Annotated in this window: 115 protein-coding genes and 2 pseudogenes (2 of these 117 only partly in view); 52 read left to right on the forward strand and 65 right to left on the reverse strand. The window is 62.5% G+C overall.

Annotated elements, in window-relative coordinates:
• A protein-coding gene (locus tag HAP41_RS02935) for a LysM peptidoglycan-binding domain-containing protein (RefSeq protein ID WP_166059101.1) crosses the window boundary here: on the reverse strand, positions 1 to 926 show its 5' portion. It extends 88 nt beyond the left edge of the window; only the first 926 of its 1,014 coding nucleotides appear in the window; the start codon lies at positions 924 to 926; the stop codon falls past the left edge of the window.
• A gap of 187 nt (positions 927 to 1,113) precedes the next feature.
• Between HAP41_RS02935 and HAP41_RS02940 the strand changes: the two genes are divergently transcribed.
• Positions 1,114 to 1,809: a hypothetical protein gene (locus HAP41_RS02940; RefSeq protein WP_166059052.1), complete on the forward strand. Its 696-nt coding sequence runs from the start codon at positions 1,114 to 1,116 to the stop codon at positions 1,807 to 1,809.
• A 158-nt stretch (positions 1,810 to 1,967) separates the two neighbouring features.
• A complete protein-coding gene (locus tag HAP41_RS02945) occupies positions 1,968 to 4,631 on the forward strand; it encodes a bifunctional diguanylate cyclase/phosphodiesterase (RefSeq protein ID WP_166059034.1) in 2,664 nt (887 codons plus the stop codon).
• A 35-nt stretch (positions 4,632 to 4,666) separates the two neighbouring features.
• On the opposite strand, the gene HAP41_RS49940 is transcribed toward HAP41_RS02945, so the two are convergent.
• Positions 4,667 to 4,801: a hypothetical protein gene (locus HAP41_RS49940; RefSeq protein ID WP_256478570.1), complete on the reverse strand. Its 135-nt coding sequence runs from the start codon at positions 4,799 to 4,801 to the stop codon at positions 4,667 to 4,669.
• A gap of 558 nt (positions 4,802 to 5,359) precedes the next feature.
• On the opposite strand from HAP41_RS49940, the gene HAP41_RS02950 reads away from it, so the two are divergent.
• The 3 genes from HAP41_RS02950 (at position 5,360) to HAP41_RS02960 (ending at position 6,311) form a co-directional block, all read left to right on the forward strand.
• Entirely contained in the window at positions 5,360 to 5,626 is a 267-nt protein-coding gene (locus tag HAP41_RS02950; RefSeq protein ID WP_085403708.1) for a hypothetical protein, read from the forward strand.
• Positions 5,619 to 5,915 carry a hypothetical protein gene (locus HAP41_RS02955; protein ID WP_166058980.1) on the forward strand — a complete coding sequence of 99 codons (297 nt, stop codon included), beginning with the start codon at positions 5,619 to 5,621 and terminating at the stop codon, positions 5,913 to 5,915. Before HAP41_RS02950 ends, HAP41_RS02955 begins: the two co-directional genes overlap by 8 nt.
• 117 nt (positions 5,916 to 6,032) lie before the next feature.
• Entirely contained in the window at positions 6,033 to 6,311 is a 279-nt protein-coding gene (locus HAP41_RS02960) for a DUF1488 family protein (RefSeq protein ID WP_028149308.1), read from the forward strand.
• On the opposite strand, the gene rpsU is transcribed toward HAP41_RS02960, so the two are convergent.
• A complete protein-coding gene (rpsU, locus tag HAP41_RS02965; RefSeq protein ID WP_063980487.1) occupies positions 6,301 to 6,582 on the reverse strand; it encodes a 30S ribosomal protein S21 in 282 nt (93 codons plus the stop codon). The two genes, HAP41_RS02960 and rpsU, sit on opposite strands and share 11 nt — an antisense overlap.
• A 486-nt stretch (positions 6,583 to 7,068) precedes the next feature.
• On the opposite strand from rpsU, the gene HAP41_RS02970 reads away from it, so the two are divergent.
• Positions 7,069 to 7,365: a transcriptional regulator gene (locus HAP41_RS02970; RefSeq protein ID WP_166058952.1), complete on the forward strand. Its 297-nt coding sequence runs from the start codon at positions 7,069 to 7,071 to the stop codon at positions 7,363 to 7,365.
• A gap of 30 nt (positions 7,366 to 7,395) precedes the next feature.
• Here HAP41_RS02970 and HAP41_RS49945 read toward each other — a convergent pair whose 3' ends face one another.
• Complete coding sequence (locus HAP41_RS49945; RefSeq protein ID WP_256376446.1) at positions 7,396 to 7,518, reverse strand: hypothetical protein; 123 nt, start codon at positions 7,516 to 7,518, stop codon at positions 7,396 to 7,398.
• Positions 7,519 to 7,604: 86 nt separating this feature from the next.
• Entirely contained in the window at positions 7,605 to 7,781 is a 177-nt protein-coding gene (locus tag HAP41_RS02975) for a hypothetical protein (protein WP_155794778.1), read from the reverse strand.
• Between the two features lie 143 nt (positions 7,782 to 7,924).
• Here HAP41_RS02975 and HAP41_RS02980 point away from each other — a divergent pair, with 143 nt between their 5' ends.
• From HAP41_RS02980 to HAP41_RS02990, 3 genes are all read left to right on the forward strand, one after another.
• A complete protein-coding gene (locus tag HAP41_RS02980) occupies positions 7,925 to 8,062 on the forward strand; it encodes a hypothetical protein (RefSeq protein ID WP_175617947.1) in 138 nt (45 codons plus the stop codon).
• Positions 8,063 to 8,185: 123 nt separating this feature from the next.
• Positions 8,186 to 9,301, forward strand: a complete 1,116-nt coding sequence (locus HAP41_RS02985; RefSeq protein WP_166058916.1) for a lactonase family protein — start codon at positions 8,186 to 8,188, stop codon at positions 9,299 to 9,301.
• Between the two features lie 275 nt (positions 9,302 to 9,576).
• A complete protein-coding gene (locus HAP41_RS02990; RefSeq protein WP_166058899.1) occupies positions 9,577 to 10,464 on the forward strand; it encodes an efflux RND transporter periplasmic adaptor subunit in 888 nt (295 codons plus the stop codon).
• Positions 10,465 to 10,724: 260 nt separating this feature from the next.
• On the opposite strand, the gene HAP41_RS02995 is transcribed toward HAP41_RS02990, so the two are convergent.
• Positions 10,725 to 11,576, reverse strand: a complete 852-nt coding sequence (locus tag HAP41_RS02995; protein ID WP_166058879.1) for a caspase family protein — start codon at positions 11,574 to 11,576, stop codon at positions 10,725 to 10,727.
• A gap of 421 nt (positions 11,577 to 11,997) precedes the next feature.
• Between HAP41_RS02995 and HAP41_RS03000 the strand changes: the two genes are divergently transcribed.
• From HAP41_RS03000 to HAP41_RS03010, 3 genes are all read left to right on the forward strand, one after another.
• Positions 11,998 to 13,725, forward strand: a complete 1,728-nt coding sequence (locus HAP41_RS03000; RefSeq protein ID WP_166058811.1) for a hypothetical protein — start codon at positions 11,998 to 12,000, stop codon at positions 13,723 to 13,725.
• Positions 13,726 to 14,022: 297 nt separating this feature from the next.
• Positions 14,023 to 14,748, forward strand: a complete 726-nt coding sequence (locus tag HAP41_RS03005) for a thermonuclease family protein (RefSeq protein ID WP_063980481.1) — start codon at positions 14,023 to 14,025, stop codon at positions 14,746 to 14,748.
• A gap of 164 nt (positions 14,749 to 14,912) precedes the next feature.
• On the forward strand, positions 14,913 to 16,100 hold the full coding sequence (locus HAP41_RS03010; protein WP_063980480.1) for a pyridoxal-phosphate-dependent aminotransferase family protein: 1,188 nt from the start codon (positions 14,913 to 14,915) through the stop codon (positions 16,098 to 16,100).
• A 214-nt stretch (positions 16,101 to 16,314) separates the two neighbouring features.
• Here the strand turns inward: HAP41_RS03010 and HAP41_RS03015 are convergent, their stop codons facing one another.
• A complete protein-coding gene (locus tag HAP41_RS03015; protein WP_166058763.1) occupies positions 16,315 to 17,418 on the reverse strand; it encodes a hypothetical protein in 1,104 nt (367 codons plus the stop codon).
• A complete protein-coding gene (locus tag HAP41_RS03020; protein WP_166058721.1) occupies positions 17,418 to 18,854 on the reverse strand; it encodes an MBOAT family O-acyltransferase in 1,437 nt (478 codons plus the stop codon). The genes HAP41_RS03015 and HAP41_RS03020 overlap by 1 nt, the downstream gene beginning before the upstream one ends.
• A 336-nt stretch (positions 18,855 to 19,190) precedes the next feature.
• On the opposite strand from HAP41_RS03020, the gene HAP41_RS03025 reads away from it, so the two are divergent.
• Positions 19,191 to 21,296 (forward strand): S9 family peptidase, encoded by a 2,106-nt coding sequence (locus tag HAP41_RS03025; protein ID WP_176400446.1) that lies wholly within the window; start codon positions 19,191 to 19,193, stop codon positions 21,294 to 21,296.
• Between the two features lie 197 nt (positions 21,297 to 21,493).
• Here HAP41_RS03025 and HAP41_RS03030 read toward each other — a convergent pair whose 3' ends face one another.
• The 6 genes from HAP41_RS03030 to HAP41_RS03055 form a co-directional block, all read right to left on the reverse strand.
• Entirely contained in the window at positions 21,494 to 22,585 is a 1,092-nt protein-coding gene (locus HAP41_RS03030) for an SMP-30/gluconolactonase/LRE family protein (RefSeq protein WP_166058698.1), read from the reverse strand.
• Positions 22,586 to 22,659: 74 nt separating this feature from the next.
• Positions 22,660 to 23,379, reverse strand: coding sequence for a ribonuclease activity regulator RraA (locus tag HAP41_RS03035; RefSeq protein ID WP_166058648.1), 720 nt, complete (start codon positions 23,377 to 23,379; stop codon positions 22,660 to 22,662).
• A gap of 90 nt (positions 23,380 to 23,469) precedes the next feature.
• Positions 23,470 to 25,209, reverse strand: coding sequence for an L-arabinonate dehydratase (gene araD, locus HAP41_RS03040; RefSeq protein WP_166058624.1), 1,740 nt, complete (start codon positions 25,207 to 25,209; stop codon positions 23,470 to 23,472).
• A complete protein-coding gene (locus tag HAP41_RS03045) occupies positions 25,206 to 26,069 on the reverse strand; it encodes an ABC transporter permease (RefSeq protein ID WP_166058591.1) in 864 nt (287 codons plus the stop codon). The genes araD and HAP41_RS03045 overlap by 4 nt, the downstream gene beginning before the upstream one ends.
• 11 nt (positions 26,070 to 26,080) lie before the next feature.
• Positions 26,081 to 26,842, reverse strand: coding sequence for an ABC transporter ATP-binding protein (locus HAP41_RS03050; protein ID WP_166058554.1), 762 nt, complete (start codon positions 26,840 to 26,842; stop codon positions 26,081 to 26,083).
• Positions 26,842 to 27,861 (reverse strand): ABC transporter substrate-binding protein, encoded by a 1,020-nt coding sequence (locus tag HAP41_RS03055; protein ID WP_166058480.1) that lies wholly within the window; start codon positions 27,859 to 27,861, stop codon positions 26,842 to 26,844. Before HAP41_RS03055 ends, HAP41_RS03050 begins: the two co-directional genes overlap by 1 nt.
• A 94-nt stretch (positions 27,862 to 27,955) precedes the next feature.
• Here HAP41_RS03055 and HAP41_RS03060 point away from each other — a divergent pair, with 94 nt between their 5' ends.
• From HAP41_RS03060 to HAP41_RS03070, 3 genes are all read left to right on the forward strand, one after another.
• On the forward strand, positions 27,956 to 28,678 hold the full coding sequence (locus HAP41_RS03060; protein ID WP_166058426.1) for a GntR family transcriptional regulator: 723 nt from the start codon (positions 27,956 to 27,958) through the stop codon (positions 28,676 to 28,678).
• 205 nt (positions 28,679 to 28,883) lie between these two features.
• A complete protein-coding gene (locus HAP41_RS03065; protein ID WP_166058400.1) occupies positions 28,884 to 29,297 on the forward strand; it encodes a response regulator in 414 nt (137 codons plus the stop codon).
• Positions 29,298 to 29,364: 67 nt separating this feature from the next.
• Positions 29,365 to 32,865, forward strand: coding sequence for a PAS domain S-box protein (locus HAP41_RS03070; RefSeq protein WP_166058381.1), 3,501 nt, complete (start codon positions 29,365 to 29,367; stop codon positions 32,863 to 32,865).
• Between the two features lie 158 nt (positions 32,866 to 33,023).
• On the opposite strand, the gene HAP41_RS03075 is transcribed toward HAP41_RS03070, so the two are convergent.
• Positions 33,024 to 33,659, reverse strand: a complete 636-nt coding sequence (locus HAP41_RS03075) for a response regulator transcription factor (protein WP_071916993.1) — start codon at positions 33,657 to 33,659, stop codon at positions 33,024 to 33,026.
• 149 nt (positions 33,660 to 33,808) lie between these two features.
• Here HAP41_RS03075 and HAP41_RS03080 point away from each other — a divergent pair, with 149 nt between their 5' ends.
• Positions 33,809 to 34,099: a hypothetical protein gene (locus HAP41_RS03080; protein WP_085398200.1), complete on the forward strand. Its 291-nt coding sequence runs from the start codon at positions 33,809 to 33,811 to the stop codon at positions 34,097 to 34,099.
• A 54-nt stretch (positions 34,100 to 34,153) separates the two neighbouring features.
• On the opposite strand, the gene HAP41_RS03085 is transcribed toward HAP41_RS03080, so the two are convergent.
• The 7 genes from HAP41_RS03085 to HAP41_RS03115 all read right to left on the reverse strand — a co-directional run bounded on the left by HAP41_RS03085 (position 34,154) and on the right by HAP41_RS03115 (position 40,602).
• Positions 34,154 to 34,657, reverse strand: a complete 504-nt coding sequence (locus HAP41_RS03085; protein ID WP_071908597.1) for a response regulator — start codon at positions 34,655 to 34,657, stop codon at positions 34,154 to 34,156.
• A 155-nt stretch (positions 34,658 to 34,812) separates the two neighbouring features.
• Positions 34,813 to 35,130 (reverse strand): hypothetical protein, encoded by a 318-nt coding sequence (locus HAP41_RS03090; RefSeq protein WP_014490546.1) that lies wholly within the window; start codon positions 35,128 to 35,130, stop codon positions 34,813 to 34,815.
• A 2-nt stretch (positions 35,131 to 35,132) separates the two neighbouring features.
• Complete coding sequence (locus HAP41_RS03095; protein ID WP_166058355.1) at positions 35,133 to 36,014, reverse strand: CheR family methyltransferase; 882 nt, start codon at positions 36,012 to 36,014, stop codon at positions 35,133 to 35,135.
• Positions 36,015 to 36,073: 59 nt separating this feature from the next.
• Positions 36,074 to 36,460: a response regulator gene (locus HAP41_RS03100; RefSeq protein WP_018321619.1), complete on the reverse strand. Its 387-nt coding sequence runs from the start codon at positions 36,458 to 36,460 to the stop codon at positions 36,074 to 36,076.
• A 32-nt stretch (positions 36,461 to 36,492) separates the two neighbouring features.
• On the reverse strand, positions 36,493 to 36,969 hold the full coding sequence (locus HAP41_RS03105; protein ID WP_166058339.1) for a chemotaxis protein CheW: 477 nt from the start codon (positions 36,967 to 36,969) through the stop codon (positions 36,493 to 36,495).
• 27 nt (positions 36,970 to 36,996) lie between these two features.
• On the reverse strand, positions 36,997 to 39,780 hold the full coding sequence (locus HAP41_RS03110; RefSeq protein ID WP_166058313.1) for a hybrid sensor histidine kinase/response regulator: 2,784 nt from the start codon (positions 39,778 to 39,780) through the stop codon (positions 36,997 to 36,999).
• 408 nt (positions 39,781 to 40,188) lie between these two features.
• Positions 40,189 to 40,602: a response regulator gene (locus tag HAP41_RS03115; protein ID WP_166105247.1), complete on the reverse strand. Its 414-nt coding sequence runs from the start codon at positions 40,600 to 40,602 to the stop codon at positions 40,189 to 40,191.
• 499 nt (positions 40,603 to 41,101) lie between these two features.
• Between HAP41_RS03115 and HAP41_RS03120 the strand changes: the two are divergent.
• From HAP41_RS03120 to HAP41_RS03135, 4 genes and pseudogenes are all read left to right on the forward strand, one after another.
• Positions 41,102 to 41,813: pseudogene (locus HAP41_RS03120) on the forward strand (Crp/Fnr family transcriptional regulator).
• A 190-nt stretch (positions 41,814 to 42,003) separates the two neighbouring features.
• Positions 42,004 to 42,702, forward strand: a complete 699-nt coding sequence (locus HAP41_RS03125; protein ID WP_175618179.1) for a Crp/Fnr family transcriptional regulator — start codon at positions 42,004 to 42,006, stop codon at positions 42,700 to 42,702.
• Positions 42,703 to 42,854: 152 nt separating this feature from the next.
• Positions 42,855 to 43,232 carry an Hpt domain-containing protein gene (locus tag HAP41_RS03130; protein ID WP_166058247.1) on the forward strand — a complete coding sequence of 126 codons (378 nt, stop codon included), beginning with the start codon at positions 42,855 to 42,857 and terminating at the stop codon, positions 43,230 to 43,232.
• 171 nt (positions 43,233 to 43,403) lie between these two features.
• Positions 43,404 to 43,652, forward strand: a complete 249-nt coding sequence (locus HAP41_RS03135; protein WP_085399682.1) for a hypothetical protein — start codon at positions 43,404 to 43,406, stop codon at positions 43,650 to 43,652.
• Between the two features lie 63 nt (positions 43,653 to 43,715).
• Here the strand turns inward: HAP41_RS03135 and HAP41_RS03140 are convergent, their stop codons facing one another.
• A complete protein-coding gene (locus HAP41_RS03140) occupies positions 43,716 to 44,339 on the reverse strand; it encodes a helix-turn-helix domain-containing protein (RefSeq protein ID WP_166058165.1) in 624 nt (207 codons plus the stop codon).
• 340 nt (positions 44,340 to 44,679) lie between these two features.
• Here HAP41_RS03140 and HAP41_RS03145 point away from each other — a divergent pair, with 340 nt between their 5' ends.
• Positions 44,680 to 45,843 carry a hypothetical protein gene (locus HAP41_RS03145; protein ID WP_166058152.1) on the forward strand — a complete coding sequence of 388 codons (1,164 nt, stop codon included), beginning with the start codon at positions 44,680 to 44,682 and terminating at the stop codon, positions 45,841 to 45,843.
• Positions 45,844 to 46,664: 821 nt separating this feature from the next.
• Positions 46,665 to 47,879, forward strand: coding sequence for an EAL domain-containing response regulator (locus HAP41_RS03150; protein ID WP_014490558.1), 1,215 nt, complete (start codon positions 46,665 to 46,667; stop codon positions 47,877 to 47,879).
• Between the two features lie 675 nt (positions 47,880 to 48,554).
• On the opposite strand, the gene HAP41_RS03160 is transcribed toward HAP41_RS03150, so the two are convergent.
• Entirely contained in the window at positions 48,555 to 49,415 is an 861-nt protein-coding gene (locus tag HAP41_RS03160) for a DMT family transporter (protein ID WP_166058025.1), read from the reverse strand.
• A 161-nt stretch (positions 49,416 to 49,576) separates the two neighbouring features.
• Between HAP41_RS03160 and HAP41_RS03165 the strand changes: the two genes are divergently transcribed.
• Positions 49,577 to 50,935, forward strand: coding sequence for an aminotransferase-like domain-containing protein (locus HAP41_RS03165; protein ID WP_166105244.1), 1,359 nt, complete (start codon positions 49,577 to 49,579; stop codon positions 50,933 to 50,935).
• A 7-nt stretch (positions 50,936 to 50,942) separates the two neighbouring features.
• Here HAP41_RS03165 and HAP41_RS03170 read toward each other — a convergent pair whose 3' ends face one another.
• Both HAP41_RS03170 and HAP41_RS03175 read right to left on the reverse strand, forming a co-directional pair.
• Entirely contained in the window at positions 50,943 to 51,557 is a 615-nt protein-coding gene (locus tag HAP41_RS03170) for a GDYXXLXY domain-containing protein (protein WP_166058015.1), read from the reverse strand.
• Complete coding sequence (locus tag HAP41_RS03175; protein WP_166057975.1) at positions 51,554 to 52,711, reverse strand: DUF2157 domain-containing protein; 1,158 nt, start codon at positions 52,709 to 52,711, stop codon at positions 51,554 to 51,556. Before HAP41_RS03175 ends, HAP41_RS03170 begins: the two co-directional genes overlap by 4 nt.
• 182 nt (positions 52,712 to 52,893) lie before the next feature.
• Here HAP41_RS03175 and HAP41_RS03180 point away from each other — a divergent pair, with 182 nt between their 5' ends.
• Complete coding sequence (locus HAP41_RS03180; protein WP_166057974.1) at positions 52,894 to 53,091, forward strand: hypothetical protein; 198 nt, start codon at positions 52,894 to 52,896, stop codon at positions 53,089 to 53,091.
• Between the two features lie 412 nt (positions 53,092 to 53,503).
• Positions 53,504 to 53,899 (forward strand): VOC family protein, encoded by a 396-nt coding sequence (locus HAP41_RS03185; RefSeq protein ID WP_166057973.1) that lies wholly within the window; start codon positions 53,504 to 53,506, stop codon positions 53,897 to 53,899.
• Between the two features lie 17 nt (positions 53,900 to 53,916).
• On the opposite strand, the pseudogene HAP41_RS03190 reads toward HAP41_RS03185, so the two are convergent.
• From HAP41_RS03190 to HAP41_RS03205, 4 genes and pseudogenes are all read right to left on the reverse strand, one after another.
• Positions 53,917 to 54,051, reverse strand: a pseudogene (locus HAP41_RS03190) (IS5/IS1182 family transposase); the annotation flags it as partial.
• 163 nt (positions 54,052 to 54,214) lie between these two features.
• Complete coding sequence (pip, locus tag HAP41_RS03195; RefSeq protein WP_166057972.1) at positions 54,215 to 55,171, reverse strand: prolyl aminopeptidase; 957 nt, start codon at positions 55,169 to 55,171, stop codon at positions 54,215 to 54,217.
• A gap of 122 nt (positions 55,172 to 55,293) precedes the next feature.
• The gene (locus HAP41_RS03200) at positions 55,294 to 56,274 is read right to left on the reverse strand and encodes a Bug family tripartite tricarboxylate transporter substrate binding protein (RefSeq protein WP_166057971.1); all 981 of its coding nucleotides are present in this window, start codon (positions 56,272 to 56,274) and stop codon (positions 55,294 to 55,296) included.
• A 79-nt stretch (positions 56,275 to 56,353) separates the two neighbouring features.
• Complete coding sequence (locus HAP41_RS03205) at positions 56,354 to 57,994, reverse strand: FAD-dependent oxidoreductase (RefSeq protein WP_166057970.1); 1,641 nt, start codon at positions 57,992 to 57,994, stop codon at positions 56,354 to 56,356.
• A gap of 116 nt (positions 57,995 to 58,110) precedes the next feature.
• Here HAP41_RS03205 and HAP41_RS03210 point away from each other — a divergent pair, with 116 nt between their 5' ends.
• A complete protein-coding gene (locus tag HAP41_RS03210) occupies positions 58,111 to 59,004 on the forward strand; it encodes a LysR family transcriptional regulator (protein ID WP_166057969.1) in 894 nt (297 codons plus the stop codon).
• Between the two features lie 25 nt (positions 59,005 to 59,029).
• On the opposite strand, the gene HAP41_RS03215 is transcribed toward HAP41_RS03210, so the two are convergent.
• From HAP41_RS03215 to HAP41_RS03250, 8 genes are all read right to left on the reverse strand, one after another.
• Positions 59,030 to 59,905, reverse strand: coding sequence for an ABC transporter permease (locus HAP41_RS03215; RefSeq protein WP_028158517.1), 876 nt, complete (start codon positions 59,903 to 59,905; stop codon positions 59,030 to 59,032).
• Positions 59,902 to 60,210 carry a hypothetical protein gene (locus HAP41_RS03220; RefSeq protein ID WP_224580530.1) on the reverse strand — a complete coding sequence of 103 codons (309 nt, stop codon included), beginning with the start codon at positions 60,208 to 60,210 and terminating at the stop codon, positions 59,902 to 59,904. The genes HAP41_RS03215 and HAP41_RS03220 overlap by 4 nt, the downstream gene beginning before the upstream one ends.
• Positions 60,210 to 60,728, reverse strand: a complete 519-nt coding sequence (locus HAP41_RS03225) for an ATP-binding cassette domain-containing protein (protein ID WP_224580529.1) — start codon at positions 60,726 to 60,728, stop codon at positions 60,210 to 60,212. Before HAP41_RS03225 ends, HAP41_RS03220 begins: the two co-directional genes overlap by 1 nt.
• Positions 60,725 to 61,774, reverse strand: coding sequence for an ABC transporter substrate-binding protein (locus HAP41_RS03230; protein ID WP_166057968.1), 1,050 nt, complete (start codon positions 61,772 to 61,774; stop codon positions 60,725 to 60,727). Before HAP41_RS03230 ends, HAP41_RS03225 begins: the two co-directional genes overlap by 4 nt.
• On the reverse strand, positions 61,774 to 62,913 hold the full coding sequence (leuB, locus tag HAP41_RS03235) for a 3-isopropylmalate dehydrogenase (RefSeq protein ID WP_166057967.1): 1,140 nt from the start codon (positions 62,911 to 62,913) through the stop codon (positions 61,774 to 61,776). Before leuB ends, HAP41_RS03230 begins: the two co-directional genes overlap by 1 nt.
• Positions 62,910 to 63,557 (reverse strand): 3-isopropylmalate dehydratase small subunit, encoded by a 648-nt coding sequence (leuD, locus tag HAP41_RS03240; protein ID WP_166057966.1) that lies wholly within the window; start codon positions 63,555 to 63,557, stop codon positions 62,910 to 62,912. Before leuD ends, leuB begins: the two co-directional genes overlap by 4 nt.
• Complete coding sequence (gene leuC / locus HAP41_RS03245) at positions 63,558 to 64,991, reverse strand: 3-isopropylmalate dehydratase large subunit (RefSeq protein ID WP_175618178.1); 1,434 nt, start codon at positions 64,989 to 64,991, stop codon at positions 63,558 to 63,560.
• A gap of 142 nt (positions 64,992 to 65,133) precedes the next feature.
• Positions 65,134 to 66,087: a LysR family transcriptional regulator gene (locus tag HAP41_RS03250; RefSeq protein WP_166057964.1), complete on the reverse strand. Its 954-nt coding sequence runs from the start codon at positions 66,085 to 66,087 to the stop codon at positions 65,134 to 65,136.
• Positions 66,088 to 66,661: 574 nt separating this feature from the next.
• Here HAP41_RS03250 and HAP41_RS50245 point away from each other — a divergent pair.
• The 8 genes from HAP41_RS50245 (at position 66,662) to HAP41_RS03290 (ending at position 70,171) form a co-directional block, all read left to right on the forward strand.
• Positions 66,662 to 66,793, forward strand: coding sequence for a hypothetical protein (locus tag HAP41_RS50245; protein ID WP_321576669.1), 132 nt, complete (start codon positions 66,662 to 66,664; stop codon positions 66,791 to 66,793).
• Positions 66,786 to 67,034, forward strand: a complete 249-nt coding sequence (locus HAP41_RS03260; RefSeq protein WP_166057963.1) for a hypothetical protein — start codon at positions 66,786 to 66,788, stop codon at positions 67,032 to 67,034. Before HAP41_RS50245 ends, HAP41_RS03260 begins: the two co-directional genes overlap by 8 nt.
• 108 nt (positions 67,035 to 67,142) lie before the next feature.
• Positions 67,143 to 67,748: a PAS domain-containing protein gene (locus HAP41_RS03265; RefSeq protein WP_166057919.1), complete on the forward strand. Its 606-nt coding sequence runs from the start codon at positions 67,143 to 67,145 to the stop codon at positions 67,746 to 67,748.
• Between the two features lie 599 nt (positions 67,749 to 68,347).
• Complete coding sequence (locus HAP41_RS03270) at positions 68,348 to 68,629, forward strand: hypothetical protein (RefSeq protein ID WP_166057851.1); 282 nt, start codon at positions 68,348 to 68,350, stop codon at positions 68,627 to 68,629.
• 75 nt (positions 68,630 to 68,704) lie between these two features.
• Positions 68,705 to 68,944, forward strand: a complete 240-nt coding sequence (locus HAP41_RS03275; protein WP_166057824.1) for a hypothetical protein — start codon at positions 68,705 to 68,707, stop codon at positions 68,942 to 68,944.
• Positions 68,945 to 69,050: 106 nt separating this feature from the next.
• The gene (locus HAP41_RS03280) at positions 69,051 to 69,263 is read left to right on the forward strand and encodes a hypothetical protein (RefSeq protein ID WP_166057758.1); all 213 of its coding nucleotides are present in this window, start codon (positions 69,051 to 69,053) and stop codon (positions 69,261 to 69,263) included.
• A 94-nt stretch (positions 69,264 to 69,357) separates the two neighbouring features.
• Positions 69,358 to 69,630, forward strand: coding sequence for a c-type cytochrome (locus tag HAP41_RS03285; protein ID WP_224580528.1), 273 nt, complete (start codon positions 69,358 to 69,360; stop codon positions 69,628 to 69,630).
• 331 nt (positions 69,631 to 69,961) lie between these two features.
• Positions 69,962 to 70,171: a hypothetical protein gene (locus HAP41_RS03290; RefSeq protein WP_166057724.1), complete on the forward strand. Its 210-nt coding sequence runs from the start codon at positions 69,962 to 69,964 to the stop codon at positions 70,169 to 70,171.
• 165 nt (positions 70,172 to 70,336) lie between these two features.
• Here the strand turns inward: HAP41_RS03290 and HAP41_RS03295 are convergent, their stop codons facing one another.
• From HAP41_RS03295 to HAP41_RS03325, 7 genes are all read right to left on the reverse strand, one after another.
• On the reverse strand, positions 70,337 to 70,534 hold the full coding sequence (locus tag HAP41_RS03295; RefSeq protein ID WP_166057702.1) for a response regulator: 198 nt from the start codon (positions 70,532 to 70,534) through the stop codon (positions 70,337 to 70,339).
• A gap of 229 nt (positions 70,535 to 70,763) precedes the next feature.
• Positions 70,764 to 72,866, reverse strand: a complete 2,103-nt coding sequence (locus HAP41_RS03300) for an ABC transporter permease (RefSeq protein ID WP_166057640.1) — start codon at positions 72,864 to 72,866, stop codon at positions 70,764 to 70,766.
• A gap of 26 nt (positions 72,867 to 72,892) precedes the next feature.
• Complete coding sequence (locus tag HAP41_RS03305) at positions 72,893 to 74,164, reverse strand: efflux RND transporter periplasmic adaptor subunit (RefSeq protein ID WP_166057592.1); 1,272 nt, start codon at positions 74,162 to 74,164, stop codon at positions 72,893 to 72,895.
• A 267-nt stretch (positions 74,165 to 74,431) separates the two neighbouring features.
• The gene (locus HAP41_RS03310) at positions 74,432 to 74,596 is read right to left on the reverse strand and encodes a DUF3309 family protein (RefSeq protein ID WP_166057554.1); all 165 of its coding nucleotides are present in this window, start codon (positions 74,594 to 74,596) and stop codon (positions 74,432 to 74,434) included.
• Positions 74,597 to 74,638: 42 nt separating this feature from the next.
• Entirely contained in the window at positions 74,639 to 75,451 is an 813-nt protein-coding gene (locus HAP41_RS03315; RefSeq protein ID WP_166057542.1) for a sensor histidine kinase, read from the reverse strand.
• Positions 75,452 to 75,682: 231 nt separating this feature from the next.
• Positions 75,683 to 76,039, reverse strand: a complete 357-nt coding sequence (locus HAP41_RS03320; protein ID WP_175617945.1) for a hypothetical protein — start codon at positions 76,037 to 76,039, stop codon at positions 75,683 to 75,685.
• Positions 76,040 to 76,673: 634 nt separating this feature from the next.
• Positions 76,674 to 77,537, reverse strand: a complete 864-nt coding sequence (locus HAP41_RS03325) for a transglutaminase family protein (protein WP_166057497.1) — start codon at positions 77,535 to 77,537, stop codon at positions 76,674 to 76,676.
• Positions 77,538 to 77,863: 326 nt separating this feature from the next.
• Here HAP41_RS03325 and ppk2 point away from each other — a divergent pair, with 326 nt between their 5' ends.
• Positions 77,864 to 78,652, forward strand: coding sequence for a polyphosphate kinase 2 (gene ppk2, locus HAP41_RS03330; protein WP_166057463.1), 789 nt, complete (start codon positions 77,864 to 77,866; stop codon positions 78,650 to 78,652).
• Positions 78,653 to 79,042: 390 nt separating this feature from the next.
• On the opposite strand, the gene HAP41_RS03335 is transcribed toward ppk2, so the two are convergent.
• The 4 genes from HAP41_RS03335 to HAP41_RS03350 form a co-directional block, all read right to left on the reverse strand.
• On the reverse strand, positions 79,043 to 79,318 hold the full coding sequence (locus tag HAP41_RS03335; RefSeq protein WP_166105241.1) for a chaperone modulator CbpM: 276 nt from the start codon (positions 79,316 to 79,318) through the stop codon (positions 79,043 to 79,045).
• Between the two features lie 2 nt (positions 79,319 to 79,320).
• On the reverse strand, positions 79,321 to 80,226 hold the full coding sequence (locus tag HAP41_RS03340; RefSeq protein WP_166105238.1) for a DnaJ C-terminal domain-containing protein: 906 nt from the start codon (positions 80,224 to 80,226) through the stop codon (positions 79,321 to 79,323).
• A gap of 32 nt (positions 80,227 to 80,258) precedes the next feature.
• Positions 80,259 to 81,647 carry an MBL fold metallo-hydrolase RNA specificity domain-containing protein gene (locus HAP41_RS03345; RefSeq protein WP_166057405.1) on the reverse strand — a complete coding sequence of 463 codons (1,389 nt, stop codon included), beginning with the start codon at positions 81,645 to 81,647 and terminating at the stop codon, positions 80,259 to 80,261.
• A gap of 72 nt (positions 81,648 to 81,719) precedes the next feature.
• Entirely contained in the window at positions 81,720 to 82,670 is a 951-nt protein-coding gene (locus HAP41_RS03350) for an LOG family protein (protein WP_166057375.1), read from the reverse strand.
• Positions 82,671 to 83,023: 353 nt separating this feature from the next.
• Here HAP41_RS03350 and HAP41_RS03355 point away from each other — a divergent pair, with 353 nt between their 5' ends.
• Positions 83,024 to 83,170 carry a hypothetical protein gene (locus HAP41_RS03355; RefSeq protein ID WP_166057290.1) on the forward strand — a complete coding sequence of 49 codons (147 nt, stop codon included), beginning with the start codon at positions 83,024 to 83,026 and terminating at the stop codon, positions 83,168 to 83,170.
• A gap of 77 nt (positions 83,171 to 83,247) precedes the next feature.
• On the forward strand, positions 83,248 to 83,637 hold the full coding sequence (locus tag HAP41_RS03360) for a hypothetical protein (RefSeq protein WP_206706206.1): 390 nt from the start codon (positions 83,248 to 83,250) through the stop codon (positions 83,635 to 83,637).
• Between the two features lie 140 nt (positions 83,638 to 83,777).
• Here the strand turns inward: HAP41_RS03360 and HAP41_RS03365 are convergent, their stop codons facing one another.
• Positions 83,778 to 84,467, reverse strand: coding sequence for a Crp/Fnr family transcriptional regulator (locus tag HAP41_RS03365; RefSeq protein ID WP_166057278.1), 690 nt, complete (start codon positions 84,465 to 84,467; stop codon positions 83,778 to 83,780).
• Positions 84,468 to 85,023: 556 nt separating this feature from the next.
• Here HAP41_RS03365 and HAP41_RS03370 point away from each other — a divergent pair.
• The 4 genes from HAP41_RS03370 to HAP41_RS03385 all read left to right on the forward strand — a co-directional run bounded on the left by HAP41_RS03370 (position 85,024) and on the right by HAP41_RS03385 (position 87,396).
• Positions 85,024 to 85,434 carry a BA14K family protein gene (locus tag HAP41_RS03370; protein WP_166057238.1) on the forward strand — a complete coding sequence of 137 codons (411 nt, stop codon included), beginning with the start codon at positions 85,024 to 85,026 and terminating at the stop codon, positions 85,432 to 85,434.
• Positions 85,435 to 85,837: 403 nt separating this feature from the next.
• Positions 85,838 to 86,344, forward strand: a complete 507-nt coding sequence (locus HAP41_RS03375) for an Hsp20/alpha crystallin family protein (RefSeq protein ID WP_166057214.1) — start codon at positions 85,838 to 85,840, stop codon at positions 86,342 to 86,344.
• A gap of 163 nt (positions 86,345 to 86,507) precedes the next feature.
• Positions 86,508 to 86,732: a hypothetical protein gene (locus tag HAP41_RS03380; protein ID WP_166057198.1), complete on the forward strand. Its 225-nt coding sequence runs from the start codon at positions 86,508 to 86,510 to the stop codon at positions 86,730 to 86,732.
• Positions 86,733 to 86,865: 133 nt separating this feature from the next.
• Positions 86,866 to 87,396 (forward strand): Spy/CpxP family protein refolding chaperone, encoded by a 531-nt coding sequence (locus HAP41_RS03385; RefSeq protein WP_166057186.1) that lies wholly within the window; start codon positions 86,866 to 86,868, stop codon positions 87,394 to 87,396.
• 599 nt (positions 87,397 to 87,995) lie between these two features.
• Here HAP41_RS03385 and HAP41_RS03390 read toward each other — a convergent pair.
• From HAP41_RS03390 to HAP41_RS03415, 6 genes are all read right to left on the reverse strand, one after another.
• Positions 87,996 to 88,388 carry a PRC-barrel domain-containing protein gene (locus HAP41_RS03390; protein WP_166057145.1) on the reverse strand — a complete coding sequence of 131 codons (393 nt, stop codon included), beginning with the start codon at positions 88,386 to 88,388 and terminating at the stop codon, positions 87,996 to 87,998.
• Positions 88,389 to 88,495: 107 nt separating this feature from the next.
• Positions 88,496 to 88,696, reverse strand: a complete 201-nt coding sequence (locus HAP41_RS03395) for a CsbD family protein (protein WP_038959623.1) — start codon at positions 88,694 to 88,696, stop codon at positions 88,496 to 88,498.
• A gap of 672 nt (positions 88,697 to 89,368) precedes the next feature.
• A complete protein-coding gene (locus HAP41_RS03400) occupies positions 89,369 to 90,583 on the reverse strand; it encodes an HAD-IC family P-type ATPase (protein WP_206706207.1) in 1,215 nt (404 codons plus the stop codon).
• Between the two features lie 23 nt (positions 90,584 to 90,606).
• Entirely contained in the window at positions 90,607 to 91,359 is a 753-nt protein-coding gene (gene istB, locus HAP41_RS03405) for an IS21-like element helper ATPase IstB (protein WP_166057122.1), read from the reverse strand.
• A gap of 14 nt (positions 91,360 to 91,373) precedes the next feature.
• Positions 91,374 to 92,885 (reverse strand): IS21 family transposase, encoded by a 1,512-nt coding sequence (istA, locus tag HAP41_RS03410; protein WP_166105230.1) that lies wholly within the window; start codon positions 92,883 to 92,885, stop codon positions 91,374 to 91,376.
• Between the two features lie 179 nt (positions 92,886 to 93,064).
• On the reverse strand, positions 93,065 to 94,648 hold the full coding sequence (locus HAP41_RS03415; protein WP_224580527.1) for an HAD-IC family P-type ATPase: 1,584 nt from the start codon (positions 94,646 to 94,648) through the stop codon (positions 93,065 to 93,067).
• A 465-nt stretch (positions 94,649 to 95,113) separates the two neighbouring features.
• On the opposite strand from HAP41_RS03415, the gene HAP41_RS03420 reads away from it, so the two are divergent.
• The 3 genes from HAP41_RS03420 to HAP41_RS03430 all read left to right on the forward strand — a co-directional run bounded on the left by HAP41_RS03420 (position 95,114) and on the right by HAP41_RS03430 (position 96,648).
• On the forward strand, positions 95,114 to 95,365 hold the full coding sequence (locus HAP41_RS03420) for a hypothetical protein (RefSeq protein ID WP_166057102.1): 252 nt from the start codon (positions 95,114 to 95,116) through the stop codon (positions 95,363 to 95,365).
• A gap of 195 nt (positions 95,366 to 95,560) precedes the next feature.
• Positions 95,561 to 96,031 (forward strand): hypothetical protein, encoded by a 471-nt coding sequence (locus HAP41_RS03425; RefSeq protein ID WP_166057056.1) that lies wholly within the window; start codon positions 95,561 to 95,563, stop codon positions 96,029 to 96,031.
• A 155-nt stretch (positions 96,032 to 96,186) separates the two neighbouring features.
• Entirely contained in the window at positions 96,187 to 96,648 is a 462-nt protein-coding gene (locus HAP41_RS03430; protein WP_166056988.1) for a hypothetical protein, read from the forward strand.
• Between the two features lie 387 nt (positions 96,649 to 97,035).
• Here HAP41_RS03430 and HAP41_RS03435 read toward each other — a convergent pair whose 3' ends face one another.
• The 5 genes from HAP41_RS03435 to HAP41_RS03455 form a co-directional block, all read right to left on the reverse strand.
• Positions 97,036 to 97,188, reverse strand: coding sequence for a hypothetical protein (locus HAP41_RS03435; RefSeq protein WP_166056978.1), 153 nt, complete (start codon positions 97,186 to 97,188; stop codon positions 97,036 to 97,038).
• Between the two features lie 418 nt (positions 97,189 to 97,606).
• Positions 97,607 to 98,284 (reverse strand): Crp/Fnr family transcriptional regulator, encoded by a 678-nt coding sequence (locus HAP41_RS03440; RefSeq protein ID WP_166056925.1) that lies wholly within the window; start codon positions 98,282 to 98,284, stop codon positions 97,607 to 97,609.
• Positions 98,285 to 99,326: 1,042 nt separating this feature from the next.
• Complete coding sequence (locus tag HAP41_RS03445; RefSeq protein ID WP_166056888.1) at positions 99,327 to 99,701, reverse strand: hypothetical protein; 375 nt, start codon at positions 99,699 to 99,701, stop codon at positions 99,327 to 99,329.
• Between the two features lie 46 nt (positions 99,702 to 99,747).
• Positions 99,748 to 101,481 carry a molybdopterin-dependent oxidoreductase gene (locus HAP41_RS03450; protein WP_166056873.1) on the reverse strand — a complete coding sequence of 578 codons (1,734 nt, stop codon included), beginning with the start codon at positions 101,479 to 101,481 and terminating at the stop codon, positions 99,748 to 99,750.
• Positions 101,482 to 101,525: 44 nt separating this feature from the next.
• Complete coding sequence (locus tag HAP41_RS03455; RefSeq protein ID WP_166056817.1) at positions 101,526 to 101,741, reverse strand: hypervirulence associated TUDOR domain-containing protein; 216 nt, start codon at positions 101,739 to 101,741, stop codon at positions 101,526 to 101,528.
• Positions 101,742 to 101,904: 163 nt separating this feature from the next.
• Here HAP41_RS03455 and HAP41_RS03460 point away from each other — a divergent pair, with 163 nt between their 5' ends.
• A complete protein-coding gene (locus HAP41_RS03460; RefSeq protein ID WP_166056780.1) occupies positions 101,905 to 102,480 on the forward strand; it encodes a DUF488 domain-containing protein in 576 nt (191 codons plus the stop codon).
• 19 nt (positions 102,481 to 102,499) lie between these two features.
• On the opposite strand, the gene HAP41_RS03465 is transcribed toward HAP41_RS03460, so the two are convergent.
• A complete protein-coding gene (locus HAP41_RS03465; RefSeq protein WP_166056717.1) occupies positions 102,500 to 102,676 on the reverse strand; it encodes a succinate dehydrogenase/fumarate reductase transmembrane subunit in 177 nt (58 codons plus the stop codon).
• 242 nt (positions 102,677 to 102,918) lie between these two features.
• Here HAP41_RS03465 and HAP41_RS03470 point away from each other — a divergent pair, with 242 nt between their 5' ends.
• Together HAP41_RS03470 and HAP41_RS03475 are read left to right on the forward strand one after the other, a co-directional pair.
• Positions 102,919 to 103,092 carry a CsbD family protein gene (locus HAP41_RS03470; protein WP_166056662.1) on the forward strand — a complete coding sequence of 58 codons (174 nt, stop codon included), beginning with the start codon at positions 102,919 to 102,921 and terminating at the stop codon, positions 103,090 to 103,092.
• A gap of 121 nt (positions 103,093 to 103,213) precedes the next feature.
• Positions 103,214 to 103,486, forward strand: coding sequence for a septal ring lytic transglycosylase RlpA family protein (locus HAP41_RS03475; protein ID WP_248577175.1), 273 nt, complete (start codon positions 103,214 to 103,216; stop codon positions 103,484 to 103,486).
• Positions 103,487 to 103,495: 9 nt separating this feature from the next.
• Here HAP41_RS03475 and HAP41_RS03480 read toward each other — a convergent pair whose 3' ends face one another.
• Both HAP41_RS03480 and HAP41_RS03485 read right to left on the reverse strand, forming a co-directional pair.
• Positions 103,496 to 103,822, reverse strand: a complete 327-nt coding sequence (locus tag HAP41_RS03480; protein ID WP_175617944.1) for a response regulator — start codon at positions 103,820 to 103,822, stop codon at positions 103,496 to 103,498.
• A 40-nt stretch (positions 103,823 to 103,862) separates the two neighbouring features.
• A complete protein-coding gene (locus HAP41_RS03485) occupies positions 103,863 to 104,918 on the reverse strand; it encodes an HWE histidine kinase domain-containing protein (protein WP_166056483.1) in 1,056 nt (351 codons plus the stop codon).
• A gap of 382 nt (positions 104,919 to 105,300) precedes the next feature.
• Here HAP41_RS03485 and HAP41_RS03490 point away from each other — a divergent pair, with 382 nt between their 5' ends.
• The 4 genes from HAP41_RS03490 (at position 105,301) to HAP41_RS03505 (ending at position 109,210) form a co-directional block, all read left to right on the forward strand.
• On the forward strand, positions 105,301 to 107,061 hold the full coding sequence (locus HAP41_RS03490) for an ABC transporter ATP-binding protein/permease (protein WP_166056439.1): 1,761 nt from the start codon (positions 105,301 to 105,303) through the stop codon (positions 107,059 to 107,061).
• A 166-nt stretch (positions 107,062 to 107,227) separates the two neighbouring features.
• The gene (locus HAP41_RS03495; RefSeq protein WP_166056303.1) at positions 107,228 to 107,392 is read left to right on the forward strand and encodes a DUF3309 family protein; all 165 of its coding nucleotides are present in this window, start codon (positions 107,228 to 107,230) and stop codon (positions 107,390 to 107,392) included.
• Positions 107,393 to 107,602: 210 nt separating this feature from the next.
• Positions 107,603 to 108,172 (forward strand): exopolysaccharide biosynthesis protein, encoded by a 570-nt coding sequence (locus HAP41_RS03500; protein WP_206706208.1) that lies wholly within the window; start codon positions 107,603 to 107,605, stop codon positions 108,170 to 108,172.
• 246 nt (positions 108,173 to 108,418) lie between these two features.
• On the forward strand, positions 108,419 to 109,210 hold the full coding sequence (locus tag HAP41_RS03505; RefSeq protein ID WP_166056220.1) for a sensor histidine kinase: 792 nt from the start codon (positions 108,419 to 108,421) through the stop codon (positions 109,208 to 109,210).
• Between the two features lie 990 nt (positions 109,211 to 110,200).
• Here HAP41_RS03505 and mobF read toward each other — a convergent pair.
• Positions 110,201 to 111,960 carry the 3' portion of a MobF family relaxase gene (gene mobF / locus HAP41_RS03515; protein ID WP_166056130.1) on the reverse strand. Its footprint extends 1,084 nt past the window's final position, so 1,760 of the gene's 2,844 nt are visible here — the last part of the coding sequence; the start codon falls outside the window, past its right edge; the stop codon is at positions 110,201 to 110,203.

Below are 111,960 nucleotides of genomic sequence, written 5' to 3' on the forward strand. Positions count from 1 at the left end.
ACCGCGTAGTGGGCGCCGTCACCGTAAGCGAGCTTGCTGAGAGCCCACAGGCTGTCACCGCGGGAGATCACCCGGTTGCCGCCTGCTTCGGCCGGTGCGCCGCTGATGGCGTCCGCCGGCGACGCCGATGCAACGGTCGTGGCCGCGGGCGCTCGCGCCATGACCCTGGGTTTCGGTGCACCGATAAATCTCGGCTGAACCGTGGGCCTGTCATGCGCCGATGCCTGGCGCGACGATGCCGACGGCAGGGATGCCACGACATCAGACTTGTCGTCGGACTTCTCGGCCTGCTTCAGCTCCTGCTTCGCGGCCGGTGCCGGGCGCGCGGGCGGCGGCGCGGCTTCGGCGATGGTCACCGGCATGCTGCGGCCCGACTGCGTCACGGTACCGTCAGGCGCTTTCGCCCGCAGGGTCAGCTCATAGGAGCCGGCGGGAAGCTGCGGCGGGGTCATCACGAACTGGCCCGAGGCATCGGCGACAACCGTATCGAGCGGCTTGCCGTCGCGCAGCAGCTCGACCTGTGCACCCGGCGCGGCCCGACCCGCGATCACCGCCGCCTCGCCGTGATCGTCGACGCGCGCGACGTCGAACCGCGGGCCGGCATCGGTCGTGGCCGCCGGCGGCTTGGCCGGCACGAGATCGGCCAGCGCCGTGGCCTGCTTCTGCGTCTCGGCCAGCGCATCGACCTTCGGCGCGGAGGCCGGGGGCGCCGATGGCGCGGCGGCGAGCTTTGGCTCGTCCAGCTTCGGCTCTGGCTTGGTCTCCGCTTTGGCTTCGGGCTTTGCCTCCGGCTTAGCGGCGACGGCGATCTCGGTCTGCGCGCCGCCCGGCAGCAGGCGGCGCAGCTCGGTGGGACCGATCACCAGCAGGGTGCCGCCCACCGCGAGCAGGCAGAATGCAATGAAGGCCTTGGAAGCGGTGATCATCAGACAATGAACCCTTGGGTCGCAAATCAACCGAGGCCGGCAAATTGCGCCGATTTGGCTGCGTCAGCAAGTCGATCATTGGGATGATGCACCTTTCGTTCCGACACGCCCGGCATGAACCGGCGGGGCACCGACGGCGTCAAATCACCGAGGCCGCATCGCGGTCATTTCTTGAGGATTTTTTTCCGTGACCGCATTTTGCCGTCCCGCACCATGGCTGGCGCTTGTCCTGACACTGGCCGCCTCTCCGGCGCTCGCCGCATCCGGACCGCCGCCGGACTACATCCTCACCGCCAATGCCCGCCTCGCCTTCACCTCGCCCGATGGCGCCACCAGGATCGAGCAGTACATGAAGGACGGCGGGGATTGGGACGTCAAATGGCAGGCCTGGGCTCGCCGCGGCGAGCAGATGACGGAGCTGAAGCCCGAGCAGGGCTACGGGGCCGGCTTCCGCTTCACCAGCGACTCGCAATGGCTGGTGCGGATGCAGAAGACCGGCTCGGGCGAGCAGGACCTCTATCTCTACCATGTCGAGAAGGGCGCCTTCGCGAGCGCGACGAAGAAGCCGCTCAGCGATCTCGCCTGGGCCTATTTCTACGGCCGGCCGGAGACGAAGAGGTTCGCCAAGCTCGACTTCCACATCTCGGCCAATCTCATGGAGGGTACGGAAGAGGCCTATCGCTCGCTCGGCATGGACTGGCCCAACAACCGCTACCTCGTGATCTCGCTGTCGGGCGAATATGACAATCATCCCAAGAACGTCGCCATGAAGGGACTGGGCGGCTGGCATTGCCGCTATGATCTCGAGACCGGAAAGTTCGACGTGCCCGAGACGTTCGCCAAGAAGAATGCGGAAGCCTTGAGGTGGGAAATCCGCCGGTGATCCCCCGGAATCGCGTCACCGTAAATCCAGCCTACGGAGCTCCCGCCGATCGAGGGAAACCAACCCTCTGATTCCGTTCCGATTCATGTTTTCCTAACCCTTACTGGTAACGGGCTCTTGTCGGTTTTGCTGCATCTTGCATCCCACGGGAGGGCTGGATGGGCACATCAATCCGATGGACCACGCGCATGCGCGCGTTGCTCCGCCGTTGGCAGGGCGCGCCGCTGACGTGGCTGATCGCCGGCGGCTTCGTGCTGATGGTCGCGATGGCCATCGGCACCGCGCTCACCGTCGATCGTTTCCGGCAAAATGCAATCGAGAGCGGCCGCGACAGCCTGGAAAACTCCGTGCGCATGCTCGCCCGGCATTTCGACCGCGAATTCGCCGACTTTGCGGTGCTCCAGAAGAGCGTCATCGCCGAGCTTGAAAGTCACGGCATCGCATCCGCCGATGTCTTCCGCAGCGAGATGGCCACGCTGGCCATGCACGAGGTGCTGCGCGCCAAAGCCAGCGGCTGGTCCGACGTCGCCGGCGCCAACGTGTTCGATTCCAACGGTGTGCTGATCAACTCGTCGCGGCGCTGGCCGGTCGCCGAAATTTCGGTCGCCGACCGCGGCTACTTCAATCGCCTCAGGAACGATCCGGCCTCGCAGGAAGAGATCGAAGTCGTGCCCGGCCGGCTCGGCAACGGACCTGCGATCGTGTTCGCGCGACGTGTCTCCGGTCCCCACGGCGAATTCCTCGGCATGGTGTCGCGGGCCATTTCGCCGGAGCAGCTCGAATCCTTCTTCGCATCGGCCGGGCTCGGTGAGGAATCCTCGATCGCGATGCACCACCAGAATGGCCAGCTGCTCGCGCGCGTTCCGCATGTCGACGCGATGATCGGACAGAATTTTCGCAACGGCACGCGCGAGCAAATGGCGGTGTTCGAGCGCACCTTCGTCACGACGCAGCTCGCCAGCCCGATCGACGGCAAGGACCGCATCGTCGCCGCGCGCCTCCTGACCGGCGAGCCGCTGGTCGTGGTCGCGACCAAATCGCTGGACGCGACGCTGGCGACCTGGCGGACGCAGACAAAATTCTTCGTCGCCGTCGCCGTGCTGTCGATCGGCCTGCTCGTGCTCACGCTGTTCCTGATCTTCCGCCAGATGACGCGCAGGCTCGCCGCGGAGAAGCAGCAGCTCGACACCGCGATGAACACCATGACGCAAGGCCTGTTGATGTTCGACCAGGACGAGCGGCTGATCGTCTGCAACCGGCGCTACATCGAGATGTACGGACTGTCGGCCGACGTGGTGAAGCCCGGCGCCTATTTCCGCGACGTGATCCAGCATCGCCATGACACCGGCTCGTTCCACGGTGACGTCGCGTCCTATTGCGACGACATTCTGAGCAATACCGGGCGAACCCAGAGCACCGTCGTCGAGACCGCGGACGGCCGCCTGATCGAGATCAAGAACCAGCCCGGCGCCGCCGGCGGCTGGCTCGCGACCCACGACGACGTCACCGAGCGCATCCGCGCCGACGAGCGCATCGCGCATATGGCGCATTACGACGCGCTGACCGACCTGCCCAACCGCGTGCTGATGCGCGGCCATCTGGAGCGCCGCATCGCGGAGCTTGCCCAGGGCCAGCCGTTCGCGATCCTCTACATCGACGTCGACGAGTTCAAGGGCGTCAACGATTCGCTCGGCCACGAGGTCGGCGACGAACTGCTCCGCCAGGTCGCCAACCGCCTGCGCGCCTGCGTCAGCGGCAACGATCTCGTTGCGCGCCTGGGCGGTGACGAATTCGCCATCGTCAAGGCCGGCACCAGCGACCGGGCCGAGCTGACGGCGCTGGCGGAAAATATCCTGAAAGCGCTGCGTACGCCCGTGGACTGCAAGGGCCAGGAGATCCCGACCGATGCCAGCATCGGCATCGCGATCGCGCCCGATCACGGCGACAATCTCGACGATCTGCTCAAGCGCGCCGATCTCGCGATGTATGCCGCGAAGTCCGAGGGCCGCCGCACCTTCCGCCTCTTCGTGCCCGAATACGACGCCAAGGCGCGGCTGCGCCGCCAGCTCGAGCTCGACCTGCGCCAGGCCCTCGCCCGCGGCGAGTTCGAGGTGCACTACCAGCCGCTGGTCGATCTCGCGGCCAATGTGGTCAACGGCTGCGAAGCGCTGCTGCGCTGGCGCCATCCCGAGCGCGGCATGATCTCGCCCGCCGACTTCATTCCGGTCGCGGAAGAGACCGGACTGATCGGCGAGATCGGCGAATGGGTGCTGAAGCAGGCCTGCACCGAGGCCGCGAGCTGGCCCGGCGATATCCACGTCGCGGTCAACGTCTCGCCGGTGCAGTTCCGCGCCAGGACGCTGGCGCTCAAGGTTGCAGCCGCGCTCGCGGAGTCAGGACTTGCGCCCGGACGGCTCGAGCTCGAGGTCACCGAGACCGTGCTCATTCGCGACGACGAGGAGGCGCTGACGATTCTCCAGCAGCTGCGCGAGCTCGGCGTGCGCATCGCGCTCGACGATTTCGGCACCGGCTATTCGTCGCTGAGCTATCTGCACCGCTTCCCGTTCGACAAGATCAAGATCGACCGCAGCTTCATCAGCGACATCGGCCAGTCCGAGGATTCCTCTCCGATCGTGCAGGCGGTGGTGCACATGGCGGCCGCCCGCCACATGGCGACGACGGCCGAAGGCGTCGAGACCGAAGCCCAGCGCGAGGTGCTACGGCAGCTCGGATGCAGCCAGATGCAGGGCTGGCTGTTCAGTCCCGCCGTGCCGGCGGCGAAGCTGAGGCAGCTGTTGTCGGCGCAGGCGGTGGCGGCTTAGCGCGGCCAGTCACCCCATCCCTCGCCGACGCCTCGCTACTTCTTCTTCGCCGGTCCGAAATCCGGTTGCCAGGCGGCTTCCTTGCGGCTCGGCGCCGCCGCGATCACCTTGGATTTTTCCTTCTTCGGCTTCTTGGTTTCGCGATTACCGCGTTGCTGGCCCTTTGCCATGTCGCTCTCCTTGGTTCGAGCTCGTCGAGCTCATCCGATTGCAGCAGCCATCCACGAGGGGGGCAGACCCTGACGTCCATGTAGCCTTCGCGCAGCAGTTTTCGAGCGAGGCGCAGCGCGAACGTCGCCTTACCGCGACCGAGATTGGAGCTGCCGTATTCGTTGGTCCCGCTGACCAGATACGGCACAATTGTTGCCCTAGCCATTGAAGATGCCGGCCGCGCCGACGAGAAGCAGAAGAAACTGCGGAACCATCACCGGCGGCACGATCCGATCCGCGATGCGAACGCACGCCATCGAACGCTCCTGCGAAGCCTTCGGCGGGAGCACACGTGCCCCTCAGTCACCGGTCGAAGCCGTTGAAACGTGCGGTGATGGCAGCGACCCTACGCCCGCACCGAGCCAATAGCGAGGGTTAAAATGCTGCGGAAACAATGGCTGCTGTGACATCGTCGCTTGCCGGCCCGGCGACGATAGTGCTGGCTATTGCCGCGGCAAGCGCGCATGGTCGTGACGGCCGGCGCCGGTTGGGGCTTCACTTGCGAAAGGCAGGCGTGCATGACCATCCGCTCGCGGCGTGAAACCGTCACCTTCAGGCATCCATTCCGCATCCGCGGCGTCGAGCGCATGTTGCCGGCCGGCGCCTATGAGGTCGTCACCGACGAGGAGGCGATCGAGGGCCTGACCTTCGCGGCCTATCGCCGCGTTGCCACGATGATCACTGTGCCCGCCGAAGGCCCCCGCGGAACCATGGAGATGCTGTCGATCGGCTCGGTTGATCTTGCGAACGCGCAGGCCGCAGACGCAAGCGTGGCGAATGACTGACCGCACCGTCGATCTCGACAAGCACCGCGGCATGGCTGCGCAGAAGGCGACCGACCTGCGCCGCGCGCTGGCGGAGGTCGAGGCCAATGTCAGGGAGCTGCGCGAGCGCGAGGCCGATCTCGAGAACCGCATGATGACAGTGCCCGCCACATCCTGGCCGGAGGCGGCGGTGAAAGCGCGCCATCTGCTCAACCTCTATGCTGCGAGCCTGCCCACCGAGGACACACGCCACCGCGCGCTGGTGGCTGCGCTGTTGGACGATTTCGTCCGGCTGTCGGGGGATGACTGAGGCAAACGACGACCGCCTGCAGTCTCGACGCGCGCCATGCTCCGGCCAACCGGGAATCGGGCGGCGATGATTTGAGGGACAATCATGCCAAGAAGCAATCAGGTGACGGAGTAAGCCATGACGTTGACCAGCGGCCGCTTTATCGGCCACGAATACGATCGGATGATCGTCCGGTTCTCGATGCATGACGGTGCCAGGGAGATTCCTTGCGCAATCTCGACCTCGGCGATGGACTACCTCGAGCCTAGCCCGCAGGTCAGGCCCGAGCAACGTGAAGCCCAGTTCACTCGCCTGCGGGATCGCATCGAAGCACGCGCGGCAAGCAAATATCGCGCGACGGAGTTCGAAGGTACGCCGCCCGGCATCGTGCTGCGAGGCATCGACTTCAGGCTATAGGGACCCGGGCCTTGACATCCGGCAGGGGCGGCTTGCGCTCAAAAGGCTTCTTCTTCGGCGGCGCGGGCAGCAATCCTTCGCGGATTGCCTGCTTTCGCGCGAGCTTGCGGGCGCGTCGAACGGCCTCGGATTTCTCGCGAGTCTTTCTCTCCGAGGGCTTTTCGTAGGAACGCCGCTGTTTCATTTCGCGGAAGACGCCCTCGCGTTGCATCTTCTTCTTGAGAACACGGAGTGCCTGCTCGATATTGTTGTCTCTGACGAGTACCTGCAATCGATCCTCCTCCTCGCTTGGGGCTGCAAATGCGACACGCCCTGCATGGCAGCCAATTGCGCAGGAGCTTCATTGCGAATTTTGAGGATAGCACTGCGACATTCGTCGCCAGCTTCGGACAAGTCGATGCGCTTGTCACAGCGATGCAACTTCGCGCTGGCACGTGACCACTCTCGTGCAGCCCTGTCAATCGATAAAGCCTTGGCTGCAAAGTCTTGGCTGCACGTCGACCGGATCGTGTGAAGCCTCTCGATCGAGGCGCCGGAGCTGCCTGGCTGAGCCAAATCGGCCTTGCCGTCCTTGCAGAAAATTGAACGGAACATATATCGAGGGCGTTCGATCAGCCGCTGTGCCTTGTTGAATGCGCCTGCGGGCACCTTTTCCAAAGACATCGACGGAGTTCAAAGTGCTCGCGCGATTGTCGCGCGCCAGCCCGTTCGATCCCCGGATTGAGCGGGTTTTGCCGGTTGCACAACGGAGTGAAGCATGAGCGCCAGGAAATCCGCCGAGCTGTCACCCGAAAGCATCGCGCGCTCCAATCGCAGGCGCCTCGCCGCCGAAGAAGGGGCGCTTGCACTGGCAGACGTCGAAAGGCAGTCTATCGAAATTCGCAAGAACATGGCGCGGCTTCGAGAGGCGCGCGAAGCCAAGCAAGCGGCTGACGCAGCCCTTCAGGCGACCTTGCCGGCGCCCACGGTCAGGAAGCGCGCGAGCAGAGCGGCGCGAAAGCCGTCTTCGACGCCGCCGGCGGAGCAGCCGTCGCTACCCGCGAACGGTTCATAGCCCCGGAGATCGGGCCTCAGGCGCGCGGGCTCACTTCGCCTGCTTTGCCGCCCGGATCTCGGCGAACTCGGCGTCGGGATGGGTGACGATGGTGGTGAACATGATGCCGCTGATGATGAGCGACCAAGCGGTGTTCCAATAGATCCAAAACACGTGCCAGCCTCCGGTTCGACCTCGTCCGCTTGCGGGATCAGCATAACGGCAAGGCGAGGCTGATGTTCCCGGCGCGAAATACAGCGCTATTTTTGTTTGGTCGGCGGCGGCGTGCGATCGGTTTGGCCGGTGTGGCGCTTTGCCACGACGTCCTCATCGCGCGGACCCTCGCGCGGGCGCGGCGGCGGCTTGGGCTGGCCTTTCTGGCCGCCATGCTTGCCGCCCATGTCGGGCTTGCCTTCGAGGTCGTTTTCACGCGGCATATGGGTCAATGCACTTCCGCGGCATTGGTTCGCAATGCCGATGCCATGTTGTGCCTGTGAACGAGTTCATAGGATCGTCGCCGTTTGCAGTGCACGATCATGTGCGGGCCCCGGGGTTTCAAACAACGGATGGACTTGGCTTGATGCGGAAACGATTGGTCGCCTGGACCATTTTGACCTGCGCGCTGCTGGCGGTGGCCGTGTGGGGCCTGCTCGGGGCACCCAAGACTGCGTCCGGCCCGCATCTGCCCTCCCGCAGCCAGACGGCCGCAGTGCGGTAGCCACCGCGCGACCGATACAATTTCGGCATCGATCGATCTTCAACCGGAACTTGGTACGGCGGCACGGCTCCCGCTATCCTCCGGACAAAACGACAAGGCCGTAACGCTGTAAGGAGGAGCCCCATGCCGAGACCGATACGCCGCATCGCGCCACGCGCTGCGATCGCCACCACCCTCGCCTTCCTCACCCTCGTTTCTGGAGTTCGCCCCGGCATGGCCGAGACCTTCGCCTATGTCGGCAACGCCGACAGCAACGACATCAGCGTGTTCAAGCTGGCCGAGAGCGGCGAGATGACACCGGTGCAGACCGCCGCCTTCACCGGCGTCGACAAGCCCGGCTCGTCGACACCGCTCGCGATCACACCCGACCACCGCGTGCTGATTGCCGGCGTGCGCTCGCAACCATTCCTCGCGGTGAGCTTTGCGATCGATCCCAAGACGGGCCAGCTCAGCCCTCTCGGCAATGGTCCGCTTGCCGACAGCATGGCGAACATCGCCGTCGACAGCACTGGCAAATTCCTGTTCAGCGCCTCCTATGGCGGCAACAAGGTCGCGCTCAATCCGCTGCTCGCCAATGGCGTCGCCGGCGAGCCGAAACAGGTGATTCCGACCGGGCTGAACGCACACGCCTTCCTGCCCTCGCCCGACAACCGCTTCGTGTTCGCGACCAATCTCGGTTCGGATCAGGTGCTGACCTTCGCGTTCGATGCAGTGGCGGGCACGCTGACGCCGAGCGATCCGCCGGTGACCAAGGTGCCGGAGAAATCGGGACCGCGGCATTTCGTGTTTCATCCCAACGGCAAGTTCGTCTATCTCATCCATGAACTGAACGGCGACGTCGCGGCGTTCAGCTATGAGGCCAAGAGCGGCGCATGGGACGAGATCCAGCGCACCACCGCGCTGCCGGAAGGATTTTCAGGCAAACCCTGGGCCGCCGACATTCACATCACGCCGGACGGCCGCTTCCTCTACGCCTCCGAGCGCACCACCAACACGCTCGCCGGCTACAAGGTCGACGCAACAAGCGGCAAGCTGACCACGATCGGCAGCGTGCCGACGGAGAAGCAGCCGCGCGGCTTCCACATTGATCCGTCGGGGCGTTACCTCGCCGCGGTCGGCGAGCTCTCCGACAGCATGACGGTCTATGCGATCGACCAGAGCAGCGGCGCGCTCGCCAAGCTGAAATCCTATCCCACCGGCAAGAAGCCGAACTGGGTGGAGTTCTTGACGCTGCCGTGAGGGATCCAGTGCCTCCACAGCGTCATGGCCGGGCTTGACCCGGCCATCCACGCCTTGCCCGCGGCGCGAAGAACGTGGATGCCCGGGACAAGCCCGGGCATGACGAGTTTGTCGGGCGGCAACCACCGGCGAACCTCTTCGCTTATGCAGCGACTAAATCAACGGGCGGCATCGCGCCGCCTGCGCTGCGGCATTTCTCATCCGGTCAGCCCATGGCCCGCTGCTGCCGCTTCTGCTATCGATTGAAGCCTTCTTGCGGCCAACCGGAATGACCGATGCGTCCATTGCCTGCGCGTTCCTTTCCCAAAAAACTCGTTGCTCTCGCCGGACTGGTTCTGCTGTCCGCCCAGCCCGCGCGCGCCGCCGATGACGACGCGCCCAAGGGGCCCGCGGTCACGGTGCTGAAGGTCGCAAAATCCTGCTTCTCCGACATCGTCGAGGCCACCGGCACGATCATCGCGCGCGAGGAGACCTCCGTGCGGCCGGAACGTCCCGGCCTGAAGGTCACGGACGTGCTGGCGGAGGCCGGCGACACCACCACGGCCGGCCAGGTGCTGGCGCGGCTGGCGCTGCCCGAGGGCGGCACGCTTCAGGTCACCGCCCCTGTGGCGAGCGTGATCGCGACCTCGACCGCGCAGATCGGCAACCTCGCCTCGGCCAAGGGCGAGGCGCTGTTCACGATCGTGGCGCGCAGCGAATATGATCTGGTCGGCCTGGTCGCGACCACCGATATTCGGAAGCTCGCGGTCGGCCAGCAGGCGACGGTGCGCATTGCCGGCGCGGGCGATCTCGACGGCAAGGTGCGCCGCATCGGACCGACCGTCGAGCCGAACATCCAGCAGGGAATGGTCTATATCGGCATCTCCTCGCAGAAGCGGCTGCTGCTGAACGCGAGCGGGCGCGCGCTGATCAAGACCGGGCAGAGCTGCAACGTCGCGGTGCCGCTGACCTCGGTGCAGTACTCCACCGCCGGCACCGTGGTGCAGGTGATCCGCCGCAACCGCGTCGAAACCAAGCGGGTCGAGCTCGGGCTGATGTCGGGCGGCAATATCGAGGTTCGCGACGGCCTCAACGAGGGCGATATCGTCGTCGCCCGCGCCGGCGCGATCCTGCGCGAAGGCGATCCGGTGCGTCCGGTGATGGCCACGGAAGCCGCGAAGTAAGCCTCGCCTCAACCGTCATTGCGAGCGCAGCGAAGCAATCCAGAATCTTTCCGCGGAGAGACCCTGGATTGCTTCGCTGCGCTCGCAATGACGATGTGGGGGCAGAGGTGCGTTACACACGCATACCGTAGGGTGGGCAAAGCGACTTGTCCGCCGTAGCTCGGCGAGCGAAGGCGGAAGCGTGCCCACGTCTTCTGTCGAAATCTCGGAGAGATGGTGGGCACGGCGCTTTGCGCCTTTGCCCACCCTACAATTTGCGGCTAGCCGCCGGCTGCTTCGCCGAAATGGACGTCCTCGAGCAGCGAGGAGGAGATGGTCGGGACCTGGTCGCCTTCGGAGGCGCGGGAGATGGCGACGCGGGTCTTGTTGAAGACGCTTTCGGCGCTGCCCTGCGCAGTGAGGTTGGTGAGGAACTCGCCGACCAGCACGCTGTGCTCGCCCTTGCCGTCGTCGACGACCTTGCCGGGCGAAGCCGAGGAAAGGATCAACGCGTTGTCCGTCGCGCTGATCGGTGCAAGACCGTGGCTGTAGGAGCGGAAGCGGCGCTCGTAGGGGTTACGGCGGGAAGCGTCGACGACGACGAGCTTGGCCTTGGCGCCCTGCTCCTTCATCATGTCGAGCACGCCGTCGATGGAGACGCCCTGGCGGCGGACGTCGCTTTCCTTCCAGATCACGGCATCGACCGGCAGCATGTAGCTCTCGCGGCCGGCCTGCACGCCGTAGCCGCCGAAGAACAGCATGACGACGGTGTCGCGCTTGATCCGGGACTTCAGGCGGTTGACGGCGCGGACCATGTCGTCCTTGGTCGCGTCTTCCACCATATCGACGTCAAAGCCGTTCTTGCGGAGCGACGAGGACAGCGCGCGGGCGTCGTTGATCGACTGCGTCAGCGGCGCGCTGGCGTCGGGATAATGTCCATTGCCGATGACGAGGGCGAGGCGGGACGACTGGCCGATCGAGCCGGTGACCTCGTCGGTCGCCACGGCCTTGGCGGCATCGATCGCGCGCATGTTGAGGGCAGCATGGGCGCCGATCACGAGCGACACCGTGCCGATGAGGGCTGCGGCCACCGCGATCGTGCGTCTGGAAAGCTCGAGCTGCCTTACATTCATCTCGGTTCGTTCCTGTGCCAAAGACCAGCCAAGCGCGCGCACAATGTTTGAGTAGCGCGATGGTGGCTTCAGGTTTGAGGGATTGGCCGGGGATGTGCCCCCGAACTGCGCGCAATTTGCGGCGCCGCACCAAACAAAGCCTTAACCGGATATCTCCTCCCCGGCAATAGATCGCCCAAAATTTGAGCTAAGTGACTGAAGATATTGGTTAATCCTCCGAGCAGAATTTGCACGTCTTTTCGTCGCGAGCCCTTTGTAACGGCCTTAATCATGCAGCTCCCGTGCCGGATTTTTCCGTGACCGCCATCACATTTGAATTTCCCGCGAATCCGGGTAGCTTTTTCAAAGACTTGCAGGGGGTGGCGCGCAGATGGGAGCGTGCCGGCCGGCCCCTGGCCAAGACCCCGCGACCAGGTATTTCATGAGCTTTCATTATTTTGCCGGCGCCGCCTGCCGGGCGCTGACGGCGCGAAAAGACGGCCCCTCGCTTTATGACGTCTGCGATCCCGTATTGTCGGGCCCAGCCAGCGGCGATCCGCATCTGGCCAAGTTCTACAAGACCGCGCTCGGCAATCCCGCATTGCGGATCCTGCTCCGCCGCGCCGGGCTGCCCGAGTTGCGCGACGAGGCGAAGCTGACCCGGCTTCGCACGGCGCTGGTGCGGGCGCGCGACGATGCCGAGCCCGACTGGGCGCCGGTCGGCCAGCCCGTCGCCGATCTCGTCGACAGCATCGCGCTCGACCATCCAAAACCGCCGCCGGCGATATTCACAGGGTTAGCGCCGCAACAAGCGCAGATCGACGGCGTGATCCGCGACTGCGCGCAGCATCTGCTCGGCTCGTACCGCAAGAACGGCTTCCTGCCGACCTATGCCGCCTTCAACCTGATCGGCGACCCCGATGTCCGTGGGCGCGAACTGACCATGGCGCTGACGGGGCTGAACGCGCGCGGTTACAAGAACTCCTCGCTGCTGTTCAACCTCGCCCGCGTCTTCATCGCGCGCTCACAGGCAGCGGCCGTCGTCAATCCGCCTTGGAGCGGCATTGCCGAGCCGATGTGGGAGCCGGTGCAGATCCGACACCGCTCGGCCTATTACGACGCGTTCTTCATCGAGGCGCTGCTGAGCTATGTCGAGACCGGGCTCGCCTCGCCGGCCGACAAGATTGCATCCGAGCGTGCGATCGCCGACATGGTCGATTTCTGCGTCAACATCAGCCGCGAAGAGGTCGAGGGTATCGACGGCACACGCTTCAACGTCATCACCGCGCTCGCGCCGGCGCCGCATCCGCGCTTTTCCCGCTTCTTCGCCCAGATCAAGCAGGACCTCGGCTTCGGCGTCTACGTGCCGGATTGCGACACCACGGCGTGCTCGATCTCGGCGGCGACGCAAGCCGGCTGCACCGATCCGATCATCGACCAGCCGCTGCTGGACTTCTATTCGGGCTATCAGGTGCTCGCCGGCGTCAACGAACCGCGCGTGACCGTGCCGCTCAACGACAATATCGACTACGAGGGCGGCGTCGCGACCTGGATCGACAACCTCAAAGGCGAGCGGCCCTATGGCAACGATCTCGATCCGACGCTCAATCTCGACATTCTCGAGGTGAGCTTTCGCAACCTTACGCGCTGGAAAATCCTGGAAACGCCGGCGCGGCTTGCGACCGTGCACCGGATCATCGGCTTCCAGAAACGACTGGCCGCCAGCGGCGCCTTCGCCAATCCGCGCTCGCACATCTATTATCTGCCTGAGCTCTACAGCGCCTATTTCGGCCGCTGCTACGCGGCCTTCCTCGCGCTGCCGCTGGCGGCGCAGGCCGCGATCGACCCCGACGGTGATTTCGATTTCATCCGCCATCGCGTGCTCTCCTACGTCAAGGGCGAGCTGATGGCCGCGGAGATGAACGTGTTCGACGCGGCGCTGGCGCTGATCGCACTCGGCCATCTCGGCGCCGACCCGCGCGCCTTCGCGCCGGCGCTGAACGTGATCGTCGCGAGCCTCGGCGAAGGCGGTCGCCGCGGGCCGTTCCGCGCCTATGAATGGAACAAGATGAAGACGCCGACGCGGATTCTGGTGGGTGGTCCCGAGGTGACGTCGGCCTTCGTGCTGATGGGGCTGGCGGTGGCGAAGCGGGCGATGGCGCGGGGGTGATGGTTCGCTCTTACCCTCCCCTGGAGGGGGAGGGTCGATCGCGCGCAGCGCGAGCGGGGTGGGGTGACGGTCTCTCCGCGACGAACAGTGCCCGAGTGGAGAGATCACCCCACCCCGTCACGCAATCTCACTTCGCTCGATCGCGTGCCGACCCTCCCCCTCCAGGGGAGGGTAAGCAAGCCCCCGCCACAATGACGGGAAGTTGACAGCTCAATCGTTGGGCAGGCGCTGGCCGGGCGGCCAAAAGCCGACCACAATTGCCAAGTCTATCGACATTTTCATTACGCGCGGACCGGCATGTTGCGAAAATTCCTGATTGCGCTGTCTTTGCTAGCCATCCCCTCGCTGGCCCAGGCCGCCGACATCACCGGCACCGCAAAGGTCCGCTCCGGCGATTCCGTCCTGATCGGGAACACGCGGGTCCGGCTCGGCGGCATCGACGCGCCCGCGGTCGACCAGCTCTGCCTCAATACAAAAACCGAGCGCTGGACCTGCGGCATCGCGGCGCGCGACGAGCTCGCCAAATACACCGAAGGCAAGAGCTGGGTCTGCCACGCCCGCGCGATCGACCGGCGCGGCCGCACCGTGGCGCGCTGCGAGGTCGGCGGCGAGGACATCCAGAAATGGCTGGTGCGCAGCGGCTGGGCACTTGCCTACACCCGCGTCTCTCACGACTACGAACCCGATGAGGCCGCCGCGCGCGAGGCAAAGGCCGGCATGTGGCAAGGCGCCTTCATCGCGCCGTGGGACTGGCGCGTCCGCAACAAGAAGACCACCATCCTGGGCGCGACCAAGCCGCCCGAGGGCGCGCATGCGGTGCTGCTCGCCTCGGCCTCCGGGCCGGTCGCGCCCTCGCCGGACTGCACCATCAAGGGCAACGTCAACACCGCCGGCGAGTGCATCTATCACCAGCCGACCAGCCGCTGGTACACCCAGATCAAGATGAAGATCAGCAAGGGCACCCGCTGGTTCTGCTCGGTGGAAGAGGCCGAAGCCGCCGGCTGCCGCGAGACCAAGAGATAAGTGCATGGTCCGGAAAAGTGTGAGGCGGTTTTCCGACAAGACCATGCTCGAAACAAAAACCACCCCAGACCTGCGTTTTGCGTGCTTTTCTTGGGCTTCCACGGCGCGTAGAACGTGAGTCAGCGACCCACCAGCCTGTTCTCAAGCAACAAGGACCAACAGCAATGACCGTTCGCGCGGGCCGGGAATTTCTGGCCATCCCCGGGCCCACCACGATGCCCGACGAGGTGCTGCAGGCGATGCATCGTCCGGCGATCGACATCTACTCCAAAGAGATGCACGAGCTGACCGATACACTTCTCGCAGACATCTCGAAGCTGTTCGCGACCAAGGGCAAGTCCTACATCTACATCGCCAACGGCCATGGCGCCTGGGAAGCCGCGCTGAGCAACGTGCTGTCGCGCGGTGACAAGGTGCTGGTGCTGGAGAGTGGGCGCTTCGCGATCGGTTGGGGCAACGCCGCAGCCCTGATGGGCGCCGAGGTCGAGGTGCTCAAGGGCGACTGGCGCCGCGCTGTGCGGCCGCACGAGGTCGAAGAGCGCCTGCGCCGCGACAAGGAGCACACCATCAAGGCCGTCGTCGTCGTCCAGGTCGACACGGCATCGGGCGTGCAGAACGACATCGAGGCGATCGGCAAGGCGATCAAGGCCAGCGGCCATCCCGCGCTGTATATGGTGGACACTGTCGCCTCGCTCGGCTGCATGCCGTTCGAGATGGACAAATGGGGCATCGACGTCGCGATGTCCGGCTCGCAGAAGGGCCTGATGACGCCGCCCGGCCTCGGCTTCGTCGCGGCGAACGCGCGCGCACTCGAGGTGCAGAAGAAGGCCAACATGTCGACGCCCTATTGGAGCTGGAGCGAGCGCGAGGGCAGCGAGAATTATCGCAAATATGCCGGCACCGCGCCGGTGCATCTGTTGTTCGCGCTGCGCAAGGCGATCGACCTGCTGCACGAGGAAGGGCTCGAAAACGCGTTCCGCCGCCACAGCCTGCTCGGCGAAGCCGCGCGCCGCGCCGTCTCCGCCTGGTCGGAAGGCCAGGTGCTCGGCTTCAACGTCGCGGAGGCGAGCGAGCGCTCCAACACCGTGACCACGGTGACCATGAGCAATGGCCACGATCCGGCGCTGCTGCAACGCTATTGCAAGGACAAGTGCGGCGTCGTGCTCGGCACCGGCATCGGCGATCTCTCGGGACAAGCCTTCCGTATCGCCCATATGGGCCACGTCAATGCGCCGATGCTGCTCGGCACGTTGGGGGTGGTCGAGATCGGCCTGAATGCGCTGAAGATCCCGCACGGCAAGGGTGGGCTGGAAGCCGCAGTCGCGTATCTCGGCGAGCAGGTGGCGGTGTAATCTCTTCCTTCTCCCCTTGTGGGAGAAGGTGGCGTAGGCGGCCTTCGGCCGCCGTTCTTAGGAACGCCGAAGCGAAGCTTCGGCTATGGCGCCGGATGAGGGGTTTCTCTCCGCAAACTTCACTGCGAGAGTTGTACGCGCGGATAGATACCCCTCACCCGTCTCGCCGCTACGCGGCGAGCCACCCTCTCCCACAGGGGGAGAGGGGGAAAGGTCAGCGCTCCACGCGATACGCCTCGATCTGCGCCTTCAGCGCATCCAGCGACGCTAGCGGCGCCTCAGGATCGACGCGATACTCTCCACGCGCCAGCCAATTCAGCACCATCGCGTCCACCGCCGGCGAATGGTGGATGACGTCGCTGTAGTTATCGAGATCGTGCGTCACGTCCCTGATCGCGCGGAAATCGTATAGACGCACATTCGGAAGCTGCGTCAGCCGCTCGGCGATTCGCGCGGTGAGGTCGGTGACGATCTTCAGCGTCGCAGGCGAGGCATCGCGCATCGCGACGAACTGCAGGACCGAATAGGGCGGCAAGTAGATGTCGAAGGTCACGTCCGGATGACGCGTGATCAACCCGGCGGCGTCGCGCTCGAAATGCCGGAGCATGGCGTCGTAGCCATAGCCTTCGCCGAGGAAGCGGCTGCGCACGGGGCTCGTGATGTAGGCGAACGAGGCAAGCGTCTTCTTCGCATTGTAGTCACGCGCGACGTCGAAATCGCGCGGCAGCGCGTGGATGTCGTCGACGTCGGACAGCGCGAACTTGACGGGGAGAAACGGCGCCGCCTGGGTCAGCTTCTGCTGCAGCGGCGGGATCGACCGCAGCAGCGCGAACAGGGATTCCTTCGCCATCGCGGCGCTGAACAGATAGGACGCGATGCCCTTCGTTGTCTGGCGATAGAGATCGACGGACAGAAAGGGATCGGCCTCGATATCCGCCGCATCGACAAAGATGAAATCGTCCATCGCCCAGATCACGCGCCGGGCGCCGCGCTCGATCGCCCGCTCCAGCACAAAGCCCTGCTGGCGCGAATTGGACCCGGTCATCGCCAGCTTGAGCGAGTGGACGCCGAGCGCGCGATCGATGTCGCTCTGGCGGAAATGGATCGCGAGCGAGGTGCCCATGAAGGCGGTGTCGAACGACTGGCTGCGGATCAACCCGGCATTCTGCACGCGCGTGTCGTCGGAATAGAAGGCGGTGAGACGCGAGGGGCGAAACAGTTGCAGGGGATCGACGAGATAGGTGAGCACCGCCGCGCCCAGCACGCAGGCGATGCTGGCGAGCAGAAGACGTCTCAGATGTGTGAAATTGCCTCGCATCAGAACCGAAAATAGATGAATTCGCTGTGGCTCTGGATGCCGAGAATCCCGAGAGCGAGCACCAGCGACGCGCCGTAGAGAAACAGCGGCCGTATCCGCCCTGCCGGCAGGACCTCGCCGACCCTGCGATTGTCGTGATCGTATCCCATGATTCCTTGCGTGTTCGGCGCCAGCCACACCAGTGCCGCGTAGATCGACACCAGAACCAATGCGGCGATCTCCTCGCGGCCGAGGACGATATTCGACGGATCGGCCATCGCGTGGAGGACGCGCAGCGCCCAGGTAACGCTCTCGGCGCGGAAGAAAACCCAGGCCACGACGACGGCGAGGAACGTCAGCATGGCTCCGACAATGCGGGCCGGGCGCACGAGCAACGCCGGGACGTTGGGCACCAGCGCGTTGAAGGCATGATTGACGCAGAGATAAGCGCCATGCAGCGCGCCCCAGGCGACAAAAGTCCAGGCCGCGCCGTGCCAGAGCCCGCCGAGCAGCATCGTGATCATCAGATTGACGTAGCGCAGCACGCGGCCGCGGCGATTGCCGCCGAGCGAGATGTAGAGATAGTCGCGCAGGAACTGCGACAAGGTCATGTGCCAGCGGCGCCAGAACTCGACGATGCTGGTGGCCTTGTAGGGTGAGTTGAAATTCACCGGCAGGAAGATGCCGAACATCAGCGATATCCCGATCGCCATGTCGGAATAGCCGGAGAAGTCGAAATAGAGCTGGAACGTGTAGGCGAGCGCACCACACCAGGCCTGATCAAAGCTCGGCGAGCGCGCCTCGAAGGCGAGCGCCACCAGCGGCTGGATGCCGTCGGCAAGGCAGGTCTTCTTGAACAGGCCGATCGCGAAGATGACGATTGCGCACATGATCAGGTGCGCGTCCGGATACTTGGTCTCCTTCCGCTCGAATTGCGGGATCATGTCCTTGTGGTGGAGGATCGGCCCCGCGATCAGATGCGGAAAGTAGGTCACGAACAGCGCATAGTGCGGCAAGGCGTAACGCGCGACCTGGCCACGATACGCATCCACCAGGAACGCGATCTGGGTGAAAGTGTAGAAGGAGATGCCGACCGGCAGCAGGATGTGGACCGCAACATGCGTGCCGGCCAGCGCATTGATGTTCTCGGCGACGAAGCCGGCATATTTGAAGATGCCGAGCACGAGGAGGTCGCCGACGACGCCGAGCGCGAGCGCCGCCTTTCGTTGCATTGGGGCGAGCTTCGCCGCGATCAGGAGATAGCCGACGCCGTAGTTGAAGGCGATCGAGATCAGCAGCAGGCCCACGAACTGCCAGCTGCCGATGGCGTAGAAGGCGAGCGAGGCCAGCGCCAGCCAGATCACCGGCGCCAGATTGCTGCGCCGCCCGAGCCAGAAATAGCCGGCCAGCACGGCCGGCAGGAACAGCAGGATGAACGAGTAGGAATTGAACAGCATCAGGCTGGACCGGAGGCGGGAATATCGCCCCTAAAGCATACAAGGGGGCGATCAACAACCCGGCGACTTGGCGCAGTCCTTGGCGCAGCGGCGCTGGCAATTCGCGGAATCGGGACGATATAAGGTGGAACACGGCGAGCGATGCGGCGCGCCTTTCTTCTCCCTCTCCCCGATCTTACGGGGAGAGGGTTGGGGTGAGGGGCCTCTCTCCGCGGATGAGATTGCCGAGGGACCTGTACCCCCCTCACCCGGATTGCATCTTCGATGCAATCCGACCTCTCCCCGCAAGCGGGGAGAGGTGAAGAACGGCGACGCACGGATACGAATGAGGACCGAGTGACACAAGCCAAGACACCTTCCCAGCCCCCCGTCGCCCCGCGCCGGCCGCATTCCTTCACGCGGCACGGGATCACCGTGACCGACGACTATGCCTGGCTGAAGGACGAGAAATGGCAGGAGGTGCTGCGTGATCCCGCCGTGCTCGATCCCGACATCCGCAAATATCTCGATGAAGAGAACGGCTACACCGAGAGCCTGCTCGGTCACACCTCGACCCTACAGAAGACGCTGGTGCGCGAAATGCGCGGGCGGATCAAGGAGGACGATTCCAGCGTGCCCTCGCCCGACGGCCCGTTCGCCTATTTCCGCAGGTTTCGCGAGGGTGGGCAGCACGAATTGTTCGGCCGCATGCCGCGCGACGGTGGCGAGGGCCATATCGTGCTCGACGGCGATGCGCTCGCGAAGCACCACAAATACTTCAAGTTCGGCGGCAGCCGCCACTCGAACGACCACAAGCTGCAGGCCTGGAGCGCCGACACCAAGGGCTCGGAGTATTTTTCCATCCGCGTCCGCGACTGGGCCACGGGCAAGGATCTTGACGATTTGGTCGAGGAAACCGACGGCGGCATCGTCTGGAGCAAGGACTGCAAGAGCTTCTTCTACGTGAAGCTCGACGACAACCATCGCCCGATGCAGGTGTGGTTGCACAGGCTCGGCACCAGGCAGGCCGACGACACGCTCGTCTACGAGGAGCAGGATTCCGGCTGGTTCACCCATCTGCATGAGAGCACCAGCGGGCGCTTCTGCGTGATCGCGGGCGGCGATCACGAGACCTCGGAGCAGCGGCTGATCGATCTCGCCCACCCCGAAGCGCCGCCGCGCCTGGTCGCGGCGCGCGAGGACGGCGTGCAATATTCGCTGGCCGACCGCGGCGACGAGCTCTTCATCCTTACCAATGCCGATGACGCCATCGATTTCAAGATCGTCACCGCGCCGCTTGGCGCACCCGAGCGCAAGAACTGGCGCGACCTGATCCCGTATCGCCCCGGCGTCTACATCATCGACCTCGATCTCTATGCCGGCCATCTGGTGCGGTTGGAGCGCGCCAATGCGCTGCCGTCGGTCGTGATCCGCGATCTCGCGACCAGGGACGAGCACGCCATCGCCTTCGACGAGGCCGCCTATTCGCTCGACACGATGGGCTCCTACGAATTCGAGACAACGAATTTGCGCTTCGCCTATTCGTCGATGACGACGCCGTCGGAAGTCTATGACTACGACATGGTCAAGCGCACGCGGACCTTACGCAAGCGCCAGGAGATCCCGTCGGGCCACGATGCGGCCGACTATGTCACGACACGCATCATGGCCAAGGCGCATGACGGCGCCGAGGTGCCGGTGTCGATCCTCTATCGCCGCGGGCTGAAGCTCGATGGCTCGGCGCCGCTGCTGCTTTACGGCTACGGCTCCTACGGCATGGCGATGCCGGCATCGTTCAACGCCAATCGCCTGTCACTGGTCGACCGCGGCTTTGTTTACGCCATCGCCCATATCCGCGGCGGCGCCGACAAGGGCTGGGGCTGGTATCTCGACGGCAAGCGCGAGAAGAAGACCAACTCGTTCGACGATTTCGCCGCCAGCGCACGGGCGCTGATCGATGCGAAGTACACGAGCGCGAAGCGCATCGTCGGCCATGGCGGCTCGGCCGGCGGCATGCTGATGGGCGCGGTGGCAAACCGCGCCGGCGAGCTGTTCGCGGGCATCGTCGCCGAAGTGCCGTTCGTCGACGTGCTCAACACCATGCTCGACGACACGCTGCCGCTGACGCCGCCGGAATGGCCCGAATGGGGCAACCCGATCGAGAGCGAAAAGGATTTTCGCACCATCCTGTCCTACTCGCCCTACGACAACGTCGCGGCGAAGGACTATCCGGCGATCCTCGCGATGGGCGGCTTGACCGATCCGCGCGTGACCTATTGGGAGCCGGCCAAATGGATCGCGCGCCTGCGCGCCACCATGAGCGGCGGCGGCCCGGTGCTACTCCGCACCAACATGGGCGCCGGCCACGGCGGCGCATCGGGGCGTTTTGACCGGCTCGATGAAGTCGCAATCGTCTATGCGTTCGCGCTGTGGGCAGCGGGGATGGCGGAGGCCGGGGTGTAGCGACACCCACCGCCGTCGTCCCAGCGAACGCAGGGACCCATACCGCGTGATTTATCGGAAGAGGGCGGGAGCAGTACCGACGAAGACTTCTTGACTGCGGTCTTCGCCAAACTGCTCCCTGGGGTTATGGGTCCCCTGCGTTCGCAGGGACGACAGGGGAGATTGTGGGACGATTTACCGTCCCACAAGGCATCGCCTCACACCGCCCCGTGCGCCTCGACATACAGCGCATACACCGAATGGCTGCTCGCCATGTAAAGCCGGTTGTTCTTCGGGCCGCCGAAGCAGAGGTTGGCGCAGCGTTCGGGCAGCTTGATGAAGGCGAGCGGCTTGCCGTCCGCGTTGAACACCATCACGCCGTCGAGATCTTCCGACTTGCCCCTGAGCTGAAAGACCTTGCGGCCGCCGATGTCGGTGGGTTCGGATTGCAGCGCGCCGTTGGAGCCCCAGCCGCACCAGAGGTTGCCGTCGCGGTCCACGCGGAAACCGTCGAGCGAGGCTTGGTCGGCGGCGTCGATCAGCTTGGTCTTGCCGCTCAAGGCACCGTCGTCGCCGACATTGTAGCTCCAGATGCTGTGGTTGGGCGTGCCCTTCCATTCGACGATGTAGAGCTTCTTCTCGTCCGGCGAGAAGGCAAGGCCGTTCGGATTGACGAGGTCGGTGAGGACGGCGCTGATCTTGCCGTCCTTCGCGATGCGGTAGACGTTGGTGGTGGCCTGCTCGGCCTTCTCCTTCTTGCCTTCCCACTCGCCGTTGATGCCGAACAGCGGATCGGTGAACCAGATGCTGTCGTCGGATTTCACCACGATGTCGTTCGGTGCGTTCAGCCGCTTGCCCTCGAACTTGTCGGCGAGCACGGTGATCTTGCCGTCCTTCTCGGTGCGGGTGATGCGGCGGGTGACGGAGTGCTCGCAGGTGACGAGGCGGCCCTGGCGGTCGCGCGCATTGCCGTTGGCGTAATTGGCGTTGGCGCGGAACACGCTGGTCTGCCCGGTCTTCTCGTCGAACTTCATGATCCGGTTGTTGGGAATGTCCGAGAACAGCAGATAGCCGCCTTCGGGGAAATAGGCGGGACCTTCGGCCCAGCGCATGCCTGATGCGACCTGCTCGACCGTCGAGGAATAGAGCCGGTATTTTCCAAAGCTGGGATCGAGGATCTGGACGGCGGGATCGGGGTAGCGCTGGTTGGGCGTGAACGGAAACGACTGGGCACCGGCGGCGCGGGCGAGAAGTGCGGAAGCCGCCGCCGCACCGGCGCCGGCCATGAGACTACGTCGCGTGAAATTCATAAGTATCCTCCCTGCTCGATAAAAGGCCGGCGCTTGATGCGCCGGCTCGTTTCTTGACGTGACTTAGCTTCGGCCTAGCGGCCGTTCTTCTTCCGCCATTCCGCAAAATCGGTGAGCGTCTGCGGATCGGTGGCCGGATAGAGACCGAAGATGCCGCGGCCTTTGCCGACCTCCTCGGTGACGAAATCCTCGAACGCGGTCATCTCGAACGTTTCGTTGGCGATCTCGTCGGCGAGATGCGCGGGGATCACGATGACGCCGTCGCTGTCGCCGAGAATGACGTCACCCGGAAATACCGGCGCATCGCCACAACCGATCGGTACGTTGATCTCGATCGCCTGGTGCAGCGTGAGATTCGTCGGCGCCGAGGGGCGATGGTGATAGGCGGGGATGCCGAGCTTTGCGATCTCGGCGGAATCGCGAAAGCCGCCGTCGGTGACGACGCCGGCGACGCCGCGCTTCATCAACCGCGTCACCAGGATCGCGCCGGCAGAGGCCGCGCGCGCGTCCTTGCGGCTGTCCATCACCAGCACGCTGCCGGGCGGACAATCCTCGACCGCCTTGCGCTGCGGATGGGAGCGATCCCTGAAGACGTCGATGGTGTTGAGGTCCTCGCGCGCCGGCATGTAGCGCAGCGTGAAGGCCTCGCCGACCATGGTCGGCTGGTCGGCGCCGAGCGGGTGCACATCCTGGATCATCTGGATCCGCAGGCAGCGCTTGAACAACGCGGTGGCGACGGTGGCGGTGGAGACGGATTTGAGTTTTGTGCGGGTGGCTTCAGAAAGTTTGGACATCTCGTGCTCTCTCATCTTCGTCATTCCGGGATGCGGCGGAACGGCGCAGGCCCGGAATCCATACTCACGATCGTGGCTATGGACAGGTTGCTAGTAGATGGACGGCTCGCCGATCGGCGCGCCGAAATCGGTCTCCAGGAAGTCGAAGTCGCAGCCGTCATTGGCCTGCTTGATGTGTTTGGTGAACATCCAGCCATAGCCACGCTCGAAGCGACGCTCGGGCTGCTTCCAGGCGGCGCGGCGCTTTTCGAGCTCGGCTTCGGACACATCGAGGTTGATAGTGCGCGCGGCGACGTCGAGCGTGATGCGGTCGCCGTTCCGCACCAGCGCCAGCGGGCCGCCGATGTAGGACTCCGGCGAAACGTGCAAAATGCAGGCGCCGTAGCTGGTGCCGCTCATGCGCGCATCGGAGATGCGCACCATGTCGCGCACGCCCTGCTTCACGAGCTTGGTCGGGATCGGCAGCATGCCCCATTCCGGCATGCCCGGTCCGCCCTGCGGCCCTGCGTTGCGCAGGATCAGGATGTGATCCTCGGTGACATCCAGGTTGGGATCGTCGACCGCCTTCTTCATCGAAGGATAGTCGTCGAACACCAGCGCGGGTCCGGTGTGATTGAGGAAGCGCGGCGCACAGGCGGAGGGTTTTATGACGCAGCCGTCGGGCGCGAGATTGCCCTTGAGCACGGCGAGCGCGCCCTCCTTGTAGATGGGGTTATCGACGCCGCGGATGACATCGGCATTGTGCACTTCGGCGCCTTCGATGTTCTCGCCGACCGTCTTGCCGGTGACGGTGATGCAGTCGAGATGCAGATGCGGCTTGATCTGGCCCATCAGCGCCGGCAGGCCGCCGGCATAGAAGAAGTCCTCCATCAGATAGGCATCGCCGCTCGGCCGGACGTTGGCGATGACGGGCACCTTGCGGCTCGCCTTCTCGAAATCGTCGAGGCCGATGTCCAGACCGGCGCGGCGGGCCTGCGCGATCAAATGGATGATCGCGTTGGTCGAGCAGCCCATCGCCATCGCGACCGCAATCGCATTCTCGAACGCCTTGCGGGTCTGGATCGTCTTCGGCGTCAGATCCTCCCACACCATCTCGACGATACGGCGGCCGCATTCAGAGGCCATGCGGATATGGTTGGCGTCGGCGGCCGGAATCGAGGAGGCGCCCGGCAGCGTCATGCCGATGGCTTCCGCAATCGCGGTCATGGTCGAGGCCGTGCCCATGGTCATGCAGGTGCCGTAGCTCCGCGCAATGCCGGCTTCGATGTCGAGCCAGTCCTTGTCGGAGATTTTTCCGGCGCGCCGCTCGTCCCAGTATTTCCAGCCGTCGGAGCCGGAGCCGAGCGTCTTGCCCTTCCAATTGCCGCGCAGCATCGGACCCGCCGGCAGATAGATCGCCGGGATGTTCATCGAGGTCGCACCCAGCAGCAGTGCCGGTGTGGTCTTGTCGCAGCCGCCCATCAGCACCACGCCGTCGACGGGATGGCTGCGCAACAGCTCCTCGGCGTCCATCGCCAGAAGATTGCGATAGAGCATCGTGGTCGGCTTCAAGAGCGATTCCGACAGCGACAATGCCGGCAACTCGATCGGCAAGCCGCCCGCCATCAGGATGCCGCGCTTGACGTCGTCGACGCGCGACTTGAAGTGCATGTGGCAGGGCTGCGCGTCCGACCAGGTGTTGAGGATCGCGATGATCGGGCGGTCCTTCCACTCCTCCGGGGCGTAGCCCATCTGCATGGTGCGGGAACGGTGGCCGAACGAGCGGAGATCGTCGGGCGCGAACCAGCGCGCGCTGCGGAGCTGGTCGGGCGTGATTTTCTTCTTGGTCATGATTGGGTGCCCCATTTCTGGACGGTGTTCCGCTCGATGGCGCGGAAGATCAGGTTCTCGACAAAAAGCCCGATGATAATCACCGTCAAGAGGCCCGCGAACACTGCGGGTATGTCGAGGAGGTTGCGGTTCTCGAAGATAAACCAGCCGAGCCCGCCCTGGCCCGAGGACACGCCGAACACCAGCTCGGCCGCGATCAGGGTACGCCATGCAAAGGCCCAGCCGATCTTGAGGCCGGTGAGAATCGAGCCGAACGCGGCGGGGATGAGAATTTTTGCGACGTAGGGCAGCCCGCGCAGGCCGTAATTGCGTCCGACCATGCGCAGCGTGTTGGACACGCTCTTGAAGCCGGAATGGGTGTTGAGCGCGACCGGCCACAGTACCGAATGGATCAGCACGAAAACAAGACTGCCGTTGCCGAGGCCGAACCAGATCAAGGCGAGCGGCAACAGCGCGATCGCCGGCAACGGATTGAACATCGCCGTAACAGTCTCGAGGAAGTCGGTGCCGATCCGCGTCGAGATGGCGAGCACAGTGAAGATCGCGGCCAGCACGATGCCGGCCGAATAGCCCATGAACAGCACCTTCAGCGAGGTCCATGCCCGCATCGGAATGGTGCCGTCCTTGACCCGGTCGTACAGCGTCGCGATGGTGTCGTGCAGCGTCGGAAACAGCAGCGGATTGTCGAGAGCGACGCCGTAGGCCTCCCAGACCGCCGCCAGGAACAGGATGATGACGGTCTTGCGGACAAAACCGTCGTTCCACAACAGCTCCGGCACGCTCAGCTTACGCTCGACCTCGCCCGCACCGCCGGTCGCGGCGACCGACGCGTCACGCAGCAATATTCTCGCTTCGCCCATGACAGGCTCCCCTAGTGCGACGTGGCTTCGGCGGCGAACAGGAGATCGTGGATCTCCTTCTCCAGCCGGCCGGCGCTGCCGTCTCCATTCGAGACCTTGTCGACGTCGACGACCTCGGCCTTGACCCGGCCGGGATGCGGCGACAGCAGCAGGATGCGGTTGCCGATACGGATCGCTTCCGCGATGGAATGGGTCACGAACAGCACCGTGAATTTGGTCTCGTTCCAGAGCTGGAGCAGCTCGTCCTGGCAGGTCCGGCGCGTCAGCGCGTCGAGCGCGGCGAACGGCTCGTCCATCAGCAGGATATCGGGCTCCATCGCCATGCCGCGCGCGATCGCAACGCGCTGCTTCATGCCGCCGGACAGCGTGTGCGGATAGGCGTCGACGACGCGGGTGAGGCCGACCTTCTCGATATAGGCCCGTGCCCGCGGCTCGGCGTCCTTGCGCGACAGCTTTCGCGCGGTCAGCAGCGGGAACATCACGTTGGCAAGCACGCTCTTCCAGGGCAGGAGCTGGTCGAACTCCTGGAAGATCATCATGCGGTCGGCGCCGGGACCGTGGATCTCGCGATCGTTGATGGTCATGCGGCCCTCGCTCGGCGTCATATAGCCGCCGACGGCCTTGAGCAGGGTCGACTTGCCGCAGCCGGACGGCCCGAGCAGCACGAAGCGGTCGGACCTGTCGACGGTGAAGCTGACCCTTTCGGTGGCGGTGACGACGGCGCTGGAGGTCTTGTAGCGCAGCGTCACCCCGTTGACGTCGAGCAGCGCCATCAGTTGCCTTTCAGGTCGTGCGCGACGGGGAGATAATAGTCCGTCCAGGCCTTGGGCTGGTTCTTCAGCGTGCCGGTCTTGAACAGATGGGCTGCGAATTTCATCGTGCCCTGCGGCTCGAGATTCCATTCCATCATGCCGGGCTCCTTCAGGAGATCGAGCAGCTCTTCCACCGAGGTCTTGTCGCCCGTGATCTCCTTGTAGATCTCGACCGCCTGCTTGGTGTCGCTGCGGATCAGATCCTGCGCTTCCTTGGTGGCATCGCGTACCGCCTGGATGATCTTCGGATTGGCGTCGGCGAATTTCGTCGTGGTGAAGAACTGCGCCTGGCTCAGCGGACCGCCCATCACGTCAGGCGAATTCAGCACGACATGCGCGCCCGGCACGTTCTTCAGCTCCAGGAAAGTGAAAGGCGGGATCGAGAAGTGGGTGTGCACCTCGTGCTTGGGATTTGACAACGCCGCATAGGCGTCGGGATGGCCAAGCTGCACGGTGTTGGCGTCGAGCTTCGACCATTGGTCGGCGCCGAAGGCCTCCGCGGCCGCGATCTGGAGCACGATCGCCTGCGTGGAAACCTTCACCGTCGGCACCGCGATCTTGTCGCTCGGACCAAAATCCTTGATCGACTTGATGTTGGCATCGCGGCTGATCAGCGTCATCGGCTGCGCCGAGGTCGCGACGATGCCCTTCACGCCGCCGCGGGTGCGGTCCCACAGCAACAGAAGATTGCCGGTGCCGGTGTTGAGGATGTCGACGCCGCCGGCGAGCAGCGCATCGGTCTGCGCGCCGCCGCCGGAAAAGGTCACCCACTTGGTGGTGACGCCGGGTACGCCGAGCGAAGCTGCGTGCTTCTCGATCAGCTTCTGCTTTTCCATGATGTGGCTCGGCATGTAGAAGATGCCGGGCTGGCGCGACAGCGAGATCTCGGATTTCTGCTGCGCATGCGCCGCGGATACCGGCAGGACGGTTGCGACGATCACGGCGGCAACCGCAAGCTTGCTACGAAGATGCTTGATCATTGTTGTGTGTTTCCTCCGGCCAGCGTCGAGCTGCGTTGACCCTACTGATGCACTAATATATTAGTGTATCAAGGGCAAGCCCGCGGGACCCGCCATGGAAGCAACCGATACCGCGCCGCGCGCGGCACGACCCGCAAAATCCGTTTCAAGGCTCGACCGCGCCCGCCAGGCCGCGCCGCAGGTGTTCGAGCGGCTGCGCAATGCGATCATCGCTCTGGAACTGCCGCCGGGCGCGCCCCTGTCACGCGCCGAGCTTGCCGGCCAGTTCGGCGTCAGCTCGACACCGGTGCGCGATGCGCTGATGCGGCTGGAGGAGGAAGGGCTCGTCGACGTGTTTCCGCAGCACGCGACCGTGGTCAGCCGAGTCGACGTCGGCCGCGCCGAGCAGGCCCATTTCCTGCGCCAGGCGCTGGAGCTCGAAATCGTCCGGATGCTCGCGGAACAACATGACCAGGCCCTGGTCATCCGCCTTGACCACGCGATCGCGCTCCAGCAGCAATTCGCCAAGGCCGGGGACTTCGAGAGCTTCATCGCCGGCGACAATGATTTTCACGCCCAGCTCTACGCCGCCGCCGGAAAGCAAGACCTGTGGACGCTGGTACGCAGCCGCAGCGGGCATATCGACCGGCTGCGGCGGCTGCATCTGCCCTCGCCCGGCAAGGCCCAGAACATCGTCCGCCACCACAAGCTGATCACGCGCGCGATCGAGGCCGGAGACGCTGACGCCGCGCAACAGCATCTGCGCAAGCACCTGTCGGGCACGCTCAGCGAGCTCGACAAGATCCGGAGCCACCATCCCGAATACCTGACCGATTAGGCCCGCGACACGATCCGGGTGTGCGTCAGGGACCGCATGTGCACGTAAGCATGCATATGGCCGACCTCGCCGGAATCGCGCGAGGCGGACAAGGTGTTGGCCGCGAAGTGCTTGCAGGCCGGATGGAAACCGCGCAACAATTTCGCATTTGATGCTTTGATTTGGGGTCGCTGGAACGTCCCATCCGGCCCGGAGGGTTTCAGACGTGGCCAACATCCTGATTGTGGATGACGACCCGGCCGTGCAGATCACGATCCGGCTGATCCTGGAGAGGGCCGGCCATCACGTCACCGCCGCCGGCGACGGCCACACGGGGCTTGCGCTGTTCGAGGCGAGCCGGTTCGACCTCCTGTTCCTCGACATATTCATGCCCGGCATGGACGGACTGGAGACGATGCGCCACATCCGGGTGCTGCAGCCGGCCCTTCCGATCATCGTCATTTCCGGCCGCGCCGTCGCCCCGGACGCGTATGCTGAGCCGGACTTTCTGAAGATGGCGACCAAGCTCGGCGCGGTCGCAAGTCTGCAGAAGCCGTTCCGGCCGGACGCCCTGCTCGCCGCTGTCGACGGCTGCCTCACATCCGCGCCAGAAGCCAATGCCGCCTCCGGCAGCCGATGACGGGGCGATCCATGTTGCAGCGTAGCAGGACATTCGGGACCGCTCGCGACGCGGCGCGAAGGCCGATATGACCCTCGCGACCCGGCTGGCCATCGCAATGATCCTGCTGGTCGCGGCTGCGGTCGCCGCTGTCGGATGGCTGAGCCATTACAGCCTGGAGCAAGCCTTCCTGCCGCGCGTGCTCGACCGAATCGAGGGCCACTCGCGGCTCCTGGCCTCGCAGCTCGAAGCGCATGTGAACGGCGCCCGCGCCGACGTTGCGACGTTCCGCTCCCGTGCCGCCGCGCGCGGCATGATCGATGCCCATTTCAACGACGGGGTCGATCCGGTCGACCACCTCTCGGAGAAGACCTGGCGCGACCGATTGCTGACGCGCCTCGTGGCCGACGTCGGCGCCAACCCGGCCTACGCAAAATTCCGCATCATCGGTGCCGACGGCGTCGAGTATCTGCGCGTCGACCGCTCCGGCCCGAACGGAGCGGTGCGTGCGGTTCCCGACGATGCCTTGCAGAACAAGGGCGAGCGCTCATTCTTCCAGGCGGCGATCAAGCTGGCAGAAGACCAGGTCAGCGTCTCCCCGGTCGAACTGGACGTCGACGACGGCGTGGTTCAGATGCCCTATGTTCCGACCTTGCGCGTCGCGGCGCCCCTGTTTGGGTCCGATCACCGGCTGTTCGGCATCGTCGTCGTCAATGTCGACATGCGCCAGGTGTTCGACCGGATCAGGATATCGATCCGGAACGGTGAAGCGGTCTATGTGGTCGGCCGCAACGGCGATTATCTCGTGCATCCGGATCGCACCCGCGAGTTCGGTTCGCAACTGGGGACACCAACACGCTGGCAGGACGACTTCCCCTATTTCGCAGCCATCACCGGATCGACGCTGGGCGCGACCCAGGTCGTGCCGGGCAGTGACGGCAAGCCGAGCGGCACCGCGATCGCACCCGCAATCCTGGCCGAGGACCAGTGGGTCGGTGTCATCCGCGTCGTGCCCAACGCCGTCTTCATGGCGCCGGCCGTCACCATCGAGAAATCGACCATCACGATCGGCCTCATCGCGGTGCTGGTCGCCGCCATACTGGCCGTGCTGCTGGCGCGGTCGTTGACCCGGCCGATCGGGCAGCTCACTGCGGCGGTCGAGTGGCTCGGTCGGGACAATTCCATCAGAATTCCAACCGACGCCCCCGGCGAGACCGGTGTGCTGGCGCGGGCATTTGCCCGTCTGATCGATGAAATGCGGGCGAAGACGGCGGCGCTGGAGCATGAGATCGAGGAGCGGCGGCGCACCGAGGCCGCGCGCGACCAGCTCGCCGTCCGCGAACGCCTGTTCAGCGCGGCGGTCGAATCCTCCGACGATTCGATCGTCATGCAGACGCTCGACCGCATCATCATCGGCTGGAATGCGGCGGCCGAGCGCCTCTACGGCTATACGGCCGAGGAAGCGGTCGGACAGCCGACCTTGATCCTCCTGCCACCCGATCGCCGCGAAGAGGGCAAGGACTATCTGCGGCGGATTGCGACGGGCGAGCGGATCGAGCATTTCGAAACGGTGCGCGTGCGCAAGGACGGCAGTCCGGTCGAAATCTCGGTGAGCCTGTCACCGATCAGGGACGATTCGGGCGAGATCATCGGCGCGTCCGGCACGGCGCGCCGCCTGACCGATGCGCGACGGACCGAGCGCGCGCTGCAACAGCAGATCGAGGAACGGCGGCAGCTGTTCGACGCCTCGGAAGATCTGATCATGATCATGGATTCGCGGGGCCATATCGTGCAGGTCAGCCCGAGCAGCCAGGCCGTGCTCGGCTACCCGCCGGACGAGATGATCGGCCGCAGCGGCGTCGATTTCATCCATCCCGCGCATCTCGAGCAATCCCGCGAGGAGATGCGCGCGCTCCGGCGCGGCGGGCACCCCAGGCTCGCCGAAACCCGCTGCATCCACAAGGACGGACGCGAGGTCTGGCTGTCCTGGCTCGGCAACTGGTCAGATCAGGCCAAACGCTTCTTCTTCGTCGGACGCGACATGACCGAGGCGAGGCGCGCGGAAGAGTCCTTGCGCGAAAGCGAGCTGCTCGCGCGCAATATCGTCGAGACCGCGCTCGACGCCTTCGTCCAGACCGACGAGCGCAGCACCATCCTGAACTGGAGCTCGCGGGCCGAGGAGCTGTTCGGCTGGCGGCGCGACGAAGCGCTGGGCAGGAATGGGGTCGACCTCATCGTCGCCGAGAGCGAGCGGGAGCGGGTCAAGGCCGGCCTCGCGCGCTTCCTCGAGTCCCAGGACGGCCAGACGCTCAACCGCCGCCGCGAGCTCACGGTTCGCCGTCGCGACGGCAAGGAATTCAGGGCCGAGCTGAGCGTCACGGCGCTGAAACGCCGCGAAGGCATTCTGTTCAACGTGTTCTACCGCGACCTCACCGACAAGATCGCGTCCGAGGAGCGCATCCGCCACGCCGACAAGATGGAGGCGGTCGGCCAGCTCACCGGCGGCGTGGCGCATGACTTCAACAACATCCTCACCGTCATCACCGGGACGATCGAGATCCTGGCCGACGCGGTGGCGAAGGAGCCGGAGCTTGCGGCGATCACGAAGATGATCGACGAGGCCGCCGGGCGCGGCGCCGAGCTGACCCAGCACCTGCTCGCCTTCGCGCGCAAGCAGCCGCTCCAGCCGCGCGAGGTCGACATCAACGCGCTGATCATCGACACCGCAAAGCTGTTGCGCCCGACGCTGGGCGAGCAGATCCAGATCGAATCGGTGTTCGAGGACGAGAGCTGCGTCGCGATCGTCGACCCCAACCAGCTCACCACCGCGATCCTCAACCTCGCGCTCAATGCCCGCGACGCCATGCCCGGCGGCGGCAAGCTGATCGTGGAGACCGGCGCCGCCTATCTCGACGAGGTCTATGCCAGCGTCAACGACGTCAGGCCCGGACACTATGTGCTGATCGCCGTGAGCGACACCGGCACCGGCATTCCTGCGCACATGCTGGCCCGGGTGTTCGATCCGTTCTTCACCTCGAAGGGACCGGGCAAGGGCACCGGGCTCGGGCTTTCGATGGTCTACGGCTTCATCAAGCAGTCCACGGGCCACATCAAGATCTACAGCGAGGAAGGCCACGGCACCACGATCAAGATGTATCTGCCGCCCGGCAAGACGGCCGCGGCCGTGGGCGAAGGCGTGACGCCGTCGACGATCGAGGGCGGACACGAGACGATCCTTGTGGTCGAGGATGACCGGCTGGTGCGCGACTACGTGCTGGCGCAGCTGCACTCGCTCGGCTACGTCACCTTGCAGGCCGCGAACGCCGCGGAGGCGCTCGCGATCGTCGCCACCGGCAAGCCGTTCGACCTGCTGTTCACCGACGTCATCATGCCCGGCAAGTTGAACGGACGGCAGCTTGCCGACGAGGTGTCGAAGACGCGTCCAGACCTCAAGGTGGTCTACACCTCAGGCTATACGGAGAACGCGATCATCCATCACGGCCGGCTGGATTTAGGCGTGCTGCTGCTGGCGAAGCCGTATCGCAAATCCGATCTGGCGCGGATCATCCGCAAGGCGCTGAGCAGTTGAGGAACCGTGTCCCGGACAAGGCGCAGCGTGCAACGCTGCGGCGCAGAGCCAGGACCCAGAACTGTCAGCCATGAAATTGGAGAGATATGGGCCCCGGCTCAGCAGCGCATCATTGCATGATGCGCTGCGTCCGGGGCACGAGAGGATGGCCAGTCGCGTTACGACGCGCGCTGGGCCGCGGTCATCACGATGCGGATCAGATCGGCGGCGTTGCGCGCGCCGAGCTTCTTCATGATGTTGGCGCGATGGTCCTCGATGGTGCGTGGGCTGATGCCGAGCGTGCGGCCGGCTTCCTTGTTGGACGCACCGGAAGCGAACTGCTCGAGCACCTCGCGTTCACGCCGCGTCAACGGCTCGCGTCCGGGGAAGTGCAGCGAAGAGAATTTCGGCGATACGCTCTCTGCCTGCCTGCGTGCATAGGCCCCGATCGCCTCGTCCAGCCGGCCGACGATCTCGCTACCGCGGAACGGCTTTTCGATGAAATCGAGCGCGCCGCTCTTGATGGCGCCCACCGCCATCGAGATGTCGCCCTGCCCGGAGATCATGAAGATCGGCGCCGGATAATCTTCGCCCTGCAGTTCCTTCAGAATGTCGAGGCCCGACTTTCCGGGAATGTGCACGTCGAGCAGGATCGCAGCCGGCGTACGGTTCCGCGCGACGGAGAGCAGCGCTGCGCCGTCCGCAAAACAGATCACCTCATAACCCGCCGCCTTCAACACCATCGACAAGGTGTCGCGAACCGCAGGGTCGTCGTCGACCACGAAGATTTCACCACGAGAGGTTTGCTCGGCCATGTGCCACATCCAGTTGGCATTACGGACTCGCGTCCGCGCCAACCGTTATGGCGTTCGGCGCGGATTCGGCCCACCCGTATTTGTACGGGACATAGACTTAACGCACAAGTAGCGGCATTGCGCCTAATTGCAGGAGACGGAGAATATCCATGCTAAATTTGGCCGATACGCTGCCGCTGGTCGCAACATCCGAGGCCGACAGCCAACGATTGATCGCCGCCGACCTTCGCTTGCTGATCGCGCAGATCGAGACCAGTATGCGCCGGATCGCCGCAGCCATGGATCAAGAACACAGCAACGATCCGGAAGGTTCCGCCGACGTCTTCATACTCGACGACGTCACGCCGCGTTATGCCACCGCGAACGCCGCTCTCAACGCCTGCCGGGCAGGCCTCGGCCACGCCCTGCAATACCTGTCTGAATCCGGCAATCCGGCTTGAATTGCGACCGGCGCGACGCAGTGCCCGCGTCCGATCGCATGGCAGCTCCGCGCCTCAGGCGCGGTGCCGTTCCACGATCGCGTCGGTGGCGACGCCACCCCAGGTGTGGATCGCCGGCAGCCCCATTGCGGTCTTGCCGAGATTGGCGAGGCTGATCCGCAGCGCGGCGAGATCGAGCGGCTTCGGCAGGCCCTGGAGCTGGATCCCGACGGAACGAGCGAAGCTGCGGGCGGCGCTGCGGCGCTTGCCGTCCATACCGCTGATGACGATCACGTGGCCTGCGAATTTCGCCGCCGCCATCTCGCGCAGCACGTCGATGCCGTCGCCATCCTCCAGCACGAGATCGAGCGTCACGCAGTCGAAGCGGGCGGCGCGGAGCTTCTCGATCGCCTCGGCGACGGACGGCGCCACCGTGACTTCATGGCCGGCCTGCCTGGCGGCGACCGTGATCAGGCTGCGCTGCGTGGCGTCGTCGTCGACCACCAGGAGCTGAAGCGCACGCCGCTCGGCGACGTCGGGCAGATTTGACGGGATGGGGGAGAGGGAACTTCGGGGCATTGCCGTATCCTGAGATTGAGACGGGCAATGTCTACACGGCTCGCGCTTAGGCCACGTAAAGCCGGTGCGGCGAATTCGTCCGGAAGTTTTAGCAAATATGAACCAACGTCGCGGAAAGCGGCGACGGGCCGCGCGGGACGAGGCCTATTTGGCGATCACGCTGCCTCGTCACGGCCGCCGGCGGCGCCGCGCTTCTTCCGGTTCTTGCCGCGCAGGAACTGGATGTCCATTTCGGCGCCGTTGACGCGCACCAGCTCGCAACGGCGATAGGCGAGTCCGGTCGACGACAGCAGCAGGAAGAATTCCTTCAGGTTCAATCCCTGGATCGAGCCATCCACCGTGAGGATGGCGTCGGTGTCGGAAATCGCATTGAGCTTGCAGTCGCGCCGCCACGTGCCGTCGATCGCCATGATGCAGACATCATAGCCACGACTGAACGTGACGCGCTCCGCGCCCTTGCCATCCTCTGCCATGCCTATCGTCCTGCCACCACCGCCATGCGCGGCGGCGCGGCGCCGGCGAGAGTCGGTTTGGCTGCCGCTGCACGCGGGTCGTTCGGCTTGTAGAGGCCGCGGCGATCCGGGATCGGCCTGAACGTGTCGGTCAGTCCGACCACGGTTTCGGCTGCACCCAGCACCAGGAAGCCGTCTCCCTCGATCTGGCGGGCGAGGCGGTTGAAGATGTTGATCTTGGTGTCCTGGTCGAAATAGATCAGCACGTTGCGGCAGAAGATGACGTCGAAGGTGCCGAGCTGGGCAAAATCATGCAGCAGGTTGAGCTGCCGGTGCTGGATCATCGCGCGCAGCTCGGGATTGATCTGCCACGTCTCGCCGGTCTGCTTGAAATATTTCATCAGCATCTGGATCGGCAGGCCGCGCTGCACCTCGAACTGGCTGTAGATGCCGGCCTTGGCCTTCTCGAGCACCTCCTGCGACAGGTCGGTGGCGATGATCTCGACGCGCCAGCCGGTCAGGGCCGCGCCCATCTCCTTCAGGCACATCGCCAGCGAATAGGGCTCCTGCCCGGTCGAGCCGGCGGCGCACCAGATGCGCACGCTCCGTCGGCCGGCGCGCGCCTTGATGACCTCAGGCATGATGGTGTCGCGGAAATGATCGAACGGGACCTTGTCGCGGAAGAAGAAGGTCTCGTTGGTGGTCATGGCTTCGACCACGTTGGTGACGAGCGCGCTCGAGCCGCCCTGCAGCTTCTGCACGAGCTCGCCGATCCCGGAGAGCCCGGCCTTGCGGGCGAGCGGCAACAGCCGGCTTTCAATCAGATATTGCTTGTCTGCGGACAGGTCGAGCCCGGAATGATCCCTCAGGAACTTACGCAGATACTCATACTCGGTCGGGGTCACGGATAGCCTCTCGGAAGCTGTACTGGGGACACTCTGGCTGAAACGCTCGGGCCAGATACTCAGACCATGGCTTGTCCGACCGGGATCAAGCCGACTTCAGCGAACTTGTCGGCGATGATGTCTTTATCGAAGGGCTTCATGATGTATTCGTTGGCGCCGCCGCTGAGCGCCTGGGCGATATGAGCCACGTTGTTCTCGGTGGTGCAGAACACCACCTTCGGCTGGTCGCCGCCGGGCAGGCGGCGCATGTGGCCCATGAACTCGAAGCCGTCCATCACGGGCATGTTCCAGTCGAGCAGCACCGCATCGGGCAACTGCCGCTGGCAGATCTCCAGCGCCTTCGAGCCGTCCTCGGCCTCGGTAACTTCGAATTCCAGGCCTTCCAGGATCCGGCGCGCGATCTTTCGCACGACGCTGGAATCATCGACCACCAAACATGTCTTCATTTTGGTTCTCCGGCTTCGATGTTTCGGTTAGCTCAGGCAGCCATTTGCACTTCGGTTTTAAGCTCGAGGACGCGATCGACGTCGAGGACGACCATGAGCTGCCCGTCGAGGCGGTGGACGCCGCCGGCGAGCTTGGCCATGCGGGGATCGAGGTTGACGGGGTTCTCTTCCATGCCGGCCTCGGCAAGGCGCAGCACTTCGCCGATCTGGTCGATCAGCAGGCCATAGGATTCACCGCGCAGGTCGACGCCGACCGCCATCGGGGCCTTGCCGTCCTCGGGCTTGGGCAGGCCGAGCCGGGCGCGCATGTCGACCACGGTGACGATGCGGCCGCGCAGGTTCAGCACCCCCGCGATCTCGCGCGAGGACAGCGGAACGCGGGTGACGCGCTCGGGCATGAACACGTCCTGCACGCGGGAGATCGGCAGGCCGAACAGCTGGCCGCCGATCATCGCGGTGACGTATTCGACCTTGGCGCCTTCGCCGATCTGCGTCTTCTTGTTGCTCATAGCGGTATCTCCTGATCCCCAGTGCCGTTACGCCGCTGCCCGGCTCAGCTCGGAGGCGCCGGCGGCGCCCGCGGTCTGTTCCTTCAGCGCCGCGATCAGACCGGGACGGTCGAACTTGGCGACATAGTCGTGGAAGCCGGCCTGACGGCCGCGCTCGATCGCCGCCGGCGACACCAGCGCGGACAGGCCGATGATCGGCATCGCGCCCAGATTGGTGTCGGAGCGGATCACTTCGGCGAACTCGAACCCGTTCATGTCGGGCATCTCGATGTCGGTCAGGACCACGTCGAAGCTCTGCGCACGCAGCGCAGCCAGGCCCTCCTGCGCGGTCGGCGCGGTGCGGACGCGGTAGCCGGCCGCCTTCAGCACCGGTGCCAGCATGTTGCGGAAGAAGGCCGAGTCGTCGACCAGCAGCACCGACTGCGAGTGCTGCGACGGCTTCATCTCCTTGCGGGTGAACCAGTCGGCGAACGCCATCGGCAGGAAGTGGCCGACGTCGATCACCTCGGTGGCCTGGCCCTTGATCACGGCCGAGCCGAGAATGCCGGAGGCGGAGCCGCCGACCTCGATATTGAGCCGTTCCTCGACGATGTCGATGATCTCGTCGACGACGAGGCCCATGGAGCGGCCGTCGTCCGCAAACACCAGGATCGGCTGGGCGCCCTGGCTGGCGATGGTGACGCTCTCCATGGCGACGAGCGGCATCAGCTGCTCGCGGTACTGCACCATGTAGCGGCCGTTGCTGAACTCGATCTTGTCGGCAGGGAGCTCTTCCAGGCGCGTGACCAGCCCGAGCGGAACCGCCTTGGGCTGGCTGGAGCCGGCGCGGAAGACGAGCAGCGAGGTGGTCTGCTCGCCCGATCCGATGTGATGCGCCCCGTTCTCGTCGCCCATGTCATGGGCCGAGGAGCCGGCGGCGCCGAGCGCCTTGGCAATGCCGTTGGGGTCGATGATCATGATGACAGCGCCATCGCCCAGAATGGTGTTGCCGGAGAACATGTCGATGTGACGCAGTTTTGTCGACATCGGCTTCACGACGATCTCTTCGGTGTGGAAGACGCCGTCGACGACGATGCCAAACGTCTGGCTGCCAACCTGGGTTACGACGATGAAGCCGTTCTCGGGATCGCTGGCCGCGCCGTCGTCGATCTTGAGCAGCTTCTTGAGGTGGATCAGCGGCAAGAGCTTGTTGCGCAGGCGCAGGACCGCGGTGTCCTTAATGCGCTCGATGCGGTGCTCGCTGTTGGCGCGGGCACGGACCAGCTCGACGACCGAGAGCTGCGGGATTGCAAAACGGTCGCCGGCGGCCTCGACGATCAGGGCCGAGACGATGGCCAAGGTCAGCGGGATCTTGATGGTGACGGAGGAACCCTCGCCGGCCACCGACTTGATGTCGATGGTGCCGCCGATCTGGTCGATATTGGTGCGCACCACGTCCATGCCGACGCCGCGGCCGGAGACCGAGGTGATGGCGGCCGCGGTGGAGAAGCCGGGCGCGAAGATGAACTTGTGGATCTGGGCTTCGCTCATCTTCTCGAGCTCGGCCTCGGTAACGAGACCTGAGGAGATCGCCTTGGCCTTGATCCTCTCGGTGTTGAGGCCGCGGCCGTTGTCGGCGATGCAGATGATGATGTGACCGCCCTCGTGATAGGCGGACAGGCGGATGGTGCCCTGCTCGCCCTTGCCGGACGCGAGCCGCTCGGCGGGGGTCTCCAGGCCGTGGTCGGCGGAGTTGCGCACCATGTGGGTGAGCGGGTCCTTGATCAAATCGAGCACCTGGCGGTCGAGCTCGGTGTCGGCGCCGTGCATCTCCAGCTCGATCTGCTTGCCGAGTTCGCTCGACAGGTCGCGGACGATGCGGGGCAGCTTCTGCCAGGCATTACCGATCGGCTGCATGCGCGTCTTCATGACGCCTTCCTGCAGCTCGGCGGTGACGTTGGAGAGGCGCTGCAACGGCACCTTGAACTCGGTGTCCTCGTTGCGGCGGGAGATCTCCAGCAGCTGGTTGCGGGTCAGGACCAGCTCGGAGACCATGGTCATCAGATGCTCCAGCGTATCCACGTTGACGCGGATCGACTGGTTGGCGATGCGGTCGCCTTCGGCGGCGCCCTCGTCGGCCATCGACTTCTTCGGCGCGGGCTTGTCCTTGGCGGGCTTCGCAGCTTCCTTGGCGGCGGGCGCCGGAGCTTCAGCAGCCGGCGCGGGCTCGGCCTTGGCGACAGGAGCCGGCGCTTCGATCGCGGTCTCGCGGAAGGCGCGCTCGAGCTCGTCGAGCGAGACTTCGCCCGGACGCAGCGGGCGCTCCAGGGTCTGGTCGATCAGCGAGCCCTGCGTCATCTCCTTTGCGGGCGCAGGCGCAGCAGCAACAGGGGCTTCAGGCGCCAGTGGCGGAGATTCGGCGACAGGAGCAGCGGCCCCAGCGGCCATAGCCGCCATGCCCTGCTCGACCATCGCTTCCAGCTTGTCGATGAGATCGCGGTCGGTGCCCTCGGGCTCGGCTTCGGTCGCCTCGAGGCCGGCGAGGATCTCCTTGATGCGGTCGATCGAGGACAGGATCACCGTCACCGCGCCGGCCGTCACCGGCATGCCGTCACGGAATTTGCTCATCAGGGTCTCGCCGGCATGTGCCAGCGCTTCGAGCCGCGGCAGTCCGAGGAAGCCGCACGTGCCCTTGATGGTGTGGACCAGGCGGAAGATGTTATCCAGGATCTTGGCGTTGTTCGGCTCCTGCTCGAACTTCACCAGCTGATTGTCGACGGTGTCCAGGCTCTCGCCGGTCTCCGTCAAAAACTCCCGCAACAGATCATCCATGAGCTACGCCTTACTGAGCCGGACTTCGACGCCTGGGCCGCACCTGGAGTTCGGCGGAGGTCCGCGCCTGGATCGTTAGACAACCCCTTTCACGGTCCCGTTAATTTCAGCCTCCGTGCTAATACGGATATTGAAGACAAGTTTGCGCTTCGAGACCTGCGATAGCGTCTCGCGACAAAAGCGGCGCCGCATCTCATGCGACAGGCGCGATAGGTAAACGCTCCGATAACAACACTGCGACGTGCGCAAAAAATCCCGTCGGCGAAGGACGATATGCACGGGCCGCGCGAATTGAATCAAATCACGCGCAATCAGAATCGCTCACACCGCCGCCCGCTGCTCGCCTGCTCAATCCGCAACAGCTGCGCTTGCGGTAAACGGACGCTTATTTCGCGGCCGCCGCGATTGCTACCGCGCTAACCCAATTGCTGAGACAGCACGATGCTCCGCAAGGCAATCCTTGATGGCAGCGAGTAACGCATCCGGTGTAAACGGCTTGCGAAGGCAACGCGCAGCGCCGAGCTCGAGCGCCATCCGGAGGAAGTCGGGTGCGGGCGCGTTCAAATTTGCGAAGGCGTAGCCGGACATCGCAATCAGCGGAATGGCCGGCGCGTGCTCGTGGAAGATCCGGATCGACTCGAACCCCCGCATGTGCGGCATGAAGATGTCGATCATCATCAGATCGACCTGTTCGTTCTCGAGAGCGCAGAGGCCGGCTTCTCCTCCGTCGGCAATCGTCACCCGGAAATGATTCCGCTGAAGATAGATCTCGATCGCCATGCACACCATCGGGTTGTCGTCGACAACGAGAATATGGTGCATATCTGCCGTCCCCGTTTGAGTTTCCCGTCTCGGCGATTCAAACATCAAACCGCGGGGCACGCCGTTCTCCTCTGGCTGGGGTCGAAACATTGATGGCCGCAAGCGTCAACGGTCCTGTCGGGAAATCAGGCGCAAGTGGTGCGACAGTCGCGGCGTCGCGAAGTCGCGCAGACCAGTCCCGGATGGCGAGAATGCGCGCTTGAGGGGAAGCCGCAGGTGCCGGCCGGCGTCCGATGGCGGCGCAGATGCGATGCTAGCGGCTCACGACAGCCCTCTTGCCGCTTTTTCCTGCCGCCTGGCGCAGGACGGACACCCCTAATTAGCGCGCGGATCAGCGTGCGATTCTCAATTTCCGCCGCAAATGCCGCAGCCTGTCTGCCCCCCAACGGGTATATGGACGGCACCACAACCTTTACGATATGTTTTGGTCGCCGTGCAACTGGATGACGCACAGAGCGCGGCGCCCGATCGTACCAATGAACGCGCCGGATAGACCTGCATGACCGCGAGCGGCCACCCGTCCAACCAGTTGCTGCAAATGCTCGGCGTCGCCGATTTCGATCTGCTGCGCCCCCATCTCGCGACAGTCGAAATGGTCAGGGAATCTGTCTTGGCCGAGGCAGGCGCCGCGCTGCGACATGTCTACTTCCCGCACGGCGGATCCGTTTCGATCACGGTGGGTCTCTCCGAGGGACAGATGATCGAGGTCGCGATGCTGGGCCGCGACAGCGCCGTCGGCGCCGGCGCCGCCCTTGCCGACGGCATCGCACCGACGGATGCCGCCGTGCTCTTCCCCGGGACTGCGTCTGTGCTCGAAATCGCGGCCTTCCGGGCGGTGGCGGCCGCAAGCGCGCAGTTTCGCGGCCTGATGATCCGCCACGAGCAGGCGCTGCTCGCGCATGCGCAGCAATCGGTGCTGTGCAATACGGTGCACCCGGTCGAAGCGCGACTGGCGCGTTGGCTCCTGCGTGCCCGTGACCTGTCCGATAGCAAGTTCCTTCCGCTGACACAGGAGACGCTGGCGCAGATGATGGGCGTACGGCGCAACGCGATTTCCCTCGTCGCAAATGCGCTCCAGCGCGCCGGCATCATTCACTACACCCGCGGCCAGATCGCGATCGTCGACGACGCACGCATTGGAGACGAGGTCCTGCGACTGCTATGCGGCGGTGAAGGGCTGCCACGCCCGCCTGCTGGGAGCCCCGCGGTGAAGATAGCCCGGCGCAACCGGCCTGCTGCATGCCGGTGTGCACACAATGCAGCGGGGGCGCCATCGCAACCGGACATCTTGTCCCAATTGCCAATATATCCCGACGAGAACATGATCAAACTTATCCGGCAGCGAGCAGCCCGTTCGCTTCGAGTTCGGGGGCTGACGAGACGGAGGCAGTCTTGGAAACGATGGTGCGCCCATCCAACGGTTTCCTGTCCGCACTGTCGGCGGAGGATTACGAATTGATCCGCCCGCATTTGCGCATGATCGATCTGCCGCACGAAGCGATCCTGGTGGAGACCGGCGAGACGCTCAAACGCGCCTACTTTCCCCACCGCGGCGTCATCTCGCTGGTGGTGAAACTCGCCAAGGGCGAGCATGTGCAGGTCGCCATGGTCGGCCGCGACAGCCTGCTCGGAACGCTCTCGACCATGGGCGATGCCTGCGCGCTGAACACGGCAATCGTGCTGGTCCCCGGTGCCGCCTCCGTGATGGACCTCGACCGGCTGCGCGACGCGGCCGACCAGAGCAGCACCTTGCGGACGCTGCTCACCCGTCACGGGCTGGCCGTCTACGCACAGGTCCAGCAGACCGCGGGCTGCAACGCCGCCCATCCGGTGGAATCGCGGCTGTCGCGTTGCCTGCTGCACACCCATGACCTGTCGGGCGACTACCGGCTGCTGCTGACCCAGGAGGCGATGGCGCAGATGATCGGGGCGCGCCGCAACAGCGTGTCGCTGGTCGCCAATACTTTGCAACACGCCAATTTCATCCACTACAGCCGCGGGCACATCCAGATCCTCAACCTGGACGGCCTGCGCCAGACGGCGTGCGAATGCTACGCCACCGTGAAGGCGCAGTACGACCGGCTGCTCGGCCCGCGCTGACCGGCGCCTTGGTAAACCGGCGGCTAACGCCGGCCTGCAAACACGGATCGTCCTGCTACCGGAACTGAAATTCCGATGCCGTAGACACGGAGCGTGCCTCGCGCCGTACAGGCCGCGCGGCAGACGAACCGTGACCAGGACAGGCCAAAGCCATGTTTGAAGTGACCGCCGCGCCGACGCCAAAAGCGCTCGATGCTGCGCCCGCCCGCGAGCCGGGTGCGTACGAAGCGCTGGTGCGGGAGATCGGCGAGGACGGGGCCTGTGAAGTCCGTGACGTGTTCTGGAGCGAGACCTGCGCGCGCCTGCAGCTGTTCCGCACGCTCTCGCTCGCGCGGCACCTCGCCAGGATCACCCGCGAAGCGCATTCGCTGAAGAGCGCGGCCGGAACGTTCGGCTATGTCAGGCTTGCGGCGCTGGCGCTGCGGCTGGAGCAGACCGCGGAGAGGCTTGGCGAGGCCGAATTCCACGGTCTCCTCGACCTGATGGATGCCGCCTACGCCGCCGCGCGCGCGCAGGAGCCGCAGGGCTAGAACCTTTTTCGTTTCGATGGAATCGGAGCGGGGCTTGCGCAAACCCTATCCACTTCGCTCGAAAACGCTCTGACCAAAACCGCGCCAAGCCCGCCGTACTTCTACGGTTTGGGATTTTCACAGATGGCTAATCATAGGTGGCGATAGTCGCCGGAAACCAGGAGGGTTTCCATGTTCACCTATGAGACTGCGGATCAGAAAGAGGTCCGTCGCTTCCGCATCGCACAGTTCAACGGCAGGACCGCGACGGTGAAGGATGGCGAGGCGACGGTGACTGGTTTCGTTCGCTCGGTGCTGGAGCAGGAATCGAGCATGCCGCCGCGCTGGACCATCACGATCATTCCGAGCGCGCCGAAGGAAGAGCCCAAGTCGCTGCGGCCGCCGTCGCGGGTACGCCCTTTCGCCGAGGATTATCTCTGAGCCCATCGGGTCCCCAAGCCATTCTCAGGCTTGATCGCCCGCCCGGCGGCGCAGGACAGGACCTCAATCGATCGAATGCAGCAGCGCCGCACGGACAAGGTCCGCGGTGTTGCGCGCGCCGAGCTTGCGCATCGCCTCGGCGCGATGGCTCTCGAACGTGCGCGGGCTGATCTGCATCCGCAGCGCGCCCTGCTTGTTCGAGTAGCCCTCGCTGATCAGCCTCAGCACCTCGCGTTCGCGCTTGGTCAGCCGCTTCTGGCCCGACAGGCCCAGCAACTCGGTGCCCGGCACGCGCTGCGCTTGCTGTGCGCGGGCGGCGTTCAATTCGGCGCCCTCGGTCCTGGACGGGATCGGCAGGGCATCCCTGTGAGGACCGGCAAGCTGCTTGACCACGCCGCAGACACGTTCGGTCTGCGCCAGCGCATTCTCCACCACGCGCTGCAAATAGGCCCGATCGGCCGTAACCGGCGCGAGCTGGTCGCTGTGGTGCTTGATCTCGCCCATGTAGAGCAGGAGCGCGGTCAGGGGGCCATTGAGCTCGCGGGCGATGGCGCTGGCCATCTCGTCGGCGGCCTTGGCGCGGACCGCGTTCAGGCGGGCGAAATCGAGCTCTTCGGTCGGAGCAGAGCTGCTTTCGAACCATTCCGACGGCCGCGAATCGGTGGCCGTATCGTTCTGTGGCCCCATGTGACTCGTTTAGCGGAACCGAGGCCGGTCTGTGGTTAACTTTTTGCTCCGTAAGACTACGGTAATTTTGGCAGTTTTGTGCTGAAATACCGGCGCAGGCACAATTTATGCTTGAGTACTCACGCAATCGACCGCGCGTAGGTTGAGGTTTTCGCCCAAAACTTGAGCAGGCGACGAAATGCCTCCTTAACCAACGCTCCCCAGCGGGCGCCCGCGCCTCCCGGTTTTTACGGATAAATTAACAATGACTTGCTTCTCTTGGTCACGATTGAGAGCGCGCAAATGCCTCCACGCATGAGGCCGGTAGGCCTGCGGGAAACGCTGCGGAAGATTGCGTGCCATGAACGAGATCGATCGGCTGTCCGAGTTCTTGCAGAGGCTGACGCCGCTCTCGCGCAGCTGTCTGCTCAGCGAGCTCGAGCGGCTCGAACTGTGCGGCATCGACATGCCGGGCTCGTCCGACATCCAGGCGAAGTTGCGCGCCGAGTTCCGCAAGGACGGATCGACCCAGGCACGCGCCACCAGTCCCTCGCGCTATTTCTTCGCGCCGCTCGAACTGCTCCTGATCGACGGCGCACCCGAGCATGCCAATGCGGGGCGGATTTCACGCAACACGCTCACGCCGATCTGGGAGTGGATCTGCCGCGACCTGCTGCCGACCATGGCGCGCGACTACATCAAGGCGATCAACGACCAGGTCACCGCCAACAACCCGAAGGAAGTGCTGAAAACCGCGTCGATCTTCCAGACCAAGGTCCTCAAGGTCCTCGAGAACACCCTCGCATCGGCGGAGAGCACCGAGTTCGCACGCGCCAAGCTCACGCAATACACGGCCTCGCGCACCGCCTTCGACGACGTGAGGAAAATGCAGCAGGTGCTGCGCGCCGGCGACGCGCTGCCGAAGTTCAACGAAAAGCTGCCTGAGAAGATCGCGAAATTCGACGACGGCCAGGTTGCCCAGATCACCGCGCAACTCGATGCCTTCAGGAAGTCCCACCCGGACGCGCTGCACTTTGCGCTGGCGCTGGTGGCAAGGCGCCTGAAGACGTCCTGGGAACTGATGCGCCTTGCCACCAGGACCGCCGCGAGCAAGAGCGTGTCCGACGTCGCCGCCACGCCCTATGCCTGCGTCGTTCCCATGGTGCTCGACCGGCTCGACGACAAGCGGCTCGCCCTGCGGGTGGCGCTCAAGCACAACCGCGTGCTGGTCGCCCGCGACCTGCTCGCCGACATCTACGACACCGAATATGCGCTCAAGGTCCGCATCGACGGCATCGAGGGTTGCGAATGGGGCGTCCGGCTCCAGCAATTGATGGATGCGATCGCGGCGCTGGTGTCCGCCGAGGTGAGCCGCTTCCCCTCCAATGTCGGCCACATTCTCGGCTCGCGCCGGCTGCGCAGCCACGACACGCTCGGTGGCAAGCTGTCCTATCTGGCCTGGAAGGGACGCGACGCCGTGCAGGACGGCGCGGCGGCGTTTCGCAAATTGATCGGACAGACCTGATATTGCGGCGCGGCTACTCCGCCCGCGGCAGGCACAGGAAGCGATCGGTAAATCGCCCTGACAGAACGAATCTGAACCACCAATACATCAATCGCCGCGTCGTCATTGCTGTAATCCTCGACAGCCCACCACCGGCTACGCACAGCAATAGCGCAGGTGCAGCAAGACACATGTGATGTGCTTCACATTTGCGCCGCCGCAGCCGGCCGCGTTGTCGCAGAACTGTCACGCGTAAACCATGGAACATGCGCGCATCGCGTGAAAATGAACTCTCCCATCGCTGCCGTCGCGTCGATCCTGCGATGCACCGCAAGAGCGACGGGAAGGAGGTTGCGATGAGATCGAACCGGCGGACATCGACGATGGCGGCATTGCACGCGCGCGCCAGCGCCGGGCCAAACGCGAGCGGTTCGTAGCGCGTTGAACGAGCTGAACGCGCAGCTCGACAAGCACGGATTCTACAAGGCGTTTCCCGTCCTGAGTCGCGGTCGCGAGCTGGTACTGCATGACCCAGCACGCCACGGCCACAGGCAATTGAGGCGTCCATTATTCAATTGGGCGAAGTGCGCGCGACCTCGTCCGATTACAGGACAGCGCGCGTGTTCGCAGCGAAGCCGCGTCTTGCAAAAATTGCGCGGGATTGCCGCACGCCCGCGCGCGACGCGCGGGCAGACGTAAAAACTTCCGGAAGAAGATCCAGACAATTTTAGACGTGATGCGGGCTTTAACGTTACCCAGATAATTCAACAATCGACTGAAGCTCTCCATATTTGAAACTGCTCCCATCGCTAACACCTGTCGCGGAACGGGAGTGGTTTGCGATGAACGATGAACTTGTTGAACTCGCCGGACGGAGGCCCAAAACCTTCGGACGGCGAAAGGTAACGCCGCGCGCATGCGTCGCCGACGGCAAGCGCCATCTGCGCGCATTCCTCGCCGAGGTGCTGGAGGATCTTGGTTTCGTCACCAGCGAATGCGCCAGCGCGGACGAGCTGCAGACCGTGCTGACCCGTGAGTTGCCGGACCTGATCCTGCTCGGCATCGCCGCCGACGGCATCGAGCCCGGCACGTTTCTGGAGACGCTGGTGCGCGAGGCCTTCGACGGCAAGGTTCTCGCCGTCGGCGCCCGCGAGTCCATCATCGTCAGGGCCGTGCAGCAGGTCGGCGAGGAGTATGGCCTCGCGATGCTGCCGCCACTGACCACGCCCTTTGCCGCCGAGACGCTGCGCGAGCGCGTCGCGATGCTGCTGCCGGACGAGCCGGCGCCGAGCCCGGCCGTGTATGTCGGCGAGGCCCTTCACGCCGGCTGGCTCGAGCTCTGGTACCAGCCCAAGATCGACGCGCGCACCTTGGTCCGCAGCGGCGCCGAGGCGCTGGTGCGGATGCGGCATCCGACCTGGGGCGTGGTGCCGCCCGCCTACTTCATCCCCGAAGAGCACGATCCGCATTTGCGCGAGCTCTCGGAGTTCGTGATCGAGCGCGCCTTGCAGGACTGGCACTATCTCCTGGAGCAGCAGAGCCCGGTCGATCTCTCGATCAACCTGCCGACGTCATATCTGAAGGAGCCGCTGGCGGTGCGCGATCTCTGCCGCCGCATGCCGACGCATCCGGCCTTCGGCGGGCTGACGATCGAGATCGACAGCGAGGAGGCGATCCGCGATCTCGAATTCCTCGTCGAGGTCGCCCGCGAGGTGCGCCTGCACAATATCGGCCTGTCGATCGACAATCTCGGCGCCAACTGGCCGTCACTGATGGATCTGGACAAGATTCCCTTCATCAAGCTGAAGGCCGATCGGCACTTCGTCACCGGCAGCGGCAGCGATCGGCTGAAGCGCACGGTGTGCCGTCACATCGTCGAGCTCGCGCACGCCTACGGCGCGCGCACCGTGGCCGAAGGCGTCGAGAGCCGCGCCGACCTCGTCGCCGCCAACGAGCTCGGCTTCGACCTCGTGCAGGGTTTTCTGTTCGGCAAGCCGATGCCGCTGAAGAAGTTTGCCCGGAGTGCGCTGACGCGGACGGTGATGGGGCAGGCGTGAGGCACAGGCCTCACGCCAACCGCCGCGCGAAGAAGAAGACGCACACGACCACGAGCGCGATCGCTGCGATCACCCCCATGAAGGACAGAGCTTTCCTAGCGACAGACCCACGCGCCATTGACCAGCACGCGGGCGCACGTTGGTGCCGCGACAGCGGCGCCTACGGCCGCTCCACCGACTACGGCGCGACGCGTCGTTCGCCGCGCGACGCCGGCGACACTCACTGGGGTCGCTGGTCGCCCTACGCGGGCCTGTGCGCTCTGAACCGAGAATGAAAGACCATCCTCCTCCGACCACTGCACCGAGCCCATGGCTGCGCAGGCAATAACGGCGCCGGCTAGCCAAAATTTGGTTCCGTGTCGCATGACGTGCTCCTTCCCTTGCTTTCTGCGGATTTCTGTCAGTCGCGTGAGGATGCCGATCACCGTCCCATCAGCGAAACGAGCAGACCAGCCAGGCGGATGCTGTCACTGTGATCGCGAAACAGGGCACGCGATGCACCGGGGAGATAACTCTCCCATCCAGTGCGGCACTGCGTGCAAGAACAGACGTTGATCTAGATCAACGTTGGCGGTCGCATAACGACCGCGCCAGGTGATGGTCGCGAGCCAATGACCAGATGGAAGCGCGTTCGATCAAGGTCACCAACCCTGGTCGGGAACTGCGATCACCGCCTCAGGCATATCGCCGCGCGAAGAAGACGCAGACGACCACGAGCGCGGTCGCGGCGATCATGTTCCATGCGACCGGCTCGTGCAGCAGGAAGCCGGCGAGCGCGAGGCCGAAGAACGGCTGGAGCTGCTGCAATTGACCGACGCGGGCAATACCGCCGACCGCAAGGCCCCGGTACCAGAAGATGAAGCCGACGAACATGCTGAAGACGGAGACGTAGGCGAGCCCGATCCAGGCGGGCACGCCGACGCCGCTCCACGTCGACGGCCATGTCAGGATCGCAACCGGCACCATCAGCGGCAGCGCGAGCAGCAGCGCCCAGGAGATCACCTGCCAGCCGCCGAGGCGGCGCGACAGCGCGGCGCCTTCGGCATAGCCGAGCCCGCACAGCACGATGGCCGCGACCATCAGGAGATCGCCGGTGAGCGAGGCCGAGCCGTCGTTCGACAGGGCAAAGCCCGCGACCGTGGCGCTGCCCAGCACAGCGAACAGCCAGAACAGCGGCTGCGGCCGCTCGCCACCGCGCAGCACCGCGAAGATCGCCGTCGACAGCGGCAAGAGCCCGATGAAGACGATCGAATGCGCAGAGGTGATGTGCTGGAGTGCGAGCGCTGTCAGCAGGGGGAAGCCGACCACGACGCCGATGGAGACGATGGCGAGCGAGACGAGATCCTTCCGCTGCGGCCGCGCCTGGCGGAGCAGGAAGAGCACGGCCACACCGATCAGGGCCGCGATGACCGCGCGGGCGGACGTCAGGAACAGCGCGGAGAAACCACCGACCGCCACGCGCGTCGCCGGCAACGAGCCGCTGAAGATGATGACGCCGAGAAGCCCGTTGCCCCAGCCACTGCCTGCAGATTGCATGTCCGTCTCGCTTTTTGGGTCACGATCATCGGCCGTCGCCGGTGGCGAGACCAGCGACAATCCAGTACAATCCGGCACAACTGTATGGATATGGAAGGTAATACACCTTGGGCGGCGAGGCACAAACGAAGGGACGGGGCGGGACGCGGACCAGCGACGTGATGGGCGCGATCCGCGCCAAGGTCGCGGCCCGCGCACTCGGTGCCGGCGACCGCCTGCCGTCGATCCGCAGCCTTGCCGCGACAATGGGTGTTTCGCCGTCCACCGTCGTCGAAGCCTATGATCGGCTGGCCGCCGACGGCCTGATCCGCGCCCGTCGCGGCTCGGGCTTCTATGTCTCATCGGCCGTCACCTCGCCGCTGGCGTTGGCCGAAGTCGAGCCCCGCCGCGACCGGGAAGTTGATCCCTTCTGGGTTTCCCGACAATCGCTCGACACGGACGATGCCGTGCCAAAACCCGGCTGCGGCTGGCTGCCGCCGGAGTGGATGCCGGAGGCGGCCTTGCGCCGCGCCACCCGCGCGCTTGCCCGCACCGACGCGAGCGTTTTGACCAATTACGGCAGCACCAGCGGCTCCCCTGCCCTGCGCCGGCTGCTGCTCGCGCGCCTCGCCGAAGACGCGATCGAGGCCTCGATCAACCAGTTGATGTTGACCGGGTCAGGCACGCAGGCAACCGACCTGATCTGCCGCTTCCTGCTCCGTCCCGGCGACACCGTGCTGGTCGACGATCCCTGCTACTTCAATTTTCGCGCCCTGCTGCGAGCGCATCAGGCGAAGATCGTCAGCGTGCCCTTTACGCTGTCGGGCCCCGATATCGCGCGCTTCGAGCAGATCCTCGCGACTGAGCGGCCGCGGCTCTACATCACCAATTCAGCGCTGCACAATCCGACCGGCGCGACGATCTCGCTTCAGACCGCGCACCGGCTTCTGACTGCGGCCGCCGCGCACGACCTCACCATCGTCGAGGACGACATCTTCGGCGACTTCGAACCGGAGCGCTCGCCGCGCCTTGCCGCGCTCGACGGATTGAACCGCGTGATCCGCATCGGCAGCTTTTCCAAGACGCTGTCGGCCTCGGTGCGCTGCGGCTACATCGCAGGGCGAGCCGACTGGATCGAGCACCTCGTCGACCTCCAGGTCGCGACCAGTTTCGGCGGCCCGAGCCCGGTGGCGACCGAGATCATCGCAAAGGTCCTGGCCGGCGGCAGCTATCGCAAGCACATGGACGAGCTCAGGCAGAAGCTCACGCGCACCCGCCGCGACGTCGCGCGAAAGCTTCAGGCGCTGGGCATCGAGCCCTGGCTGATGCCTCGCGGCGGCTTCTTCCTCTGGTGCCGCCTCGCGGGCGGGCAGGATGCCACCGCCGTCGCGCGCGCCGCGCTCGAGGAGGATGTGGTGCTCGCGCCGGGCAACGTCTTTAGCGTGTCACAAACGGCATCGGACTTCCTGCGCTTCAACGTGGCGCATATGAGCGAACCGCGGATGTGGGACGTGCTGCGGCGGGCGCTGAAGGCCAAATGATCAGCGCCTAGTACAACGGCTCCTCATAGACCGGCTCGCCGTCAAGCAGCAGCCGCTTGATGGCGGCGCGGCCTGAGGGGAGTACGGCGGCGACAACCCGGAGTTTCTGCTGGTTGCGGGCCTGCTCGAGCTTCTTTCCCTCGCCTTCCGGCACGAAATAGCTTTCGAGACCGTATTTGATCGCCAGTTTCTCGCAGAAGACGCGCGGCCCCGAGCCGCAGGTTCCGCCGTAATAGGAGACGCGGCCGCGGATCAGCACTTCGGGAGCCGTGACCGTGACGGGCTCGGCATGCACCGAGACGGCCTCGTAGAGACCATTGGCATTCGGCGCGAGCTTGACGAACACGACGGGCTTGCGCTCGGCCGCCGGCTGGCCGGCGAGCGTGCCCGCCGGCAGTTGCGAGATGTCGTAGCGGAGCACCACATAGTCGCCGCGCAGGAGATCGCGGGGATCGACCGGCTGCGTCTGCAAAGTCACCTCGGTACCTTCGCGCAGGATCTGCATGCGATCGGCGACCATCAGCACCAGCAGCGCGCATTGAAGCAGGACGGCGACACCGAACAGCACGGCTTTCGGGATGCGCTGCCAGATTCTTGTCACGGACGCGGTCAATTCCATCATCGCTGGGCCCTCGGCAGCGCGCGATTGAGCGCGGTGGCAAATACGACGGCAACAACACCGGCCGCGGCAAGGAAGGCCGAGCGGCGCAGCAGCGAGCCCTTCACCGCCCAGGTGATGCCCGCGATGACGCCGGCGATCCCGAGCCAGCCGGCAACGATTCGCGGACGCACATCATCGAGCACACCGGAGACAACAAGGCACAGCATGGCGCAGAGCAGCGCGGCATAGGCGAACCAGGGCTCGCCGGCCGTGGATGCCGGCCAGATCGGCGCCGCGAGCAGGACCAGCCCGATCGAACATGCCGCAAGGATTTCACCCGCACGCCTGGTGATCCCGGCGGACGCAAGCGCGAGGATCACGCCCGCGGCCCCGCACAGGATCGCCCAAAGCGGCTGGGCCGGCACCGTGCTGTTCCGGAAGCGGTTGATGTCGTCGACCGTTGTCACCTCCAGGCAAGCGACGGCCGCCAGCGAAAACGCTCCGTAGATCGATAAAACGGTCCCGAGACGCCGCGCCCTCGGCAACGGCGCAGCGGCGATCGCGAGCCCGGCGCCGAACAGCAAGGCGGCGCCGTTCGCGAGCACGAACGACGGCTGGGCACCGTCGAGCTCGAAGCGGAGCGACGTCGCGATCCACCACGGAAGCAGCGCGACCGCGACGAGATGGGCCGCCACGCGGGAATTCCATGCAAGCGCGCCGCGCGATCCGGTCAGCAGTGCGGCGGCAAATGCTCCGATCGACCACAGCAGCATGCCGCCGGCGAAGTCCTCGCCGAGATGATACATCTGGCCGACCAGCGCGATGCCCGCGCCAAAGATGATCGCACCGATGCTCGCACAGAGATCGGCGAGAATATTGCGGCCCGTCGCGGCAAACCACGCCCCGAGGCCGCCGGCGACGACCATGCCGGCGATCAGGATCGCGAACCGCAGCAGCCGCGCGATCTCCGTCCAGTGCGCCGCGACGAAGGCGAGGAAGGCGGCTGCGATCAAGAGGCCACCGACGATGGCAACGACGACGGCGATGTTGATGCCGGGCGAGAGCGGCGGCAGCGCGCTGCGGATGGAGGTGGCAGCCGCCGGCGCGATCACGCCGTCGGCTTCCCACTGCGAAAGATCAGCCTCGAGGCGCTGCCGGTAGGTTTTGTCGAACATCGTCGTGAAACACCTCGCTCCCTGCCGGCTGGCGGGATGCTGTTGGTCGGGCCGCGACGGTAGCAGGTTCAACCTGTCACCGCTCTGGTCGCGAGGGCACCGGCGCGCGTCCCCCGGCGGCAGCGGCTTCGCATTCACGGTCGACCCGAGTAAGTCACCGGCCGTCATGATGATGACCCGCCATGCAGAAACTGACGAACTCGAGGCAGGACGAGATCGACCGCACTCAGTTCGGCTTCATGGGTCAGGCCGTCCAGGATCACGAGCTGTACTTTGGTCGACTGCAATGCAGTCCCGATGGTCTGCGCGTTCCCGAGCGCGGGAACTTCCATTTCGCGGGCCACGCCCAGCGTCGCCGCCTCGATATCCAGCGTGCGTAGAATATGACATCCGGCGATTCATTGGTCAGATCGTTCAAGCGTAGCCGCGCGCGAATTTTGATTTCACGCAGCAACTTATCGCACGTGCTTGGGAATTCGAGCGTCGCAGCACCCGACGAGAATACGGTGTTCATGACAACCCCAGTGAGGCGTCCGACACTCCCGCTATTGCCGAACAAAGGGCTCGTCATCGTTGGCCTTCCCGGATGCCGATCGAAGGATCGTATCGCCGGAAGAAAACGGACAACCTCTCGAAGGGTGAGAGCCTCTTGTGCGGGAAGGCGCCCCTTCGGCACCTGCGCGAGGTTATAAGGTCGTCTTCAAAAGGACGCAAGCTGGTCGGGACGGCGGGCCGTGACGACTTTGAACCTTCCGTCCCCACGTATCGGCAGTCTACCGCAAAGGGATTCGCATGACGCCAACTCACGCACTGACGTCCATCCTTCCCTGCAACGACCTCGACGCCTCGGAGAAATTCTACGCCCGGCTCGGTTTTACGCGCGCGGACGGCGACAAGCCGGCGGACGGTGAGGACAGCTATCGCATCCTCTCCGATGGAAAGGGCGGCCATCTCCATCTCACCGATGCCGTCGAAGGCTGGCTGATCAGAGGCCGCAACCCGTTCGGTCTCTATCTCTACACCGAGGCCGTCGACGAACTCGCGCGAGAGTTTTCGGGCGAGTTGGCCAACGGACGGGGGCCGGAGGACACGCCGTGGGGAATGTACGAGTTTGCGCTGTCGGACCCGGACGGGACCCTGGTCAGGATCGGCTGGCCGTCACGGCTCCGTCAGAAAAAGCAAGCTTGAGCGGCGGAGAGGAAGGCCTAGGACGTGGACTCATTAGCGCCAAGCCATAGCCTGATTGAAGCGAGTTGGACGAAGGCGAGATAGTTGGCGGCAAGCTTGTCATAACGCGTCGCCACCCGACGGCATTGCTTGATCCTGTTGAAGAAGCGCTCAGTGCTGATGCACGCGGACAATCGACGTGTCGCAGACGCTCTTTTTACGTGGAGTAGCAAGCACCCAGCGTGCCGATGATGCGGCCCCAGAGACCAGCCCGCCGCTAATGGATGATTCTCCTCTTCTGCGCCCGGATTTATTCCGACTTCGTCGTTGCCCTCTTTATAGTGCTGTCGCGAAGCGATCGGTGGCGCGCACCAGTTGATCGAGGATACCTGGCTCCGACCAAGCATGACCTGCACCCTCGACCAGATGGAATGCGGCATCAGGCCACGCCCTATGCAGCGCGTACGCATATCTGGCTGGACAGGGCATATCGTAGCGGCCGTGAACAATGGCTCCCGGGATACCGCGGAGGCGGTGAGCGTTGCGAAGAAGTTGCCCATCCTCCAGCCAGCAATCGTGAACGAAATAGTGGTTCTCCAATCGCGCAAACGCGAGCGCAAATTGGTCGTCGCCAAACGATGTCGAGAATGCTGGATTAGGCAGCAGCGTGATCGTTTCGCCCTCCCAAATAGCCCAAGCCTTGGCTGCCTCGAGCTGGATGGCTCGATCGTCGCCCGTCAGCCGGCTGCGATACGCCGCGATCATGTCGCCTCGCTCGCTCAGAGGTATCGGTGCCTGGAACTTTTCCCACTTCTCCGGAAAGATCTCTGAGACGCCGAACTGATAGTACCATTGCAGCTCCGCCTTGGTGACGGTGTAGACGCCACGGAGAACAAGCTCGCTGACGCGGTCGGGATGCGTTTCTGCATAAGCTAACGCGAGAGTCGATCCCCACGAGCCACCGAACACGAGCCATTTGTCGACGCCTGCAAGTTCACGCAAGCGCTCGATGTCCGATACCAAATGCCAAGTCGTATTCGCTTCGAGCCCCGCATACGGAGTTGATTGCCCACATCCTCGCTGATCGAAGAGCATGACATCATATCGATTGGGATCAAACAGACGCCTATGTTCAGGAGACAAACCTCCGCCCGGTCCGCCGTGCAGGAAGACCGCCGGCTTCGCGCCCGGCGTCCCCACCCGTTCGTAATAAACCCGGTGACCTTCTCCAACGTCGAGGGTGCCAGCGCTATAGGGCTCGATGGGTGGGTACATGGACCTCAACTGACTCATACGGCCTCCGTTTGGCACCACGAGGTTCGATTAGCACGCCGCGATCATGGTGGTTTCGGTTATAGGAGCAAAGCGGACGAAGCCACCAGTCACATGTCGCAACGGGTTTATAGGTACACGGCCTAGTTCGCCTTGATGCCTGCCTCGCTGATGAGCTTGCCCCATTTCGTGCTCTCGCTCTGAATGAAGCGGCCGAACTGCTCCGGCGAGGTCGGGGCGGGCTCTGCGCCGAGGGTCCGGATCTTCTCGGCCACCACCGGGTCTTTCAGGGCTTTCACGAAGGCGTCGTTCAGCCTGGCGACGATGTCCGCAGGCGTGCCTGAGGGAGCAACGAGCCCGAACCAGCCCACGGATTCGAAACCCGCGATACCGCTCTCGGCAAGGGTCGGCACATCGGGCAAGGATGGGAGGCGACGCACCGAGGAGACGCCGACGGCGTTGAGCTTGCCTTCGAGAATCAGTTGCCTCGATGCGGGGATATCCAGCACCGCGAAGGGGACGTGTCCCGCAAGGACATCAACCGCTGCCGGCGCCGTCCCGCGATACGGAACGAGTTCCATGCTGATTCCGGCCTTCTGCGTGAACAGCGCGGCCGTCAGATGCATCGCGGTCGAATTGCCGCCATGCCCGATCGAGAGCGCGCCCGGCTTCGCCTTGGCGAGCGCGATCGTCTCTGCGGCATTGTGCGCGGGCACGTCCGCGGACGCGACCAGCACAAAGGGAATTTCCGCCAGCAGGGTGATCGGCGCGAGATCCTTGGGGTCGAACGGCATCGACGAATTGAGGTGCGGGTTCACCGTCAGCGCACCCGCCGGCGCGACGCCGAGCGTGTAGCCGTCGGGCTTGGCCTGGGCCACCGCGGCCATGCCGATATTGCCCCCTGCCCCGGCGCGGTTCTCGATCACCAGGCTCTGCTTGAGCTCGGCGGTGACCAGCGGCTCGAGCGCACGGATGACGGTGTCGGCGCTGCCTCCGGGTGGGAAGGTCACGATGATCTTGATCAATTGCTCCGGATAGGCCGCCTCGACCGCCTCCAGCGGCAACACGGCGAAAGTGGCGGCCGTCAGCACGGCCAGAATGCGGCGCCTAGCAACGTGAAACAATTTCTCCTCCCCCATTACGTATTCTTGTTTGTAGGCACGACCAGGCTGCCGTGCCGTTGGCAGGCAGCCTGCTATTCGATCACGCCGCAGCACCAGTGATGCGCGCAAGCAAGCCTTGCGGATCTTCGGGCGCGGCCTGCCCGCGCCAGGCGATGTGCTGGTCGGGTCGCGCCAGCACCAGCTTCTCGGCATAGGCCCCGTTCGCCTCGTCCGGCGCGATGTCGACCAGCGCGAGCGGCATGCCGCGCTGGTCCGCGGCAGAGAGCAGCCGCGCCACATCGATCGCCGGGTCGAACCGCAGCAATGTGTAGCCGGCCCCGAAGGCATCGTAGAGCGATCGTCCGTCCCGCAGGAACAGATGCGGCGCGCGGGCGCCCGGCACGGTGGAGGGCGTAAAGCTTCCCATCGCGTAGTCCGGCGGGGTTTCGCCGTCATAGGCGATGATCGGCGAGGCATCGTAGTAGTAGCCGAAGTTGAGGCCCGCGCAGCAATATTGCTGCACGTTGAGATCGCAGGCTGCTCTCGCAAGCGAAGCGCGCGCCGCGTGGCCGCGCGGCGTGTCATCCTCGATCTCCGTGGACACGCCGCCGCGCTGCGCCATCATCTTCATCGCGTGATCCATGGCAAAGCGCGACACCTGGTCGGTGATGGGCTGGCGCTCCGCCTCATAGGCATCAAGGATCGCAGCCGGCGCCCATCCGTTCAGATGCGCCGCCAATTGCCAGCAGAGATCGACGGCATCAGCAATGCCCGCATTCATGCCGTAGCCCGCATAGGGCATCCACAGATGCGCGGCGTCGCCACAGATGAAGACCCTGCGGTCGCGGAAGCGATCGGCCACCAGCCGGCGCCCGACCCAGTCCTCCTTGCTGAGGATTTTGTACTTGAACCGCTCGTCGACGCCGAGGATCGCGCGGATCGACCAGTCGCGATCGACCGAGTCGAATTCGGGCTCGTCGGGCTTGAGGTAATTGTGGATCAGCCAGCGGTCGTGGCCGTCGATCGCAACGGTGGTGCCCGACCGGCGCGGGTTGAGCGAGAGCACCATCCAGGCCGGCTTGTGCGCGCCCATCAACTCCTTCAGTTGCGGCGCCTCGATGAAGGTCGATTGCACGCGCTGAATCACCGGCGTGCCGGACAGGCTGGCGCCGATCGATTTGCGGACCAGCGAACGGCTGCCATCGCAGCCGACCACGAAGTCGGCTTCGATGCGGAGAGAATTTCCGCTGTTGAGGTTGCGACCTAGCGCGACCACACGATCGTCGTCCTGCTCGATATCGGTGATTTCCGTGCGCGCCAAAATGGTGATGTGCGGCTGAGCGGCAGCGTGGCCGAACAGGATCGGCTCGAGATAGACCTGGTTGATCCGGTGCGGCGGCTCGGGCGTCGGCCACCAGGTGTCGGGGCCGCCGGTGGCGCTGTAGCGGCGCGCGCGCGAGGGAATGTCGATACGGCACAGCTCGATACCGGTCGCCGTGGTCCGGTAGGAGCAATCGTTCGGGAAGTCCGCGGGCAGGCCCGCGTCGCGCAGCTTTGCGGCGACGCCCAGCCGGCGGAAGATTTCCATCGAGCGCGCCGAGACGTGATTGCATTTGACGCTGGGCGGATCGCCGGCGTGGCGGATCTCCGCAACGACGACGTCGATCCCGCGCGAGGCCAGATCCATGGCCGCGGTCAGTCCCACGGGCCCGGCGCCCACGACCAGCACCTGTGTCCTCATGCTCGTTTCCATCCCCTTGCATCATCGCGGATTCGTTGCCCGCGCAGCATGCATTTTATTGCAGGCCGTCTTATGCGATAAGTCGGAAAGAACTCATCAATTCATGAGCATTTCCGATGAATGTCACCTTGCGACAATTGCGGGCCTTCACCGGCGTGTATCGCACGCGCAGCATCACGCGGGCCGCCCGCGAGCTGAGCATCACGCAATCGGCCGCGAGCCTCCTGATCCAGCAGCTCGAAGTGCAGCTCGGCGTCAAACTGTTCGACCGCTCCACGCGTTCGGTGCAGCCGACGCTGGCCGCCGACGAGGCCTTTCACGCCGCCGAGCGCATGTTGAGCGATGCGCTGGGCCTGTCACGGCGCATGCATGACCTCGCGCAGGCGCGCGCCGGCCGCGTCGCGTTCGTCGCGTCGGCGGGTGCAGCTTCGGCATTGCTGCCGCAGGTTCTCGCGAAATTCCGCGCGGGCCATCCCGAGATCGACATCGACATGCGCGACGTCGCCGCCGACGACCTCGTTCCGCGCCTGATCGCAACCGATGCCGAGTTCGCGATCGGCAGCGTCGAGGGTGAGTTCGCGGAGATGACGATCGAAACGCTGACCCGCGGCCGGCTGAGCGCGATCGGCCGTCGCACCGCCGACTTCGCCGCGCGGCGCGCGTTGACATGGGACGAGCTGGCGCAACGCCCGACCATCGCGATGCGGCGCGAGACGCGGATCCGCATGCAGATCGATCAGGCACTCGGCGCGCAGGGCAAGCACCTTTCTCCAACCTATGAGGTCACGCTGATCAACACCGCGCTCGCCATGACAGCCCAAGGCCTCGGCCTCGCCATCCTCCCCGCAACGATGTTGCCAGCCGACCAATTCCCGACGCTGATCGCAAGACCCTTGATACGCCCGGCGATCACCCGCCCGGTGTCGTTGCTGCAGCGTCAGGGACGCACGCTGTCGCCGGCGGCGCAGGCGTTTGTGGCGACGGCTCGGACGGTGCTGGCGGGGCCGTGATCAACGCCGCAGGCCGCGGCTCGGGCTACTCCGCGAGATTATGCTGCTGCCAGCGCAACAGATAGGCCTGCAATCGCCAGATCAACGCCGACAGCGCGACGCCGACCAGCATCAGCACGACGACGGCGACCATCATTCCCGATGCCTCCGCGCGCGCCTCGGACTCAATGATCAGGCGGCCGATCCCCCGTTCCGCACCGATGAACTCACCGACGATCACGCCGATCAGGGCGAAGGAGATCGCAGGCGTCAGCGAGGCAAAGACCCAGGCCATGGTCGAGGGGATGACCACCGTGCGGGTGATCTGCCACTCGCTGGCGCCGAGCAGCCGCGCCGCGTTGACAAAGCCTTCGTCGATCGAGCGTGCCCCTTCGAACGTATTGAAGAACACCAGGAAGACGACCACGATCCACGACGTGACGATCTTCGAGGTATCGCCGATGCCGAAGGCCAGCACGATGATCGGCGCCAGCGCGATGCGGGGGATCGAATTCACCGCGGTGATGAACGGCTGGAAGATCGCGCTCAGCCGGTCCGAACGGCCGAGCACAAGGCCCGCGGCAAAGCCGCTGCTGACGCCGGTGACGAAGCCGAAGAACGTGTTCTTCAGGGTGACGGCGGTCGCGATCCAGAGATTGTTCTCGGATCGCGCCATGCAGCGGGCGAATTCGCCATTGAACCAGCCGTTGAACACGCCGAGCTTCGACTTGAGGCAGCTCAGGATCAGGAAGTGCTCGAAGATGTCGGACGGCTTGGACACGAAATAGGGATCGAGCAGATCCGGCACCAGCCAGGGAAGGCGGCCGTGCAGATCGTACCCCCACTGCCAGATCGACAGGAAGCCGACGCAGATCAGCATCTGCCAGGCCAGGGTTCTGCCGGGGCGGCGCGCTCGCCTCATGGCTTGCGGCCCTTGATGAATTCCTCGCCGAGCGAGTGCCAGATCAGCTGAAACAGCTCGGCATAACGCGGCGTCTCCCGGATCTTCACGGCGTTGCGCGGGCGGGCGAAATCCACCTCGAAACTCTCCTTGATCCGGCCCGGCCGCGCCGAAAACAGAATGATGCGGTCCGCCAGCGTGAGGGCCTCGCCGAGATCGTGGGTCACGAACAGCACGGTCTGCTGCTCGCGTTCCCAGATGCGAAGCAGCACATCGTGCATGTCGATCTTGGTGTGGGTGTCGAGCGCGCCGAACGGCTCGTCCATCAGCAGAACCTGCGGCTCGACGACCAGCGTTCGCAGGCGCGCTGGCGCATGCCGCCCGAGAGCGCCGAGGGATAGGCATTGTCGAAATCCTGCAGCCCGGCTTGCGCCAGGCATGCACGGACCCGATCCTTTCGCTCCGCCGCCGGGACACCCGCCAGTTCGAGGCCGTAACCGATGTTGTCTGCGACAGTGCGCCAGGGAAACAGGGTGTCGCGCTGGAACACATAGCCGACATTGGGCGTCGCCTGTCCGGGGACGACGGGCGTACCATCAATCAGGATCTGACCGCAGGTCGGCTTGACCAGGGTTGCGATCATGTTGAGGACGGTGCTCTTGCCCGAGCCGGATGGCCCCAGCAGGGCGACGAATTCGCCGCGCCGGACATTGAAGGAGACGTCGCGCACGGCCTCGATGGCCGTACCCGCCAGCTGGAAAGTCTTGCACAAACCGCGCACGTCGATGCGCCGCGTCTCAGGCGGCGCATCGACGTGCGGCGTGTGTAAAGCCTGGATCGTCAAGCCGGATAGGCCTTGCGTGCCGCTTCGATGAAGCTGGTGTTGACAACGTCGGCCATCGCGAGCGGCTTGATGCCGGTCATTTCACGGAACCAGACCTTCTGACCGCGCGCGAAGCTGGCGGCATCGATGATGCCTTCGTAATCGGTGACCTTCTTCATGACGCCGCTGTCGAAGATATTCGCATCGCGCGACGTGCTTCCGACGTAAGGCTCGATCATATCGTAGATCTCTTCGGGAGAGTGCCCCTTGATCCACAGGGTGGCGCGCCACAGCGCCGTGACGAACGCCTGCATCTTCTGCGGGTCCTTGTCGATGGTCGCCTGCAGCGTAAAATGAGAGGTCACCGGGACCTTGCCGCCGATGTACTTGGCCCAGACCGCCTCGTCCGTTCCATCGAACAACAGCGCGCCCCAGCCCTGCTCGACCGAATCCTTCAGGATCGATGGCGAGTTGATGAGAACATCGACCTGCTTCGTCTTCAACGTGCCCATCATGGTGTCGACATTGCCGGTGCCGATCCAGGTCACCTTGTCGTCCAGCCCCATGGTTTCCATGTAGTAGGAGGCCCATACGTGGTTGGTGCCGCCCAGCGACGACACCGAAACGATCGGCTTTCGTCCGTCAGGCCGCTTCCACTTCGCCAGCGCCTCCAGGCTGGTGATGCCCTGATCGAACAGATCCTTGCGGATGATGAAGATCGCGGCGTTGCTTCTTGTATCGACCGGCATCAGGACCCGCGCGCTGCGGCCGTGATTGCTGAGCTGCATCGGGTGGGTGATGTCGCCGATACCGATATCGCCCTGGGACGAAGCGATGATCTCGCGCGTCTTCACCCCGCTGCCGCCCTGGATCAGCTTGCAGTCGAGGCCGGCCTCCTTGAAGAATCCGGCCCGGTCGGCGACGAATTGAGATTGATAGACCGGAATGGCCACCGGATAGATCACGCGGCCCGACGGGGTATCCGCCCACGCCCGTCCTGCCGCCAGGGACGCACCGGCGCCGGCGACGATCGTCAACGCGGCCCGTCTGGTGACCCGAGTCTTCATCACGCGTGCTCCCTCTCCTTGCCGACCACCTTGTCGAGCGCGTTCAGAACCGCATCGCCCATCTCCTGGGTCGAAAGTCTTTTTGCGCCGGGTTCGGCAATGTCGGCCGTTCTTGCGCCCGCAGCCAGCGCCGTATCCACGGCCTTCTCCAGCAGCGTTGCATCATCGGGCCGATTGAGGGTGATGCGCAACATCATCGCGACGCTGAGGATCGAGCCGAGCGGATTGGCGATGCCCTTGCCCGCAATGTCAGGCGCGCTGCCGTGAACCGGTTCATAGAGCGCCTTGCGGCGGCCCAGCCGGTCCGGCGGCCCGAGCGAGACCGACGGCAACATGCCCAGCGAACCCGACGCCATCGCGGCGCAATCGGAGAGAATGTCGCCGAAGATATTGCAGGTCACCATGACGTCGAACTGCGAGGGCGCCCGCACGATCTGCATCGCAGCGTTGTCGACATAGAGGTGCGTCAGCTCCACATCGGAGAATTCCGCCTGATGCAGCGCGGTGACCTCCTCGCGCCACAGCACGCTGGTTTCCAGCACATTGGCCTTGTCGACGGAGCAGACCCGGCCTTTGCGCGTCCGCGCCAGTTCGAACGCGGTTCGCGCCACCCGGCGAATCTGGCTGGTGGTGTATTGCTGGGTGTTGAAACCGCGGCGCTGGCCGTCGGGCAGCGTTTCGATGCCGCGCGGCTCGCCGAAATAGATGCCGCTGGTGAGCTCGCGGATGATGATGAAGTCGACATCCTTCAGCACCGCGGCCTTGAGCGGCGCGGAGTCCGCCAGCGCCGGATTGGCGACGATGGGCCGGAGATTCGCATAAAGGTCGTACTTGCTGCGCAACGACAGCAGGCTTCCCGCCTTGCGCGCTGCCGGAGGGACCTCAGTGGTTTCAGGACCACCCGTCGCGCCCCAGAGTAACGCGTCGGCCTCCTCCATCGCCTCGACGGTGTCGTCCGGCAACACCTTACCCGTCGCCAGATACGGGATGAGACCGTATTGCGCTTCGCGCAGCGCCACGGGAATGCTGCGCCGCGCCGAAAACCATTTGAGAATGCGGTGGGACTGGTCGGTCACTTCAGGACCAATGCCTTCACCGCCGACCACGGCGACCTTGATCATGTTCGAGAGCGTGTTCATGCCAATTGTCCTGCCTGATGTCCTGCAAAGTGAATCCACGGCCGCGCGTCGCGGTCGGATGCCTGGAATGCGCGGATCTCGTGGTCGCGCCGCAACGTCAGCGAAATCTCGTCGAGGCCTTCGAGCAAACCCGCACGCCGGCGCGGATCGATCTCGAAGACGTGCCGCACGCCCGATGGGGAGGTGACCGTCTGCTCCTGCAGGTCGACACTGACGCGTCCCGCGCCCTGGCTCGCTTCGATCTCCGCGGCGAGCCCGTCGATGACGGCCTTGTCCAGCACCACCGGCAGGATGCCGTTCTGGAAGCAGTTGGCGAAGAAGATGTCGCCGAAGCCGGATCCGATGATGGCGCGGATGCCCATCTCCTGGAGCGACCACACCGCCGCCTCCCGCGACGAGCCGCAGCCGAAATTCGGACCCGTCACCAGGATTTCCGCGGCGCGATAGGGCTCGCGATTGAGGATGAACTCCGGATTGTCCGCGCCGTCCGGCAGGTAGCGGAGCGAACCGAACGCCCATTTTCCGAGACTGCCGCGGACGGAATTTCCGATCATGCGGTTGATGCTGATGATGACGTCCGTATCGACATTGGTGCGCATGATCGGCGCGGCCGTCGCGGTCAATTTGGTGAAAGCTTGCGGCATCTAGCGCTCCATCGTTCGGACGTCGGCGATGGCGCCGGACACCGCCGCCGCCACGGCCATGGCCGGACTTGCCAGATGAGTGCGGGCACGCGGCCCTTGCCGGCCAATGAAATTCCGGTTCGATGTCGACACCGAACGCTGGCCGGGCGGCACGGTTTCACCGTTTGCGGCAAGGCACATCGAGCATCCGGGCTCGCGCCATTCAAAGCCCGCGGCGATGAAGATCTTGTCGAGCCCTTCGGCCATCGCATCGCGCCTGACGGTCTCCGACCCCGGCACGACCCAGGCGCGCACGCCCGGCGCAACCTTGCGGCCGCGCGCGACTTCGGCTGCGGCGCGCAGATCGCTGAGGCGGCTGTTGGTGCAGGAGCCGATGAAGACCCAATCCACCGGCGTGCCGGCGATCGGCGCACCGGGCTTCAGGCCCATATAGTCGAGCGCGATCTCGATCGCGCCGCGGCGCGCCGGATCGGCGATGTCTGCGGGATCCGGGATGCGGCCATCGACACCAAGGACGTGTTCGGGACTGGTGCCCCAGGTGATCTGGGGGATGATGGCCCCGACATCGATCGACACTTCGCGATCGAACATTGCGTCGCTGTCGCTCTGCAGCGTCCGCCACGCCGCGACGGCCTGCTCCCACATCTCGCCTTGCGGCGCATAGGGACGGCCGCGGATATAATCGAACGTCGTCTCATCCGGCGCGATCAGCCCCATCTTGGCGCCGAGCTCAACCGACAGATTGCAGATGGTGAGCCGCCCTTCGATCGGCATGTCCCTGATCGCACTGCCGGCATATTCGACGGCATAGCCGGTGCCGCCGGCGGCGCCGACATGGCCGATCAAAGCGAGGATGAGGTCCTTCGCCGTCACGCCGAACGGCAACCGGCCGTCGAACGTCACCCGCATGGTTTTCGGCCGGCGCTGGATGATGGTCTGGGTCGCCAGCACATGCGTGAGCTCGCTGGAGCCGATGCCGAAGGCGAGCGCGCCGAGCCCGCCATGGGTGCAGGTGTGGCTGTCGCCGCAGACGATCAGGCAGCCCGGCAGGCTGAGACCGAGCTCCGGCCCGATGACATGGACGATGCCCTGCCCCGGCTGGTCGAGGTCGAACAGCCGGATGCCGCTGGCGGATGTCTCGGTCCGCAACGCCGCCAACAGCTCCCACCCGGTCTTGATCGTGCCGGCACGCCCGGACGCGGTCGAAATCGCATGATCCGGCGTGGCGAAGGTCAGTTCGGGATTGTGGACCGGAATGTTGCGGCTTTTGAGGTTGATCAGGCCGGCGGAGCCGCCGAGGTCATGCAGCAAGTGGCGATCCACGTGAAGCAGATCGGTATCATCGCTAATCCGGGCGATGACATGCTGGTCCCAGATTTTGGCCAGCAGCGTGCGGCCACGCGTGTCCACGATCCGTCCTCCCCTGTTCGGCATCTGATGTGCCGTGTTGCCGCCGATCATGCCGACCGACAGCGAGCTTGAGAAGCAGGATAGAAGTCCGTCGCGGAAATGTGCAGTGACGGTTGGGCAGGGAGCCATCGCGGCCGGCGATGGCAGGCCGTCGGCAGGAGCGATGTCAGCTTCGGCCGCGCACGACCGTCAGCCGGTCGGAGACACCGCCCGTGGTGAGACGCGCATCATCATGGGTCCGCAAATGCTCCACCAGCAGCTTCGTCACCGAAGGCAACGACTTGTAATCGCGCACGCCGATGACCAGGTCGCGTCGCGCCCAGGACTCGTCGAGCGGGACGGTGACGAGACTGTCGACGCCGTAGCGGTCGCGAACGATCTCGAGCGGCACGATTCCGACCCCCATCCTGGCATCGACGACGCGGAACAGCGCATCGAAACTGCTGACGCGGATGCGCACCTTGAGGTGCTGCCCGAGTGCCGCGGCGGCCCTGACACACAGCGTCTCGATCGAGCTGCCCTTCTCCAGGCTGACGAAGTCGAAATCGACCAGCTCGCGGAAGCGAACGCTATCGTGGCCCGCCAGCGGGTGGTCGCGCGTGACCAGCGCGACCAGGCTGTCGCTGCGATAGGACGGCAGCTCCAGATCCTGCCCGTCGATGTTGCCGCCAAAAATGCCGATGTCGGCCCGGTTCTCCACCACCGCGCGCACGATCGCGGGGCTGAGATCCTCCTCGATGTCGATGTGGACCAGCGGATGCCGCTCCAGGAACAGGCTGAGCTCGTCCGCCAGGGCTTCGAGGATCGCGGACTTGTTGGCACAGATCCGGATCAGCCCGCGCTTGCCCTGCCGGTATCCGGTCAGCTCGCTCTCAAGCTTGCTCAAATTTCCCAGGATGATGCGGGCGTGCTCGAGCAGGGCGAAGCCAGCCGGTGTCGGCTCGATCCCCTTCGAATGACGATGCAGCAGCTCGACCTGAAACAGGTCCTCGATATCCGAGACGCGGCGGCTGACCGCGGACGCCGCGATGTTCTTCTTCTCCGCCGCCTTGGCGATACTCTGCTCCTCAACGATCGCCACGAAGAGCTGCAACGTGAGGAGATCGATTTTGGCCGTCATCCGTCAGATCCTCGACCGGGCCCTCGCTAGGGGGCCATTGTGGAGAAGCTTGGCGGCCGGTCGCAAGTGCGGTGTCAGATTATGGTCCCCCGGGGACGACACCAGAGGCTGCCACGACGCAGAGAGGCTGTCTTTGACGGGGCTTTCTCAAAGCCGTTTTGATATGGCGGAGAGGGAGGGACTCTTCGCTCAATTTACGCCTATCCGCCAATTTCCTCGAAAAACAACGCGAGCCGGCGGGTTACGGACTACACTGACGACTACACTTTGGACTACAGCAATCAGCGCTGCAGAATCGCGCGGTTGTTTGCCTGGGTCAACGTCCAAAGGCCGGCCAGCCTGGGGAACTTGATTTAGAGTTGATGCGGTGTTGCCGGGCGGCGCCTTAGAGAGCTTTCCTCGCTGATCGCGAGTTGAAGGGCCGTTTGCACTGGATGCAAACACGCGCTGACGCACGAATTTTTGGACACGCCTCTGAACGCGACCTCCGAGCAGGCCGGACCGGCTCCTACCGACCTCGACGCCGCCGCCGACCAGACTATCGCGGCCTGCGGCGGCGACGCCCCGGGAGACCGTGAAGGCTCTGATCGTCGCCAACGACTTTCTCGAGACCCAGCTCGAAGAGCTCGGGAGGAAGGTGTCGACCGGCTACGCCCGCGGGCGGCTCCCAAGGGCGCGCGAACGCAAGGATGAGGCAGATGTCTGAAGTGACCTACTATGTCGCTCTGCAGTTCGTTTTCTCCGACGACGGCATAGCCGCCGGCGAGGCGGCGGAGTGCCTGAGCGCCAACGCCGCGGTGATGCGGGCCGAGGCGCTCTCCCGCAAACCGCGTCATGCCGGCGCCATCGCCTTCTCGCGGACCGGCGACCCGTCAAGCGGGGCCTTCAGCGACGCTAGGCTGATTCGCAAGTTGGGCGACGTGTCAGAGGATCTGAGCACGTTGTGAACGAACGCCGGCGTCGCATTCGGCCGCTTGCCTAGGCGGATCGCGGCCGGCTATGCCATACTAACTTACCGTGTGTTATCCACTTCCCGGGCGGCTCCCGACATCCCGATGAAGAAATTCATTTGCGAGCAGAATATCGTGAATTTTCAGAGGCTGCTGGCCGAAACCAGCGATCCGACTCTGCAGCGGACGCTGGAAGGTCTGCTGGCCACCAACAAGCGCGAACTGGCGCTGCTGGAGGCCGAACGGCAGGGAGCCCAGACCTCTCCGTTCGGACAGCCGCTCCGGAGCGCCGCCGATGCGTCCGAACTTCGCGAGCGCTTCCTCTCGGACTTCGATCGGTCGCCGCACCCGTACATGCTGCTCGATCCGGGGCCGGGCCTGCAGACCGTGGACATCAACGCTGCGTACGCCAGAGCCACTCTCACCGACCGAGACAGCGTTGTAGGTCGGTCCCTTTTCGACGTGTTTCCCGACAATCCGGACGATCCGCTCGCTGACGGAGTGAGCAACCTATACGCCTCACTCCGGATCGTCGCACAGACAGGCCGGCCTCATGCCATGGCCGTGCAGCGCTACGACATCCGCGATCCAGACGGCTCGTTCGTCGAGCGCTACTGGCAGCCGATCAACTCCGCTATCGTCGACGAAGATGGTCGGCTGACATTTCTGCTGCACCACGTCGAGGACGTGACGGATCAGGCCGCGTCCTGAGCACCGATTCAACTAGGCGCTCTCTCTTGGTCGCCGAGCGTCCTACCCGTCGTGCTGTTGACGAAATGGAGCGACGTGCAAGCCGGGCAAGAAATCGAGACGTAGGTATCTTCGGGCTTCAGGGACTCGATCGCCTCCTCGTCCAGGGAAAGCTGGACGTTCATTCCCGTGCGCGGACACTTGAAGAGGATCTGGCGCTGCATTGCTCAAACATGCGCCTCGTCGGCCGCCATCGAAATTGCGGATGAGTACCTAGGGCCTTCTGCGGAAGTTGAGATGGGTCAAAGCGCACCGCAGGACCGGTCCTAAGATTTGAGCGCATCGGGCGCTTTGGCGCCGATGGCGTTGCGAGGCGGAGCCCGGACTGCTAGGCACTCCGGGTCCCGTCTCCGGACTCCTGCGTCGACGAACGCAAAAGTGAGCCGGCTCTGTGAGCGGCTCGGTCGGTAAGTTCTGCGGAACCAAAGCCGACGGTGCGGGTTGGACCGACACAGCCTCAGATTTGACGTCACTGAACAATCGGCCTCGGCGCTTCGTTGCGAAGCCCCGGGGCCTATTTCCCTTCGGCCTGAGACGACGGCGTGTAGCAAGAGGCCATCATGCCAGCGGATCTCCATCCAGACGACCTGACGCATGTGGTGCGCAATGCGCTCGAGACCACGCGCGCGACGATGGTTTGCCCCTTTCACGACGACGTAATCATCCGGGTCGGCGACGACGCCGCCGAGGGTCACGCCTTCGAGCGTGCCAAACGAATCCCCAAAAGCGACGGCTCAACTTGGGGTGGGCAAGCTCTCAGGGACGAGATTCGGCGCCAACTAGGCGCTGCCACGGATGGCCGCTGCCCCAAGTGCGACGCCGCCCCGGATCCGCGCGCCTAAGCGACCCGACGGAGAAGACCGCCGGAACCCATCCAAGCCGGACTTGTTGTCCCAAAGCGGAATTGGAGTTTTGGCATGTCGGTACGACTTCAGATCGCGGCGATCGTCTTCATGAGCGTCCAGGCAGTGCTGTTCGGAGCGGGAATGCTTGTGATCCTCCTCACCCCATTCCAATCGAACGCAATGGCGGCTATTCCGACGATGATCTTCGTCAGCTTCGTGGCGTCGGCCGCAATCGCGTGGCTGATAGCGCCCAGACTTCGCCAGCGTTATTGGCGCACGAGAGGCACTCCCGGCGACGCCATCTCCGGTTAACGCCGCTGGCCCGGCCGAGCGTCCGCCGTCAATCCCCTCTCCCCACTCCGAACGGCGCGGGTGGATCGAGCCACTGGACGCAGCGCCGCCGCCAATGAAGGTGCCCATGCCGCGCTTCATCGTCCGCTTCATCAAGGATGTCCTCGGCGACAACGGCCAGATGGACGAAGTCTGTCAAACGACAATCGAGCTGGATGCCCGAAACGGCGGGGAGGCCGAGCAGCAGGCCAAGGAACGCTTTTGCGATATCCACGCCACCCATGACTGGTCGCTCCATGCCGACCGTCTGAAGGTGGATCCCGCCGACTTTCCGTCGTAAGCCCGGAAGCCGTGCCGCGCCAAAAGGGCGCCGACCAGGTCATGGGAGTCCGAACATGTCGAAAGCGTTCAGATTGGTGGCAACTGCATGTTGCATGCTCGGCATCGTCACGCCGTCTTTCGCAGCAGACGCCGTCAGCGGCAAGGATATCGCCAAGCGCTGGTGCGCAAGCTGCCACCTCGTGGAGCGAGATCAGACGACCGCCGCCGATCAGGCGCCGCCGTTCGCGTCCCTCGCGAAGACACCAGATTTCGATCAGAACAGGCTCGCCTTTCTGCTGCTACTGCCTCACCCTAATATGCCGAACCTGTCGCTGAACCGATCCGAAATCGCGGACCTGGCCGACTATATCCGATCGCTGAAGTAGACCGCTGGGATGCGATCCGACCTTCCAAGCTCGCTGCGGGGTCGGTTACCTTTCTTGATCGGCTGGCGGCTTTTTTGCGGGCCGTGGGTCGTGCAGCAGGGCGTCGTCGCAATTGGTGCAGACGTACCGCAGTCGTCCTCCAGAGCATCGTCGGACCCAGCCTTCATCGGCCTGCCAAACGGCGGGCATGCCTTCCGACCAGATAGAGCCCTGCCATCTGATTTCCCCCGCGCTGGCTACGTCCATCCCCGTTGCATGCGGGCACCGGCGCTTCTTGACTCGGCGACCGCAGGGTACTCAACTTCCGGCAGTGATGTTGTGGGGGTGCGTCATGGAGCAGGAGTTCTACCAAGGTCTTGCGCAGCGGGTCCGGGTCATGGCCGATAGGGCCGACCCATTCACTCGCCGTCGTCTGCTGGATCTCGCCAAGCGATACGACGCCAAGGGCGGCGTCTCGCGATCCGAAGCGACCGAGCGGCCGCTGCCGACGCCGCGCACGACGCCGCCAGCTTCCATCTTCTCAGGACCGGGCGAGGCCTGATGCCCCAAGCGGCGTAGGTCACATCGGCCTGGCGCGCCGTTCAGCCCGTCGCCTGCAGGATCGGCGTCGACGCCGACGGCTGGGACTTGTTCATGTCGAGGACGTGACCGACAAGGTGACGCGCTGAACTTCAGCAAGACAGACATCAGTGCGGCGCTCCATTCGTCAGGAGGCAACGAAGTCGAATACGCCCCGCACTTTGGCGGCCAGTTGCTCGATGGTGAAGGGTTTCGATATGAAAATCACGTCCTGGTCCAGCCCGCTGTTGTGAATGACGGCGTTGCGGCTGAACCCGGTCGTGAACAGAACCTTCAGTCTTGGAAGGCGCAAGAGCGCTACGCGCGCAAGTTGGCGGCCGTTCATTTCCCGCATAACGCCGCACGATGAACAGCAGCGTGATTTCCGGATGGGCGTCGATGATGCGTAGCGCCGCGATCGTTCCTGCGACGTGCAGCATCGTGTACCGTACTTAGGCCGAACGACGTTGATCTGCGCCAAGGCGCGATAGAAGTGACGTTGCGCACCGTCACGTCTGAGTGAGCGGCCGCATAACTCGCGCAAATGGTCCCGTGATCAGCCCCGCGATCCTTGCTCACTCGTAGCGCAGCGCCTCGATGGGATCGAGCCGGGCGGCCTTTCGCGCGGGGTAGTAGCCGAAGAATATGCCAACGGCTGCCGAGAACAGGAACCCTCCGGCAATCGCTCCCAGCGATATCGGCGCCGGCCAGCCGGTGAGGGCAGAAATGGCGACGGAAAACGCCGCGCCGATGATAATTCCAACGATGCCGCCGCTGACGCTGATGAATATCGCCTCCGCAAGAAACTGCAGCAGGACGTGTAATCGTCGGGCGCCAATTGCCATCCGTAGTCCGATCTCGCGCGTTCGCTCCGTCACCGAGACGAGCAGGATATTCATGATGCCGATGCCGCCGACCACAAGCGAGATCGACGCCACCGCGGCCAGGAGGAGCGCCATGATGCGGCTGCTTCCCTCCGCGGTCTGCGCAATCTGACTGAGGTTGCGCACGGAAAAATCGTTGATGGTGCCTGGGCTGATGCGGTGACGCCGCGCTAGGATTTCAGTGGCCTGATCGATCGCCGCCTGGATGCCGGCCTGATCCACCGCCTGCACGTAAATCTGATTCACGTACCCGGTCATGCGCGGCTGAAGCCCATACGGATTTGGCGGCGTCGGATAGATCCAATTGATCGCCGTTTGCTGCTGGCTTGGGGCGGCAACGCCGATAATCTTGCGCTCGGCCGTGGTGAACGGAACCATGATCAGATCGTCCTGGTCCTGCCCAAAAGATGTCTGTCCTTTCGTTTCGAGAATTCCGATCACCCGCAATGACACACCCTTCGCCTGCACCATCGCGCCTATCGGGTTCTGAAAGGTGCCGAAGAGTTGCCGGCGCACGGTCTCGCCGAGGACGACGACCAAGGCTGCGCTTCGCTCGTCCTCCGGAGTGATGGCCCGCCCTGCGGCGATCTGCCAGTTTGTCATCGGAGGATAATTGGGGCTTACGCCCTGAATTCCGGTGGTCCAGTTCTGGTTCGCGAAGCGGATCAGCCCCGATTGCCGGATGAGATAGCTCACGGCCCCGGCGGCAGGCGCCTCCTGCCGGATCGCCCGGACGTCGGCAACGGTGAGCGTCGAAGCGCTTCCGGAGCCGCCGCGAGCGCCGCCGCTCGTGGCCGCACCCGGCAGAATGACCACGAGGTTCGTTCCGAGCCTTGCAATCTCCTTTCGAACCGCCTCGTTCGCTCCCTGGCCGACAGATACCATGACGATCAATGCGGCGACGCCGATGAAGACCCCGAGCATCGTCAGCGCCGAACGCATCTTGTTGCGCCAGATCGCCTCGGCGGCCGCCGTCATCACCATCCAGGCAAAGGGCCATGACGCGCCCGACATTGCGACACGGGCCGACCGTTCCCTCGGCTGGACCGGTTTGCTCGCTGCCGCGCCTGCCGGCTGTGGCGCCATGTCGCGCTTTGTGTTCCTCACATCCGAGATGATCTGACCGTCGCGCATGGTGAGCACGCGATCCGCGAAGGCTGCGACATCGGGCTCGTGGGTCACGACGATGATGGTGACGCCCTGTTCGCGATTGAGCGAACTGAGCGTCTGCATGATTTCGTTGGAGTTGCGGGTATCGAGATTGCCAGTCGGCTCATCCGCCAGCAGCAGGCTCGGCTGATTGATCAGGGCCCGCGCGATCGCAACCCGCTGCTGCTGCCCGCCCGACAGCTGGCCCGGCGTGTTGCCCTCCCGATCGCGCAGCCCAAGCTTGTCCAGCACCGCGCGAGCCCGCTCGAAGCGCGCGCGCGCATGGCTCTGGCCGGACATCGCGTACAGGAGCGGCAAGGCGACGTTGTCGATGGCGCTGGTGCGCGGCAATAAATTGAAGCTCTGAAATACGAAACCAAGCCGTTCGCTGCGAAGGCCGGCAAGATCCGGCTCCGCAAGCTGTGCGACATCGATGCCGTCGAACCAGTAATGACCGCCGGTCGGCCGGTCGAGGCAACCAAGGATCGACATCAGCGTCGACTTGCCGGATCCGGACGCACCCATGATGGCGATGAACTCGCCGTGTTCGACGATCAGGCTGACGTCCGAAAGCGCGCGAACATCGATGTCGCCGACATGATACGTCCGCGACACCCCTTCAATCCTGATGACCGGCTCCGCCATGGGTCTTCAATCGTTGCGGCTGTTGATCAGAGTCGTGGCGGCGGCATGCCGGAACGCGCCTTCGCCGAATTCCGCTGCTCCGCGACGATCACCCTGTCGCTGACTTTCAGGTCGCCTTGCACGATCTCCGTAAACTCGTCGTCGTCGAGCCCGACAGCAACAGGCACCGGCACCGACGATCCGTCGCGGAGCACCCAAACGCGCGCCTGCTTCGTGTCGCCAAGGGCGGTCCCGGTCGGGACATAACGCAACGCCTGGTTCGGAATGCGGAGCACGTCGTTGCGCCGATCGGTGACGATCCTCGTCGCCGCCGTCAGGCCGGGCTTGAGCGCCAGATCAGCGTTGTTGACGCTGATGACAACATCGTAAGTGATGACGTTCTGCACCGTTTGCGGGGACTGGCGGACCTGGGTGACCGTTCCCTCAAACAGACGTTTGGGATATGCGTCGACGGTGAACGTCGCGTTGTTGCCGGTCTGGATGCCGCCAATATCACTTTCGCTGACATTGGCGTCCACCTGCATCCTGGTGAGGTCGGTCGCGATCAGGAACAAGGTCGGGGTCTGGAAACTCGCCGCAACGGTCTGCCCCATGGTGACGGCGCGCGAAACGACCGTGCCATCGACCGGTGAGACGATGTTGGTATAGTCGAGATTGACCTGTGCCGCGTCGAGCACGGCTTGGCGCTGCTGGATGGTGGCTTCGTCAAACGTGATTTGCGCCAGAGCCTGGTCGTACACGTTCTTCGCATTGTCGTAGGCGTCTTCCGACACGGCGCTTGTCTTGACGAGAGTGGCGAGGCGTTCCAGGTTGGCCTTGGCATAGGTGAGCGATGCCTTGTCCTTTTCCAGTTGCGCCTTCGCGATGGCGAGGCTGGCCTTCGCTTGATCGACGATGCTCTGATACGGGCGAGGATCGATCTTGGCGCAGCTTTGTCCGCGTTTGACCTGCGTATTGTAGTCGCAGCTCAATTCCTGGATCACACCGGACACGTAGGTCCCGACGATGATCGTCAATTCCGGATTAACCGAGCCCGTGGCGTTTATGTCGCGCGCGATGTCACCGATTGCAACGGGCGCCGTCTCATAGCCAACCGGCGCGCTGCCGCTGAACGACCACCAGATGCCCAAGGATGTAGCGAGAAGAAGCGTCGCGATCCCAACGAGAGCCCAGCGCCTCGTCGCAAATCGCGGCCGTACGGCCGGCTCGCCGACCGGGCGACCAGCCGATGGAAGCGGAACATAGGGCAGAGCTTCCCTGCCTTCGGCGGTGACACCAATGCCGAGATGCGTGTTCATGCCGCCTTGGCTCCAGGTGCTGGATAATGGCTGTCGCCACCATAGGCTGCCTCTGGGCCGAATGGTTGATTGGGATCAAGCTATACTGATGGGCGCTAGGTCTGACGCTAATTTCTGCACTCCGTTGAAAGCCAACGTTAGCTCGGAGGACGTCGTCGAGCGCTTCACCCTCAAGCCGGGAAATGATTGGTCGTCGAACGGAAAAGTCGGCGCCGCACGACAGGATCTTCGGGGAAACTGCCCGGCCAACGCAGCCCATGAACAGGGTCAAAGCCGACCCAGCAGCAGCAATACGAGGAGGATGACCAGGATGGTACCAATGACACCCATGCCACCGTGGCCATAGCCGTAGCCGTAGCCGCCAAAGCGGCCGCTGAAGCCACCAAGCAGGAAGATGACGAGAACAATGATGATGATAAGTCCGATCGACATTGTCCGGCTCCTCGGGCTAGACGTAGGGATCTTACCGCCGCGTCAACTGGTCGCGGCGTTTGGCGAGAGCGGCTGAACGACCGGTGCAGAAAACAGCACGGTAAATCGTGCGCCCTGACCGTCGGCGCCACGTTCGATCCGCAACTCACCGCCGATCTGGTCGGTAAATGATCGAACAATTTTCATTCCCAGCCCTTTGCTTGCGCCGGGGTCGAAGCCCTCGGGCAAAGCCGGGCCATCATTGGAAATGGATAGCGCATAGCCATGTTTCGGATCCGGCTCCAACCTGATGGCGATCCGGCCCTTGCCGTATTTTGCCGCGTTCGTGATCAACTCGTTGGCGATGAAGCCGAGCGGAATGGCGGTGACAGCAGGCAGATCAATCTGACTACCTTCGACGTTAACTCTTCCGGCGGAGGTGTCCGACGACGACATCGCAGAAAACTCGCGTCCAAAATCCTGAAGGAATTTCTTGAACTCGATTGTTCTCACACCCTCGTAGGAATGAAGGCGATGGTGGATGCGCGCAATCATCGAGACCCGATTGGCCGCCGCGCTCAATTGTGAGGCCGCTTCGGGATTGATCGAATTGCGGCTCTGTAGCGAAAGAAGGCTGATGGTCATCTGGAGATCGTTCAACAGCCGATGGTCGGACTCCTCCTTCAATAGTTGCTGTCTGTGGATCAATTCGTCCTTTTGAAGAAGCCGCGCCTCGCTCTTCGCAAGCGCCTTTCGCAATCGAACCGCGATGAGCCGGTAATCCGTCAGCTCCGCCGCCGGCAGGCATTGATCCGGATTCTGGAAAATCACGCCCGGAGGTGGGTCCGAACCGCCTGACGAGTCTTCGTCAATCATGACATCGGCCCCTGAGAGGTTCTCACTGCAACTGCGGGTTGAACCTAGAACGGCAAAAGAAAATCAGATTGATGCAGATCAACTATGTCCTGCACCCGACGTTGTGCCTTACTCGTAGGGTTCGCGTGTATTCACTGTGTCTGTTACCCGCTGCTAGGCGAGGCTTCTTGATTAGCCTCGCAACCGCATCGAGTGCGACGGTCTATGATAAAGACCGTCGCACTCGTGCGCTCAATACGGGGCGTAGTATTGGCGGCGATAGGGATACGGGCCGCCGTAGTAGCCTGGCGCGTAGTAGCCCGGTGCATAGCCCCGCCCGTAATAGCCCTCGCCGTAGGCTCCATAGGCGGCGGCTCCAGCCGCAGCACCCAGGATGCCAAGACCGATTGCGGCCCCCGGAGCGCCGTAGTAGCCGCGACGGTAGTGGCGTCGGTAGTAGACCTCTGTCACTCCGGATGAAGAAGCGGCTTGCTCTGGAAGACTCGTGCTCGGCGAGATCGGAGCAGCCACCGAAGGGAGCACCGAGCCGAGCGTCGCCGCACCGAAGAGCGCGGCGGCAACCGCGCGTTTCATGATCTGATGGTTCATAGTCGTATCCTCTCGAATTTGGAGCACGCCGTTCCTTGATGCGGTTCAACGCGGCAAGAGAACGCCTCTTTTCGGCTGAGGCTCTTTCGCCTCCTCATCCGCCAGCAACTTCAAGAGTACGTCCCGCTCCGCTTCACTGTGCGGCTCTGCAAGACGTTTCTTGAATAGAATGAGGTTCTGTAGGTGAATGTACTTCCCCATGGCTGACCTCGCTGATTGGAGCGAAAGACGACGTTTTTGCGCGGGAGGCACGTTCGATCCATCCGCGCAATGCCTCCGAATTCATGGGATCCTCCGAACTTCCTAAAGTCCGGATAGGGCGCTGCGCCTTCGGGCATCGCTTGCATCCCGGGAAATCAAACGCGCAGAACTCCTCGTCTGAAAGCGAGCCTGCCGCCAGTTCGAAGCGGCACCACAACGCGACGGGTTGAAATTTGGCGGGCTGAATGTCGGGCATGATGCTCTTCCCAAGACCAAACGGGAGCAACACGCTCCCACTCACCGATGGATGCCGAGAATGCAGCGGTGATGAGGATATCGTGCCGCAGTGCAGCTCGAGCTTATGGTCAAATTTGCTCATTCACGACAAATTAATGGACGGGATTTTGCCATCCCGAAGCTCCATTGCGTCGCGCTAGGATGTGACGAGAACTTCTACGGACATCCCGGCGAAGGCACCGGTGCTGCCGACGAAGCTGCCGGACACCGGGATCGTCTGCCGGATGTCGCGCGCGACCGCGACCGGGATCAGATTGAAGCCCCCGAGACTGCGATTGGTCGGGTCGAAAGTGATCCAGCCGGCTCCCGGCACGAAGACCTCGGCCCACGCATGGGTTGATCCCGCACCGGTCGATCCGATGCTGCCTTGTTCTGGATTGTAAAGGTAGCCGGAGACGATCCTGGCTCCGAAGCCGAGCATGCGTGCTGCTTCGGCGAACAGCACCGCGAAATCCCGGCATGACCCCCAGCCGCGATTTAAGGTCTGTACCGGCGTTTGCGTGCCCTCATCCTCCCGGCTCTGATACCGGACAGCTTCGGAAACGCCGACGCTGAGGTCCCTGAGCAGCGACAACGTGTCAGTCTGCCTGCCTCGAATGAACATCTGAGCCCAGTTTCGCAGGACCCCTGCGGCGTCCGAGAACTGGGGGACGGCCAGGGCGCCGAGATCGGTCCAGTCGTCGTCAGAATAGCGGAATGGGTAAGACATGGCCGAAACGGCGATGTCGAACACGGGCCATGCGACCGCGTCGAGCTGAAGCTCCGCGACGCTGGAGATCACCAGGTTGGAGGCCGTCATCTGAAACGTGGCCGTCGCGATTGCATTGCCAAACACATCGTGTGCCCAGGTCAAGGCCGCAGAGGGCGTCACCGTGACGTTGCACGAGATCAGACGAAGCTCGCGGCTTTCGCGCGGACGAAGCATCAAGCGGTGCGGCAACAGGCGCACGTGTTCGTTGAACCGATAAGTCGTCGTGTGAAGAACCTTCAGCGTAGCCAACGAAAGCTCCAATCGGTGCAGCGTATGACCAGGTCCCTTATCCAGTGGTCCCCTCGGGAAGTATGGTCGAGTTGAACGTTCCCATGCAAATGTCGATCCAGACGGCCGAAACCCGGACGGAGTTTCGGTCGAGGCATCGGGCAAGAACGCTGCGATCCATCCAAGCGGCCATGTTGACGGGTATCGAAGTGCAAGCACAACATCGGTTTCGCGATGCGACCCGACCGACAAGTGTGACGTGACCGCTGGTCGGAGAGCTGCAAATTTGTGGACGTCGCGTCGGCGCGCCGACCCGGATGGTTGAGGCGACCAGGAGGGAACACACCATGAAGAACCGGCCACCGCTTCCGAAACATTTGAGCCGCCATAGGTATCACACGCTGCTAATCCGGCTGCAGATCGAGCTCGTGAAGCTGCAGCGCTGCGTGATTGAGCGGGGCCAGCGTATCCTTGTCATCGTCGAGGGTCGCGACGCCGCCGGCAAGGACGGCACGATCAAATCGATTGTCGAACATCTAAGCCCGCGTGATACCCGCGTCGTGGCGCTGGGGCCGCCAAACAATCGGGAACAGTGTTCATGGTACTTCCAGCGTCACGTTTCGCACTTGCCCGCGGCAGGAGAGATCGTGCTGTTCAATCGCAGTTGGTACAACCGGGCCGGAGTTGAGCGTGTTATGGGCTTTTGCAACAAGGAGGAAACTGAGGAATTCCTCGAGACCGTGCCGGCTTTCGAGGCAATGATTGAGCGTTCGGGTATCACCCTGCTCAAGTACTACCTTGATATTTCGAAACAGGAACAGAAGCTGCGGCTCGCCGACCGCCAAAGGGATCCCCTGAAGCAATGGAAGCTGAGCCTCATCGATGCCAAGGCGCAGAAGTGTTGGACAGCCTATTCCGAAGCACGGGACAGGATGCTGGAGCGGACGCATACCGTCACCTCGCCATGGACCGTGGTCCGCGCCGGTGACAAGGAACATGCGCGACTTAATATTATTCGCGATATGCTGTGGCGGCTGAACTATCCGGGAAAGCACCGTCGCCTCCACAGACCCGACCCGGTGGTCGTTTTTCCTTACGATAAAGCCTGTTATGAACGCGGCCTGATCGAGGCTTAGACGGACTGCTGCCATCAGGAAATAGCAGGTGTTAGCAGTTGGGCGCGGCTCCGACTGGCTTCGGCTGTTCAGGGCGTTAGTTTGTAAGTTCAGCTCAGGAAATATGCCGCACCTTAGATCATTCGTAGTTGAGATCACCGCGTCGCGCCGGCAACTGCCGCATAGATCACTTTTCGCGATGATAGCGATGCCATTCGGCGAGTGGCCATGAATCATCCTCTTGTGAAGTCACGTCGTTCGACGAACAGTCGAAGGAGCGCTCCCTCGATTCGCCGCCCCCACGAACAGCATTCTCGCCTCAAGCCGGAGAACAATTAACGACTATTGCCCGACGATACACGGCGTCGCCGCGCTGGCATCGGCGACATGAATTCTAGTGGCGATCAAACCCTATCCCGGCGTGGTTCTGATCGCTTGACGCAACTCCGTGAGCGTCCTGCGCACGCCGTAGAGCTGGTCGACAAGATTCAGTATCACTCCCACTCCCTCGGAGTTCACGCCGAAATCCACCAGGAGTTCCCGGATCAGCCGTGCCCTGGCGATATCGATGTCAGAGAAGCTGGGCTCTGCGGACGAACCGCTGGGTATCAGCCACTCCTGCTCAATCCAGACACCCAGAGTGTCATGCTCGATGCCGGAGAGTGATAGAAATTCCTCCCTGCTCATTGTCACGGCGCCACCTCCTCGCGGGGATTGTAGGTCTTGCCACCCTCCCAGTTGGCGACGAATGCTTCGAGTTCGGGATCCGGCTCTTTGGGAAGCACGACCTTTAGCTTGACCAGCTGATCGCCATGACCACCGGCTTGTCTGGGAGCCCCCTTGCCCCTCAGGCGCAGCGTGCTGCCGGTGTTCGACCCTTTCGGTACCGTCATTGTTACCGCACCTGTTGGAGTGGGAACCTTGATCCGGGCACCAAGGACGGTTTCCGTGAGGGTAACGGGCAATTCCAAATAGATGTCGTCACCCTCGCGCGTGAAGGAACGGTCGGGCCTGATTTCGACTTCAATGAGAATATCCCCAGGCGCACCCTTGCCCGATCCGGGCTCACCCTTGCCGCGCAATCTCAGAACCTGCCCATCCGTCATGCCGGGTGGAATGGCCACGTCAATTGTGCTACTGTCGGGCAATGTCAGCCGCCTATTCGCACCGGCAATTGACTCAACGAATTCAATAGGCAGCCTGAACTTGAGATCATGCCCGCGCCGATTCGCCTGGGCCTGAGCGCTGCGTCTCAACAGTTCGGCGAAGGCGTCTTCCGACTCCATGAAATCTGCAAAACCGGAATTGTCCGTATAAGGATGATCCTGTTCCGAGGACGCGTAATCCCAATAATAGTTCTGCCGAGACCGCTCGGCTCCCGCGGCGTCAATCTCTCCGCTATCAAACCTCTTGCGCTTCTCTGCGTCGCCGACGAGATCATAGGCCCCGGCTACCTCCTTGAATCTCTCTTCGGCCTCGGGATTTCCGGGATTCAGGTCGGGATGCAACTTCTTTGCAAGCTTGCGATAAGCTTTTTGAATATCATCCGCGGAAGCCGTCGGAGCGACGCCCAGTATTTTATACGGGTCATTCAACGCAGTCGGCACGGCTTAAATCCCCCGGGACCTCACAACTCAAAAGCTTGATTCGGCAGCGGCATTTCGACATGGGTATCGCCAAGATGGGCAGCAAACTGATTCATGGTGCTCTCTTCGCCGTGAACAAGGAACGTTCGCTTTGCGCCGGTCTGCTTTTGCCAGGCCAGCAACTCGGATTCGTCGGCATGCGCTGAAAAACCGTTGATGGTGTAGATGCGGGCCTTAACCGGGATATCTTCGCCAAAGATCGTCACTTGCTTGGCGCCGTCGATAATACGGCGAGCGAGAGTTCCAGCGGCTGCGTAACCGACGAACACGATGCTCGACTCCTCGCGACCCAGATTGTGCTGCAGGTGGTGGCGCACGCGGCCGCCGGTGCACATACCGGCGCCGGCCATGATAATGGCCCCGCCATGAACGTTGTTTATCGCAATGGATTCGGCGGACTCCCGTGTGAAGTGCAATCCTGGCAGATCAAGTGGGTCTCCTCCGCCTTCGAAGAGGTTGGCCGTCGCCGGCTCAAAGCATTCCGGATGGCGCCGGAAGATCTCGGTGGCCGAAATAGCCATCGGTGAATCCAGATACACCTGCGTCGATTTCGAGAGTCGACCCTGAGCGATGCCCTGACCAAGGAAATAGATCAGTTCCTGCGCACGCTCCAAAGCGAAAGTGGGGATGACCACATTTCCCCCGCGCTTGAAGGTCTCGGCAATTGCTGAGAAAAACTCATCGACCGAGGGGCCCAAGGGCTTGTGCAGGCGATCACCGTACGTGGTTTCCATTACAACGTTCTCGGCGCGTGGCGGCGTCGCAGGGCTCCGCAGCAGGAGGCGACCGGCATTGCCCAGGTCCCCCGAAAAAAGCACGCTGGTCGAATGGGCCTGCTCCTCCAGTTCCAGAAAAATGCTCGCCGAACCCAGGATATGCCCGGCGTCGACGAACGTCGCGTGCACGCCCGCAGCGACCTCGAGGACCCGGGAATAGGCAGCGGTCCGGCCGAAATAGTCGAGACAGTTCAGCGCATCGAGGGTCGAATAGAGCGCCTCTTTCGTGTCACGGCTTGTTCCGCCGTGACCGGTCCTGCCGGCACGGCGTCGCACCTCCTCCTCCATGAGGTGGGCCGCATCGAGAAGGACAAGCCGCGCCAATTCACGCGAGGCTGACGTTGTGATGATTTCTCCTCGAAACCCTCTCTTCGCCAATAAAGGGAGGCGCCCGCAATGATCCAAATGCGCATGGGTTAGTAATACGTAATCGACACTGGCGGCATCAAAGCCGAAAGGCTCGGCGTTCTCCTCGTCCAACTCTCGACTACCCTGATATAGCCCGCAATCGATCAATATTCGTTTTCCAGCGCATTCGACCAAATGACAGGAGCCGGTGACACCGCGGTCCGCCCCATGAAATGACAATTTCAAGTCACCCTCCCTTGTGCGACTAATCTTCAAAACCAGTGCCACCGTTGCCGCAGCGTCGAACGTACCGGTCCGTCATATCGCTGCGTGCAACGGCTCGCCGCTCGCATCATGCCAGCACAGGATTCCGTCCCAGATCTCCTGCGCCGTCTCTGCAAACCAGAACAATTCTCGATCCTCAGAATCGATGACGCCTTCCTCGACAAGGAAATCGATGTCGACGGCGCGACGCCAATAGGCCTCACCCACTAGCACGACGGGAATTGGCCTGATTTTTCGCGTCTGAATGAGAGTTAGCACCTCGAATAACTCGTCCAAGGTGCCGTAGCCACCCGGGAAGGCGACCAGCGCCTTGGCACGCAGGAGAAAATGCAGCTTGCGCAACGCAAAATAATGAAAACTGAAGCAGAGCTCGGGGGTGACGTACGGATTCGGGTATTGCTCGTGAGGGAGACTGATGTTCAGACCGACCGATTTGGCACCGACGTCGAATGCTCCCCGGTTGGCAGCCTCCATCATTCCTGGTCCTCCACCGGTCATGATGGCCGTATGGTGTTTGCGAGCGCCACGATTTGCGCTGCTCACGAGGCGCCCGAATTCGCGAGCCACTTCGTAATAGTGGCTCTTGGCATGGATTCGCTCGGCGATGCCGAGCTGACGTACCAGGTCCTTGTTACTTGCGTCGGCAGCGAGTGCTGCGCGCAACACATCCACCTTGCGGAGCGCCGCAGCCGGCTCGCAAATGCGAGTACTTCCGAACACCACGATGGTTTGATGAATTTCGTGCTCTTCAAGCAGCAGCTCGGGCTTGAGATAGTCGATCTGAAGGCGCACGCCACGCAGGCCATCTCGCGCAAGAAACTCAATGTCGATATCAGCGCGACGGTAGCTAGGGCTATTCAGGATGGTCTGCACACGCTGCAAGGCCTCAGGATCTTCCTGAGTCGCCTTTGGCTGTTGCCACGGCAGTGCTTCACGCCGTTTCCGTGGATGAGCTGGCGTCGGAATCGCATGATACTGTTTCATCGATCCTCAGGATTCCACAATTGGCTGACGCCTTCCCGGTATGGCCAGCTACCGAGATTCGGGTGTAGTGAGACTTGAGGCCAAATTTTCATGAAGGTGTTGATTCGGATCAAAGCCCTGATCCTGGCCACCAACGGAAATCGTGCTGCTTGATGGTAATCAAATAGCTCATCAATCTGCGTGTTATTTGTTCGCATGCCACGAAACATCGGCAATCTCGGTGCACTTGCGCAAATGAGAGCCGGACCAGCCGTCAAAGAGATGATGCCATGGCAAAGCGAATAGCTCCCAAAGTAAGAGCGAAAAGGGGTGCGCCAACGAGCAAGCAAAAAGGGGTTCGAGAGATTAGTGGAATGCTCGATTCAATTCGGCTGGATTGGAACGATCTGTCCAAGAAACCTGTCGCCGATCAACACACCAAGGGCATCAAGAAGCTGCTACGTTGGTGTGAGGAAGAATTGAAGGCGTTGAGGAAATATTACAATGAGACCGACGCGTGAGCGCCGGATGACCGGCGGCGGCGCTTCTCAAACCTGCTGCTGAAAATTACCCAGCGAACGAAGAGCCGGCAAGAAATATGACAACGCAAAAGCTCCGACTACCATTTAGCTTTAGCGATCTCGAACATCGACACGAGAAGCTGATTTCGCCGCGCGATTTTTTCTACCGTATCTTGCGGGCAATCGGTGTCTGGTGTGCGCTTACGTTGTTTGGGCTCATCATTGGCATGGCGGGCTATTGCTACTTCGAACGCATGCCGCTCCCAGACGCCTATGTGAACGCAGCCATGATCCTCTCCGGCATGGGGCCACTCGGCGAACTCAAGACGACTGCCGGCAAGCTCTTCGCAGGCTCTTACGCAATCTTCTCGGGGCTCATTATCGTGATCGCCACGTCGTTTGTACTCGCTCCCATTTTTCATCGTGTACTGCATCACTTTCATGTCGAGGCAGGAGAAAGAGAGTAGTTGCGCTCTCGTGTGCAAGCCATGCACCCATGCGCCAACGTTCATAGTCGTTGTCGCCGGCCCGCACCTAGCCAGCGTTTAGGCGAGCCGGCCCGGATATGGCGTCTACGCCGCGACGACAAGACAATGGAACGTCATCTCTAACGGATAGTGGGCAACATCGCGGACTGATCCAACAGCGTTTTGAAACACTCGCACGACCGCTTCTCAAGACCCTTGCGATCCAATATCGTGATCATGCCTCTGGCATATGAAATGAGGCCCTGGGCCTGAATCTTGCCGGCAATTTCGGTCACTGAGGTGCGTCGCACGCCCAGCATTTCAGCCAGGAACTCCTGCGTCAGTCCGATCTTGTCGCCACCTGCTCGGTCAGCAGACTGTAACAGCCATCGACAAAACCGCGCCTCTATGGGGTGTAGCGCATTGCAGGCCGCCGTTACGCGTGCCTGCGATAGCAACACCTCATTGTAGTTGACACAAAGATCCCGAATGACGTCGCTTCTTTGCACGACTTTTCTAAACCTAGCGGCGCCTATCTTGGTTGCGCTCATCGGAAGCTGAACGACGACACGTACCATCGAAGTATACAACCCCAATCCAGCCATTGCGCCTACAACGCCTTCGCGCCCCACGGTGGCGGTTTCAATAGCCTTCCCGTCTCGCATCACCGCAAGCAGCGAGAGCATCCCGTCATGCGGGAAAAACACCTCCGTAATTTCGTCTCCAGGTTCTGAAAGCGTGGTGCCCTGTGGCAAATTCACAGCTTCCAAGTGCGGTACGAGAAGCTCAAAATGGGCACGCGGCAGCGCCGCCAGCAGCTTGTTGTCCAACGAACGACTCTGATTTGAAACTTTCACTGCGGTTTCCTGCCCGGTCGGTCGGGCCGCTTTCCGCAGGGGTTAGTATGACGCTCCGAGTGGGCGTCCAACGGTACCCCCTATATAGGCTTGATCGGCATATCTTGTCGGACCGCGACCCGTCATAGGGGCAATGGAACCGGAACCTGTTCATTCTCAGCGCGAATTGGCCAGCACCTGCGTAGGGTTGCCAGGAATAGGCAAACTCGATCTTTAATTTCCAGACCGATAATTCGCTCAACTCGCCCGATTGCTTTCTGCACCGGGCCTTCACGTGGTGACACTGCTTCTGAAGCGGAGTGGCTTTTTGAAGTCCACTTTCAATCGGATGTCGGTCGACCATAGAGCGCCTGCGGGGTTGCGACGGCGCAAACGCCGCCGCTAATAGCGAGACCAATGTCCGGTACCCGACACAAGCTTGACCTGGATCAAAACCATTCCGCCGTCTTGAGCGCACATTTAAACATAAATTCAGTAACGAGTTCGCAGAAGACTTGCTGCGCTGACAAAAAGTACACGGGGCTTTGCAATGAACAAACTGTCGAAAAATTTGATTGCCGCGCTATTGGTCGTCGCAACGCCGTGCCTCGCTGTACCCGCGAATGCGGTGCCGATCGCATCGCCGCTGATGCTGAAAGACGCCGTGGCGCCAGCAGCGGAGACCGTGCAATACCGCCGCGGCTGGCGTGGCCATGGATATGGTGGCGCCGCCGTTGGTCTCGGGATTGCCGGCGCACTCATCGGTGGGGCGATTATTGGGGCAACACAGCCCTACGGTTATTACGGCTACGGGCCCGGCTATTACGCTCCAGCCTACGTCGCTCCAGTTCCCTATGTTGGTGGTGACGCCGTTTCCTATTGCGCGCAACGCTTCAGGTCCTATGACCCGTATTCCGGCACGTATCTCGGTTACGACGGCTTGCGGCATCCGTGCCCGTAACTGATCGATCGCGTCGCTGCCGGCTGCCACGCCACCAAGGAACGCCTGTACGTCATTCCGCATACGTCGATCTAAGGACGACGTACTGACGGCGATGGTCGAGTGACGCGGCAAGCCACAGGAATCATCGTGTCCGACCATGGCACCGGACTTCTCATTACCCAACGCCGTCATTTGTTCAATATCGCACGGCCCGCTGCGTTTGGTCGTATGAACAAGCTCATCGGTCATGCTCGACTCATTAGGTCAACCTCGCTGAAGCGCCCACTTGCTTGCGAGCTTCGTCATGATGGCCAGCCTTTCCGCATGGAAATAACCTAGCCATTTTGCGCTACATCAAGGCCGTCGGGACCGCGAGGAGCAGGTTGTTCTTTGATATTTCTCTAACCCGTGGAGAGCAGAGATGAGCCTTCCGAGATTGTGGAACATCAGCCAGGAGCTTGAATTCGACCCTTTCAGGGCCCTGCGGCGTCAAATGGAAAACGCGCTTCAGGGTTCGCCGTCTCCCAGCATTGGGGCGGGCGCGCCGGCGATCAGTGTGGCGGAAACCAAGGATGCCTTCGAAGTGACAGCCGAACTTCCCGGCGTGGACGACAAGGATATCAAGGTCAACCTGGACGGCAACCAGTTGGTCATCTCCGGCGAGAAAAAGGAGGAGAGCACGAAAGATGAAAAGGACTGGCACGTCGAGGAGCGCAGCTACGGCTCATTCTATCGATCGATGTCTCTGCCTTTCGAGCCGGAAGCGGGAGCCGTCGAAGCTCATTTCGACAAGGGCGTGCTGCATCTCGCTATCAAGAAGCCCGCCAGGGCGGTGAAGACCACCAAGACAATTGATATCAAGACAGGCGCTCCGCCGAGCGCGAACCCTGCGCCGAACAAGGCCGCTGCACCTGGCAAGGCCGCCTAGTCCTGCGCGGTCGCCGCAGAAGACCGGAGATCCGAACCAGATAAGCTGGTTTGCGGTCTCCGGATCTTGTCATTCGCCTTATCCCGTGTGATCGAACGAGATCTCGCAACTTTATTGGCTCTTCGAGCCCCAGTCACGCTTCTGCGATACTATGAGAGCTCCGATGAAGAAGCCAGTTCGCTCAATTGACGAGCCTGAGCAGAAAGTACCACGCGCCGACAGGCCGCCGTCGGAAGGATTTGTGGTGGTTGTCGACGGGCACTTCAAGTCGGAGTTTGAGGCGGCCGAAGCGGCTGAAGCATCGGGTCGTAAACTGAAATCGACTTATCCGATGCTCAAGATCGAAATTTGTGACGCCGTTACAAAGGTCCGGACCTTATTGGACTAAGAAGTTTAGATCAGGGTCAATTCCACTGTCTCAACCGCACGTTTCTTTTAGCGGGCGCCGGTCCGAAGCGCGTCAGCGCGTTGACGTGCACAACTGCAGAAACGCTGCGCCTAGGACTCCAGGGAGACACCCCATGTCACGTTTCACCCATTCTGCTGCCCTGTCTGTGCCGTCCGTCCGCTTGGTTGCGATCGCGGCGCTGGTGGGCTCCACGATGCTCGCCTGCCCGCCGACCGCGGCTCGCGCCGAGACCACCCCCGACGCGGCCATCCAGTTGGTGCAGGCCGATACGAGCCGGGCCGCCGCGGGAGCAACCGAGGCTAAGGGGGAGACCGTCGAGCAACGGATCAGGGCGCTTCAGAAGGCGCTGAAAATTACGTCCGACCAAGAATTGAAATGGGACGCCGTAGCGCAAGCGATGCGCGAAAATGCCATAAACATGGACACTCTAATTGCGGAAAGTCGGAGGATGCCTCCACAAGACATGACCGCAGTAGACGATCTGAAAAGCTATCAGAAGTATGCACAGGCCCATGTTGACGGGCTTAAGAACTTGATTGCATCGTTCGCGACGCTTTACGACGGGCGATGCCCGAGGATCAGAAAAGACTCGCCGACGACCTTTTCAGGACCTCCGAACGTGAACACTCCCCTGCGCCGGTAGTTTACGGTCCGTTCTTTCCGTTCTTTCCGTATTTTCCATTCGGCCGGTAGTGACAGCGAAAAGGCTCTCCGCGGGGCACGTATTCGACGATCGGCAAAACGATCAAGCCGCGTAGAGCTCGATCGGCTCTGGAAACCCTTGGGTGGGTACACTTTGGCCTCGCTACGCTAAAACTGCGGCTGGGCGCGCTGGTGGACTTTCCGAGTGAGAGGAATTCGTCTGCGCCGGCTCGGACCGGGAAGGCGGCGTTGATGACGGTTCCGATCGCGGCGAGGTCGCGATGGGACCAGCCGAACTCACGCGTGAATGCCTATATCGAGGTCGCAGCCGGCGAGGCCCAAGCCTTCGACCCGACTATGCGAGGAATGAGCGGCGAGACAGAACGACGGCGCTATCGAAAAATGTGGCGCACTCAGGAAACCGGCTCACCCACGCCTGTACTGCAGAGCGGCCAGTTTTCGCTAAAAACGATTGCTGACGCAAGCCGCGAGAGCCTTTGTCGATCGACAAGAACGAGGCCCACAATATCGCAACCAAGCTGTCGATGGCTACGTCCAACGCGGTCTGCGCGCACAAGTCGCGCACGACCCCGGGAACGGTCACTCCTTAGAGTATTCGAACGCCGGCAGCATCTTAAGCCCGTCCTTCGACCCTCCTGGCAATACAATCTTTTTATCAGCGAACTTGAGGCTATCGTAACGGACTACCACCAGGCGGGTGCCCATACCCAAGAAACCGCCGATGGACAGAACGGCATAGGGCTGCTTTCCATCTCGCGTCACAAGGAGGTCATCAATCTTCCCGATCGTTTCATTCGCGTCGTTGACGATGCTGCTGCCAATGACCTTGGACGCTCGATAGCCGGCCGCCACCGTCTGCAGATCGACTTTTGCTATCTCTACTGATTGTGGTGCGCCCTGTGCGTTTGCGTGTGAAATAAGAAGGCCCATGCCAATCATTGCAGCGCCAGCGAACAACATCGTTCTCGTCATCGCTATTCTCCTTTGTCCACCTCGTTACAAGAGGCGATATCGCTAAGCGAGGGCGAGGCCGCCAAGAAAGAACTTCGACTAAGTCGATCAGCGGCCCCGATCAAAACTTACTTGAGGGTAGAGAACCAACTATCAATGTCCTTGCGAACCTGGTCCTTCGCGAAACCATATCGCTGCTGAAGCCGACCTTCTAGCTGTTCGCGTTTGCCGTTGATCGCAGTGAGATCGTCGTCGGTAAGCTTGCCCCATTTTTCCTTCACTTTGCCTTGGAACTCTTTCCAGTTTCCTTCAACTCGGTTCCAGTCCATAGCGTATCTCCAAAGTTGAGATCAAACACGCGCGCGTCGAAACGACGCTTAGCCAGTAAGGACGATTACGCTCGTCCGGTTCTTGACAAAGATCAAAGTGAGGTACGGCGGATAAGTCTGAGGACCAGACGCCGCGATGAGCCACCGGAGGCCAAGATCCATTTCACGCCAAGGTCGTCTCCTAGACCGCCGCAAGTTCGACCGCCAGCACGATGACGCTGGCCCGCAGGGGCTATTCGAGAATAAGAGCCGTCCTTTTCGAGTTCGGCCAGCTAGATCAGCGCGATCACGGGGGCGGCGCCGACGAGACGCTTGGTCGCATCGAGCGGAGTGGGCCAGCGCGGATGGATAGGCCTCTCGAGATATCTCAGCACTGGCACGGCTCGCTGCACCAGATGCCGCGTCGGCAATGACCGACGGCGATGCGACGTGGACACGCCCGCATGTACTGGGCCGCGATTATCTGGAACGCGGATCGTGAGCAGCGGATCGCGAAAAACACCACCCTACTGGGCGAACCCGTGGTGATTCAAAGCTTTCGAGAGAGGCTTCATAGTTGGAAGGATTGATCCGGGCCGACTTCCGGTTCACCGGGTGAGTTGCAAACCGTCTGTCAACGTCTTTCGCGGGGGCGGGCAAACGAGCGTCTCGAGATTTCGAAGCCCGCTGAATTCAACTCAACCCGAACCGTCGAATGAACCACGTCTTCACGACATGCGTCAGGATGACATAGCTTGGAAGAATGAGGCTGAGCGCGATCCAGTAGGTCGGGGGCAGCGGGACGAAACCCAAAAAGCTCGCGAGCCAGGAGTATGGGAGGGCTATTCCGATTGCGGCAATGATGAGGGTTGTTGTGATGAGCGCTGCGCTGGCTCGGCTTTGGAAAAACGGAATCTTAGCGGTCCGAATAATATGGATGATCAAGGTCTGGGTAAGAAGGGATTCCACGAACCATCCGGTCTGGAACAATGCCGGGTTATTCCAGGCATCAAAGCCGTAGAGCATCGTGAAATAAGTGACATAATCGAAAATCGAGCTGATTGGGCCGATGAACAGCACGAACTTCGTGATGTTGCCAATGTCCCATCGCCGCGGCACCGCCACAAATTCTGCATCAACGTTGTCGGTTGGGATCGCGGTCTGCGAGAAGTCGTAAAGCAGGTTGTTGGTGAGCACCTGAATCGCCGTCATCGGCAAAAACGGCAGGAAGATGCTGGCCCCGAGCACGCTGAACATATTACCAAAATTGGAGCTCGCGCCCATCTTGATATACTTGGTGATGTTGCCGAACACCTTACGCCCCTCGATGACGCCATCGCCGAGCACCGCCAGGCTCTTCTCGAGTAAAATGATATCAGCGGACTCCTTGGCGATGTCGACGGCGCTGTCTACGGATATGCCGACGTCGGCAGTCTTCAGCGCCGGTCCGTCGTTGATGCCATCCCCCAGGAAGCCGACGACGTGCCCCTTGCGATGAAGGGCATCGATAATGGCCGCTTTCTGCGTTGGCGACACCTTGGCGAACACCGTCGCGGTCTCAGCCAGGTTCGCCAACTCTTCCGGTGAAAGCGCCGCCATCTCGCTGCCGAGAACGATGCGGTCCACGGAAAGACCAACATCATGGCAGATCTTGCGCGTAACAATGTCGTTGTCCCCGGTCAGGATCTTCACTTGCACGCCGCCAGCCTGTAGCGCGGCAATCGCGGGGGCGCATGTCTCCTTCGGAGGGTCAAGGAATGCGATGTAACCGAGCAACGTGAGATCGGCCTCGTCAGCGACAGAGTGCGGATTCCGACGAAGCCGGCCATGCATTCCAATTCGAAGCCGGCCGGGTATTCCGATCTGAAGCCGGCCACCCGTGGCGTCGTTCGCATGGGTCAATTTCATGATGTCGTCGAGGGCTGGGAAGGTCAAGAGACCGGTTGATCTTGAGCGGGTTGCTTCTGCTTCCTGAGGCTCTCTCCTTTGAGTTCGATGCGGTAGGCATTGTGGACGAGGCGATCGAGAATCGCGTCGGCGATGGTGGGGTTGCCGATGATTTCGTACCAGCGATCGACGGGCAGCTGGCTGGTGACGATAATCGAGCGGGCTTCGTATCGATCCTCGACGATTTCGAGCAAATCACGGCGCTGGTCGGCGTCGAGAGGTTCTGGTCCCCAGTCGTCCAGGATCAGCAGATCAAGTCGTGCGATCGCCCGCAGCATCTTGGTATAGCGGCCATCGGCGCGGCCGAGTGCGAGAGCGGCGAAGAGACGCGGCACACGATGGTAGGCAACTGAGAAGTCGTCTCGGCAAGCCTTGTTGCCGAGGGCACAAGCGAGCCAGCTCTTGCCGACGCCGCACGGCCCGGTAACAAGGAGATTATGTCGTGCCCGGATCCAGTCGCCAGCGGCGAGTTTTAGAAAGAGCGTGCGGTCGAGGCCGCGGATAGCGCGGTAATCGACATCCTCGACGCAGGCGGCATGACGCAGCTTGGCGGCTCGAGCTCTGCTTTCGAACCGCTTTTGCTGGCGCAGCGTTTTCTCGTGTTCCAGGAGCAACGCCAGCCATTCGGCGTGTTCGAGGCTGCGCGCTTCGGACTGGGCATCGAGGTCCTTGAAGCCTTTGGCCATACCGTGGAGACCAAGGCTATGCAGCAGGTCGAGGGTGGGATGGGTGAGCATGCTGGATAATCCTTTCAATGGAAGTAACCGGGGCCGCGCAGATTGGGATGTTCGATGATCGCGTCCTCGGTATCGCGAGAACTGCGTTCGAGCTTGTTGGCGATGATGGAGGCGATGCTCTTGTAGGTCAGTGCGCTGACCGCGACCGCGCGGGCCGCGATCAGCTCGGCGCGTTCGGGATCAATATCCTTGAACAGCCGAAGCACGCCGAGACAGGTCCGGAATCCCTGTTCGGGATGAGGCCGATTGGCCAGGATGGCGAGAACGAGCCCCTCGGTGTTGGGCCCGATCGACCGCCCCCAGCGCCGGAATCGATCGGGAGTCCACTCGGCGTAACGCCGATGCGCACTGGGCATGTGATCGGGATCAGTGCCGTGCCGGCGGCCGCCATAACGGCGCTGGTGAGCAGCAACACGCAAACCCCGATGGAACAACTCGATGGTCCGGGTGGTGGCGCGAACGTCGACCTGCTCCCGGATCAGGCCGTGTGGAACTGAGTAGAAGAAGCCGTCGACCTCGACGTGATAATCGAGCGAGACGCGGGCCAGGAGCCATTCCGCGAACTGATAGTCGGCATCCGGCAACGGCGCCAGGACAGGCATCTCGACGGTCTCGAACAATTGTCGGCGGCTGACGCCGATCCGGCGCATGACGTGGGCGTTGATGCGCTCCAGCGCGGCGGCGATTGCCGCATTCGCCTCAGCCAGCGAGAAGAAGGTCTGCCGGCGAAGCCGCCCGAGGATATAGGTCTGGGCAAAACGCACTCCGGCTTCCACTTTTGCCTTATCCCGGGGCTTTCTTGGCCGTGCCGGAAGGATGCCAACGCCGTAATGGGACGCCATCATCCCGTAGCTGCGATTGATTTCGGGGTCGTAGAACGACGCCCGGTGCACGCCGGACTTCAGATTGTCAGGGACGACGAGGCGTGGCACCCCGCCAAAGAACCGGAACATTCGGACATGAGCCTCGATCCAGTCCGAAAGTGTCTGCGTCCAGGTCGCCTCGGCGTAGGTGTAATTCGAGGCGCCAAGCACGGCGACGAAGATCTCCGCGTCGCGCACAACCCCGGTTGCGCGATCAACGATCATGATCTTCTTGCCGGAGTAATCGACAAAGACCTTGTCGCCGGCCGGATGGTCCTGCCGCATCGTCGGAGACAGCCGCCGCTCGAATTCCCGGAATAAATCGCAGAACCGGCTGTAGCCATAACCTTCCGGATGGACCGCCCGGTACTCCTCCCACAGCACCATCAGATTGACGCCAGGCCGCTTCAGCTCACAGGCCAGCGAGGCCCAATCCGGCTCCCGGCGCCGGCGGAAGCCGCGCCTGACGCCGGCATGGGCAAACAGACGTTGTTCAAGAACGGCGTCGGTCAGATCGCCCGCCAAAGGCCACGCCAGCCCGGCAGTCGAGGCACGCTTGAGATTGTCCTGGATCGTGCTGCGCGCCACCCCGAGCGTGCGCCCGATCTCCCGGGCGCTCACCCCATCACGGGCAAGCCGCAGCATCTGTCGTATCTGTCGCATGGTCAGTTCTCTCTTGGCCGGCATCCGCTTCCCCTCGTGGATCAACGAGGGACTTGATGCCTGAAGGACTGACCCAAACGAAAACGCCGACTTCCAAAACCCGGCCGGCTTCAAATCGGAATGCCGGCCGGTTTCATTTCGGAATCGTGGCCGGCTTCAAATCGGAACGATGGCCGGCTTCAAGTCGGAATACCCGGCCGGAATAAATCGGAATCCGCAACAGAGTACGTCGCCTGAGTTGGCGGCATCTCCTTGGTGGCGACGGCGATGACCCGAAATCCGTCCGCGTTGAGCTTTGCCGTCGTTTCCTTCGCGGAGGCGAGATGGCTCTCATCGAGGAGACCCGTTTCGCCGCCGATCGCGTAGTGCTTACAAACCGCGAAGACTTCTTCGACGGCGCCTTTGCAGATGAGGATATGAACCCCATCGTCGCGCCCGAGAACGACGGACATTCTGCGCCTCTCGAAGTCGAATGGTATTTCGTCGATCTCCTTGAACCGCTCTCGAACCTTTAGGCCACCTTCGAGATCGCCGTGCTTCAGGACCGCGACGTCGAGCAGGTTCTTGAGGCCGGACTGGTAATAACTATTCAGATAGGCGTACTCGAGCACCCTGTCCGAATCCGCGCCCCTGATATCAAGGTGGCGCTTGAGAATGATCAGGTCCTGAGTGAGCGTGCCGGTCTTGTCCGTGCACAACACGTCCATGGCCCCGAAGTTCTGGATTGCATTGAGACGCTTAACAATGACCTTCTTTCGGGACATTGCCATTGCGCCCTTTGCCAGATTGACCGTCACGATCATCGGCAGCATCTCAGGCGTTAAACCTACCGCTACGGCGACCGCAAACAACAGCGCTTCGAGCCAATTGCCCTTGGTCACGCCATTGATTACGAACACGAGAGGCGCCATCACGAGAATGAACCCGAGCATCAACCAGGTAAATCGAGTGATACCCTTGTCGAAGCTCGTGAGCTCTCGGGTCTCTGCGATTGCCGTCGCCACGATGCCAAATGCAGTTCGCGGGCCGGTCAGCACGACGACGCCACAGCCGATTCCGCTGACGACGGCGCTGCCCATAAAGCAGATATTGGGGAGATCAAATGGCGTCTCTGCCGAACCTTCATGCGCCGCCGCGAATTTCTCAAGCGGCATTGCCTCGCCAGTGAGGGTCGACTGGTTGATGAAGAGATCCTTGGCTGAAATCAGCCTGACGTCGGCTGGGATCATGTCTCCGGCAGACAGCAGAACGATGTCGCCAGGCACAAGTTGATCAATCGGAATATCGGCGTGGTCGGCAGCCCCCTGTCGGCGCACAGAGGTCGTTATTGATACCATCTTCTGCAATTCGTCGGCAGCATTGTTCGACCGATATTCCTGAAGGAAGCCTAGGGTGATGCTCAGGACGACCATAATTGCGATCATGATCGCTGCACGCTGATCGCCGAGGAAATAGGATGCTGTCGCCAACGATAGCAGAAGGATATTCAGCGGATTTATCGAGCGCGCGGCAAGATCACCGAGAACCGTATGACGCGCTTGTCGAGCGACCCGATTAAGCCCGACTGAGCGAAGCTGCTCCTCGGCCTGACCAGGGGCGAGGCCCGCCGCCGTGCTGGACATCCGCAGCAATGCCTCGTCGGGCGATAGGCGAGCGACTTCGGCCAGGGCTTTTCCGCTTGGGGTCGATCCTTCGAGTGTGATCGACGGCGACGGCACAGGGACCAAAGTAGTCGTCACCGCTATCGGATCCGGCTTGTTCAAGAACACGTCTCCTTGCACCGACGGGATCCGCTTGAATCAATGAAAAGAGCTGCTCGGAGGAGCAAGCGTCGCATTCTCCTGAGCTCATCGGACTAATCTTCGCTGCGACGAGAGGCGATTAGCTACGCCGCCACTGCATCCTGCCGTTGGTGTTCGCAAGCAGGACGTCGGCTTGAGCAATCGAACGAGTTTAGAGAATATCGGCTGGCAACGCGTGAACTTTGATGAGGATCAAAGGCCGCTCGCTCCGCACATCGAAGGCAGCAGAGCTCGGAGCCCTCCTTCCATGGTATTGGTCAAGCCTGCCGGCGGACAATCAACGTCTCAAAGACAAGCTCTTCCCTGGCTGTCATTGACCTAGGTCAATAGGCACGCAATAAACAAGTCCGGCATAGCAGGAACCATCGTCGGTCGGCGCCATTCGTTCTTCGTCCGATACCGGACGCATAACAATTGGTGAACACCATGAAAAGACTGCTCGTAGCGATGGTCGCCATCGTCGCGTTCTCTGCACCCTCATTGGCGGCTGAAACGGCCAAGACTGTCGGCCAGGCGCCGCCATCGTTCTACCTGGCTCAGGATACCTCGACTTTGAAATGTCAAATCGTCGAAGCTCAGCCCGCTGCTGGCAGCAGCATGAAGGTCATCGGCGCTGCTCACGCGACAAAGGCATCAGCAGAGACGGCTTTGAAGGCGGACAAGACCTGCGCCAAGTAATTGAGTGCCGGCGCGAGCACGGGACGGGTCTGTTAGTTTGCCTATCCGCTCCGAAACCACCGACCCGTCCCGCCGCTACCGGCTGTACCGAGGGCGCCGCTTCCATCAAACGCCAGATCGATCGCTGGGCGTTTAGCTTCGCGTAGCCAGCACAACACGAACTTTTCCAGCTCAAATATCCTCAAGGAAGACGTCATGCGCAAGACCCTCATTCTCGCTACGATTGCGGCCTTGTTGGCGGGTACGGCCATACCCGGATCAGCGGTCGCGCGCGACCGTTCGGACCGGCCAGAATTGACCTCGAGCCAGATCACAGATCAGGCGTCGGCTCGCGCCGCCCAGATGAAGGCTGACCTGCGTCTCACTGCCGAGCAGGAGAAGAACTGGCCTGCTTTTGAAACAGCAGTGGTGGATATTTGGAAGAAGCAGACCGAACAGCAGATTGCTTGGCGAAATGCCCACGCCAAACAACAGGGCAGCGTCGATCTCATCGACGAAATGCGTAAAGATGCTGACCAGCAAATCGACGAAGCGAATGCGCGGAAGAAGCTCGCAGACGCCGCCCAACCGCTTTACGTCGGTCTCGACGACCAGCAGAAGCACCGCTTTACCGAGGCCCTTTTTCGCAGGGGTCGTGATCGCAGCGCCATTGAGCACCGAAATTGAATAGCAGGCAGCTCTTCTGGCTGCTCGCTTTGCAGGACTCCTTGAGTCAAGAATCCGGAGATTTCGATACGTAGATTATTCTACTTTGGCGCGGCTGCTGTCGCGCTCTCAATGAGCGCGAATAGCGGGAATGCCATGTCGATCGACCTCGGCGCATGACTGAAGCCCGCGCTCGATGCCAACAGCCTAGTACAAAAGACGGCGGTCTTCACTGTCGAAGGCTACCGCTCTTCTATTTCAACGGCTGGCACGGACCCGGCTGCTATGGTTGCGGCTTTGCCTGGCGGCGCAACCTCGGCTGGGGCGGCGAATATGGCTGGCAAAGCTGGAGCTACGGACCGGCCGAGCGGCGCTACGGCCACGGCGGAAGGGAGCGCGGAACGATCGAAGGCCCGGGCAGGAACGTCGAGGGCGGCACCACCACTCACCGCAACCCGCCGGTAGCGGGACCGAAAGGCGGCGCAGACATCAACGCTGGCGGCCAAGTACAGAAGAATGCTGCGCCCGTCGGTGGCAGCCGGATGCAGAAGAACACCCAGCCCGCCAGCGTCAACCAGGGTGGCGGCCAAGGCGGCGGTCCGGGCGTCAGCCAGGGCAGCGGTGGCGAGAAGCGATAACGCCCGCTCCATCTACTCCCAATGGAAAAGTAAAGAGGCCACCAACGCGGTCTCTTTCTTTCGCGCTCGGATGCATTACGTCGCCGCCTTCATGAACTGGGCCGTGCCCGGAAATCCGAGCGGACGGCTTGCTCGATAGCGACCAAATGAGCAGCGCAACGAAATGACGTGATGTGCGAAGAGGCGACATCGCCCCGCTGCTTGAAATGAAAGTTGCCGCCGAGCCGCCAATAAAATGACCCCCACCCAGCAGGGGGGATACTGAGCGGGGCGCTTACACTGAGCTTCGGAGCGGCTCCGGGGGGCATCTCCCAATGTAATCAGCTTAGAGATCGAGCCTACCGCGCTGCGTATTCGTTCCTTCTTGAGCGGCGGTTGCTGATGCAATCAGCGCGGCTTACGAATGCCTTTCGGCGGAGAATCTTTCCCCTCCTCGTCTGCCAGCAACTTTAAGAGGACTTCCCGCTCCGCGTCCGAGTGCGGCTCCTTGAGACACTTCTTGAACAGGGCCAGGTTTTGTTCGTGAATGTACTTTTCCATTGGTAGAGCTCCCCGATTGGGCGCAAAGCTATTTGGGGCGAGAAGCGCCTGCAATCCAATCGCTCCAAATCGTCGACTTCATGGGGTCTTGCAAGCCTCCAACCGTCTCGATGAAGTGCATCGCATTCGGGCATCCGTGCACCCGGGCAACTCAAACACGCATAATTCATGGCCCGAATGCACGTCTGCTGGGGTCATTGCGAATCGGCACCGCACACCGCCGGGCTGATGCTCGACAGGCTGAATTTCGGGCATATGATGCATCCCCCGCTTTAGTCAGGCGGGAGCGCAACACTCTCTGTCACCGATGGATGCCCAGAATAATGCGGTGACGGCAGTATTTTGCCGCAGCAAAACGCGAGCTAACGGTCAAAATTGCTCACATTCATGAAAAATTAGAGAGGCTGGATTTTGCCTGTCAGTCGTCAGTTCGCAATGCTGGCTTGTCGTGCAGAACCGCATTCAGCAGCGAGTTGTGGACATGTATCTTGCCATTGTAGCTGATGAAACCCAATTTTCGAAACTTGTTCATGAAGAAGCTGACGCGCGAGCGGGTCGTCCCGATCATCTCCGCCAGCGTCTCCTGACTGATGTCAATATCGATGGGTTGGGGAACGCCTTCCTTGCCGAAATGGGCGAGAAGCAACAGAAGTCGCGCGAGTCTTCGCTCGCTGGAATTGAACAACTGATCGATCAAATCCTCTTCCACGCGACTGGTACGATGTATCAGATATGTGACGAAACGCTGCGCGAAGTTCGGTTCATCCTTGAGGGCTTGACGCATGGCAAGCTTCGATATCCCGACTATTTTGCTGTCTCCTAGCGATACTGCGGTCGCAACCCGAGCAGTATCGCCGTTGAGGCATCCCTCGCCGAAAAACTGGCCAGCTTCCATGAGAGCCACTACGGCTTCTTTGCCTTGGTCGGACACGACATGGAGCTTTACCCGTCCCTTCTGAATATAGAAAATCGTTTCGGCGGGATCGCCTTGCGAAAAAATGAGGGCGTTCTTTTTAAAGCTAAGGATCGCTTTCCCTGCGCCAGGTGTCGCAAAGTACGTCTCGAAACCCGATAGCGAGTGCTTCGGTTCTTTCATAAGTCCTCAAGCCGGACTGTAAACGGATCGTCGACGAGCCCCGATGTGTCCGGTATCCGACATATACACCCGTTCTGGGGCCGAATGAGAAACTTCTAGGCTAATCGCTGCCGCCTTCCGTTTGGGGGCAAAAGCTACAGGGCGTCGCTGGGCCCGCGCCCGAAGTCCGCTTGACCCGGAAGCCGACCTGGTTCCAGTGCATAACCCGGTAGGTCATGCTTTTCGTCTCCGGCCAGCAACATCGCTGGCAGCGCATCACAAGGAGCCAATGTGTCGGTAACTTGACCCAGCACCATTTGGATTATTATGTGGAAGCGCCATTGCGCCCCACTCCTAGCGCAGGCCCAAATACCACCGATCTGTGGGCCAGCTCGCCGCGAAGTTGCTGCTAGACTAGGGATTCGGGTTTTGCGCATATCGCGATGAGGCCGCCAACTGAGGCGGCCTCATTCTATATAGCGTAACGTCGCTGCACTATTCGCACGTCAAGATTTGGGGGGTGCTTTCTTTTCGAAAGCCGCAGTCACCTCATCCTTCCCAATGCGAGCGCCCGGTGTGCCCGGTTGGTTGAGGTTTTGCTCTTCTGTGCCGTCCCCCATCATTCCTTTGTGCTGCTTATCGGCAGATTTCTTTTCGACGCTAGGCGATGGCCTATTTGTCATGGGATAACTCCGTGCGCAGGTTCGCCGGACCTCAACAGAACCGCTAATCAATAGTTCCGCCTCGGGGTTGGGCCGCTCGATCTGCCTCGTGGATGAAAGAGGCAGCCAACTGAAGCAGCTCGTAACCTAGCTAGGACGTGAACCCATAAATCCAGAGTGGTCGGCAGGCGTCCGCTTTGGCGCACATTTCGGACTTAAGTCGGACATCACGGCAGTTCCGAAAAGTGCCAATTGCCTCGAAATGGACTCTCCGCTCCAAGTCTGCTTTCCTTCCTAGTGGTCCCTCTGCAACCAATTGGCTGGTCGCGCTGAGTTCACACGTGCCTTAACGACAGACATCTATCGAGCGAGTTGGGCTGCCGCGAATAGCGGCGCATCAATCAAGACTCAACGTCTCGAAAATTATTGGCGCGCTCAACGAGATCGAACATTTTGGCGGCCGCATGGATGGTCAGAGGATGCTGGGTAAAGCCGGGCCGTGGGGAGATGTAGTCTGCCATTTCACGAGCCAATCGGAGTTGGTCATCCGATGCTGTTGCAAGCAGGGAAATCATCAGGTTCTCCAACGCGATGACACGAATACGCAGCGTCACGAGTTCGGCGTTGGTCAGGTCGGGGACTGCAATTCGCTCGGTGTCTGGCGACGAATCCGTGGCGGGTCCCCCGAGCCCGGCGCCTCCTTCGTTGTCCCATCTGGACAGAGCACGTTCACGCTCGTTCCAGTCGCTGAAGGTATCGGGGTTTTCTCGCGCCATGCGTAGCTCCTTTATGTAGTCATGAACCCGTCATCCCGTGGGCCGATCAGATCGGCATGCGATAACCGTAGAACTCGTGGTCCTCATTATAACCGCCCTGGCCTGCGCCGAGATCAGCGAAGTCATGAACGAATTCGATCGCTGCGATCCATTTGACCATCTTGAAACCCAACTCATTCTCGCATCGCAGCCGCAACGGAGCGCCGTGCAGTACGCTGACGGGCGCGCCGTTCATCTCGTAGGCGAGGATCGTCAGCGCGTGGCGCATGTTCTCGATCTTGTGGACGTCATAATAGCGCCCGCCGTCGGCGCCGTCGGCCAACGAATAGAACACAGCGTAGCGAGCCTCGGGCGTCGGCTTCACCAGAGCGAGGATGTCGCGCATGGCAACGCCGCCCCATTCGGCGACACCCGACCAACCCTGGATGCAGAAATGCGTCGTGATCTGCTCCTGTTTCGGCATGGCCTTGAGGTCGGCCAGAGACAATTCCTGAGGCGCCTCGACTAGCCCGCCGATCCGCAACCTGTAGCCAGCAAACTCCTCCGTGACGAGATCATCAAACTCCTTGGAGTCTGGCATCGTGCCGTTTGGCCAGAAGTAAGGGGAGATATCGTGCTTCGTTAGCTCGGAGCGCGGATCCCAACTTTCCGCCAGTCCCATGATCCAGCCGATCGTGAACGCGCCGGCGCGCTGCACCAAACGGGCGTGCCGGATGGTGAAGGGCGAAGCCAGCAGCCAGGCGATAGTCAGGATTGCCATCGCCAGCACGAACAGCGGAAAACCTGTCCAGGATACGTTATCCACTCCGCCGAACATGTGGTTGGTGTTCTCTCTGATGCCGGTGACGAACACCATGGCGCCATGCGCCAGAATGAATCCCACGAACCAGGCAAAGGAGATGAAGTGAAGCGACCGCATCGCCTGCCGGTTGAACAATCTGCCGAACCAACCGAGCGCGTTGGAGATCGCCGGGCTCTGCATCAAACCAGTCACGATCGAGACCGGCGCGGCGACGAACACCGTGATGAAATAACTGAGCTGCTGGAGGCCGTTGTAGCGGGTCCAGCTATGATCGACCGGAAAGTTCAGTGACGCATATTGGATCGCCGTGGACAGCGCGGCCGGGAAGACCTCCCAGGTCAGCGGCACCAGCCGGCGCCACTGGTCGGTGGAAAACAGCAGCGCAAAGAAGGCGACGCCGTTGATCAGCCACAGCAGGTTGACCGAGAAATGCCACCAGCGCGACAGCCCCAGGGTATGGCGCAGGCCGGGAATGCCGAGCCAGGTCGGCAGGGTGACGGAGTCGTCCTTGGCGGTCCAGACGCGGCCCTTCGGCACCGGTACCTGGAAGCGAAACCAGTCGGTTCCGGGCGTGCAATCGCGGCCCCAATAGAGCCGGGGATGATCGGCCAGGATTTGCAGTCCGGCCCGCATGATGAACAGCATGAAGAACATGTTCAGGAAGTGCTGAAGCTGCAGCCACCACGGGAATCCCGAATCGACCGACGGCGCGCCCTGGGCAATGCCGGGATGCTGTTGGATAAAGGCCTCCACGCCGGGAAGTTCACGCAGGCTCTGAGCCAAGGCAATCAGACAGAGCAGCGCCGCGGCTGCGATCGGCAGACCCCACAGCGTGTTGATCCAGCGCCGGCCAATGCGAATCCGGGGCGCGATCCCCTGTTGTGGCGGCATCCAGTGATTGAGGCAGATGCGATCGTCGGCAGCGCTAAGTCTTGCACGGAGCGGCTCGACCGCGAAGGATTTTGAACTCGTGTGCATCGACCGATCTTTGTCTATCATCGGTCACACCTGACAATGGGGTGTCAATCGCCAATCCTGGCCAGCGCGGAAGCCCTGTGGGAAGCGATGTGATCCGTCTTGCTGCTCTTGATCTCGTATTGCGGCTCGTCCGGGGTCGCATGGTGGGTGTAGCCATTGACCTTGAAATCGCGGGTATGGATGCGGATGACCGTGCCGCTGACGCGGCCCGCCTCGGAATTCCAACCTACGCGATCATGGATCTTGAAGCTCTTCGGCATGTCGTTCGATCGGCTCCGCCCCCGTTATTCCTAGCGCAGCATGAACATCCCAACCGCTGCGCGCTCTACCGGTTCCCCGATGTCGCGGTATTTACGTCGCAGTGTTTACCCGCCTTGCACTTCTGGTGTTTGGGACCGCGCGCATGGATAATGCCGGCGCGTCATGTGTCTTGGTCGGTCGGGAGCAGCCCACACGACTATCTTTTTCACCATAGGGCACTCAACCAGGACGATCGTCGAGTTTGCCGATCTCTTGCGCGAGTCTGGCGCCGACTTCGTTATCGACGTAAGGTCGATCCCCCGGTCGCGGACCAGCCCTCAGTTCAACCGGGAAACACTCCAGGGGACGCTGGAGCCCTGGCAGATCGGCTACGAGCATATCGCCGAGCTCGGCGGCCGCCGAGGAAAGTCACGCGGCGCCGGGCCTTCGCCCAATTCTTATTGGCGGGTGCAAAGTTTTCAAAATTACGCAGATTATGCCCTGACGGCATCCTTCGCGGCCGGCCTGGCGCGGCTGCGGGAACGGGGCCGCCGGCACCGATGCGCGGTCATGTGCGCCGAAGCAGTCTGGTGGCGGTGCCACCGCCGGATCATCGCCGACCACCTTCTGGCCGCAGGCGAGCAAGTGATGCACATTCTCGGGAAATCGCATGTCGATGTGGCGAGCTTCACACCCGGCGCCTTTGTTCGCAACGATAGGACGGTGGTCTATCCCGCTCAAGATACGAAACCGGAATGAGGCAAGGGTTTTCGTTGGCTCAACCGCCGAAGGCAATGTGCAGAGTGGCGATGATGCCGATCACGGCGAGACCGTAACAGCCGAGCCGGATCGCGACTATTGCTGCAAACCTGACATCTGAATGGACATAATCCTCAATCACCACCTGCAGACCAAGCGCGGAATGATGAAATAGTGCGATCAACAAGAGGATCATGCAGCTGGTGGCAAGCGGTGAAGCGACATCTCAACTTAGCGATCGGAGCGGTAAAGAAAAATTAGATTCCTCCTATGTCAGGGAGTCGACATAAAATTGGAACCTGCAGTCCTCAAATATGGGCAACCTGTCTTACCTATCGCGGAGAGGCATCTTGGCTCGTCCATGAGTCCTCTGCATGAAGGAAGCGAAGTTCGCGCCTCAGCCTTACGTCGAGCGACTAAGCATCGGAGGATACGCCTATGGACAAGGACCGCGTCATCGGATCGGCGAAGCAAATCAAGGGCACCGTCAAGCAGGCGGCCGGCAAGGCGGTCGGCGACGCCAAGCTGGAAGCAGAAGGCAACGCCGACAAGATCGAGGGGCAGGTTCAGAATGCCGTCGGCGGTCTCAAGGACACCCTCAAGGGAAAATAGGCCAGGGACGCGAGCAACCGTCGCAAGGTCCCATGCGATTGCGACCGCGTTCCTGCAACTGGTTATTTTCGAACCAACGCGCGCGGACGATGTAAAGCTAGACGAGTGTGGTCTTGCCTCGGTGTATACAACCCTGAGCGAAGAGACGGCAAGCGGACAAGACACCAGCGTCAACGATCGAACCGCGGCGCATCAGTCACTCCCGTTTGGGACGCTCGTCCGCATCGACAATCAAGCAAACGGGCAGTCGGCAGTCGTGCGGATCACCGATCGCGGCCCTTTCGTCAGCGGAAGAATAATCGACGTATCGCAAATCGCCGCACATGAACTCGGCTTCGCAGATCTGACGAAGGTGTGCCTCAGGATCCTGTCGATTCCGGAAACTCGACCATAGGCGATATTATCACTCGGTCGGCGCGAGCTTGAGGCGGGCAAGTATCGCCACCAGATCTTCGAATTTAAAGGGCTTCTTCAGCACGGGCCGGCCCGAGTGACGGTCTCTCAAATTATTACCGGTGTTACCGGTCGCATAGACAAACGGCACTCCGCGCGCAGAGAGCGCTTCCGCCACTGGATGGCTATCTTTGCCATCCAGATTCACGTCAAGCAGGGCGACGTCGAAAGCTTGCGCATCAATCAGCTCGAGCGCCTTATCGACCGTCGCGGCAGATGTCACGGATTCGCATCCGAGGTCGGCAAGCATGTCCTCAATCATGATGAGGATCAGCATCTCATGCTCGACTACGAGGGCTCGCCGACCGCAAAGCACTTTATCTACTACCAGCACCCCCTGGTAAGGGAATGTCTATCGTGCAGACAAGGCCGTTCGGCCGATAGTCGAGCTGCACCGTGCCTTCAAGCTCATGGGCGAGGCCACGCTCAAGCACCCGCGATCCAAATCCCTTGTGTGCGGGCGGCATGACCGGAGGTCCACCGTTCTCCTTCCAGCTCAGTACAAGCCGTTTACCGGCTGGTGTCGTCTCTGCCGTCCACGCGATCAGGATCGAGCCGGCCGCGTTGGACAATGCACCGTATTTCACGGCATTGGTCGCAAGCTCGTTGAACGCAATGCTAAGGGCCAAAGCTGCTTTTGGCGGAAAGCGGATGTTCTCGCCCGTGATCACAATGCGATCCGCCCGACCGCCGGACACCCCGAACGGCTCCAGGGCATCGTGAACGATATCGAACAGTCCAGCGCTTTCCCATCTTTCGCGGGTCAGCAGGTCGTGCGACCGGGAGAGCGCAAACAACCGGGACTCGATGGATCGTCGGATCTCCATGGGATCGGTCGTCGTTCGCAATGTCTGCCAGACAATCGATTGTACCGTGGAAAGGGTGTTCTTGACGCGATGGTTCAACTCGTCGATCAGCATCCTGGATCGAACCTCATCGTCCTTGTGTTTGGTGAGATCAATGAGGGATGCAAAATACTGAACGATGTTGCCGTGCTCATCGCGAACCGGGCTGACGAAGAGCGCGGCCCAGAATTCGCTGCCATCCTTGCGGCGGCAGAGAGCTTCTGCGCCGCCGCTGGAAAAATCTGCGAACTCGGCTTTGGTTCGCGCCACGGCTTCGGCATCCGAACCGTTAGCCATTAGGAAATTGAAGCCTTTGCCTAGCACTTCTTCCCGGCTGTATCCCGTTAGGGCGAGAAGACTGTCATTGGCAAAAATGATCGGATTGTCGGGTTTCGCCGCGTCCGTAAACAGCATGGCCATTCGGGTCGTCTCAGCGGCAACGACAAACGGGCCGAGGTCCTTCCGAAAGCCATCGACTGCGGCTTCGGCGCCCTTCTGCCGGTCAGATTTTTCCGTTATTTCCGACATGTCCCCGGTCGATCAATGCGCTTAGCAGGCAATGCTGTGAAGACGGTGCTGCAGGCTTCTTCCTGAGCCAGGCGTTTCTATGATACCATAACGATGCTGCTGCCGGGGCAATCATTGCGGCAGTCAAGATCCAGTTCACCCGGGCCTGCTTGCGGTGAATCGACGGACGAAACAGGGGCGATGCGGGCGTATGAAGGCGGACGTTGCATCACCTGCTGCTCCCCAGGCAGTCCACCCTCCGGCGGAGACAACTCCGAAGCTGCCGCAGGCCGCCCATCCTCTAATACCGATCATGCCGGCCGTGGTGGCCAGGTCCCCTCTCGCGGACGCGCTGGTCAAAGCTGCGCCAATACATGATTTCAATCTTGCCCGGGACCTGAGCTTGTTCGCGCGCGTGCTTCGGCAGGCCGAAGGCGGGCGGTGGGTGATGGCGATCTTCATCGGCTCGACTGTCGTCACCATTGCCAACATGTTTGGACAAGTCCAACTCAATGACTGGAACGGCCGGTTCTTCGACGCCGTCGGCCGCAAGGACCTGTCGGGCTTCCTTCATGATCTCCAGACGTTCGTTGTCATCGTCGCCATTTTGCTGGCACTCACGGTCGCGAACACCTATCTCCAGGAGCGCCTGAAGTTTCGACTGCGCGAATGGATCACCCGTCACCTTCTGGACGAGTGGCTCAAGCCGTTGCGTGTCTATCAGCTCGGCTTTGCCGGCGAGTATGGTCACAACCCGGACCAGCGCATCCAGGAGGATACGCGCCTGTTGGGCGACTACACCGCCGACCTCGGCTGCGGCATCGTCTATTCCTTGCTCCAGCTCGTCGCTTTCGTCGGTATGCTTTGGACCCTATCGGCGCAAGTCACGTTCCAGGTCGCGGGCTACGACATCGCCATTCCCGGTTACATGGTCTGGTGTGCGCTTGCTTATGCCTTGATCGGCTCCGGTCTGACCTGGATCGTGGGGCGGCCGCTGATTGCTCTGAACGGCGAGCGATATGCGCGTGAGGCGGAATTCCGCTTCGCGCTCGTTCGGGTTAACGAATCCGGCGAGAGCATCGCACTGCATGGCGGGGAGACCGACGAACGACGGCATCTCGAGGCGGCGCTCGCTGCCGTCGTGGACACGATGCGACGGATATCCTCCTCGCTCGCTCACCTGACCTGGATCACATCGGGCATTGGCTGGCTGTCGCTGGTCGTTCCGATCCTGGTGGCAGCACCGGCCTATTTCGGCGGCAACCTGACGCTGGGCGGCCTGATCATGGTGGCGGGCGCGTTCACTCAGGTCCAATTGGCGCTGCGATGGTTCGTCGACAATTTTTCACGGCTCGCCGACTGGCGTGCTGCGGTCCACCGGGTCGCACGTTTTCGCGAAGCGCTCGACAATCTCCCTGCGATCGAACAGGGCGCAGAGGAAATCAAGCGCGCGCTACACCCGGAAGGACATCTTGCTTTCGAGGGCGTGCGCATCCTCTTGCCGGACGGGCATATCGTCATCGACGACGCGACGGTCAGCATCACCCCGGGCGAGCGCGTACTCATTGTCGGCGACACCGGACGAGGAAAATCGACACTGTTCCGCGCGGTGGCGGGCCTCTGGCCGTGGGGGTCCGGGACAATCCTCACGCCTCCACCCGAGGCCATGGCGTTCCTGCCGCAGCGTCCTTATCTGCCGCTGGGGACGTTACGAAACGCCCTGAGTTATCCGAGCCCGCCCGACGCCTTCCTTGATGCGGATGTGCGACAGGCCTTGAAGCGGTGCGACCTCGGCGATCTCATTCCCAAGCTCGACAAGACCGAGCGCTGGGACAAGGAGCTTTCGCTTGGCGAACAGGAGCGCCTCGCCTTTGCGCGCCTTCTCCTGCACAAGCCGGGATGGGTGTTTCTGGACGAAGCGACAGCCGCGCTCGACGAGGACAGCCAACGCCGCGTCATGGCTCTGTTCGATGATGAGCTGAAGCAGACCACCGTGTTGAGCATCGGTCACCGGCCGGACCTTGCCGTCTACCACACTCGAACGCTTCAGCTTGTTCATGGACGTGACGGTGACCGGCTCAAGCTCAAACCGCCCCCTGCGCCACCTCCGCCCCGGCGCTGGCTGCAACGGCTCGACGACTGGCTGCTGACTATCCGATCGTGATGCGGGTGCCGTCTCAAACCACCTACATCTTTGATTTGAGTCAACTGGGCTTCGCTATCTTCGCGACAAGATGAGTTCCTTATTGGGAACTTGCTCGGGATCGGCCGCTGGCTGGGCAAGGTTCGAGACAATACGTCGCGACCAAACCGCAAAGGGAGATCTCGAAATGTCGATTGGGACCATCATTCTGATCATTCTGGTGATCGCGCTGCTGGGCGGCTTTAGCGGGATCGGTGGCGGTCCGTTTTACGGTACTGGCTACTACGGCGGTGGTGGTCTCGGCCTGGTAATTGTCATTCTGCTGATCTTGCTTTTGCTTGGCAAACTTTGACCAAGCGGTAGCCAGCGAGCAGGTATGAGCCGGCTTGAATGCCGCTCATTCCACAGGTTTTGAGATTGCCTCTGCCGCGTCTGTTCGTCATGGCGCGGTGGAGTTCGTTGATTCAATCCATCGGTCGGCCCTGACGTTAAGGAAGAATGGAGGCCCAACCTGAAGCTGACGCTACCCGCCGACGCGACAGCGTTTGTCCCCGCCTCGGTCTTGCTGCAGCGGCTACACGACGAGGCGCCGACGGATCACTTTACCCTGGGCTGGCTAATGAGCCGGATGCACAAGCGCTCCTTCGGCCTCATCATGCTGCTGCTTGCCGTGGTCGCTGTTGCACCGGGTGTCTCGATCGTAGCCGGCCTGCTACTCATGATCCCCGCATTCCAGATGATCCTGGGCCAGAACATGCCGATGTTCCCACGCCGCATCGCCGTTCGTCCATTGCCGACGCGGCAGCTTGCCGCTCTGGTGCAGCGGGCTGTGCCCGTGCTGAGGTATCTTGAGAAACTCATTCATCCGCGCTGGCCGACTCCGCTCGATGCGACCAAGCGCGTCGTCGGCGCCGTCGTCGTGCTGCTAAACATCACCCTGCTCTTCACACCGGTCCCTCTGAGCAACGTCGTTCCCGCCCTCGTGATCGCGCTAATCGCGCTGGCCTATCTCGAAGAGGACGGTCTCCTGCTTTCGATAGCGCTGCTGGCCAGCGTCGTTGTGCTGGCGGTCGAATTGACGGCAGTCTGGGAGACCGTCCTCGGCGCGAAATGGATCTTCGGCCTCTGGTGATGCTCGGCCAAGCGCAAGCGCGGCGGTGAAATAGCGGGTATACCGTCGCGCTGATCTGATTCCATGGAAATCAGCCGCTCGAACTTCAACCGAAATTGCCCGAGCGGCCGCATCCATTTTCCGAAGCACGAAACATAATGTCGGATGCCGGACATAGTTGATTTGCGTCAATCTGGTCTTCTTTTTGCGGCTCTAGGTTCACCCTGCAGTTAAATGCAGCGAGAACCTCTCACGGAGGCCGATATCATGATTGACGAACGCTCGTCAGGCGGTGCCGACCTACCTCCGGGCGTGATCTTTCGGATCCCCGATCAAGGTTTGCCCGCTGCGGAGCTGACGGATTACCGGCTCATAGAGATTCAATTGCGAAAAGCGCTTGCGAAAAGCGAGGCGCTGCTTCTTCAAAAGGATGAGCTGATCCACAGACAAGAACTATTGAAAGAGGAGTCCGATCATCGGTTGTTGAACGATCTCCAGATGACCATCAGCCTTCTTTCACTGCAAAGCAGAAATTCAGTTCATCCGGAAGTGGCCTCGCAATTGGCCGTGGCGGCCAATCGCGTTTCCATGATTGCGCGAATCCACCATCGTCTTACTTCCGACAAAGGTGTCCCAACAATAGAGCTCAAGAAATTCCTCGACGACTTTTGTCACGATTTTTCGGCAATGTCGTCCTCGGACGAGTCAGCGGGGAAGATCAGCGTCGAAGGTAGTAAAGTCAATTTGCCGGCTACCACCGCTATTCCGCTCGGTTTCATCGCCAGCGAATTAATCACGAACGCGGCAAAGCACGGCAAAGGCCGGATTGCTGTCAGGCTGGAGCCGGATCCGAAACATGGGTACGCGCTTTCGGTTGCCAACGACGGTCCGGCTTTGCCCGAGGGGTTCGACCCCGGCGCGAGCAAGGGTCTGGGGATGAGAATTATTCAATCCTTCACCGGCCAGATTGGCGGTAAGTTACGGATCGATCGTGGCGACGACGGAAAGGGCGCGCGGTTTACCGTGCTGTTTCCTGCGCCGACGGGAGCAAGCCATTAGCTGACTTCGGCATCATCCGGAAAGACATCTCGTCGAACCGACACTCGATAGCTTCTCTCAAGGAACGGGCGTCGGACAACCGCCATAGCATGAAGGCGGCACCGGTGCGGCATGTATCGACCAGCAAATTTGATCGTAACGTTCGCCCGATCGCAAATTTTGCAGACTCGCGCTCCAGAAAGCGTATGATTTTGCTGCGGGGTCCAGGGATGACTGCATCTTTCACGGAGCGGCCGATGTGTCCGGTTTGCAAGCACCGGATGGCATTGGCACGCATCTCTCCCGGCAAACGCGGGTTCGAGGAGCACCTTCGAATGCTCGACCTGCGAACGCACTGAAGTGGTGTCTTTCGCCGTGGACCCAATGAAGACAGATGCGGTCGGCTGGCTGGCAGGCGAGTTGAAGCCGCCTCGATAGAGTTCGGTTGCAGCTTTGCGTGAGTGAGGGGTGGCCTGATGGACGAGGACTTCTGTAGAGAACAGGCGCAGCGCGTTCGTGCCTGGCCGAGCGGGCCGATCCCTTCACCAGGCGGCGTCTGCTGGCGTTGGTCAACCGATATGACGCAAATGTGGGCGGCCCGTCGCGGGACTCGAAGATCGAGCGGCCACTGCCGGTGCGCATTGCGCCGCCGGCGTCGATCTTCTCCGGGTCGGGCGAGGCATGACGAGAGATACTCACCTTGACGGAGGAATTGCATTGCCGTGGCGGAGAAGTTCTCGACCGGAATTTCAGCACCTATCAGCTGCCCCGCTTTAGCGTCCTTCCCCGAATCGAGGTGGTCTCCGTTTTCAGGAGCAGCTTCTTCGACCTCGGCACGTCGGCCCGAAAGTCGCGATACGAGCTTGTCCAGAACTCCGGCTGAAGCTGTAAATCATTGCGTATGCCCCGGATAGGGCAGCGCGTCACTCGACCCTTCTTTGGCAAGATCGGCTTGTGATTCCGTATGGCAATGAATAAAGGACGGCAAATCGTAGGGCGTAGTCAATCATCTCAACGCCCCTGGTCCCATTCGCGAGCTACCGTGCGCTCTTTGGCTCTGAAATCTATACGGTTCTTAATCGCTTGAATAGTCTGGTGCACGCGTTGCGCAATATCTTGCCTGATGTGGCGCGCACAGTCGATCAACCGCCAAACGGGGATGGTGAGAGACGCATCAGCCGACATTTCGCGCGAGGCCTCCAACATCCGCCGCGCTGCCCGTGCAACTCGACCGACATTGAGTGATCCTGCTTCGCGTCGCATTTGAAGTTGGCCGGTCCGTGCGAATTCAATGCGATCGTTGGCGAAATCCACAACGTTCACTTTTTCTGCGTAAGATGTCGCTTCGTTGAAAAGCCGCTCACGAATTGCAGCCTCCCCTGGGACCTTGCGCGGGTCGAGTTGGTGCTTCGCTACAGCAGCCTCAAGTCGATTGCGTTCGGCGACAACGTAAGCATCGACCTTGTGTCGCGTAAGTCCGACATAAACCTCCCGTGCGTCCGTCGGCTTCGCCACGTACAGCACGGCGGCAGCGGACGTTCGGCCTTGCACGGAATACGCCGTGCCCGCATAGGCCAGCGTAATACGCGGCGGCCTAGGTGGACCTTCGGCGCGCGCGCGAGCTAACGATCCCCATTCCGTTTCGATCATGCGCCCGTCGTCAAGCCGAACGCCGACTTTCACATCAGCATCGTCTCGCGCCAGGCGCTCGATTGTACCACGGGTTCCGTTGCGAATACGGAATCGGGGAAGATTCTCACTGAACCGGATGAGGTCACCTTGGGCAAGCTCAATCGTGCCAATTTTCTTGTCACGGCCAACGGCAAGGAGAGATAAATCCTCACCCACTAGGCGCCCTTCACGACGCAGGACAGCACGCGCCGCTCTATTGAGAGCTGCAGCATCGGAATTCCGGCGCGTGACGATTAAAACATCATCACCATGCAAATGGCGGTAGCTGTTCCACATCTCGATCACCCGAGCTTGCGCCTTGGCTTCGCCAGACACAACTTCGAGCTTCCGGTGTTGCGCGTAGGCACGCAGACCCGCGTCGGAATCACCTCTGGCCATCACCATCGATGCCGCGCGCTGCCACTCCACCGTTTGTCGACGCACTTGCGATAAAACTGCACCGCGCGCAATCACGTCGGAGATCGCTTTCAGCGCGCTGCCTCCTGGCACTGCCTGGAGCTGACGGCGATCCCCAAGACACACAACCTTCGCGTGCGCATTATGAGCCACCCTTAAGACCGTCTCGAGATCCCGCACGCCGGCCAAGCCGGTCTCATCGACAACAATCAGTGTATTGGCATCGATCTCGCATCCGATTTCGCGCTCGTGGTCGTAACGCCATTTAGCGATAGCGCATGCTTCAATACCGCAAGATTTTGAAAGTTCGTCGGCAGCCACCCAGGTGGGCGTTAATCCCAGAATCTTGAGCCCAGAGCGCTGGGCAGCTTCGACTAGGGCTTGCGTCATCACGGTTTTACCGGTGCCGGCGGGCGCCTCGCATATGACCACCCCATCGCGATTGGCGGCAAACCTGATAGCATCAGCTTGTTCCTGAGACAGATAGGGCGCGTCGGCGAGCGCCGCCTCAACTGCGTCCTGTCGAAACCACTCCTGCTCATCAAGGCGATCCGCGGATCGTAGCAGGCTCGCTTCGGCGGCAGCGATAGCTGGCGTGGTCCAGTACTCTGCTCGTCCTTCGTCCGTAAGCATACGAAGAATTCCACGTTCCTCGTACGATCGCAGCTCTTGCCACACCTGAT

Source organism: Bradyrhizobium barranii subsp. apii, assembly GCF_011516635.5.
In the GTDB taxonomy this organism is placed as follows: domain Bacteria; phylum Pseudomonadota; class Alphaproteobacteria; order Rhizobiales; family Xanthobacteraceae; genus Bradyrhizobium; species Bradyrhizobium barranii.

Coding starts and splice junctions, on each gene's coding strand:
- HAP41_RS02945 (WP_166059034.1), top strand. CDS start 1,968: ATGGGCACATCAATCCGATGGACCACGCGCATGCGCGCGTTGCTCCGC.
- HAP41_RS49940 (WP_256478570.1), bottom strand. CDS start 4,801: ATGGCAAAGGGCCAGCAACGCGGTAATCGCGAAACCAAGAAGCCGAAG.
- HAP41_RS02950 (WP_085403708.1), top strand. CDS start 5,360: ATGACCATCCGCTCGCGGCGTGAAACCGTCACCTTCAGGCATCCATTC.
- HAP41_RS02955 (WP_166058980.1), top strand. CDS start 5,619: ATGACTGACCGCACCGTCGATCTCGACAAGCACCGCGGCATGGCTGCG.
- HAP41_RS02960 (WP_028149308.1), top strand. CDS start 6,033: ATGACGTTGACCAGCGGCCGCTTTATCGGCCACGAATACGATCGGATG.
- HAP41_RS02970 (WP_166058952.1), top strand. CDS start 7,069: ATGAGCGCCAGGAAATCCGCCGAGCTGTCACCCGAAAGCATCGCGCGC.
- HAP41_RS02975 (WP_155794778.1), bottom strand. CDS start 7,781: ATGCCGCGTGAAAACGACCTCGAAGGCAAGCCCGACATGGGCGGCAAG.
- HAP41_RS02980 (WP_175617947.1), top strand. CDS start 7,925: ATGCGGAAACGATTGGTCGCCTGGACCATTTTGACCTGCGCGCTGCTG.
- HAP41_RS02985 (WP_166058916.1), top strand. CDS start 8,186: ATGCCGAGACCGATACGCCGCATCGCGCCACGCGCTGCGATCGCCACC.
- HAP41_RS02990 (WP_166058899.1), top strand. CDS start 9,577: ATGCGTCCATTGCCTGCGCGTTCCTTTCCCAAAAAACTCGTTGCTCTC.
- HAP41_RS02995 (WP_166058879.1), bottom strand. CDS start 11,576: ATGAATGTAAGGCAGCTCGAGCTTTCCAGACGCACGATCGCGGTGGCC.
- HAP41_RS03000 (WP_166058811.1), top strand. CDS start 11,998: ATGAGCTTTCATTATTTTGCCGGCGCCGCCTGCCGGGCGCTGACGGCG.
- HAP41_RS03005 (WP_063980481.1), top strand. CDS start 14,023: ATGTTGCGAAAATTCCTGATTGCGCTGTCTTTGCTAGCCATCCCCTCG.
- HAP41_RS03010 (WP_063980480.1), top strand. CDS start 14,913: ATGACCGTTCGCGCGGGCCGGGAATTTCTGGCCATCCCCGGGCCCACC.
- HAP41_RS03015 (WP_166058763.1), bottom strand. CDS start 17,418: ATGCGAGGCAATTTCACACATCTGAGACGTCTTCTGCTCGCCAGCATC.
- HAP41_RS03020 (WP_166058721.1), bottom strand. CDS start 18,854: ATGCTGTTCAATTCCTACTCGTTCATCCTGCTGTTCCTGCCGGCCGTG.
- HAP41_RS03030 (WP_166058698.1), bottom strand. CDS start 22,585: ATGAATTTCACGCGACGTAGTCTCATGGCCGGCGCCGGTGCGGCGGCG.
- HAP41_RS03035 (WP_166058648.1), bottom strand. CDS start 23,379: ATGTCCAAACTTTCTGAAGCCACCCGCACAAAACTCAAATCCGTCTCC.
- araD (WP_166058624.1), bottom strand. CDS start 25,209: ATGACCAAGAAGAAAATCACGCCCGACCAGCTCCGCAGCGCGCGCTGG.
- HAP41_RS03045 (WP_166058591.1), bottom strand. CDS start 26,069: ATGGGCGAAGCGAGAATATTGCTGCGTGACGCGTCGGTCGCCGCGACC.
- HAP41_RS03050 (WP_166058554.1), bottom strand. CDS start 26,842: ATGGCGCTGCTCGACGTCAACGGGGTGACGCTGCGCTACAAGACCTCC.
- HAP41_RS03055 (WP_166058480.1), bottom strand. CDS start 27,861: ATGATCAAGCATCTTCGTAGCAAGCTTGCGGTTGCCGCCGTGATCGTC.
- HAP41_RS03060 (WP_166058426.1), top strand. CDS start 27,956: ATGGAAGCAACCGATACCGCGCCGCGCGCGGCACGACCCGCAAAATCC.
- HAP41_RS03070 (WP_166058381.1), top strand. CDS start 29,365: ATGACCCTCGCGACCCGGCTGGCCATCGCAATGATCCTGCTGGTCGCG.
- HAP41_RS03075 (WP_071916993.1), bottom strand. CDS start 33,659: ATGGCCGAGCAAACCTCTCGTGGTGAAATCTTCGTGGTCGACGACGAC.
- HAP41_RS03080 (WP_085398200.1), top strand. CDS start 33,809: ATGCTAAATTTGGCCGATACGCTGCCGCTGGTCGCAACATCCGAGGCC.
- HAP41_RS03085 (WP_071908597.1), bottom strand. CDS start 34,657: ATGCCCCGAAGTTCCCTCTCCCCCATCCCGTCAAATCTGCCCGACGTC.
- HAP41_RS03090 (WP_014490546.1), bottom strand. CDS start 35,130: ATGGCAGAGGATGGCAAGGGCGCGGAGCGCGTCACGTTCAGTCGTGGC.
- HAP41_RS03100 (WP_018321619.1), bottom strand. CDS start 36,460: ATGAAGACATGTTTGGTGGTCGATGATTCCAGCGTCGTGCGAAAGATC.
- HAP41_RS03105 (WP_166058339.1), bottom strand. CDS start 36,969: ATGAGCAACAAGAAGACGCAGATCGGCGAAGGCGCCAAGGTCGAATAC.
- HAP41_RS03110 (WP_166058313.1), bottom strand. CDS start 39,780: ATGGATGATCTGTTGCGGGAGTTTTTGACGGAGACCGGCGAGAGCCTG.
- HAP41_RS03115 (WP_166105247.1), bottom strand. CDS start 40,602: ATGCACCATATTCTCGTTGTCGACGACAACCCGATGGTGTGCATGGCG.
- HAP41_RS03125 (WP_175618179.1), top strand. CDS start 42,004: ATGGTGCGCCCATCCAACGGTTTCCTGTCCGCACTGTCGGCGGAGGAT.
- HAP41_RS03130 (WP_166058247.1), top strand. CDS start 42,855: ATGTTTGAAGTGACCGCCGCGCCGACGCCAAAAGCGCTCGATGCTGCG.
- HAP41_RS03135 (WP_085399682.1), top strand. CDS start 43,404: ATGTTCACCTATGAGACTGCGGATCAGAAAGAGGTCCGTCGCTTCCGC.
- HAP41_RS03140 (WP_166058165.1), bottom strand. CDS start 44,339: ATGGGGCCACAGAACGATACGGCCACCGATTCGCGGCCGTCGGAATGG.
- HAP41_RS03145 (WP_166058152.1), top strand. CDS start 44,680: ATGAACGAGATCGATCGGCTGTCCGAGTTCTTGCAGAGGCTGACGCCG.
- HAP41_RS03150 (WP_014490558.1), top strand. CDS start 46,665: ATGAACGATGAACTTGTTGAACTCGCCGGACGGAGGCCCAAAACCTTC.
- HAP41_RS03160 (WP_166058025.1), bottom strand. CDS start 49,415: ATGCAATCTGCAGGCAGTGGCTGGGGCAACGGGCTTCTCGGCGTCATC.
- HAP41_RS03165 (WP_166105244.1), top strand. CDS start 49,577: ATGGGCGCGATCCGCGCCAAGGTCGCGGCCCGCGCACTCGGTGCCGGC.
- HAP41_RS03170 (WP_166058015.1), bottom strand. CDS start 51,557: ATGATGGAATTGACCGCGTCCGTGACAAGAATCTGGCAGCGCATCCCG.
- HAP41_RS03175 (WP_166057975.1), bottom strand. CDS start 52,711: ATGTTCGACAAAACCTACCGGCAGCGCCTCGAGGCTGATCTTTCGCAG.
- HAP41_RS03180 (WP_166057974.1), top strand. CDS start 52,894: ATGCAGAAACTGACGAACTCGAGGCAGGACGAGATCGACCGCACTCAG.
- HAP41_RS03185 (WP_166057973.1), top strand. CDS start 53,504: ATGACGCCAACTCACGCACTGACGTCCATCCTTCCCTGCAACGACCTC.
- pip (WP_166057972.1), bottom strand. CDS start 55,171: ATGAGTCAGTTGAGGTCCATGTACCCACCCATCGAGCCCTATAGCGCT.
- HAP41_RS03205 (WP_166057970.1), bottom strand. CDS start 57,994: ATGAGGACACAGGTGCTGGTCGTGGGCGCCGGGCCCGTGGGACTGACC.
- HAP41_RS03210 (WP_166057969.1), top strand. CDS start 58,111: ATGAATGTCACCTTGCGACAATTGCGGGCCTTCACCGGCGTGTATCGC.
- HAP41_RS03215 (WP_028158517.1), bottom strand. CDS start 59,905: ATGAGGCGAGCGCGCCGCCCCGGCAGAACCCTGGCCTGGCAGATGCTG.
- HAP41_RS03220 (WP_224580530.1), bottom strand. CDS start 60,210: ATGGACGAGCCGTTCGGCGCGCTCGACACCCACACCAAGATCGACATG.
- HAP41_RS03230 (WP_166057968.1), bottom strand. CDS start 61,774: ATGAAGACTCGGGTCACCAGACGGGCCGCGTTGACGATCGTCGCCGGC.
- leuB (WP_166057967.1), bottom strand. CDS start 62,913: ATGAACACGCTCTCGAACATGATCAAGGTCGCCGTGGTCGGCGGTGAA.
- leuD (WP_166057966.1), bottom strand. CDS start 63,557: ATGCCGCAAGCTTTCACCAAATTGACCGCGACGGCCGCGCCGATCATG.
- leuC (WP_175618178.1), bottom strand. CDS start 64,991: ATGCCGAACAGGGGAGGACGGATCGTGGACACGCGTGGCCGCACGCTG.
- HAP41_RS03250 (WP_166057964.1), bottom strand. CDS start 66,087: ATGACGGCCAAAATCGATCTCCTCACGTTGCAGCTCTTCGTGGCGATC.
- HAP41_RS03260 (WP_166057963.1), top strand. CDS start 66,786: ATGTCTGAAGTGACCTACTATGTCGCTCTGCAGTTCGTTTTCTCCGAC.
- HAP41_RS03265 (WP_166057919.1), top strand. CDS start 67,143: ATGAAGAAATTCATTTGCGAGCAGAATATCGTGAATTTTCAGAGGCTG.
- HAP41_RS03270 (WP_166057851.1), top strand. CDS start 68,348: ATGCCAGCGGATCTCCATCCAGACGACCTGACGCATGTGGTGCGCAAT.
- HAP41_RS03275 (WP_166057824.1), top strand. CDS start 68,705: ATGTCGGTACGACTTCAGATCGCGGCGATCGTCTTCATGAGCGTCCAG.
- HAP41_RS03280 (WP_166057758.1), top strand. CDS start 69,051: ATGCCGCGCTTCATCGTCCGCTTCATCAAGGATGTCCTCGGCGACAAC.
- HAP41_RS03285 (WP_224580528.1), top strand. CDS start 69,358: ATGCTCGGCATCGTCACGCCGTCTTTCGCAGCAGACGCCGTCAGCGGC.
- HAP41_RS03290 (WP_166057724.1), top strand. CDS start 69,962: ATGGAGCAGGAGTTCTACCAAGGTCTTGCGCAGCGGGTCCGGGTCATG.
- HAP41_RS03295 (WP_166057702.1), bottom strand. CDS start 70,534: ATGAACGGCCGCCAACTTGCGCGCGTAGCGCTCTTGCGCCTTCCAAGA.
- HAP41_RS03300 (WP_166057640.1), bottom strand. CDS start 72,866: ATGGCGGAGCCGGTCATCAGGATTGAAGGGGTGTCGCGGACGTATCAT.
- HAP41_RS03305 (WP_166057592.1), bottom strand. CDS start 74,164: ATGAACACGCATCTCGGCATTGGTGTCACCGCCGAAGGCAGGGAAGCT.
- HAP41_RS03310 (WP_166057554.1), bottom strand. CDS start 74,596: ATGTCGATCGGACTTATCATCATCATTGTTCTCGTCATCTTCCTGCTT.
- HAP41_RS03315 (WP_166057542.1), bottom strand. CDS start 75,451: ATGATTGACGAAGACTCGTCAGGCGGTTCGGACCCACCTCCGGGCGTG.
- HAP41_RS03320 (WP_175617945.1), bottom strand. CDS start 76,039: ATGAACCATCAGATCATGAAACGCGCGGTTGCCGCCGCGCTCTTCGGT.
- ppk2 (WP_166057463.1), top strand. CDS start 77,864: ATGAAGAACCGGCCACCGCTTCCGAAACATTTGAGCCGCCATAGGTAT.
- HAP41_RS03335 (WP_166105241.1), bottom strand. CDS start 79,318: ATGAGCAGGGAGGAATTTCTATCACTCTCCGGCATCGAGCATGACACT.
- HAP41_RS03350 (WP_166057375.1), bottom strand. CDS start 82,670: ATGAAACAGTATCATGCGATTCCGACGCCAGCTCATCCACGGAAACGG.
- HAP41_RS03355 (WP_166057290.1), top strand. CDS start 83,024: ATGCTCGATTCAATTCGGCTGGATTGGAACGATCTGTCCAAGAAACCT.
- HAP41_RS03360 (WP_206706206.1), top strand. CDS start 83,248: ATGACAACGCAAAAGCTCCGACTACCATTTAGCTTTAGCGATCTCGAA.
- HAP41_RS03370 (WP_166057238.1), top strand. CDS start 85,024: ATGAACAAACTGTCGAAAAATTTGATTGCCGCGCTATTGGTCGTCGCA.
- HAP41_RS03375 (WP_166057214.1), top strand. CDS start 85,838: ATGAGCCTTCCGAGATTGTGGAACATCAGCCAGGAGCTTGAATTCGAC.
- HAP41_RS03380 (WP_166057198.1), top strand. CDS start 86,508: ATGAAGAAGCCAGTTCGCTCAATTGACGAGCCTGAGCAGAAAGTACCA.
- HAP41_RS03385 (WP_166057186.1), top strand. CDS start 86,866: ATGTCACGTTTCACCCATTCTGCTGCCCTGTCTGTGCCGTCCGTCCGC.
- HAP41_RS03390 (WP_166057145.1), bottom strand. CDS start 88,388: ATGACGAGAACGATGTTGTTCGCTGGCGCTGCAATGATTGGCATGGGC.
- HAP41_RS03395 (WP_038959623.1), bottom strand. CDS start 88,696: ATGGACTGGAACCGAGTTGAAGGAAACTGGAAAGAGTTCCAAGGCAAA.
- HAP41_RS03400 (WP_206706207.1), bottom strand. CDS start 90,583: ATGAAATTGACCCATGCGAACGACGCCACGGGTGGCCGGCTTCAGATC.
- istB (WP_166057122.1), bottom strand. CDS start 91,359: ATGCTCACCCATCCCACCCTCGACCTGCTGCATAGCCTTGGTCTCCAC.
- istA (WP_166105230.1), bottom strand. CDS start 92,885: ATGCGACAGATACGACAGATGCTGCGGCTTGCCCGTGATGGGGTGAGC.
- HAP41_RS03420 (WP_166057102.1), top strand. CDS start 95,114: ATGAAAAGACTGCTCGTAGCGATGGTCGCCATCGTCGCGTTCTCTGCA.
- HAP41_RS03425 (WP_166057056.1), top strand. CDS start 95,561: ATGCGCAAGACCCTCATTCTCGCTACGATTGCGGCCTTGTTGGCGGGT.
- HAP41_RS03430 (WP_166056988.1), top strand. CDS start 96,187: ATGACTGAAGCCCGCGCTCGATGCCAACAGCCTAGTACAAAAGACGGC.
- HAP41_RS03435 (WP_166056978.1), bottom strand. CDS start 97,188: ATGGAAAAGTACATTCACGAACAAAACCTGGCCCTGTTCAAGAAGTGT.
- HAP41_RS03440 (WP_166056925.1), bottom strand. CDS start 98,284: ATGAAAGAACCGAAGCACTCGCTATCGGGTTTCGAGACGTACTTTGCG.
- HAP41_RS03445 (WP_166056888.1), bottom strand. CDS start 99,701: ATGGCGCGAGAAAACCCCGATACCTTCAGCGACTGGAACGAGCGTGAA.
- HAP41_RS03450 (WP_166056873.1), bottom strand. CDS start 101,481: ATGCACACGAGTTCAAAATCCTTCGCGGTCGAGCCGCTCCGTGCAAGA.
- HAP41_RS03455 (WP_166056817.1), bottom strand. CDS start 101,741: ATGCCGAAGAGCTTCAAGATCCATGATCGCGTAGGTTGGAATTCCGAG.
- HAP41_RS03460 (WP_166056780.1), top strand. CDS start 101,905: ATGTGTCTTGGTCGGTCGGGAGCAGCCCACACGACTATCTTTTTCACC.
- HAP41_RS03465 (WP_166056717.1), bottom strand. CDS start 102,676: ATGATCCTCTTGTTGATCGCACTATTTCATCATTCCGCGCTTGGTCTG.
- HAP41_RS03470 (WP_166056662.1), top strand. CDS start 102,919: ATGGACAAGGACCGCGTCATCGGATCGGCGAAGCAAATCAAGGGCACC.
- HAP41_RS03480 (WP_175617944.1), bottom strand. CDS start 103,822: ATGCTGATCCTCATCATGATTGAGGACATGCTTGCCGACCTCGGATGC.
- HAP41_RS03485 (WP_166056483.1), bottom strand. CDS start 104,918: ATGTCGGAAATAACGGAAAAATCTGACCGGCAGAAGGGCGCCGAAGCC.
- HAP41_RS03495 (WP_166056303.1), top strand. CDS start 107,228: ATGTCGATTGGGACCATCATTCTGATCATTCTGGTGATCGCGCTGCTG.
- HAP41_RS03505 (WP_166056220.1), top strand. CDS start 108,419: ATGATTGACGAACGCTCGTCAGGCGGTGCCGACCTACCTCCGGGCGTG.